The following is a 115,343-nucleotide window of genomic DNA, read 5'->3' as shown; positions in this document are numbered from 1 at the left end:
GTATTGGCCGTCACGCCGGTGGTGAAGTTCATCACATCATCAAAGCTACTCAGGCCAAAGTCATCCATTTGCTGACGCGTCATCACACTGACCGATTGCGGGGTGTGCTGCGTGTCCATATTCAATCGGGTGGCGGTGCTGCTGGTGCCATTCAGTGTGTACAGGCCGGTGTCTTCAGTTGCCCGGCTCAAGCTACCTTGAACACGCACGGGTTCCAACTGAGTGGTTTCCGTGACGGGCCACAAGTTCACCGTATTGGCATCACGCGAGTAACGAATGCCCGTGCCCGCCAGCAAGGTATCCAAGGCCTGCGCGACGCTGTAATTGCCTTTCAGGCCCGCACTTTGCTTGCCTTCGGCCACACTGCCCGCGCCAACCAGATATACCCCGCTCTCTTGCGAGAAACGCATCAGCACACGGCTCAAGGGGCCGGCTGGAATGTCATAACGCTGGATCTTGTCGGCCGTCGGGCTGTTTTGCGTAGCCGCCTGGACAGGCTGGATACTCACAACAAAGGCGCTGCCGGCCATCAACACAGACAGGGCCAGGGCCAGTGGACGCAAAGAGGCGCAATGCGATCCTGCATCCTTGGACAGGGAAAGGGGATCGGGGCGACGATGCATAAGGAGACATCCTTCAAAAACACGGGTCAGTCACAATAAAAACGATGAACCTGAACGATGTTTTTGCGTTGATGTTCAGTACTGAGCGGGCACTGCGGCCCGCCTCCTGCTTCATTGGCCTCACGCCAATCAGGTCCTCTTACTGTCTAAAACCACTCAGTCTCCATAACCCGGAACCTACTTTTGCATGTTTTTGAGGGTTTTTTACCTAGAACCAGGCAAGCCTTTGAATTTAATCGGTTTTTATTTTTGTAATTTTTATGATGATTGCTGCTGCAATGCCCTGAGCAATCAATCCAGAGCTTGCACACTGGTCCACCAGGGCATGGGCTGGTCGATACGAATCGGCAATGCCGAAGCCAGCATTTTCAGCACACGGTCCGTATCATGAATGGGGAAACTGCCATAGACCTTCAGGTCAGCCACGGCATCATCCACACCCAGATAGCCTTTGCGGTAACGACCTAATTCCTTGATCACGCTACGCAAGGCGATGTTGTCAGCCACCAGAACGCCTTTGGTCCAGGCCTCACGTGCCTGCTCGGCGTCCATGCTGTGCCGGATGCGCTGCGCACTAAAGTGCACCTGCTTGCCCGCCTGTACCGTGGCGGTGTTTTGACCTTTTGCCGTAGACACCTGCACGGCCCCTTCATAGACCGCCAACTGCGTACAGTCCTGGTCCATACGCACATTGAATTGCGTACCCAAAGCGCGCATATAGCCCTGTGGGGTTTGAACGGTGAACGGCCTGTCCATGTCGTCCTTGGCCGTCTGGATAAAGATCTCGCCCGACATCAACACAATATGGCGAGCCTGCGCAGTGAACTTCACATCAATTGCCGAGGAGGTGTTCAACCAAAGCCGAGAGCCGTCTGCCAGCACAACCTGGTTCTGCTCGCCGGTTTGTGTAAAGTGGTCAGCCGCCAAGGCCAGAACACTGGATGGCAGCCAGGACTGACGCCAGCTCAACCAGCTAGCAACTCCCGTTCCTGCCAGCGCAACCACACCGGCCAGAACGCGACGACGTTGATGCAAACGCTCGTTGGCCGTGTGCAATTTCTCCACCACACAGCGCGAATCCGGCACGCTACGTACAGGCTCAAAACTGCGACTGACTTCCTCCACATAACGCCAGGCGGTACTGTGCATCTCGTCCTGTTTAAGCCAGCTCTGCCAGGCGGAACGTTGCTCGGCACTGGCCTTGCCATCGCGCAGACAGGCATACCATTCGGCGGCTTGCATCAAAACGGCGTGGGGAGGAGTGGACGAGGAAGACAAACTGGAACCGTGCTTCATGAAACTTAGTACTGAGGTTCCTGACGCAATTCGGCGACGGTCTGGCAAGCCTGCAAGCTGATGCAGCCCAACATGGCTTGTGCCACGTACTTGCGCACCATGCGGCCGGAAATGCCCATTGCTGCGCCGACCTCATCGTCTGTCATCTCGCAAATGACGGCCAAGGTAAACGCCTTGGCCGCCTTGGGAGACAGGCTGCTGAGCATGGCGCTGATCTCTTCGAGCGCCTGCAAAATCATGGCCTGACGTTCTGCCGAGGGGTAAACATTCTCGGGCGTCGCGGCCAGAATATCCAACCAGGCCTGTTCAATTTCCTGACGTCGCCATAGGTTGATGCACAAGTTCTGCGCTGTCTTGCGCAAATAGGCACGGGCTTCGCCGGGACTGGCAAATTGCCAGCGGGAACGGCTGCTTAGCAAGCGTACAAACGTATCCTGCGCCAAGTCAGCCGCCTGGTCTGCCCCACCCAATCGATGATGCAGCCAGCGCTGCAACCAACTGTGGTGGTCGCAGTACAGTGACTCGACCGAATCGGCCGAAGACACACCTGACAAGGGAAGAACTGAAGATGACACGAGGGGTACTCCGCACTACGCATAATGAGAATCGTTATCAATTATTATATGGTGCTGTCTGTACAGTTCGCCAGCGGTGTGTGTTTGGGGCGACAAATGGGGCTATTTTGAGGGACTCCGCTCGCTTCTTCAGATCTTCAAATACAAAGCTCCCTCTACTGGGCGCAAACCTCACTATCGGGTATATCGCTATCAATAAAACTCCGATTTTCTTCTTATTTATGAATAGAATTTTGTAACGGTTAACTTTTTCTGAATACTTCATGGCCCACCAAATTACGGGCTCCAACCGCTTAAAAATCAAAACCCACCGAAATCAATGTCAATTCGGTGGGTTTTGATGAAACTCGGACAGTGTCAATTGACAACAGACCGGACAGATTTTACTTCCGGTCTTTGCCGCTTAAATCTCGCTCACTCCACCGTCACACTCTTGGCCAAATTCCGTGGTTTATCCACGTCCGTACCACGCGAGCAGGCGGTGTGATACGCCAGCAATTGCAGTGTCACGGTGTGCAAGATGGGGGACAACTTGCCGTAGTGCTCTGGCATGCGGATCACGTGCACACGCTCGCTGCTGCCGATACGGGTATCGGCATCAGCAAACACGTACAGTTCGCCACCGCGTGCGTGGACTTCTTCGATATTGGATTTCAGCTTTTCCAGCAGCTCATCGCGTGGGGCGATGGTGACTACAGGCATGGCTTCGGTGACCAGGGCCAGAGGGCCGTGTTTCAGTTCACCGGCGGGGTAGCCTTCGGCGTGGATGTAGCTGATTTCTTTCAGCTTCAGCGCGCCTTCCATGGCGATGGGGTAATGCATGCCACGGCCCAGGAACAAGGCGTTTTCCTTGCTGGCAAAACGATCAGCCCAGGCCATGATTTGCGGCTCCAGGGCCAACACGGCTGCGATAGCGGTAGGCAAATGGCGCAGGGCTTTCAGGTAGTCGCCTTCCTGCTCCTGATTCAGATGTCCTTTGACTTGAGCCAGTGCGATGGTCAGCAAGAACAAGGCGGTCAACTGGGTGGTGAAGGCTTTGGTCGAAGCCACGCCAATTTCTACGCCAGCACGGGTGATGTAGGACAGTTTGCACTCGCGCACCATGGCGCTGGTGGCCACGTTGCAGATGGTCAGAGTCTGTTCCATGCCTAGGCTGCGGGCATGTTTCAAGGCGGCCAGGGTGTCGGCGGTTTCGCCGGACTGGGAAATCGTCACCACCAAAGTGCGGGGGTTGGGCACGCTGTCGCGGTAGCGGTATTCGCTGGCGATTTCCACGTTAACGGGGATTTTGGCCAGGGACTCGATCCAGTAACGGGCGGTCAAACCGGCGTAATAGCTGGTGCCACAAGCCAGAATCAGCACATTGTCGATATCCTGAAAAACCTTGTAGGCCTGGTCGCCAAACAGCTCGGGCGTAACGCTTTCAATGTCTTGCAAGGTATCGCCCACCGCACGGGGCTGCTCGAAGATTTCCTTTTGCATAAAGTGGCGGTATGGGCCCAATTCAGCCGCAGCGGTGTGCAAATGCACGGTGTGTACGGGACGATCAACGGTGCGGCCGTCCTTGTCCATGATCCACACTTTATTGATCTGCAGATCGATCACATCACCGTCTTCCAGGTAGATGATTTGATCGGTGGTTCCGGCCAATGCCAGGGCATCCGATGCCAGGAAATTTTCGTTCTGGCCCACGCCGACGACCAGGGGCGAACCATGGCGAGCACCCACCACACGATGCGGCTCATCCTGGCAGAACACAGCAATGGCATAGGCACCGGTCAAACGGCGAATAACCTGCTGCACGGCCTCGAACAGGTCACCGTTGTACAGGTGGTCGATCAGGTGAGCGATCACCTCAGTATCGGTTTGGCTCTCGAACACGTAGCCTATGTTTTGCAGCTCGGTGCGCAGTTCGTCATGGTTTTCGATAATGCCGTTATGCACCAGCGCAATACGCGCTTTGCCCTTGCCGGAGAAATGCGGGTGGGCGTTATGAGTCGCCGGTGCGCCATGGGTTGCCCAGCGTGTGTGAGCAATGCCGGTAAAGCCTTGCAGTTGATCCGCCTTGACCTGCTCTTGCAGCTCGGCCACGCGCTGTGTACTGCGTGCCCGCAACAACTGGCCCTGCGCATGAACAGCAACCCCGCAAGAATCGTAGCCCCGGTACTCCAGGCGCTGCAGCCCCTCCAGCAGCACGGGAACAATATCGCGTTGCGCCACTGCGCCAACAATTCCACACATAGCCAACTCCTGTTCATGGCCCCTTTTGGTGGGCCAGCTAATCAATTCAATCCGCCTATTCTGATCTGAAACACAAAAAATTTTATGTCTATTTTTTTTCTAAAATGAATTAAAATTTCATTTAATAATCGATATGAAAGAAAAACAAATTTCATTTTATTTAACGGAATTTTATTTCATCATAGATAGATAAACATTGTCATGATTGAACTGGACGAGCTGGACTTACGCATTCTGGAGCAGCTGCAAAATGATGCTTCCATCAGCAATCAGGCGCTGGCTTTGCGCGTGCATGCCTCTGCCCCAACTTGCTTGCGGCGAGTACGTCGTTTAAGTGAACAAGGGGTGATTCGCAGGCAGGTCGCCTTGCTGGATCCGGAACAACTGGGCCCCAGTTTGACGGCGATTGTAGAGATTACGCTGGACCGTCAGGGTGAAGAATATCTGCAGCAATTCGAGCGCCTGATGGCACCGGAAACTGCGGTGACGCAATGCTATCGGGTCTCTACTGGCGTGGATTTCATTGTGATCCTGCAGGTCAGCGATATGACGGCATATCACAAGCTGGCTCATGCCCTGTTCACCAACCAGGCAAATATCCGCAATATTCGCAGCTTCTTCTCGATTCATCAGGCCAAGTTCGAGACACGAGTCCCTTTACCTGCGGCGAAGATCTAAACCAGGCCAAGTTTTTACGCCGAAACGCTATCGGCAAAGAACATGGCTGTGGCTGTGGCTGTGGCTGTGGCTGTGGCTGTGGCAGGAATTAAAACACACGTGAAGGTCAGCACAAGAGCAAAGAGTAGAACGCGCAGAAGCAGATTAAAACAGCCGCGTTCAGGTTCGTGCGCGTTGTTGCACCAGTTGCTGATACAGACGCAGGTAACGCTGCACCATGACAGCGGGGTCATGCTCCTGCTGCACCCAGCGATGTGCCAGTGCGGCCTGTTGCCGCGCGGCCGTCGGATTGCTCAAAGTGTCGTCCAAAGCCTGGGCGATGGCTTGCGCATCCCCTACCGCGCATAAGGTACCGCGCCCATTGTCCAGCAGCTCGCTCAAGCCCCCCGCCATCGTCGCCGTCACGGGAACGTCATACACGAACGCATCCAGGACACTGGAACCCAGGGCCTCATGCCGGGAACTCAAGACAAAGCCATCCATCAGGCGATACGCTTGTTCAGGGCGAGCTTCAAAACCCGCCAGCTTGTAGCAGGACTCCAGGCCCAATTGCACAATCAGTTCCTGTGCCGCTAAGGACTCGGAACCGGGTGCACCAAAATGCAAAAACACAAAGTCCTGACGACGCTGATACAGGGCATGAACGGCACGGATCAAGGTCAAGGAATCTTTCTCTGCCGTCAATGCTGCCATCGTCCCCAGAACGTGCAAGCCTTGCGGATTCCAACGCTGCCGCAAGTGGTTCACATAGGCGTCGTCCTGCTCCACATATTCAATGGCGCTGGGAATCACGTCTACAGAAAAACCCAGGCGACGCGGCTCGGCTGCCGCTGCCTGACTGATGGCCACCAGGCGATCCGCCTTGCGCCATTTCCAGCGCGTGCGGCGCTCTTTGGAACTTAAGGGGATGCTTGCTTGCCGCCCACTACGCTGCTCGATACGTTTACGATCAACCGGAAAAGCCGTGCGACGTGTAAAGACGACCCGCTTGGGCAGCCAGAAATGCAGCAGGGCCAACCAGCTCATGCAGGACGCGGTTTGAGAGTGGACGATATCAAAACCACGGCCATGTACCAGCAAGTAGCGCAGTGCGGCACCCACAGAAGCACACTCCACCACGCTCAAGCCCTGCTCTTTGGCACGCTTGGCCAATTCCTCATCGCGTCTGGCCAGCAAGCTGACCTGATGGCCAGCCTGCTGCATATGCAGCAGACTCAACAAGGTCTGCCGCTCACCACCGCGCCAGCCGCGCTCGAAATTAAGCTGCAGAATGCGCATGGCGACCACCAAAAATCCGCCCATCCGGGCTTGCTACGCCACCAAAGCAGGCAGCACGACTCCCCTTGCAACGCAAAGGGAGCCATACCAAAGAGGGGCTAACACACATCAAGATTTACGAACCGGGCGCTTCCAGCCGGACACGCTGCGCTGTTCCGAACGCGACAGGGTCAACTGATCATCCGGTGCATTGCGCACCAAGGTCGTACCCGCACCAATCGTTGCGCCACGGCCTACGGTCACAGGGGCTACCAACTGCGTATCGGAGCCGATGAACGCATCGTCACCAATCACGGTGCGGAACTTGTTCACGCCGTCGTAATTGCAGGTGATGGTGCCCGCGCCAATGTTCACACGCTGCCCCACATCGGCATCACCGATATAGGCCAGATGATTGGCTTTGGAGCCTTCGCCCAGTTGGGTGTTCTTGATTTCCACGAAGTTGCCTACGTGGGTGTGATTGGCCAGCACAGCACCTGGACGCAGGCGGGCGTAAGGGCCGATACGGGCTTGTTCGCCAACCTGGGCTTGTTGCAGATGGCTGAAGGCTTCGATCTGTGTACCAGCACCGATGGTCACGTCACGCAGCACGCTATGCGGGCCAACACGCACGCCGTCTTGCAGCACGACCTTGCCTTCAAACACGCAGCCCACATCAATGAACACATCGCGGCCACATTCCAGTGTGCCGCGCAGATCAAAGCGGGCCGGGTCAGCCAGTGTCACGCCTTTTTCCAGCAAGCGACGGGCCTGCTCGGCTTGCCACAAACGCTCCAGCTCAGCCTGTTGAATGCGGCTATTCACACCCAGGGTTTCCCAGCCAGCAGCGGGTTGAGCAGCTTGCACCGACACGCCATCGGCAACCGCCAAGGCGATGATGTCGGTCAGGTAATACTCGCCTTGTGCATTGTCATTGGTAATGCGGGTCAACCAGTCTTTCAGGCGGGCCGTGGGCGCCACCAAAATGCCGGTATTGACCTCTTTCACGGCACGCTCGGCGTCGTTGGCATCTTTGTGCTCAACAATGCGTTGCACGGAACCGTCAGCACCGCGAATGATGCGGCCATAGCCGGTGGAGTCTGCCAGCGTTTCAGTCAATACAGCCACGCCTTGGCCACGCGCGGCCAACAAGCGTCGCAAGGTGTCAGCCTGGACCAGAGGGACGTCGCCATACAGAACCAGCGTGGCGTCATCTTGCTGGTCGCCACCGACCAGTTCAGGCACAGCCTGTTGTACAGCGTGGCCCGTGCCATGTTGAGGTTGCTGCAAGGCAAAGGCCAGCTCGGCCTGAGCGAAGGTTTGCTGAACGCGCTCGGCGCCATGCCCCACCACGACCACAACTTTTTCCGGCTCCAATTCACGTGCGCTGTCGAGCACGTGGGCCAGCATGGATTTGCCGGCGATAGGGTGCAGTACTTTGGGCAGGTCAGACTGCATACGCTTGCCCATGCCTGCTGCCAGAATCACGATATTAAGCATAAAAATTTACCTACTAGGTTGGTCGATCCGTTTTTTTGGTACTACTTTTGGTGCTGCGCGTGGCGGTTTTTTTAGCCGCCGTTTTGGTGGCCGCCTTGGCCGCCGTTTTAGTCGCTGCTTTTGCGGCCGTTTTTACCGGTTTGGCTGTTGCCGGAGCACTGGTCTTGGCAGAAGTCTGGGCATCGGCGGCGGCCGGTTTAGGGGGCTTGGCCGACCCGGCCGCTTTGGCCTTGGTCGCCTGCTGGCGATAGTTTTCCACCTGCTGCATCGATGCGGCTGTAGCGGTCGCCATGGCATCGAATTGCTGTTGCAGCATGTTCCACCACGCTTGCGCAGCGGGATTACCTGCACCTGCGTCCTGCTGAGCGCCGGGCTGTTTATCTTTGGAGCTGTCCTGATTGGCAGCCGCGTCGGGCTGTGGCGACGCTTGTTGTGGCTGTGCCGATGCTTGCTGGAAGGCCGTTTGCGCTGCGGTTTCAGGCTGACTGACCCCAGGCTGGGTGCTCGAGACACTGGCGGCACTCTCGGCCGCTGCAGCACCGGCCGCCATGGGATTGAAAGCCATAAAGGCTTCAAAAGGATTTTTCCCACCAGCAGCCTGGGTGCCTTGCTGCGCCATGGTCTTGATCGCCGCCAGGGTGGAGCGCTGAATCTCCAGCCCCTGGATGGTGGTGCTCAGCATGGACAGGTTCAACTGCAACCAGCTCTCCACTGCACGCAAGTCACGGATACGGCGATCCAGATCATCAGGGGACAAGCTGGGCATCATGCCCGAGCCGACATCGCCCGCTCCCCCGCTGGCCATGTTTTTCCAGGCCTGCGCCATCATATCCATGCTGCGCAGCAATGGATTGTTGCCGCTGCCCAGGGCATTGAAATCAGGTATACCAAAAGGATTCGGGTTCATGCGTCGCTCCCATCAGGTTGGTGCCTGCCCGGTAATGCCCAGGTTCAGGCCAGCTTGTCCAGATGCTGCTTGATGCTGTCGATCAGCACCACTTGCGCTTCCAGGGTGAACAAATCTGCTTCTATCATTTGCCAGGCTTCATCCAGCGTCAATAAGCGAAACTCACTAACCTCGCCGTCCATATTGCGGGGCCGCACATCGTCAGCCAGCACGCAATCGCTAACCAGGGCGTTCTCCACCTGATAGCCTTCCGGCAGGCGACGATGCATGCGCAAGGACACGCGCAAAGGGGTGCAATTGACCAGCACGGACTCGGCCAAACCTGCTTCTTCATAACTTTCGCGTATGAGGGAGGTCTGCAACGATTCACCGCTGACCGCCAATCCCCCGACCAGCGTGTCCCACATATTCGGGTCTGTCGATTTGGTGGGGGAACGACGCGCGGCCCAGATTCGGCCGTCTGTGGACCAACCATTCAAATGCACCGCTTGCGTCAGAAAACCCAAGGGCCGCACGGCACCACGTTCAATGCGGGACAGACATTGCCCTTCTCCGACCACGTCCAACAACTCGTCACGCCAGGCCCGGATGCAACCGCCTTCCTGCAAACGCAAGGCGACCTGATCCAGGACCTGAGCCAAGCTCAGTTCCTGGCTGGGGCAATCGCTCAGACGCAAGACATCTTCTTCAATCGAGACCCCGGGCAAGGGCTCAATACAACGAGCGGCCTTGGGGGTGATCCATCCGGCCACGCGCCCATCAACAGTGACAGGACGGCTGCCCGGCGGGGGCAATTGTTGCAGCTGACTGGTCAGGCTGGCCATGCGCTGACGCAAGGCCTGAGTAAGTGATCGGTTCTGGAACAAAGTCATAGTCGGCGATTGTAATTCAAGCCTTGCTCCGTTACGGCTTTTGTAGCGTTTAGTCCAACCTTGTCGTCTAGGGACATACCCTGCCCTTGAAGGCTAAAGCAAGTTCTATATAATTTCCGTGAACAAATAAGCAATTAAAAACTTCGAGCGGACCAGCACTTAGCTGCCACAAGCCCGCCACTGCAACACAGCAGTTTCTTCCAGCGTTGGATTTTTCGGAGCGTTGACGCAGCCGAACCCCGGTTTGGCATGGCAACACCAAAAGAGGGACAACAATGAAGATGTGGAGAAGTTTATTTGCTCTGACCGCCTGTTCGACGGCAGGGCCTAGCTTGGCTCAGGTCACCAATATGGAAGGTGGCCCCCGTGTCAATCAGCTCAATTTGCATAACGGGGTTACCCCCATCGCCCAGGACATTGCCTGGCTGCATTGGATGATGCTGATTATCTGTACCATCATCTTTATTGGCGTGTTCGGTGTGATGTTCTATTCCATCATCCGGCATCGCAAGTCCAAGGGTGCAATTGCCGCGCGCTTTCACGAGCACCTGGGGGTGGAAGTAGCCTGGACTATCATCCCCTTTCTGATCGTGATCGGCATGGCGCTGCCTGCCACCAAAACGGTGGTGGCCATGAAGGACACCAGCAGCGCCGATCTGACCGTCAAGGTCACGGGTTATCAGTGGAAATGGGGCTACGAGTATCTGGACGGCCCGGCCACTGGCGTGAAATACCTGTCCAACCTGTCCACCCCCCGCGCCCAGATTGAAGGTCGCGAACCCATTGGCCCCAACTATCTGATGGAAGTGGACAAGCCACTGGTCGTGCCGGTCAACAAGAAAGTGCGCGTCATGCTCACTGCCGAGGATGTCATCCATTCCTGGATGGTGCCCGAGTTTGGCGTCAAGCAAGATGCCATCCCTGGTTTTTTGCGCGATACCTGGTTCCGTGCGGATAAGGTCGGCACCTACCGTGGCCAATGTGCCGAGCTGTGCGGCAAGGACCATGCCTACATGCCCATCGTGGTGCAAGTGATGGAGCAAGACGACTACGACACGTGGGCCAAAGAGCAGAACGACTTGATGACTGCCCAGGCCGACGATCCCAATAAAGAGTGGACAAAAGACGAGTTGATCGAGCGCGGCCAACAGATCTTTGCGCAAAACTGCGTGGCTTGCCACCAGGCCAACGGTAAAGGCATGCCCGGCACCTTCCCCGCTCTGGATGGCGATACGAAGTTTGTCCTTGCCCCCAAAAAAGGCCAGATTGACACGGTGTTAAATGGTCACCCTGGCACCGCGATGGCTGCCTTCCGCAATCAACTTAACGACGTTCAGATTGCAGCGGTCATTACCTACACACGCAATGCCTGGGGCAACGCGGGCAAAGGGCCTGATCCTGTCGTGATGCCCGCCGATGTCCAGCAACAGCGCTAATTCTGCGCGCACCGCCTATCACACTATCAATCCATCCCTGATACGGTCAGGGGGAGTGCAGCAAGGAGTCAAGCATGAGTAGCGTCACCGTCGACCATGTAGCGAACCCGAGCGGACATGATGATCACCATCATGCCCATGCCACCCCTAGCGGCTGGCGTCGCTGGCTGTTCGCCACCAATCACAAAGACATCGGGACCATGTACCTGATCTTCTCCTTTGTGATGTTGCTGGAGGGCGGCGTGCTGGCCTTGCTGCTGCGTACTGAACTGTTCCAGCCGGGCTTGCAATTTTTCCGGCCCGAGCTGTTTAACCAGTTCACCACCATGCACGGCCTGATCATGATTTTCGGCGCGATCATGCCGGCATTTGTGGGCTTTGCCAACTGGATGATTCCGTTGCAAATCGGTGCCTCGGACATGGCCTTTGCCCGCATGAACAACTTCAGCTTCTGGCTGCTGCCCGTAGGCGCGATTCTGTTTACCGCATCTTTCTTTGTGCCGGGCGGCGCACCTGCCGGTGGCTGGACCATGTATGCACCGCTGTCCTTGCAGATGGGCCCCGGCATGGACTTCACGATTTTTGCGGTTCACATTCTGGGCGCGTCCTCCATCATGGGAGCCATCAATATTGTGGTGACGGTATTGAACATGCGCGCCCCTGGCATGACGCTGATGAAAATGCCGCTGTTTTGCTGGACCTGGCTGATTACCGCGTACCTGTTGATTGCGGTCATGCCTGTGCTGGCCGCTGCCGTGACCATGCTGCTGACCGACCGCCACTTTGGCACCCACTTCTTTAACGCAGCCGGTGGTGGCGATCCGGTTCTGTACCAGCACATTTTCTGGTTCTTTGGTCACCCCGAGGTCTACATCATGATCTTGCCGGCCTTCGGGATTGTGTCGGCCATCGTGCCGGCCTTCTCGCGCAAGGCCCTGTTTGGCTATGCCTCCATGGTGTATGCAACCGCCGCCATTGCAATTCTGTCCTTCCTGGTGTGGGCGCACCACATGTTCACCACCGGCATGCCAGTAACCGGGCAGTTGTATTTCATGTACGCCACCATGCTGATTTCCATTCCGACCGGGGTGAAAATCTTTAACTGGGTGGCCACCATGTGGCGCGGTTCGCTGTCTTTTGAAACGCCCATGCTGTTTTCCATCGGCTTTATCTTCGTGTTCACGATTGGCGGCTTTACCGGCCTGATCCTGGCCGTAGCCCCCATTGATATTGCGGTTCACGACACCTATTACGTGGTGGCTCATTTCCACTATGTGCTGGTAGCCGGATCGCTCTTTGCCCTGTTTGGCGGTGCCTACTACTGGCTGCCCAAGTGGACAGGCCGCATGTACAACGAACGTCTGGGCAAGATCCACTTCTGGTCCACCATGATCTCGTTCAACGTGACCTTCTTCCCCATGCACTTTCTGGGCCTGGCAGGCATGCCACGCCGCTATGTGGACTACGCCGGTCAGTTCACGGATTTCCACCAGATTGCCACCATTGGCGCCTTCTGGTTTGGTCTGTCGCAACTGCTATTGATCTACATCGTGATCCAGGCCGCTCGCGGTAAAGGGGAAGTGGCCAGTGCCAAGCCCTGGGAAGGCGCAGAAGGTCTGGAATGGACGGTGCCCTCGCCTGCCCCGCATCACACCTTTGAAGTCCCCCCTGTCGTCAAGTAACACTGGAGGAACGCCCATGACCCCCGAACAACGCCGTCGCAACCGCCGTCTGGGATTGCTCCTGGCCGTGTTCGTCATTGCCATCATGGCCTGGACCTTTCTAAAGGGCAGTCAATTTCTAGGACAGTGATATGGATGACGATTTTCGGGACCTCACACGGCGCAAGCTCAGTTTTTTCCAGACATTGAAAGCCATTGCCTGGGGTTTTTTTGGAGTCCGTCGTGGCAGCGACCATGAACAGGACATTGCCAAGATCAATCCGGTCTATCTGATTATTGCCGCCTTGATCGCCACGGTTGTTTTCGTTGTGGGCCTGATTATGGTGGCCCGCTGGTTCATTGGTCAGGCCGGCTGAACCCTGGCCGGATACTGTGCCCCAGGGCACATGACCCGAAGGAGAACACTATGCATGTCGAGACTACGGCTCACCCATCCAAGGCGCCGTATTACTACGTCCCCGGCTTGTCGGGACACCCGGTACGCGCCAGCCTTTCCCTATGTCTGACGCTGCTGGGTGCGGCAACCTGGATCAATAACTGGCCGGGCGGTTTCTGGGTGTTCCTGGTCGGGATTCTCAGCTTCCTGCTGGTCCTGTTCTTCTGGTTCAGCGACGCCGTGCGTGAATCCGAAACGGGCCTGAACAGCACACGCGTAGACATCTCCTATCGCTGGAGCATGTCCTGGTTCATCTTTTCCGAAGTCATGTTTTTTGCCGCCTTTTTCGGGGCGCTCTGGTATACCCGCGAAATTTCCACACCGCTGTTAAGCGATCTGGATCACCGCGCCCTGCTCTGGCCGGACTTTACCGGGACATGGCCCAATCAGGGGCCAGCGGGCACGATCGCTCCGTTCCAGACAGTTGGCCCGCTATGGCTGCCAACGATCAACACGGCTTTGCTGCTGACCTCGGGCGTTACCCTGACCATCGCTCACCATGCACTGCGCGCCAGCAAGCGTAGCAGCGCAATCTTCTGGCTGTTCATGACGGTCGCACTGGGCTTTGCCTTTGTGGCCTGCCAGGCCTACGAGTACCTGCACGCCTACGCCGAACTGAACCTGAAGTTCACCTCCGGCGCCTATGGGGCCTTGTTCTATATGCTGACGGGTTTTCACGGCTTTCACGTGATTATCGGTGCCACCATGCTAACGGTGATGCTGATACGGTTGATGCGCGGTCACTTTACCGCCGAGCACCACTTTGGTTTTGAAGGTGCCGCCTGGTATTGGCACTTTGTGGATGTGGTGTGGTTGGGCTTGTATCTGTACGTCTACTGGTTCTAGTGATTCATGCCCCAGGCCCATTTCTTCGGGCCTGGGTTTTTACTTCAGGCCAAGGGCACGCCGGTGCTTTCAATCCAACCCAGATAATGGGCCAGCAACACAAACAGGAACAGGGCCACGGACAAGCCCACTCGCCAGGTCAAGGCATAGGCCATGCGATTGGAGTTACCCCGGTCCCGCATCAAATACACCAGGGCCGAACCCAGCGACACAATAATCCCCAGAAACACGATCAGAACTAGCACACGCATTACGTCTCCCCCGCTTCAGGTTGAATGGATGTCCAGCAACAATTCTCGTTCTTCTTCGACTCGACCCCTGCTTGCCCTGGTTTGTCTGGGTTTGCTGATGCTGCTGTTCATTAGCCTGGGGCGTTGGCAACTGAGCCGCGCACAGGAACGTCAAAGCCTGGCACAACAAATTGAACAAGGCCGCCAACAAGCTCCCCTTCATATTGATTCCCAGGCCAGCCTGGATAAAGGTGCCTTGTGGCAGTCTGTCGCCGTGCACGGCTCCTGGCGCAGTGAGTTAACTGTACTCCTGGATAATCGCAATTTCAAAGGTAAGCCGGGCTACTGGATTGCGACTCCTTTTGTGCTGGACGAAGGTGATCTGGCAGGCTCCAGCCTGCTCGTACTCCGAGGTTGGCTGGCTCGCGTACCGGGACAGGCGCCTAGCGTACCGGACGCACCGTCCGGCTCCGAGACCATCTCCGGTGAATTGCTGGAACGCGTGCCGCGTCTGTTTGAGCTAGGCAGCAGTCCCTTGCCCGAGCACTTGCCCAGCCCTTCTGGTACGCCCCCTGTGGTGCAGAACCTGGCCCTGGAAGATCTGCGCAGCCGCATTGATATGCCTGTACTGCCCCGTGTGCTGGCCCAGACCGCCCCCGCCTCGCAGTTACAAACCAACTGGCCCGACCCGAATATCGACTTTGAAAAGAACCGGGGCTATGCCCTGCAATGGTTCGGTTTTGCCCTGATTGCCCTGTGTGCCTGGATCGGTGTAGCGTGGAAATGGCTACGACGCTCCAGACCCAACTTTGCCCCTACAAGGAAAACCTGACGTGGACACGACTCAAACCCCTGCCCGCCCGCGTTCCCTGACTCCATTGTATCTGCTGCTGGCAGTCAGTCTGGCACCGGTACTGTTTGCGCTGGCGGCCTACTACATGCCTTCGTTGGGGCTGCGGCCTGAGCAAAGCAATGCCTATGGTCAGTTGATTGAGCCACAACGTAGCGTACCGACACCTGCCACCCTACCCTTGCAGACTCTGCAAGGCGAGGCCTTTGATCTGCAGTCCCTGCGGGGCCGCTGGGTACTGGTCAGTGCCGACGAGAGCGCCTGCCCCGAAAGCTGCGTACGCAAGCTGTTTATCCTGCGCAACTCCCATGCCAGCCAGGGTAAGAATGTAGACCGACTCGCCCGCGTCTGGTTTGTGACGGACCAAGGCCAGCCTTCGGAACAAATTCTGGAAGCCTATCTAGGCACTCATATGCTGCGCGCCGATCCGGGCCAGTTGGCCGAGTTTCTAGCCCCTGGAACCGACAGCCGTGCTGCCGAACAAGCTGTCAAAAATGGCATGTGGATCATCGACCCCAATGGCAATTTAATGATGGTTTTCCCCGGTGATGCCGACCCTATCAAAGTTCGCACCGACATACGCAAACTGCTGAACAACTCACGCATCGGATAAGTTTATGGCCGATATCCGCCAACGCTACCGCAAACTGGTCTACCTGACCTGGTTCCTGACCTTGGACCTGATCATGTTCGGCGCTTTTGTCCGTCTGACAGATTCGGGCCTGGGCTGCCCGGACTGGCCCGGTTGCTATGGCAAACTCTCGCCGCTAGGCGCGAGCGCACATATCGAGCAAGCCTATCAAGCCATGCCTTATGGCCCAGTCAGTTGGGGCAAGGCCTGGATTGAAATGATTCACCGCTATGTGGGCGCGGCCTTGGGCATGTTGATTATTGCCATCGTCTGGATGGCCTGGCGGCATCGTCACACCTTGGGCCATTCGGCTCGGCTGGCCCTGTTCACCTTGCTGGCCGTCTGCGTGCAAGGAGCCTTTGGTGCCTGGACCGTCACCCACAAATTGATGCCTATTATCGTCACCACCCACTTGCTGGGCGGCATGAGCGTACTGGCCTTGATGACCTGGCTGGCCGTACGCGAGAACCCTGGCCCGCCGGTCTCTCCTGTCACCCGCCGCTGGCGACCTTGGCTGATTGGCGCCTTTATTCTGCTAACGATTCAGATCGGCCTGGGTGGATGGGTCAGCACCAACTATGCGGCGCTGGCCTGCATGGACTTTCCGCAATGCCACGGCCAATGGATACCCGAGATGGATTTGCATGGCGGGTTTTCGCTGTTTCGCGCGCTGGGCGAGCTGCCTTCTGGCGAGATGATTTCCCAGGCTGCACTGACCGCCATTCACTGGGTTCATAGAAATATGGCCTTTCTGGTGTTTCTGATTTTGGGTTCAGTCGCGTGGAAACTGCGCGCCGATCCCGTACTGCGTCGCCCGGCAACATTAGTCCTTTTGTTGCTGTTGGCCCAGCTCATCACGGGGTTAACCACGATCTTTTTCCAGTGGCCTCTTTTGATTGCCGTCCTGCATAATGGGGGAGCTGCCGGTCTCGTTTTATGCTGCGTCACCCTGTTGGTACGGCTTTCCCGCAAGTCGACTGTCCCCCAAGGAATACAGTATGACAAACACCGCTACCCTGGCTCCCGCCTCGCTCCTGCGCCAGTATCTGGTACTGACTAAACCACGAGTCACCCAACTGGCTGTTTTCTGTGCCGTAATCGGCATGTTTCTGGCTGCTCCCGGCCTGCCCGATCCGGGTACGGTGGTCGCAGGCACGCTAGGCATATGGATGCTGGCGGCTGCCGCCTTTGCCATCAATTGCCTGATCGAAAGCCAGATTGATGCCCGCATGCTGCGCACCGCCCGACGCGGTACGGCACGCGGCACCATTACCCCACCCCAAGTGCTGGCCATGTCCGGTTTGCTGGGCGGCATAGGCATGCTGGTGCTGTACTACTGGGTCAATCCACTGACCATGTGGCTGACCCTGGCCACCTTCATTGGTTACGCGGTGATCTATACCGTGATCCTCAAACCCCTGACCCCACAAAACATCGTGATCGGTGGTTTGTCCGGTGCCATGCCGCCTGCTTTGGGCTGGGCCGCCATCGCCAACGCTGTACCGGCAGAAGCCTGGCTGCTGGTGCTGATTATCTTTATCTGGACGCCCCCGCACTTCTGGGCCTTGGCGCTCTACCGTCAACACGACTACCAGCGCGCCGGCCTGCCCATGCTGCCCGTCACCCATGGCAAAACATTTACGACGCTGCATGTGCTGCTCTACAGCTACATCCTGATGGCCTCCAGCCTGCTGCCCTTTATCATCCGCATGAGCGGCCCTCTGTACCTGGTTACCGCCCTTTTGCTGGGCGCCCGTTTCATTCAATACGCCCATCAACTACACCGCCACTACAGCGATGAACTGTCCCGTAAGCTGTTCCGCTTTTCCATCATTTATCTGGCGGTTCTGTTTGGGGCGCTGCTAGTGGATCACTGGGTGCGCTTGATCTGAGCAACACAAGGTGTAATACGTAGACTTTTGAGACATGTTGGAAAAAACACTATTTTTCGACGTATCTCAAAAACATGTCTATCGCTTGTACACATAATCCATATGTGTTTAAAAAATAGAAAAAAATCGACATATCAGGCAGGTCTCAATAGAATTCATAGCGTGATCCACATGTTTCTTTAGGGACCTAAGTATGTTCAATCCACAAGTGCCGTACAACGATCTGCCCCGGCTCCCACCACAAGCTGACATTGAAACCAAGGCCATTCTGAAAGCCTGTATCCAGGCACAGGCATCGTTAGCAGAATTAAAAGGCATGGCAAAGCGCATTCCGAACCAGGAAATGCTGATCAATATCATCCCCATGCTGGAAGCACAGGCAAGCTCAGAAATCGAGAACATCGTCACAACGGCAGACCGGCTCTTCCAATACGCGAACGACGCCTCGAACACACAGGCTGATCCGGCAACAAAAGAAGCCCTGCGTTACCGTACAGCGTTACACAAAGGGTATCGCTCCCTCAAAGAAAGACCTCTGACAACAGCCACGGCTGTGGACATATGCCAAACGATCAAGGGTGTGGCCATGGATATCCGCAAGGTGCCAGGAACCGCCTTGATGAATGATGCAACCCAGCAAATTATCTATACCCCACCTCAAGGAGAAGCGACGATACGTGATCTTCTCTCAGACTGGGAGAACTTCATTCATCAACAAAGAGATATCGACCCTCTTGTTCGCATGGCAGTCATGCACTATCAATTTGAAGCTATCCACCCGTTCAGTGACGGTAATGGACGAACGGGCCGGATACTGAACCTGCTGTTCTTGATCTCTGAAAACTTGTTGGAAGTCCCTATCCTCTATTTGAGTCGTTACATCATTCAAAATAAGCAGGAGTACTACCGTTTACTCCTGCAAGTAACAACAGAGCATCAATGGGAACCGTGGATTTTGTACATGTTGGAAGCTATCCACCGCACATCTGAATGGACCGCTGCAAAAATCAACGCAATCTGCGACCTCATAGACAACACGCGGGAGCGACTTCGCAACGAAGCCCCGAAGATATACAGCCATGAACTGGTTGATCTAATTTTTATGCAGCCGTATTGCCGAATCCCAAACCTAGTGGAGCAAGGAATTGCACAACGGCAAACCGCATCAAAAATACTGAAAGATCTTGTCGCCTTGAAAATCCTGAACGAAGTCACTGTCGGGCGCGAAAAGGTCTTCATCAATCTAGGCTTGATGGCCTTGCTAAAGGGAGACAACGCCCGCTAAAAGCAGGCGTTGTCTCTACTCAACTTTCTTGCGTCTTAGGTGGTAACGGCGGCCCTACAAAATTCTCCGCCTCACTCAAAGCATGCGCCAAGCCAAATAGCGGTGGCAGTGCTTCGTGCTGGCGTTGGCCGGACTCGAACTCCTGCCAGACTTGGTAGGCTCGCTGGCGTTGACGCACGACTGCCTCGATCTTTTCACTGAAGATAGGATCTTTGCCACGCAAGGTGTCGAAGTCGCGCTCGGTCAGCATCAGCAGGCGGCTATAGCCCAGAGAGCGGACTTCGCCCGCATGGTCGCTATGCTCGACGACATTCACCTCGCCAATCGTCTGCCCTGTTCCCAATTCGACCAGACTGCCATCGGGCAAGGTCAGCTCCAGTGCTCCGGAAGCCACAAAGAACATGACGCGCATGCCGCCGTAGCGCAGATGAATCTTCTGGTCCGGCAGAGCCAGACGTGGGCGCAAGCGTCGCGCCAGTTCTTTTTTGGCCTGCTCGGAAATGCCATCGAACATGGGCACCTGGGCAATCAACTCCATGGCACTCATGGTCATGTCCAGAGTGGGACGCTCCTCCAGATAGCGCCAGCGTTGCGTGATCTGTTTGACCAGATCCGCGTACATCTCGCTGGTAATCAGAGAGTGCGACAGCATGGTGCGATAGTGGGCTCGCTCTTGTGCCGCCGCCACTCGTGCCAGATAGGATTCCTGCAACCATTGTGCAAACACAGGGTATTGCAGCGTCAAGGAATGCAAGGCATCTTCCAGTTGCGACAGACGCAATTTATGGGCCTGCACAATCGTACCGGTGGCCTGCTGCCCCAATAAGGGAGCCAGCTCCGTTTGGGCAAACTGTATCAAACGCTGGGCCACTGACCGCTTGGCGATCAGGTTCGAGAAACGCTTGTCCAGTTCCCGGACCAGCCAGCCTTGCCGGCCAAATAGATAATGCAAGCGCAACGCATAACGAAACCCTCGGGAGTAACGCAGGTCTGATGCAATGGCGGCCTCAAAACCAGCCAAACCCGCCTGACGCACCGTATCGTTCATGCGCTCGGCCCGGCTTAACAAAGACTCGGCTGTTTTCCAGTCCACAATCTGCGATTTCAACTGCTCGTAAAACAGCTCCACTTCACGGGCCGATAGAATCGCCATGCCCATTTTCACTTTCTGCGCCTCGGTCAGGCTTTGGATCTGACCCGACGCCACACCGGCCTGACTGACCTCAAAAACGGTACACAGGCGCTCGATAACTTGTGGCTTGATTTGCTCTTGCCGACCCAGTTCCTCGGTCTTGTCGCGCAGCTCTTCCAGGGCCAGACTCACCGCCTGATCGCGCAAATGGCGCTCCAGAGGAGTCAGTTGGTTCAGACCCAAACGACGAATCAAAGGCCGCAGACTGATCCCGTTCACAAACAAAGTCAGCAACACAAAGCCCGTCGTGGCCACGCCGATGAACTGGCGCACATCATGCGGGATAGCGTGTTGCTCGGTGACGGCCAAGGCCAACGCCAAGGAGACAGCACCACGCAGCCCACCCCACAGAATCACCACCCGATAGGGACGACTGACTCGGGTCCCAAAGCGGGTGCGCCCCAGCAAGGGCAACACGGCAAACACCATGACAGCCCGTGCCAGCAAGGTCACCACAAACAGCAAGGCGACCAGGCCGATCTGCATCCAGGTGATTTCAGCCATCAGGCGCGGAATCAACATGGCAGCAAACAAGAAGATCAAGGAATTGGCCAGAAAGCCCATCTGGGACCAGGAGCTGCTCAAGAGTTCGAAAGTCGCGGGCGACATGCGGGTGCGGCCTGTGGAGCCCACCACCAAACCGGAGATGACCGTGGCAACCACACCAGATACACCCAGATAGTGCTCGGACACAAAAAAGGCCAGATATGCCAAGGCAATGGTCAGCGTCACTTCCGCTGCGGGCCAGCCTCGTAACAGCACGAACAGGCCACTGGCCAGACGCCCCATCAGGAAACCCGCAACACCACCGCCCAAGAAGCTGAACAGGAAACTGCCCAGCACGGTGCTGCCACTTAATTCGCCACCGCCGGTCAACACCGCCAGCAGCACCGAGTACAAGGCAATCGAGGCTGCGTCATTGAACAGGGCCTCGCCCTCGACCAGCGTGGACAGACGTTTAGGCGCACCCACTTCACGGAAGATACCCACCACAGCGACTGGGTCTGTGGTGGCCACAATGGCGCCCAGCATCAAACAGACCACCAGCCCATAGGAAGAGGCCACGTTCAGGGCATAACCCACGGCAAAGGTACAGACCACCACGGCCACAATGGCCATCATCAAGATGGCGCCTATATCATCGAGCAACCTACGCAGGTTCATGGCCAGCGAAGTCTCGAACAGCAAGATAGGCAGGAAGGCGTAGAGGAATGTCTCGGAGGAGATGTCGAAGGCTTGCAGGGTGCTCAGAAAGTCCGACACCATCTTGGGTGCCCAGGCATGCAGATGCAACAGGATGCCCAGCGCAAAGCCGATCAGAGCCAAGAGTACGGAGTACGGCAGTCGCAAGCGTCCCGCCAAAGGCGGCATAAAGGCAACCAGCCCCAACAGGCCTGCCAACCCAAACACAAACTGCCCAATCTGCATCGCGACATCCTTTGTCATCGGCATTGAGTCTACCGGCATGTACCTACGCATTCAGGCGTGGACAGGCCAGATCGACACGGAAAATCCCCCCGCTTTCCGCATAAGGCAGAATAGCGCCTTTTCCCCGCATCACAGCCACCGAACTATCTTTTTCTCGCAAAATTTACGTTTTTTGGCCTCTGGCCCCGCACCCAGAGCCACATCTACACAAAGATACGACAGCGAGCCGGAATCTGCGCCAACGCAAATTCGCCTTTGACATAACTGGTTATACTTTCGCATCATGAATTTTCCGCGTCCCTTTCCTGCTGCGACTCGCTGGCCCCATCGTCTGGGCCTGTGCTTGTTGTTGCTGGCTGTGGTGCTGCGCGGAATCGTGCCTGCGGGCTACATGCCCACGCAAAACGATCAGGGCTATGCCCTGGCCTTCTGTTTGCCTTCAGGACAAAGCCTGCCCCCTGAAATGGTGCAGCACTGGGCAGCCTTGTTGGGCGAGGACACCGCTGACCACTCGGACGAGGCTACTACCAGCGCCACCTGTCCGTTCTGCGTCATGCTGCAAGCCGCGTTGACGCCCGCGCCTGTGGCTGTCGCCACACCCTTGAGCCTGGGCCACTTCCGGCCCTTCCTGCTTCCCCCGCTTAATCCCGCCCTGGCACAGGCCTTTATTCGTGGCCCGCCGGTGGGACAACGAGCCCCACCCTTTCTTCTTCCTGCCTGATTTCCCGCGTTCGGCTCTGCCGCTGCGCCTTTTCTCTTTTGCTGCTATTGCCCAAGCGGGTTTGCCGCTGGGCGACGGCTGCTCTTCGGAATTTAGTCATGAAGAAATTAGTAAACCCCGGCCTGATCAGCGCCGGTGTTCTGGCCTGTGTGCCCTCTATTGCCCTGGCCCAATCCACCGTTATTGAACAACTCAGCCCCATTGTGGTGACCGGGGTGGCTCCTGAATCTCCTTTGCAGTTCAGCACCAATCCCAAACTGCCGCGCCTGCCCCTGCCCGCCAGCGACGGCACAGACTACTTGAAAACCATCCCTGGCTTTGCCGCCATCCGTAATGGCGGTAGCAACGGCGACCCGGTGCTGCGTGGCATGTTTGGCTCGCGCCTGAACGTGCTGACCAATGGCAGCTCCATGCCTGGTGCCTGCCCGTCGCGCATGGATGCGCCCACCTCCTACATTTCGCCCCAATCCTTTGATGAGCTGACCATCATCAAAGGCCCACAAAGCGTGCGCTGGGGGCCAGGCGCGTCTGCCGGGACGGTACGTTTCGAGCGCAAAGCGCCTGGCTTTACCGAAAGCGATGCCACGCTGGACGCCAGCATCCTGGGCGGCTCGGCTGGTCGTCACGCAGGCAATGTGGACTTTGCCGCTGGCAATGCCTCTTACTATGCCCGCCTGACCGCCAATCAGGATCGCGCGCAAGACTACAAGGACGGGGATGGTGAGCGTGTGCCTTCGCGCTGGAAAAAATGGAATACAGACGTCGCCATTGGCCTGACACCGGATGCCGATACCTTGCTGGAGTTAAGCGCAGGCACGGGTGACGGCTATGCCCGCTATGCCGGTCGTGGCATGGACGGCACCAAATTCAAGCGCGAAACCTTGGGTCTGCGCTTCCAGAAAGACATGCATGAAGGCGTGCTGCGAAATGTGCAGGCCCAGTTGTATTACAACTACGCCGATCACGTGATGGATAACTACGAGCTGCGCCCCTTCAAGCCCAGCGGCGGTATGTCCATGCCTATGGCTTCCAATGTGGACCGCCTGACCTGGGGCGGCCGCTTCAGCATGGACTGGGCCTTGAGCGACGACCTGACGCTCACCACCGGCGCGGATGCCATGCGCAGCCGCCATCGCAAACGCAGCGCAATGGGGATGCAGGACTACCGTGATCAGGATTGGGTAAAAGATGCCGAGTTCGACAATATCGGCATCTTCACCGAGGCCCGTTGGGATCTGAATGACGCCAGCCGTTTGATTGGTGGTGCGCGTCTGGATTGGGCCAGCGCCCGCGATCTGCGCCCCAGCCTGGGCAGTGGCATGATGAGCAAACCCAACCCCGGAGCCAACGAGCGCCGTCGGGAAACCCTGCCCAGTGCCTTCTTGCGTATCGAGCATGATCTGGATTCCCTGCCTTTGAGCCTGTACGCCGGTATTGGTCATGTGCAGCGCATGCCGGATTATTGGGAACTGATTTCCCCGGCCAGCGGTCCGCAAGGCAGCCCCAGTGCCTTCCTGGGGATTCAACCTGAAAAGACCACGCAGCTGGATTTTGGCGCGCAGTACAAGGATGAAACGGTATGGGCCTGGGCTTCTGCCTATATCGGCCAGATTCAAGACTACATCTTGTTCGACTACCTGCCCGGCGGCATGATGGGCAAGAAAACCCAGGCCCGCAACGTCAAGGCCCGCATCATGGGCGGTGAATTGGGTGCGGACTGGAAAGCGACGCCCAACTGGACCTTGGGCGGCAGCCTGGCCTATGCCTGGGGCCGAAATAGCACTGATGGCCGCGCTCTGCCACAAATGCCCCCGCTGGATCTGCGTCTGACAGCGGATTATGTGCAAGGTCCTTGGTCCGCAGGCGGTGTCTGGCGCATTGTGGCCAAGCAAAATCGCTATTCGCAGGGACAAGGGAATGTGGTGGGTTACGACTTTGGGCCTACCGGCGGTTTCAGCACCTTGTCGCTGTACGGCGGCTACAAAATCAACCGCAATCTGTCTGTGACAGCCGGTGTGGATAATGTGTTCGACAAGACCTATGGCGAACACCTGAATCTGGCCGGGAACAGTGGGTTTGGTTTTGGGGCAGCAAGCCGCTTTAATGACCCTGGTCGCACCGTCTGGCTACGCGCTGCTTTGACCTTCTGATCGTTTTTGCCTGCTAGGTCAGATGGACTCGGCAGGCAAAAAGGCTGAAAAACCAGGGCAAAAAAAAGGGACACCTAGCTGGTGTCCCGTAAACATCCGCTTCAAAAGGGAGGGGAAGAGGAGAAGCCGAAGCGGATGTGCAAATGCCGAATTGCATAGGTGGCAAAAATCAGCAAATGTATTGTTTAGTCCGCGAAGATCAGCTTAAGTTCTGCCGGTTTCCCTGGAAATTTGTAACTCTTTAAAACGACTTAAACTGCTGCCGCCAAAGCGACACGCAACTTCTTGAATGCAGCCACTTCGATCTGACGGATGCGCTCTGCCGACACGCCGAATTCGGCAGCCAGATCGTGCAAGGTCGCGCCACCATCGTCCTGCAACCAGCGGGCGCGCACAATGCGCTGCGAACGCTCGTCCAGCGTGTCGATCGCTTCTTCCAGGCCGCTGCCTTCCAGCATGTCCTGAGCACGACGTTCCAGCACACGCGAGGGTTCCTCCTGCCCTTCGTCGGACAGGTAAGAAATAGGCGCGAAATGGTCATCGTCGTCATTAGTCGGGGCTTCCAGAGCCATATCGTGACCGGACAGACGCACTTCCATCTCGCTGACGTCCTGTGGACGTACATCGAGTTCACGCGCAATCGCGTCTACCTGAGCCGTATCCAGCGTTTGTCCGTCCGGACGCATGCGGCGCAGATTGAAAAACAGTTTGCGTTGGGCCTTGGTGGTAGCCACTTTCACCATGCGCCAGTTGCGCACGACGTATTCATGAATCTCGGCCTTGATCCAATGCACGGCAAACGACACCAGGCGCACACCGCGTTCTGGGTCAAAGCGTTTGACGGCCTTCATCAGGCCCACGTTCCCTTCCTGAATCAGGTCGGCATGCGGCAAGCCGTAACCCAGGTACTGGCGGGCAATGGACACCACCAGACGCAGGTGCGACAAAATCAGTTCGCGCGCAGCATCCAGGTCATCCTGGTCGCGCAGGCGCTGACCCAGCTCGGTTTCGCGTTCGGCGCTGAGCATGGGCAGACGGTTAACAGCAGAAATATACGCTTCGATCGTCCCCAGTGCGCCTGGATTAGACACGGCGGCGACGAGTTCATTACCAGACGCCAGGGCCAAAGCGTTCGCTTGTTGTGTCATGGAAAATCCTTCAAAGGTCAGCCGGCGAGAGCACTCAACAAGGCCCTCAAACCGCCAAAAACGTATTTCAACAATCATTGAGTTTAGCACTCGATGGTCTGGAGTGCTAAAAATTTCGAGTACAGGAATAAGAGCGTCGCAGCAAGAAAAAGTTCACTACTTGAGGGGAAACGGCGGTCAATCGGTGGGCAGAACGCCACAAACAGGCAAAAAACCGTGGCTGCCTGAGAGTAACGCCTTAATGCCCACCTGAAAATAACAAAGTACGACCTTGTTTATCCAACGATCACAGTCGCTCGGCGTGGAAATTCAGATGGTCCTGAATGAAGGTCGAGATGAAGTAGTAGCCGTGGTCATAGCCGTCGTGACGGCGCAGGGTCAAAGGCTGTTTGGCCTGCTCGCACGCCTGCTCGAATACGTCCGGATACAGTTGTTCGGCCAGAAAACCGTCGCTCAAACCCTGATCCACCAAAATTCCGGCAGGATACGGCGTGCTGGTCTTGGCCATCAAGGCGCTGGCGTCGTGCTGTTCCCAGGCCTGACGGTCCTGACCCAAGTAGGCACCAAAGGCTTTTTCACCCCAGGGGCAACGGGTCGGCGCAGCAATAGGCGCAAAGGCCGAGACGGAGCGGTACTTGCCAGGATGACGCAACGCCAGCGTCAAGGCACCATGCCCCCCCATGGAATGACCAAAAATACCCACACGGCTGGCATCACCGGGCAGGATGGTGGTGACCAAATCAAACAGCTCCTGGGTCACATAGCTTTCCATGCGGTAATGCTTGTTCCAGCCCGGTTCAGTGGCATCCAGATAGAAACCAGCACCCGTGCCCAGATCCCAGCCATCATTTTCCCCGTCCACGCCGGCGCCACGCGGGCTGGTATCGGGAGTGACCAGCATGATGCCGTGCTCGGCAGCGTAACGCTGGGCACCGGCCTTGATCATGAAAGTTTCCTCTGTGCAAGTCAGCCCTGCCAGGAAAAACAGCACAGGCACACGGCCTTGCCCGATGGCCTCTGCCAGGCTGGCGGCCTCTTTCTGAGCACCAGCCTGTAGTTGTGGCGGCATATACACAGAAAACCGCATGGGCAAACCAATCGTCTGCGAAGCGTGTTGGTAATAACGCTGCCAGCCATCAAAACAGCGGTGTTCGTTGAGCAGTTCCAGTGTCTGAGTCATAGCCCCCTCTTGTTCTCAATTGCAGATCCGGCCCAAAGCCGGTAGCACACCCCCAGGGCGGCAACGGACTCTGGCACCGGGATAAAGGGTGCAGGCAGCGGCCTGCGCCCTCTTCCTGCGACGTCTATCAGTACATCACCACCGAACGGATGGATTTACCGGCATTCATCAGGTCGAAACCTTCATTAATGCGTTCCAGCGGCAAAGTGTGGGTGATCAGATCGTCGATATTGATCTTGCCATCCATGTACCAGTCCACAATTTTCGGTACGTCGGTACGACCACGAGCGCCACCAAAGGCAGAGCCCTTCCATTCACGGCCGGTCACCAACTGGAACGGACGAGTGGAGATTTCGGCACCGGCCTCGGCCACCCCAATAATGATGGACTGGCCCCAACCACGGTGGCAGCACTCCAACGCCTGACGCATCACCTTGGTGTTGCCAATACATTCAAAGGAGTAATCCGCGCCGCCGTCCGTCAGTTGAATAATGTGGTCCACCACGTTTTCAACGTCATTGGGGTTCACAAAATCAGTCATGCCGAACTGGCGAGCCATGGCTTCGCGCTCGGGGTTGATGTCCACACCAATGATCTTGCCCGCGCCCACCATCTTGGCGCCCTGGATCACGTTCAGGCCGATACCGCCCAAACCGAACACCACCACGTTGGCACCGGCCTCCACTTTGGCGGTAAACAGCACGGCGCCCAAACCTGTGGTCACGCCGCAGCCGATGTAGCACACCTTGTCGAACGGCGCGTCGTTACGAATCTTGGCCAAGGCAATTTCTGGCACCACGATGTGGTTGGCAAAAGTCGATGTGCCCATGTAGTGGTGCACAGGCTTGCCACCGATGGAGAAACGCGACGTTCCGTCCGGCATCAGGCCCTTGCCCTGAGTAGAGCGAATGGCGGTACACAGGTTGGTCTTGCGCGACAGGCAGGATTTGCACTGGCGGCACTCGGGCGTGTACAGCGGGATCACGTGATCGCCGGGACGCAGGCTGGTCACACCCGCGCCCACATCCAGCACCACGCCTGCGCCTTCATGGCCCAGGATGGCCGGGAACAAACCTTCTGGGTCAGCGCCAGACAGGGTGTAGTAATCGGTATGGCAAATGCCCGTCGCCTTGATCTCGACCAGCACTTCGCCCGCTTTGGGACCTGCCAGATCGACCTCTTCAATCGTTAGCGGTGCGCCCGCTTTCCAGGCAACTGCTGCACGTGTTTTCATGTGGTCCACCCTCCGGGTAAAAGTAATTATGGTTACGGCAAACTCGGTCCTTCGGGACCAAACTCTTAAAGTATAGAGAGTATTTTATAAGGCGCTGCCCGGCTGGCGGCACCTTGTATGGGTAAAGACCCGCACAACGTACAGGATTGCCCTCAATACAAAGACGATTTACCCGTCAGCAGCACGCCCAGGCGCAACATACCATAGGCCAGGTAATCAACCAGCCGGCTGAACACCCCCAGACGCTGATATTGCTCCGGGTAGACTCTGGCAGCATTGTGTTCGATCTCGTACTCCAGCTTGGTCTGCAAATTCTGGGTAAATGGCTGATCCTGAATCAGCACATTTGCCTCACGCGCCAGGAGCAGGCTGAACGGATCCAGATTGGACGAGCCCACCATGGAGTAGTCATCGATGACGGCTACTTTGGCATGCAGATAGCTGGCCTTGTACTCGTACAGCTCAATGCCATGATCCAGCAACTGCCCATACATGAATCTACAGGCCCGATATTGCAGGAAATATTCGGCATGGCCTTGCAACAACAAGCGTACTCGCACACCACGTTCGGCGGCTTGCTCAATATGCCGTCGCAAGGTGCGGCCCGGAAAAAAATAGGCATTGGCCAAAATGACCTGCTCTTTCGCCTTGCACAACAACTGCAAATAAGCCTGCTCAATTTGCTGACGATGGCGCACATTATCCCGCAGCAACAAAGTGGCCCGTATGCCTTCAAAGACCTGGCCGGCCTGCTCCGCCTTCTTGCGCTGCTGACGGCGCTTGCGCCATTCGCGCCACAAGGTGAAACGCTGGGTGAAGCTGTCCCAATCCTTGCGTCTGCGCCAGGCCATACGCAGCCATAAAGCCTGCTGCGCCCGCACCATGTCATCGACAATCGGCCCTTCACAGCGCACGGCGAAATCAAAACGCGGCATGCCCTGCCCATTGATCAAGGGCACATCATCAAAGTCATCCAGAATATTAATGCCACCCACAAAACCAATGCGCTCATCGACCACCAGCATTTTCCGGTGCAGTCTGCGCAGGCGTCGCAAGGACAGGCGGGGTTCGCGCCACCCTTGCGGCTTGGGGCGATAAATCCGGTAGCGCGCACGCATGGCCTTTAACTGCTCGGCAATTTGCAAGGCATGCACATCGCTGCCAAAGCCATCAATTACCACGCGTACGCGCACACCGCGCTCACTGGCTCGACGCAAGGCGTCCAAAACACAGTGACCACTATCGTCCAGATTGAAGATATAGGTTTCCAGATGCAGACGCTTTCTGGCCTGATCGATGGCTTCGCAGATAGCCGGAAAAAACTCCTGGCCATTTTGCAGCAAGGTGATTTGATTACCTTCGTGCCAAAGTGGATCGCGCTTCAGACTCGGCATGCTGGCTAGGCCTATACGTTAGGAAACCACTGAATGCCCCGTTACGGCAGCTCCAGCTCGGTCAGGATAGGGGCATGATCGGACAACTGCTTCCAGGGGTCTCCCACCAGCACGCGGGCATTACGCACTGCAAAACCACGCTGATAGACACGATCCAGCCGTAACCAGGGAAATGCTGCGGGGAAAGTACGAGGTGGGGGTGTCATGCGTGCAGCACCATTGACACCCAGTTGGATGCCTTGGTCCGGCACAACCAGCCCGCTTTTACGCATGGTACGCAGCCATTTAATGGGCTGGCGCAAGCGGAAACGGTTATCGGCCTGACCGCGAGGCGAGAAGGAAAACACTTCGTACAGATTCAATTGCTGCACAAAGATAGGCGCCAGACGGTTATTCCAGTCGTTGAAATCGCCCGCGATCAACAAGGGTTCGTCCGCAGGGACAATGCGCTTGATACGATCGAGCAAGGCCTGAACTTGGCGAACCCGGCCACTGTTGAACAGGCCCAGATGAACCACAATGCAATGCACCGGACGGCCGCCAACATCAACAACCGCATGGAGCAAACCGCGCTGTTCCATACGATGGTCGGAGATGTCCTGGTTTTCGTACTGCAAAATGGGAAAGCGCGACAGCAAGGCGTTGCCGTGATCCGTATGAGGACGAACCACGTTGCACCCATAAGCCGTATTCATGCGCAAGGCAGCGGCCAGCGATTCGTGCTGGGCGTCCAGACTGCCTTGCAGTTGGTTACGCCCCTGCACTTCCTGCAAAAACAACAAGTCGGGAGACAATCCGTAAAGTCCCAGGCGCAGATCCGCCAAAGACTCCCGTTTGCCAGAAGCCGAACGGCCTTTGTGAATGTTGTAGCTGACTACCCGAATCACTGACACGCCGTCCCCCGCTCTGACTTACTTGTTTTCAACAGCCCGCAGACGAATATGCAACTCACGCAGTTGCTGCTCATCCACAGCCGATGGGGCCTGGGTCAGCAGACACTGAGCACGCTGTGTCTTGGGGAAAGCAATCACATCACGAATCGAATCGGCACCGGCCATCAAGGTGACCAGACGATCCAGGCCCAGAGCCAGACCGCCATGTGGAGGCGCACCGTATTGCAGCGCGTCGAGCAGGAAGCCGAACTTCAGTTGTGCTTCTTCAGGACCGATCTTCAAGGCATTGAACACCTTGCTTTGAACGTCGGCACGGTGGATACGGACCGAACCGCCGCCCACTTCCCAACCGTTCAGCACCATGTCGTATGCCTTGGCAAAGGCCTTGCCGGGATCGGTTTCCAACAGGTCTTCATGGCCGTCTTTGGGGCTGGTGAAGGGGTGATGAGCCGCAAAGTAACGGTTTTCGCCCTCGTCGTATTCGAACATGGGGAAGTCCACCACCCACAGAGGCTTCCAGCCTTCCTCAAACAGACCGTTCTCTTTACCAAACTCGCTGTGACCGATCTTGATACGCAGGGCACCGATCGCATCGTTGACGATCTTGGCCTTGTCCGCACCAAAAAAGATCAGGTCGCCGTTCTGGGCGCCCGTGCGCTCCATCAACTGCTTCAGAACGTCAACATGGATGTTCTTGACGATCGGCGACTGCAAGCCTTCAGGAATCGAGGCAACATCGTTGACCTTGATGTAAGCCAGGCCCTTGGCACCGTAGATACCGACGAATTTGGTGTAGGCGTCGATTTCGCTGCGGGGCATGGCGCCACCACCAGGAATGCGCAGGGCAACCACACGGCAGGATGGGTCATTGGCTGGGGCGGAAAAGACCTTGAAGTCCACTTCACGCATCAGATCAGCCACGTCCACGAATTCCAGTTTGACGCGCAGGTCAGGCTTGTCCGAACCGTAGCGCTGCATGGCCTCGGTCCAGCTCATGGTGGGGAACGTAGGCAGTTCCACGTTTTGCACCGTACGGAAAATGTGCGTGACCATGCCTTCAAAGATCTCGCGAATCTGCTCTTCGTTCAGAAAAGAGGTTTCGCAGTCGATCTGGGTAAATTCTGGCTGGCGGTCAGCGCGCAGGTCTTCGTCGCGGAAGCACTTGGTGATCTGGTAGTAGCGGTCAAAGCCCGAGACCATCAGCATTTGCTTGAACAACTGGGGCGACTGAGGCAATGCGAAGAATTCGCCCGCGTTCACACGCGAGGGAACCAGATAGTCGCGAGCGCCCTCAGGGGTGCTCTTGGTCAACATGGGGGTTTCAATATCGATGAAACCCAGGTCGTCCAGATAGCGACGGGACTGCATGGCCACTTTGTAGCGCAGCATCAGGTTGTTCTGCATTTGCGGACGACGCAAATCCAGCACGCGATGCGTCAGACGCGTAGTTTCGGACAGATTGTCATCATCCAACTGGAAAGCCGGGGTGACCGAGGCATTCAGGATTTCGATCTCATCACACACGATTTCGATCTCGCCCGAACGCAGATCCGGGTTGACGGTGCCTTCAGGACGGGCCTGAACGCGGCCGGTAATGCGCAGGCAGTACTCATTACGGATACGTTCGGCCACTTCAAAGGCCTGCACGTTGTCAGGATTGACGACAACCTGCGCCAGACCCTCACGGTCGCGCAGATCAATGAAAATCACACCCCCGTGGTCGCGGCGACGATGTACCCAGCCAAACAAATTGACCGTCTGGCCCAGGTATTCTTTGGAAACCTCGCCGGTATAACACGTACGCATCTAGGATGACTCCGAAATAGTAAAAACTGCAAATTGGAAAATTCAGGTTCCAGCCAAGGGAGGTGTCCCTTCAGACTGGTCAGAAACTGGGGGTAAGGCGATCGACTCGGCAGGGCCGACCACACCCATGGATACGATGTATTTAAGCGCCGCATCCACTGTCATGTCGAGCTTGTGTACATCGGCCCGAGGCATCATCAGGAAAAAACCGGAAGTTGGGTTGGGTGTTGTGGGCACGTAGACGCTGACAAAGTCGTCTCCCAATATCTGCGCCACTTGTCCGCCCGGTACTCCGGTCAAAAAAGCAATGGTCCAGGAGCCAGCCCTGGGATACTGCACCAGAACGGCTTCGCGAAACGCCTGACCATCGGGTGCCAACACCGTATCACTGACTTGCTTGACCGAATTATAAATGGAACGCACCAAAGGAATACGCCCAAGTAGCAATTCCCAACGATCCACCACCGCACGGCCCAGGTAATTGGCCGCTAGTAAACCCGTACCAAACAAGACCGCCAACACCAGCACAATTCTAAAGCCGGGAATTCGCAGGCCGAACAGGGCCTGCGAAGACAGAAACTCCGGAACCACGCTCTCCAGCGTTTCGATCAGCAAAGTCATCACCCAGACGGTGATGACCAAGGGCACCCAAATGAGCAGGCCAGTGACGAAATAACGCTTGAAGGGGCGCATAAGAAGTGGTGTTAGCTGGACGATGAGGACGTGGGTGTCGCCGCAGGCGCAGGCGTGGACGTAGCGCCACTGTCCGCGGACTTGCTGCCACCCTGGTTACGAAAATCCGTTACATACCAGCCCGTACCCTTGAGCTGGAATCCTGCCGCCGTTACCTGTTTGGTAAAGGTAGGCTGATTACATTCTGGACAAACCTCTAAAACGGGGTCCGACATTTTTTGCAGCACATCTTTTTCGTATTGGCACGAGCTGCATTTATACGCATAGATAGGCACGACTCATCCTAACAAAAAGCCGAAACAAACTTCGAGAGATAAATAAGTAGGGTCGATACCAGCAAATTTCAAGCTGGGGACCCGCTCAAACAGAACCCGAAAAGAGTTCACAGGGGCACTTCTGACGTGATTTTAGCCCTTTTTGGGGTGCAATCGCACTGAACTTCACCCCGCCAGACAGGCCGCCTGCGGCGGCCATCCGATTTAGATCAAAAATAGGCAGGCAGCAATCAAGGTCGGTGCTGCGGCGCTAAGCAGCAGCCGCAGGGGTGAGATGGCCCCGTCCGGGAAGCTGCCTTTCAAAATGGAGAAGCCAGCGGGGTTCGGTGCATTGGCAATCACGGTCAAGCCACCGCCAGTTACAGCACCTGCCACCAGCATGTATCGCCAAATGTCCGACGTACCTTCAACCAAAGAGCCCAGATAGGTCAAGGCAGCATTATCGGTCACAGCGGTCAAGGCCGTTGCACCCCAGAACAGCACCGTCGGCGACAGGCCGCCCAGCAAATCCTGCAACCACCATTTTTGCAAACCACCCAGCACCACCAGACCGGCCAGAAAGAAACCAACCATCAGACCTTCACGCACCAGCAAAGGGTTCTGGTAATGCTTGTACGAATGGGCATAACCAATGAACAGCATCAGCAACGCCATGAACACAATGGGGTGATGCGCACCGAGCACAACCGCTATCAGGAAAGCCACGTGAACCGCCATGACACCAATCGGTACCGGGCGTTGGGTTTGGCTGGGCTCGGGCATGCCCTGCCCCATTTCCAGCAAAGCTTTACGGCAAATCAGTGTGACCAAAGTGGCATTGATCAAGACGGCCAAAATAGCGCGCCAACCAAAATGCGTCGCCATAAAGGCGCTGTCCCAGCCAAACGTGCTGGCAACCATCAGGACAGGCGGTGCCGCATACGCGGTCAAGACGCCGCCAATGGACACGTTCACAAACAGCACACCCACGGTCAAATACTTGAAACCGGCATGGCCTTGATGGCGGAAATACGCCTTATGCAGCAGTAAGGCCGCCAAGGTCATGGCAGCGGGCTCGGTAATCAGGGAACCCACCAACGGCACCACGGAAATGGTGATGAAGTAAGTGGAAATCTGGTTCGACACGGGTACCGCTCGTGCCAGCACCGACACGATCTTGTTCACCAGCTCCAGAATCGGGCGGCTGGCGGCAACCACCATAATCGCAAACACGAACATAGGCTCGGTAAAGTTGCGGCTCTCCAAATACTCGATGGCCGACTGCAAGTCCACAAAAACGGCCATATAAGCCACCAGCACACAGGCCCAGACGCCAAACACGGCTTCGACCTCGGACAACATGTGCCATAGCCCTGCATGGCTGCCGCCTTTATTGGCCAAGCGTGCAAACACCGGAACCGAGAAGGTGTGGACGATGGCAATGGCAAACAGCGCCGTTGCAACATACTCAAGAGGAGAAGCCATTCTTCGAACCTTTAAAGCTTTATGTAAATTGCTGCGTATCAAACCAAACTGATTGTGCCCGCCAACGCGGCCACCACCAGCAAAACACCAACCCAGATGTTGGCACGGAAAAGGCGCAGGCCTCGTTCGGGATAGCGCACGTCAAAATGTTTCATCTGCCACAGCAGATGGGCACCAATAACCGCCATCACGGCGTAATACAAAATCCGCTCGTCCAACAGCAAACCGCCTACCAGCCAGCACAACATGGCAGCTATATAAAAACCGCTGATCCAGGTCTTGCCGGCCTCACGAAAACGCAAGGCGGTCGAGTGCAGACCCAGCTTGGTATCGTCGGCCACGTCGATATAGGCATAGATGGAGTCATAGCCTACCTGCCACAAAATCGCGCCCACCCACATCAGGATGGCACCCAAAGGCACTATGTTCTGCGTGTCGGACCAGGCCATCAGCATGCCCCAGTTAAAACAGATCCCCAGAACCACTTGCGGCCAATAGGTAAAGCGCTTGCACAGTGGGTAGATCATCACAATGGGAAACAGGGCCAGCGCCAGCCAGCGGCTGTACTCATTGATGGCAAAAAGCAGCAAGGCACACACAGCCATCTGCGCCAGCACGAAGATCACGGCCTTGCGCATGGTGAGCTGCCCGCTGGTCAAAGGCCGGAAACGGGTGCGTTCAACCTGGTGATCAAAGTTGCGGTCCGCCATATCGTTAAAGCAGCAGCCAATGCCACGCATCAACAAGGCACCCAGGGAAAAGATCACCACACGCCACAAGGTAGGAAGACCGTCCGCCGCCTGCACCAGAGCGGCCAGGGCGGGCAAGAGGGTCAACCAAGTGCCCACAGGCCGGTCCAGCCGGCACAAGCGCGCATAAGGCCCCCAGGAGGCGGGCAAATAACGGGCCACCCAGTCATTGGTGGGGCGCATATCGGACAGATCTGGGCGCGGAGAAGACTCCGAAGCGGATGGAGATGTCATAGAGGTAAAACCTAAATCCAGGCCTTGAGCCATAGACTAGAAACAGGCATACCCTCTGGCTGAGGGTATGCGGTGGATTCCAGGAACCTGCTCATGCTCCAGGAGCAAAGAGAGCAAAATGGACGACCCTTGAAAACCACAACGCTGGCCCAGCCAGCGCGTGAAAAGACGCAGACCATCAGTCTGCGTCCATTGCCTGCCAAAAACCCATCAGGCTTCTTTGATGAGTTTACCCAAGATGGCGATGCCTTCGCGAATTTTTTCCTCGGGCACAGTCGCAAAGCTCAGGCGCAAGGTGTTGCGCTTGACGTCCTTGCCCGCGTAGAAGGGCTCGCCAGGCACAAAAGCCACCAGATTTTCAATCGCTTTTTGCAACAGGGCCGTGGCATCCACGTGCTCGGGCAAGGTCACCCAAATGAACATGCCACCTTCAGGACGAGTCCATTGGGCCGTGTCCGGGAAGTTCTTGTCCATCGCATCGAGCATGATGGCGCACTGTTTCTGGTAAATATCGCGCACTTTGGGCAGGTGCTGTTCCAGGAAACCGTTATGTACGGCTTCGTAAACCGCCATCTGCGTCAACGTGGAGGTATGCAAGTCCGTGGCCTGTTTGATCTGCACCAGCTTGTCGATGATTTTGGCAGGAGCCACGATGTAACCCAGGCGCAGGCCGGGAGCCAGAACTTTAGAGAAGGTGCCCAGACGAATCACGGTGGCACCTGCCTTGCGGCCCAAAGACAGCAAGCTGGGCAGGCGTTCGCCAGCGTAACGCAGTTCACCGTAGGGATCGTCCTCAACGATTGGGATATGTGCGGCAGCACATCGTTCCACCAGATCCTGACGACGCTCCAAGGGCAAACGCAGGCCGGTCGGGTTCTGGAAGTTAGGCAGTGCGTACAGCAGACGGGCACCCATAGCTTCAGGAGCCGACACGTACTCGGGAATCATGCCCTGACCATCGGTAGGAATCGCCACAAAAGAAGGGTCGTACACCGACAGAGCCTGCAAGGCACCCAGGTAAGTAGGCGATTCCACCAACACCTTGCTGCCCTCGTCGATGAACAACTTGCCCAGCATATCCAGCGCTTGCTGCGAACCGTTCACCAGCAGGATTTCGTCGGCGTGTACAGGGGAGCCTTCGGCGCTCATTTGTTCTGCCAACCACTGGCGCAGGGGCAGATAGCCTTCCGTGGTGGCGTATTGCAAGGCCACACGACCCTGCTCGCTCAGTACCTTGTTGCACGCGCTTTGCATTTCCTCGACAGGAAAGCCAACTGGAGTGGGCAGACCGCCCGCAAAGGAAATAATCTCGGGACGCGCAGTGACCTTGAGAATTTCACGAATTGCGGAGCCACTCAGTTTCTGGGCACGTTGGGAAAAGGTAAAAGACTGCGAGAGGGTATCCATGATTCGGAAAAGTCCTGAAGAAGAACGATTAAATACTTCATATGCAAACTTTCTAGCTTGCAACAATGAACGCAGGATGCCGGACAAACCAGGCATCCTGCACCTTTGAATGAGTTATGACGCGGGTTTATTAGCGTATACCTTGCCACCAAGCGGCTTGCAGCGCAAGTAGCCAAACCGTATCAGCTCGGGATTTACCCTGAAAAATCGATCTCCCCTTCAAGGCAATCGTCGCACTTTGTCTATACTCAGCTATTGTATATACAATTAAAAACCTGCTCGGAGCCATGCCACCATGAGCGACCCTCACCCTGCCACTTTGCTTGACCTGCTAAACATCAGCAGCCTGCCCGCGCAGCCCTGGAAAAACGGTGGTGGCACCACGCACGAAATACGGTGCTCCCCAAAGCATTCCGATTATGAGCACTTTGACTGGCGCATCAGCCTGGCCCAGGTCCACACTTCCGGCGATTTTTCACGCTTTCCCGGCATAGATCGACACATCATGTTGATCAAAGGCGACAACATGCAGCTAACCCACCATGACCACATTCATGTGCTGCACCCTTTCCAGCCCTACGCCTTCGCGGGCGAGGACCGGGTGGCCTGCGTGTTACCGCTCGGGCCCACGCAGGACTTGAATCTGATGCTGCGCCGGGGCCGAGCCCAGGGCAGCCTGCAAGCCTGGCAAGGACGGAATGTTCCCATGACCTTGGCCGCAGGCACGCACTTTCTGTATGCACCGCAAGGCGGCTACCAGCTCCAGTCCGACATACATCGCTGGACCTTGAACACCGGGCAGGCCCTGACAGGCAGCACATCCGCCCCCTTGTCGCTGCAACTGCAGGCCGAGCACGCTGATGCTCCACTGGTCTACGCCTATATCGCTCCCACGGAATGAAACCATGCGCTACACACTTTGGACTGATTTACGCTTGGCCCCCAACGCCGACCCCGAGCAAGTCATTGAAGATGCCTGCCTGGTCGAACAAGCAGGCCGTATCGCCTGGATGGGCCCGCGCCATGCTCTGCCCGCACAGTGGCAGCAAGCCACAGAAGAACACAGGCTGGGAAACCGCTGGGTCACTCCAGGCCTGATCGATTGCCACACTCATCTGGTTTACGGCGATAACCGCGCCCAGGAATTTGCCTTGCGGCTGGCAGGGGCCTCCTATGAAGACATCGCCCGTCAGGGCGGGGGCATTGTGTCCTCCGTTAACGCCACCCGCTCCTTGAGCGAGGACGAACTGCTGGCCCAGGCCCTGCGTCGTCTGGATGCTTTGCTGGACGAAGGCGTCACCGCGATCGAAATCAAATCCGGCTACGGCCTGAATCTGGAGAGCGAGCGCAAGATGCTGCGTGTGGCCCGTCGTCTGGGTGAGTTGCGTCCGGTAACCGTACGTACCACCTTTTTAGGGGCCCATGCCCTGCCCCCTGAATTTGCCGGGCAAACCGATGCCTATCTGGATCTGGTGTGCGATCACATGCTGCCCACGCTGGCACAAGAAGGACTGATCGATGCGGTTGACGTCTTTTGCGAGCGCATTGCCTTTGATTTGAAGCAGTCCGAGCGCGTCCTGAAAGCAGCCCAAGACCTGGGCCTGCCCGTCAAAATGCACGCCGAACAGCTCTCCAACCTGGGCGGTACAGAAATGGCAGCACGCTACCACGCCCTGTCTACCGATCATCTGGAATATCTGGATGAGGCCGGTGTCATCGCCATGAAGCAAGCAGGAACCGTGGCCGTACTCCTGCCCGGTGCCTACTACTTCCTGCGTGAAACTCAGTTGCCCCCTATCGGATTGCTACGTAAACACGGCGTGCCCATGGCCCTGTCCACCGACAGCAACCCCGGTACATCCCCCTGTGCTTCCCTATTATTGATGCTGAACATGGGCAGCACGCTTTTCAAGCTGACAGTCCCTGAGGCCCTGGCAGGTGTCACCCGCCATGCCGCCAAAGCCCTGGGTGCCCCGAATATCAGCGGTGAATTGAGTATCGGGGCCCGCGCCGACTTTGTTGCCTGGGATATAGACTCCCTGCCCGAGCTGGTCTACTGGATGGGCCTGCCACGCTGTGCCCTGGTCGTGTACCAAGGAATCATCAGCCGTGACCTGCGTAAGGAATCACCATGACTATTCTGCGGCACTATGATGCGCTCTGGGCCCCCTGGGCCTATCTGGACAGCCAATGGCAGGCCAATGTACTGCTGCGCTGGGACCTGGACGGTACGCTGACGCATGTTCTCCCCGAGGCCAACCAACAAGACATAGACACCGCAGGCTCCGTATATAAGGCACTGGGCGCCGCACTGCCGGGCATGCCCAATCTGCATTCACACGCTTTTCAAAGCGCCATGACCGGGCTGACTGAATTCCGGGGACAAGGCCAGGACAGTTTCTGGAGCTGGCGTGACCTGATGTACCGCTTCGCCGCCCGTCTGGAACCCGAGCACATGCAGGCCATTGCCCATTGGCTCTATATACAGATGCTAAAAGCAGGCTATACCAGCGTGTGCGAATTCCACTACCTGCATCACCAGCGCGACGGCCAAAATTACGCGCCCATAAGTCTGCTGGCCCAAGGCGTCATGGAAGCGGCCAGCGCCAGCGGACTGGCCATTACCCTGCTGCCCGTGCTGTATCAGTACAGCAATTTCGGCAGTCAGGCTCCCCGCCAGGATCAACAACGCTTTTTGAATAGCCCCACACAGTTGCTGTACCTGCTGGAGTCCTTGCACTCCAGCCACCCGTTGAATGCTGACCGGCGTTACGGTATTGCGCCCCACTCCCTGCGCGCCACCAATATTGCTTCCATCAATACCCTGATCGACGGCCTGCACAGCCTGCCATCACGCCACCCGATTCACATCCACATTGCCGAGCAAATGGCCGAAGTGCTGGCCTGCCAGGACGTCAAAGGCTGCAGCCCGGTGGCTTATCTGTATGACAACTTCAACGTGGACGAACGCTGGTGTCTGGTCCACGCCACTCATATCGACGAGCAAGAGCGCAAGCAAATTGCCCGCAGCGGTGCCGTAGCCGGCTTGTGCCTGACCACCGAAGCCAATCTGGGCGATGGCCTGTTCCCCGCTGCCGCCTTTCTGGCCGAGCATGGTCATATGGGTATAGGCTCGGACAGCCATATCTGCGTGGACTGGCGCGCCGAGCTACGCTTGCTGGAATATGGTCAACGATTAATCAGCCAGCAACGCAATGTGCTGACTTCAACCCAACAGCCTTTTGTGGCGGACTACTTGTTTGAAACCTGCGCGCGCGGTGGTGCACAGGCGTCCGGGCGCGCTAGCGGACAACTCAGCCCCGGTTATCAGGCGGATTTGATGGTGATTGATCTGAAACATCCCAGTCTGGCGGGGCTGGAGAAGCAGCATTGGCTATCAGCTCTGGTCTTTTCGGAACGCGCCCACGCCAACCCGATTCGTGATGTATTCGTCAGTGGTAAGGCCTATGTGACAGAGGGCCATCATCCGCAGGAAGAAGCGGCCTTTGCCGCCTATCAAGAAACGCTGAGTAGTCTACTGAACAAGGCTTAGATACAAAAAATCAGATAATGGCCTGTAAGCCCTTGTCGGCAATGATGTTCAGCAACTTGAGCGCCGGGCCGGTAGGATGGGTTTCACCTTGCTCCCACTTGCGTATGGTCGATGCCGTGGTATGCAAATAAAGCGCAAATACCGGTTGGCTGAACTTCAAGCCTTCTCGCAGCCGCTTGATGTCGGCTGCATCGAACTCCCGAACTGGCGGCGGACAAATCGCGTCAAACTCGCGCATCGTCACCTTGCCAATCGCTCCTGCCTCCTGGAGCGCCGCCAGGTCGCCGCGTAGCGATTCGATGATCTTGCTCACAATGCACCTCCAATAACACGTCAGCCTGCAATGCATTAAACAAGGCTTCAGGGGACAAACCCAAGAACACCTTACCGACAAATTGCAGCGCTTTCTTCTCATCCTGCGTGATGTTCCCCTTCTCGCTCTTGGAGAACCCATGCAAGAACACATAACGGCTACCTATTCTGGCCGAAAGCAAGCTGCGATAGCCGCCGCTTTTGCCACCACCAGGGCGAGCTACCCGCTTCTTGTATAAGGCGCCCCCCAAGTCCACATCGATCAAACCGCTTTCCATCTCCTGAACTGCCTTGCACAAGGCAATATCGGGCAGCTTCTCGGCCGCCTGCCATCGTGCAAAGTCTTTGCGCTTGAGAACGCACGTCATATCGACCTCCAAACTATACCCGTATCGGATACACTTATCAATCTCTCGCCGTGGAACAACCGATTCACCACCCGCTCAGCCGCATTCCACGCCTCGTTATGAACATAGCGCATACCCATCGCCACAGCCATGTGACTTGTGAGCTTTATATCCATCTTGATTGGCACACCTCAGTTGGCAATACAGGTCATCGCTCGATAGCGGATACCGTGCCTGCCTACGTATGGGACGCAGCAGCAGCCGTAGCATTCAGCGTGGACTTGTGCCGGCAGGGTGTAGTCCAGCGAAATGCAATGCTGGAGTCGTCGTGAAGCAACCCCCCCACGCTACGCCTTCGGCTTGCTGCCCCCGAGGGGGAGCTTTTTGTCTTGGGGCGGCCCGGCGACAAAAAAATCCCCGGCTTGGTGATCCAGGCCAGGGACAAGTTCGTGGAGACAAAAACAATCAGCAGTACTTCATGAAAACTAAAACAGATCCGCCGCCGTCGCTGCCAAACCTTCGTCCAGCACCAAGGCTTTCAGGGCCTCGATATCGGGAGCCAGATAACGGTCCTGATCGTAGAAAGGCACGGCCTGACGAATTGCATCCTGCACCTTCTGCAAACGCGCCGAAGTCAGCAAAGGCGCATGAAAATCAATGCCCTGTGCCGCACACAACAATTCAATTGCCACAATCGCAGCCGTGTTCTGTGCCATGTCTTCCAGCCTGCGCGCCGCAAAGGTTGCCATGCTGACGTGATCTTCCTGATTCGCCGAAGTAGGCAGGCTATCCACACTGGCGGGATGGGCCAGCGACTTGTTTTCCGAGGCCAAAGCCGCCGCCGTCACATGGGCAATCATGAAGCCCGAATTCAGGCCTGCGGAAGGCACCAGGAACGGAGGCAGTCCGGAGATGCTGGCATCAATCAGCAAGGCGACTCGACGCTCTGCCAAGGCCCCCATTTCAGCAATGGCCAGCGCCAAACCATCGGCGGCAAACGCGACCGGCTCGGCATGGAAGTTGCCGCCTGAAAGCACCTGATCCGGCTCGCCATCCTTACCGGGGAACACCAACGGGTTATCCGTGACGGCATTGGCTTCGGTCAGCAAGGTACGTTCGTTTTGCGCGATCAGATCCTGAATCGCGCCCATGACCTGAGGCTGGCAACGCAAGCTGTAGGGGTCCTGCACCTTGTTGTCATTGTCCCGGTGCGACTGACGAATCTGGCTGCCGGCCAGCAGTTCCCTATACAGGCGGGCCGCGTAAATCTGTCCTGGCTGCCCACGCACCTCATGGATACGCGCATCAAAAGGCGCATCGCTGCCTTTGGCGGCGTCCACGCTTAAGGCACCGGCCAGAATCGCATTGCGGAACAAGGTCTGGGCGCGGAACAGGCCGTTCAGTGCCAGGGCCGTAGACACTTGCGTGCCATTGATCAGCGCCAACCCTTCCTTGGCAGCCAGCACAATCGGGGTGATACCGGCCTTGGCCAAAGCCTGCTGGGCCGGCATCCATTCACCCTGCCACTTGGCTTGTCCTTCACCGATCAGGGTCAGTGTCATATGCGACAAAGGTGCCAAATCGCCCGATGCGCCCACGGAACCCTTGGACGGAATGAAAGGCACCACGCCCGCATTCAAAATATCCAGCAAGGTCGTGACCACATGCGAGCGAATACCCGAAAATCCCCGTGCCAGACTGGCGATTTTCATAGCCATGATCAAGCGCGCAACCGCATCGGACACCGGCTCACCCACTCCCACGGAGTGCGACAAAATCAGGTTCTTTTGCAACTGCTCCAGATCGTGGTCGGGAATGCGTTGCTGGGCCAATTTGCCAAAACCGGTATTGATGCCATAGGCGGGATTACCTTCACGGATAATCTTGGCCACAATGGCCGAGGACGCATCCATGGCCCCGATCGCCTCTGGCGGCAGAGTCAGAACAGTCGGTTCCTGCCAGATTTGGCGCAGTTGTGCCAAGGTCAGTGCGCCGGGCGAAAGTTCGATACGCTTGCTCATTTATCTGTCCTGTTGTTCTTACTTGATCATGGGCAATGTCAGCCCGAAACTCTTGGCCGTTTGAATCGCCAGCTCGTAGCCTGCATCCGCATGACGCATCACACCACTGGCGCAATCGTTAATCAAGACCCGCTCCAGACGGGCCGCCGCCTGCTCGCTACCGTCGGCCACAATCACCATACCCGCGTGCTGGCTGTAGCCCATACCCACCCCGCCCCCGTGGTGCAGCGAAACCCAACTAGCCCCGCCTGCGGTACTCAACAAGGCATTGAGCAAAGGCCAGTCCGACACGGCATCCGTGCCATCACGCATGCTTTCAGTTTCGCGATTGGGGCTGGCCACCGAGCCGGTATCGAGGTGGTCACGACCAATCACAATTGGCGCTTTCAACTCGCCGTTACGCACCATTTCATTAAAGGCCAGACCGGCGCGATGACGCTCGCCCAGCCCCAGCCAGCAAATTCGTGCAGGCAGGCCCTGGAAAGCAATGCGTTCCTGCGCCATGTCCAGCCAGCGATGCACGTGCTGATTGTCCGGAAACAGCTCTTTGATTTTTTGATCGGTTTTGTAGATGTCTTCCGGGTCGCCCGACAAGGCCACCCAGCGGAATGGGCCTTTGCCCTCACAAAACAAGGGGCGAATATAGGCGGGCACAAAACCGGGAAAGTCAAAGGCATTGGCCACGCCTTCATCAAACGCGACTTGGCGAATGTTATTGCCATAGTCCACAACCGAAATACCCATTTTCTGGAAATCCAGCATGGCCTGCACATGGACCACGCAAGACTTGGCAGCCGCTTGCTGAATACGAGCATGTTGAGCGGGATCTTGCTGCGCCGCCTGCCACTGCTCCACCGTCCAACCCGAAGGCAAATAGCCATTGAGCAAATCGTGGGCGGAGGTCTGGTCTGTGACCAGATCAGGTTTCAAACCACCGGCTTGGGCGCGTCGCACCAGCTCAGGCAGCACGTCAGCCGCATTGCCCAGTAAGCCAATCGACACGGCCTCCTTGGCGGCCGTGTGCTGAGCAATCAGCTCCAGCGCATGGTCCAGATCCCGCGCCTGCTTATCCAAATAACGAGTCTGCAAACGGAAGTCGATACGGCTTTGCTTGCATTCAATCGTCAGCGATACCGCTCCAGCAAAGGTCGCGGCCAAGGGCTGCGCACCGCCCATGCCTCCCAGGCCAGCGGTCAGAATCCAGCGCCCGGCCAGCGAACCACCAAAATGCTGACGGCCTGCCTCGGCAAACGTCTCGTAGGTGCCTTGCACAATGCCCTGGCTGCCAATGTAGATCCAGCTACCTGCCGTCATCTGTCCGTACATGAACAAACCGGCCTGATCCAGCTCGTGAAACTTTTCCCACGTGGCCCATTTGGGCACCAGATTCGAGTTGGCCAGCAACACACGCGGTGCATCGCTATGCGTACGGAATACGCCCACCGGCTTGCCGGACTGAATCAGCAAGGTCTGGTCATCCTCCAGTTCGCGCAAGCTGGCCAGAATCTGGTCGTAGCACTCCCAGTTCCGGGCTGCACGCCCAATGCCGCCGTATACCACCAGATGTTGCGGATTCTCGGCCACGGCTGGATCCAGATTGTTCTGAATCATGCGGTATGCGGCTTCCGCCACCCAGTTTTTGCAACTAAGCTGTGTCCCCGTGGGAGCATGAATCTGCCGCGCAGGATCGAAACGAGGATCTTGGCGGGCCGCCGAAGTGTGATGATCTGGCATGGTGATGTCCTCCGTCTGAGGTGTCTCTGGGTACGCGCTGGTTCTATCTGGCAGGCTGCTCCACACACTGATGGCAGGCCCAGGCGCCGACAAAACAACGGTTTTCTTGTAAGCTCACGTCAATGTATAGTCATTTTTTCAAGTTGTCTATACATATACCAAGCAGAGTCTTGCATAAGCTCATGACCGTGAGCATGGCTTCACTCACTGTCCAGTTCACGACCTTAAATCTGGTCTGCGCGAGGCCCTTTTGAGTGTGGACACGTCCTACAGGAAAGCATAAGAATGGATGCCCCCCAGACGAGCAATACGCCCTCCGAATCGGCGTTACCCGCCTACCTGCAAATCAAAAATTTTGTGCTGGAAAAAATCCAATCCGGCCAATGGCGCGAAGGCGATCTGATTCCCACCGAACTGGCTTTATGCGAGCAGTTTGGTGTGTCACGCATGACGGTCAACCGCGCTCTACGTGAACTGACCACCGACAAGTTGCTGGTCCGCATCAAAGGCTCGGGCACCTATGTGGCGCAGCCCAAATTCCAGTCCACCTTGATCGAGATACGCAGCATCGCGCAGGACATACGGGAGCGCGGCCACCAACATAGCTGTCAGGTGCTGAGCGTAGAGCGGCTGCAGGCCAGCCCGGCTCAAGCGCGCTTGTATGGCATTGCACCGGGCTCAGCCCTGTTTCATTCCATTATTGTTCATGCAGAAAATGGCTTGCCCATCCAATATGAAGATCGTCTGGTGGATGCGCACATGGCCCCAGATTACATGGAGCAGGATTGGAGCCAGATCACGCCTAACGAGTATCTGCTGCGGGTTGCCCCCTTGCCGACCGGCTTTTACAGCATTGAAGTGCTGGTGCCTCCCGCCAGAATCGCACAAGCCCTGCACATGAAAGAGCAGCAGCCCTGTTTGGTGATGGACCGCCGCACCTTCTCCAGCGAGCAGTTCACAACTCACGCAAGACTGTGGCACCCTGGCGACCGCTATAAATTCACCGGCAAAATGTAGGCTGTAAACCTGCTCCGCCTGGAGTTTGAGTCCCAAACGCGTCGATCAGGCGGACAGACTTCTCGCCTTCCTGAGCCATACAACATTGCCATTTTCTTATCGTATTGACCAGGCACGACCCGCCCTTGAGCTGATCACTTGCAACCCCCACCGTCCCTCTATCAGCCTATTGCCACCACACCGGAACGGGCCTGCTCATGCTGGCGATAGCGGGTCAACGACAAGCCTGTGTGACGCTTGAAGTAACGGCATAGATACGAGGGATCCTCAAAACTCAACTGATCGGCAATCTGCCCAATCGCCAGTTGGCTGTAGGAAAGCAGCGCCTTGATCTCCAGAACCACCTGTCTGTCGATCAAGGCCTTGGGGCTGTCGTTGAAGAACTCTTTGCTCAGTTGGGATAGGTAAAACGGCGTGATATTGAGCGCATCCGCATAAAACTTCACCTCTCTGTGCTTTCGACATTGCTGGCCTACCAGCTCCCAGAAACGCCAACTGATCATTTCCTTGCGGCTGAACGACTGGCTACCCTGGTATTCGGACGGAATCTGCTCGGCAATACGCAGAAAGAAGTTCTGCAGCTGATTACGCAGCATGATGTGTTGATACCGCCCTCGGGCCTGCACAATCTGGCGCAGTTGCACCAGCCATGCGGCCAGCAAAGCCCGATCCTTTTGCAGGGGCACACACAAGGGATTGTCGTGCAGGAACACAAACAGGGAATTGGGCAGCGGATAAGCCACTTCTGACGCCAGGTTCTTGGGCATCAACAGGAAAAACACCTTGAAGCCTTGCGAGCGTCGTTTCAGCAAGGTCATCGTATCTTCGGCCAGCACCAGCACATCATGGGTACGTACGACCTGATCCTTGAAGTTCAGGCTGACCAGGGCGCGACCCGACAGGCAGATCATCAAGGTCATATAGGCATGACCAAAAGACAAAGGCATGCCCACGCCTTCGGACAGCGTTGTCTCGCCCGTCAGGCAGCCGTCTTGGGCGCTGAATAATTGTGGAATGTGATGCATGGGGCTGAACTGTCCTTGACTGGCTAACAACAGGCAAGACTTTCTAAAAGTACCGAAACTGCCAAGGTCCCGCTCTGTTCGTCAAACCCGCCAGCTTCTATTCTGTTTGCTGCTTGACCGTGAGTAAACAAAATGAAACTTCAAACAGAAAGACTTATTTTACGCCCCTGGCAGGACAGCGACGCCGAGGATTTGTACGAATACGCCAAAGATGAACGAGTCGGCCCGATTGCAGGTTGGCCGGTTCATACCAGCGTTGAGGAAAGTGCCGAAATTATCCGCACCGTTTTCAATATGCCCGAAGTGTATGCCGTCGTACACAAGGACAATGGCCGCGCCGTCGGTTGTATTGGCATCCTGATCGGCAAGAACAGCAACTTCGAGATCAGTGCAGAAGAAGGCGAAATTGCCTATTGGATTGGCGTGCCTTACTGGGGGCAAGGCTTGATTCCCGAGGCCGTGCGCGAAGTGATGCGACACGCTTTTGAAACGCTGAAACTGAAGGCCCTGTGGTGTGGCTACTTTGCCAACAATACCCAATCGCAAATTGCGCAAGCCAAGTGTGGCTTTCGCCATCATCACACCGAGGAAAACAAGTACAACCAGTTCCTGCAGGACTACCGGACTGAACACATCAGCCGTATTACGGTCCAGCAATGGCGGGCCTTGCCCAAACAACCGGCCTAATCCCAGCCATCATCCTCCGGTCAGTTGGAAGCGGCATCCTGGGACTGACTCACACACAAGAACAGCTCCTGGGCTTCTTCGATGCTTAATGTCAGGCCCAAGCGTGACTGCAAGCATTCAGCCCAGGATGCCGCATCCGTATATTGATGCCGTTGCGACAGGCCCGCATTGGTCCGCTGCGTATACGTGTCATTGACCATCAGCTCGCGTATACCGGGCTGGGTGCGGCTGATCAGCAGGCTGTTCAAGAACACCGACTGCGGATAGGTCGAGGTATACCAATTACCGATTTCAAAATCGATCTGCGAGGCCGGCGCCAAGCCGTACTGATACACCGTCTGCCAGCCACTAAGGGTCTGGAACTGCAAGCTCAGCACTTCTCCAGCCTGCGTAATCCGATACATGCCATGTGGCGTTGTTTGCGGCGTCTCCAGCACAAACTCCAAAGGCGCCGTTTGCGTGGTGGAGCCAAAAGCCACATCCGCAAACCAGCTACGGCCTTCAATCTCGACTCGCAGCAACATATGCGTCAGGCCGGTTTCCACCTCGGCGGGGACTTGCCAGCGCACACGGGCAATCAAGGGCGTGACGTTAAAGCCCATCTGCTGCAAAACCGCCAGAAACAGCGTGTTGTGCTCAAAGCAATAACCGCCTCGTTGACGCTGAATCAGCTTGTCCACAATGGCCTCCAGATCCAGGGGCACACTGTCTCCCCGGTAGGGCGCAATGTTCTCAAAAGGGATCGCTTGCGGGTGCAGCACATGCAGCTGCTGCAACACTTCCAGGCTCGGTTCTACCGGCCCCTGATAGCCGATACGGGCAAAGTAAGAATCAAGAAAAGCCGCTGTAGAAATGGCAGTCATCTGACACCTCAAAAAATCGCGATTATGAAAAACGGTGGTCTGCTCCACCTGTTTATACAGGCAAAACGACCGCCTAAAGCTGTCTTGCACCCGGTGAGCCGGGTCTGCCACCCTACCGACACCCCATTGCCAGCAAAGCGACAGACCCTTGGTGGCTCAAGCGCTATGCTGACTGACGAAGTTCAGCAAATTCTGTTTGGGAACCGCAGCCACCAGACGGTCAATGACCATGCCGTCCTTGAACAGCAACACGGTCGGAATGCTCTGGACACCATAGCGCACGGCCAGGTCCGGCGACTTGTCCAGCTCCACCGCACCAAACTGGGTGCGGCCCTGCATGTCGTCCGCCAAAGCATTGAAAATGGGTGCCATCACCCGGCACGGCCCACACCACTGCGCCCAGAAACGCACGGCATACACATGGGATGTCTGGCCCAGCTCGGCATCAAAATTGTCGTTATTAAGTATCTTGAGCATGAATGGAGACTCCATAAGGTAAGGGCGAGATGTCCGCTCCAGATCGCCACGGTATCGCGGCGATCAAAGGCAATAATCATGCAAGCAAACAAGGTCCCGGCAGTGGGCCTGACCAGTCTTCTACCTGGAGTGAGCCGCCGTACGGCTTAAACATGCATCCAGCCTCGCCAACAGCAAGGAAACCACCGCGATGATGACACCCACCCAGGCAACCGAGGCCAAGCCGTAGCCTAGACTGATCGGAATACCGGCCAGCAAAGGAGCCAAGGTCAAACCAGCCTGAAAAGCGGAGGCGTTGGTGGCTCCTGCCAACATGGGTGCATCCGGTGCCAGCACATACACACGCCCCCACACTGCCGGGTTCAACAGAAAACCTGCCAGGCCCAGCATGAACACCATGGCAACCATTGCCCACACCGAAGCGGCAAACAAGGCGATGATGGCCGAGCTGATAATCAAGCCAATAACCCCCGCGACCAAGGTTCCACGCGCCTGACTATCAGCGGTACGGCCACCTATCGTCAAACCGATGAAGGCACCGACACCGAACAGGATCAGGACCGCTGGCAGCCATTCCGCATTCAAGCCACTGACTTCCATCAGCAAGGCGGCGATATAGCCAAAGGTGCCCATATACGCAGCCGTGGTGAACATGGTGGTGGCATAGGCCACCCACAGGGCGGGACGCTTCATGGCACGCAATTCAGTGACCAGATCCGGCTCTTTTGCATCACTGGCAGTGTGCTTGGGCAAGGCCAGCAAGACCGCGACCGCGGAAATTACGGTGACCGCAATCACCGCCCAGAAACCGCCTCGCCAGCCTGTCGCCTCACTGATGTACGTACCCGCCGGGCCGCCCAACACCATAGCCACCGTCAAACCACTGACCACAATGGACAAGGCCTTGGCGCGGCGATCCGGTGGCGACAACTGCACAGCTGTGGCCGCTGCCACGGACCAGAAACAGGCATAGGCCAGACCCATGCCAAAGCGCGCCAGCAAAATGGCCCAGTAGCCCTGTGCCAGCAAACTGACCACCGTAGCCGCAATAAAAGCCAGCTGACTGATGAACAGGGCACTGCGGCTGGGCCAGCGCAAGGCCAGGATCGCAAAAGGCGGACCACCAATCAGCGCCCCCACCGCAAAGGCTGAAATCAGGGTTCCTGCGGTAGGCAAGGAAATGCGCAGATCTTCTGCAATCATGGGCAGGATGCCGCCCATCAGAAACTCGGCACTGCCCATGGCAAACAGGCTCAGGGCAAGCAAATAGACGCCAGACGGGATGGTTCCGGTAGTTTTCAGGCTACTCATGACAAATGTCCAAACAAATTACATCGCCTTAGGCCACGTGCTTGGTCAGCAAGGCGGCAAGGTACATGCCCAGACCAAAAATTGCGTGTGTCAGCACGCTGCGCAAACGATTGATCCAAGGCGTAGGGGTACGCGATGCAGCCACTCCGGCACCCATGGCAGGCTGCATGACAAAAAAGGGCATCACCACCGTCACCGTGCCCACCATGACAGCGGGCAGCCAGCGGGGATCCTGCAGCCACGCAGTCCCGTAGACCGCAAGCAGCAAAAAGGCGAAAACAATGCCCACGGCATAGTGAATGAACCAGCCCAGGGCAGACTCCCCCGCAATCGGTTCAGCCTTGCCGATATGGCTGTGCGTAATCTGGCCACGCAGCAAATGCCCGACCCAGCGGCCCACCATGGCGTAGTTCAGCGTAGCAACGCCCATCGCCTTTTGAATCAAGCCCCAAATATCCATAAAAATGGTGGCTCCGACCCCAATCAGCATCACCTGCACCCACTCATTGATCGATAACATTGGCAATCCTTTCCGTTGATAAGCACCTTGTTTTGAGTGATCATAGAAGTTGAAGTCAACTTCAAGTCAATAGGTACACGATGGATATTTCAGAAGTCGCCAAACATACCGGCTTGCCCTCCTCCACCGTGCGTTATTACGAGAAGGAGGGCCTGATCAGCGCAGTCAGCGCCCCCGGTGAACGACGCCGTTTTACACCACAAGTGCTGGATCAACTGGCCTTGATTGCCCTGGGGCAAGCGGGTGGTTTATCGCTGGACGAAATACGGGCCATGCTGCCTCCCGATGGGGCTGCGCAGGTAGACAGGCAATTGCTGCTGTCCAAGGCCGATCAACTGGATGCCACCATCAAGCGCCTGAAAGCCATGAGCGAAGGCTTGCGCCACGCTGCCCACTGCCCCGCCGTCAACCATACGCAATGCCCGACATTCCAGCGCTTGCTGAAAGCTGCCGCCATCCGGGTGAAGAAGAACAAGACCGGCAACTCCAGCGAGGCAGTGCGTCTTGCCAAAACCGGATAGGACAGAAACGCAACAGCCATACTGGGTTGAAGCTTCAAAGCCATAAAAACCTCCCCCTATAATGGGCAACTGCCGCAACAAGGCCATATACCCTCTTGGGGATTGCGCTGACCGGTACACGTACCGCATTTCGCCAACACCCCCCAGCAAATTATTTAAGTGAGGAGCCGTCTACATGACGAGCACTAAGTCAGCAACTGAATAAGCCGCAACAAGCTTCTGTCTTGTTGCGGCGTTCTGTACTTCCAATCCCGCTGATTGATAACAAACAGACGCCGCCCGATTTCTTTTTCGAGTGGTAATTTTGTTATGTCTTCCTCACGCTCTTCCTGGGCTTTTACGCTGCCAGCCGCCTTGCTGCTGATGGCGCCCTTCGACATCCTCGCCTCCCTGGGGATGGATATTTACCTGCCCGTCGTCCCGGCCATGCCGGCGCTTCTAGGCACGACCCCAGCCGTCATCCAACTAACCCTTAGCCTGTACATGCTGCTATTGGGTACCGGGCAACTGATCTTTGGCCCCCTGTCGGATCACATAGGCCGACGGCCTGTTTTGCTGACAGGGGCCGCCCTGTTCGTGCTGGCTTCAACAGCCGCCGCCCTGTCCAGCTCCGCCTGGGCTTTTGTGGGTTTTCGGGTGCTGCAAGCACTGGGGGCTTCGGCCACCCTTGTGGCCTTGTTTGCCACAGTGCGCGATGTCTATGCCGATCGCCCTGAAGGGGTAGTGATCTATAGCCTGTTCAGCTCCATCCTGGCTTTTGTCCCCGCCTTGGGGCCGATTGCCGGTGCTTTGATTGCCCGTGCAAGCGGGTGGCAGGCCATCTTCCTGAGTCTGGCTGGCATAGGACTGCTGGCCTGGATCCATGCACTGCTCAAATGGCCAGAAACGCGACCTGCCAAACCAATACATTCACAACAGTCCGCACTGGCCGTACTCAAAAGCCCGGCCTTTTGGGTCTACACCCTGGGCTTCTCTACCGGGATGGGAACATTTTTTGTCTACTTCTCGACCGCGCCACGAGTCTTGATCGGACAAGCGGGCTATTCGGAAATGGGCTTTAGCCTGGCCTTTGCCAGTGTTGCCCTGGTGATGATTGCCACCACCCGCCTGTCCAAAACCTTTGTTGCTCGCTGGGGCACAGCCGGGAGCCTGAAACGCGGCATGGGCTTGATCGCCCTTGCCGTCCTGCTACTGGCAGCCGGACAACGCTGGCTGGATCCCTCCTTTGCCAGCTTTATCCTGCCCATGTGGCTGGCCGCCATTGGCATTGTGATGACCGTATCCGTCACCGCCAATGGCGCCTTGGCTCAATTCAACGACGTGGCCGGTTCCGCCGTGGCGATCTACTTTTGCGTGGAAAGCCTGATCGTTAGCGTGATCGGTACGTTGGCAGTGACCCTGCTAAATGGGGATACGGTTTGGCCGCTGGTGGTCTTTGGACTAGGAATGAGCAGTGTGGTTTTACTGGCTTTGATGCTGCTGGAGGCAAGAGTCAAACGCGAAGTTTGAAGATAAAAAAGGGAAGGCTTTCGATAAGTCTTCCCTTCATTTGGATCACCCGTCTTCACTTTTCATAAATAATTCCAGGAGCGAGCTATGGCGGACAATAAGGCAATCAAGCGTACCCATGTCCGTAATCCCAGCCCTTATGTGTTCTTAGGGCTGGGATTACGGACATTAAGTCTGCAAGTCGTCGGGTTTCTTCTAGCGAAATAGCCCGCAAAAGACTTGCGCGACAAACCATCACGCTCACCATCGAGCAGAACAGACACTCTCAGTTCTGTGTATCGCCAGCCTTCTCCAGATTCAAGTCATACGTCACCCACGCTGTTGCCTGAGCCAGACCATCGTACAGCCTCCGCGCCTGGGCATTGTCAGCCGCCGTGATCCAGCGCAGAAACGGCCAGCCTTGCTCCTTACCGGCTTGGGCGACGGCCTCAATCAAACGACGGCCCAGCCCGCTGCCTCGCTGTTCAGGAGATACAAACAAGTCATCCAGAAAGCCTGCTTCCTTGCCCAACAAAGGCTCCGGGAAAGGACGGTAATGCGCCAGGCCCAGCAACGCACCATCCGCCGTCGTTGCCACCTTGCCCTGCAAAGGATGCCGCGCATCCAACAGCCAGGACCAGGTCCGAGCCAAGATATTTTCGTTCATGGGTTCTTTGTAAAACTCGGCATACTGCCGATACAGCCGCTCCCAGGCAGCCCGGTCTTGCGGCTGTACATCCCGGATCTGAATACCATCGGCTCCGGGCTGTTCTGCACTGCTAGTCATGCTTGTATTCCCCTGTCGCTACCAAGCTGTTGCAAGGGCTGGCTGCTCCTGGTGAGAGGCAAAATGCGGCAGCACATATTCAGCCAGCTCCTGGACAATTTCCGCCGCCGGTCGCTGCGAAAACTGAATACCCAAAGCGGCATGATTCACACCCGCTGCCTGCCATTCCTCCAACAAGGTAATCAGCCCCTTGCGCCCGGTACGCAGTGTAAAGCCACCGCGCAAAGGGGTGCGTGGATAATCAGGGTCGTCCACCAAATCCAGCCACTCGTTGGTCATATGCGGACGAAAGCCGCCATCTGGAATCCGGGCGCGCCAGGCCCGAATTTTCGCAGCCAGCTTTTGCGGGCCCAGCGGCGTATGAGTCGCTTCCGGGTAGGTCAACCAACCATCGGCGTGTTCTGCAATCCATTCGGGCGACTGTCCCGAGGAACTGGTGACAATCAAAGGAATGGAACCATGCACGGGCTTGGGTAGCAGCTCTGCCGTATCAAAGCGGCCTAGCGGAGAGTCGATATTCAATTGCCCCGCTTGCGTTAACTGACGGAAGTAGCTGACAGCCTGCGCGAAACGCTCTGCCCGTTCGGCTCGCTCCACGCCATAGGCGGGAAACTCCACGGGCCTGTCCCCGGAAGCAATACCCAACACCAGGCGTCCGCCCGATAACTGGTCAATGGTGAAGGCGGATTTGGCCAGGTCGATCGGGTGACGCAAGGAGAAAATCGTACTGCCCGTGGCCAAGGCCACCCGCTTGGTGCGAGCAGCCAAAAAAGCCAGATAGGTAAAGGGGTCGAACACTTGCCCCGCATCCCCGAAGCTGTGGTCATACAAAGGCACGTCACGTACCCACACCGCCGCAAAATCCTGGCGGTCTATCTCCTCTACCAGCGCCGCCTGCCCAGCCAGCACACTCATATCGCCTTGATAAAAACGCAGGGGCAGAAAGATACCCATGGTCAGACAACCCGGCGCAAACATGCGGCTATAACCGGGATGAGTGGCAAAGGCAGGGAAAGATGAGCCTTGAGTCTGGCTTGTTTCAATCGTCATGATGTTTTCTCCTCAAGCGCCGGTAGCAGGTTCAGGCAAGGTGATGCCTTTACGAACGGCTGGGCGCTGGGCCACACGTTCATGCCAGGCGCTCATGTGCGGGTACTGGCTGAAATCAAAGTCGATAATTCGCGCAATATGCGTCCAGCCAAAATGCGCAATGTCGGCAATGGAGTAGTCCTGTCCTGCCAGATAAGGATGGTCTGCCAGACGTGTATCCAGCACGGTGAACAGATCATTCACCAGACAGCGGTAGCGCTCGATAGCGGCCGGAATCTTCTCCTGGGCGAACAGCTCGAAGTGCACGCGCTGGCCCAGAATCGGCCCCACGCTGGAGGAATGAAATTGCAGCCATTTGATCGTTTCCCAGCGTTGCAGGGGATCGTTTGAAAGCAATTGGCCGGTTTTCTCTGCCAAATACAACAAGATCGCGGCAGACTCGAACAGGACAATGCCCGTTTCATTGTCCTTCATCACCGGGATACGTCCATGCGGATTCAAGGCCAGAAACTGCGGCTGCTTATGCTCATTCGCATCAATACGCACATGATGCAGGCGATACGGTAGCGCCAGTTCTTCCAGGGCGATGGTTGCCTTAAAGCCGTTAGGCGAACTATCGGTGTACAGATCAATCATGGTGTGGCTCCCAAACGGCAAGTTCGCTCTTCTTTTGCATATAGATAAGCTAAACTTTAAAAACGATTCAGAAGCCCATTTTCCCAAGCTATACGAATAAAGAAAAACGATTAAATCTGCTTTATAGATTTAGATAAACTAAACCATGAATCCTGTCTTTCCTTTGCAGGCTCTGCGCGCCTTTACCGAAGTCGGACGCCACGGCAGCATCAAGCTGGCCGCCCAGGCACTGGGCGTGACCTCGGGCGCAGTCAGCCAACAAATCCGGCTGCTGGAAAATCGCTTGGGCGTCACACTGTTCGTGCGCAGCCACCACAAAATGAGCCTGAGCGAAGCAGGTGAACAGGTCTACCCTGTCCTGCTGACGGCGTTTGACCAGATCGAACAGGCCATGCACACGCTAGACGCCACCAAGCAGCGCAAGACACTGACAATCAGTACCGTGCCTTCCTTTGCCGCTTCCTGGCTGATTCCCCGGCTGGCCGACTTCAAGCAACAGCATCCTGATATCGAAATCCGTGTGGAGGCCTCCCCCACGCTGGTGGACCTGCGCCGCGACAACGTCGATATCGCCATTCGCCACGGCTTGGGCGTGTATCCCGGCTTGCAGGCCGAGCCCTTGATGGCCCCTGTCCTGCTGCCTGTAGCCAGCCCCGCTTTGCTGAAAGACAAGCCGGCCATTCAGGAACCGGCAGATTGCCTGGCATGGCCATTGCTGCAGGATGCCGACCGGGCCGACTGGGCACTTTGGCTGTCTGCCCACGGGGTAAAGGACGATGCGCGCGCCGATCGCGGCACGGCTTTCGAGGATGATTACTTGCTGATTCGCGGTGCGATTGCGGGCCTGGGACTAGCCTTGATACCGCAGGAGTATGCGCAAGATGAAATCGCCGCAGGCCGCTTGGTGCAAGTGCTGGACAAGCCCTGGCCAGCCCGCTTTGCCTACTACCTGGTGACCTTGCCCAGTACGACGCAAAGAGCAGAGGTCCGTGCCTTTAGTGACTGGATCATTGAACAGGCACAGCTATAGCAAGGTCGCCAGGCTTCTTCCCGCTGCGGCTGCTGCGGCTGTAGTAGTTGTTGTGATGGTGGTGGTAACAATAACTGCTCTCTCAGAGCAGAAGGGAAAATAAAACAGCGCATGATCGCTTCCCCATCCAGCCTATGTAACACCACCACTTCAACAGCCCCGATATCACACCCCCTGCTCCAGACATCGAAAATCCGCCTGACTTCCAACAAGGAAGCATATGATTTTTTTTTGAAAAAAAACCCCGTCCCAACAGGACGGGGCAAACCTCAACAAGCAATTGAAAAACGCTTAGGGCAATTCCACGGCCACCGAACCACGGGGACGGGAACAGCACAACAAGACTTTGCCCTCTGGCACCGGATCCAGAGGCTCTTCAAAATAATCAACCTCGCCCGATACCAGGGTACACATGCAGGTATTGCACAGACCCGCCCGGCAATTGAAGTCCGGGCTCAAGCCCGTTTCTTCAGCCAGATCCAGCAAGGAAGGACAGTCCTCATGCCATTGAGCCTGACGGCCATCGGGCAGAAACGTCACGGTCTGCGTGGCATCCGTGGCAGTTTCATCCACGACGGCGGGCGACTCCGGCTCTGACGCACTTGCAGTCGCACTGCCAAGCACGTCAGACCCTGCCTCTGGCTGAACAACGCTGGCCGCAACATCACCGGCCAAGGTGTTTTCCAGCACCGTCGCCGGGCCAAAAAACTCATAGTGAATGCGCTCTCGCGCCACACCCAGGCTACGCAACACACCGTAATTGCTCTGCATGAAGGCACTGGGCCCACACAGGTAAAACTCGTAATCATCCAGTGGCAGCCAATGCTGCAACTGCTCACGTGTAATCAGTCCCGCCACATGGTGCAAACCGGCTTGTTCATCATCTTCAGTCGGGTTGCGATAGCAGAAGTAAAGTTGCACACCCTCGCGTTGTGCGGCCAGTTCGCGCATTTCATCCGCAAAGGCATGCACCGTGCTGTTATCACAGGCATGGATCACAGACACCTTACGCTGACTGTGTTTAAGCAAACGATGCAACATAGCCAGCAAAGGGGTTTGGCCCACGCCACCGCTAAGCAGCACCACAGGCCGCTGGCTGCTTTCATCCAGCACAAACTCGCCCATCGGTCCGGCCGCGCTCAGCACATCGCCCGGCTGCACCTGTTGGTGCAGATAGGAGGAGGCCAAACCATCAGCCACGCTTAACCCTGCTGGGGCCTTCTCGTGCTTGACGGAAATGCGCAGTCGATCCGTGCAGTCGGGGTCCCCCGACACGCTGTAGTTGCGCAACACGGTTTGCCCGTCAATCTCCAGGCGAAACACCAGATACTGGCCCGGCTGATAAGACGGCACAACACCGTCCACCGGCTCCAGGACAAATGAAGTAATCACGTCACTTTCGCGCTGCTTTTCCAGTACGCGATAGTCCCGGAAACGGCGGCTGGCCGTGTTCTCGGTGGGCGCAGGCGATGCAGTCGTATTCATCACGCTCAAGCCGTCGTGGTCTCGCTGGTAACGGCTTGCTCGGCCTGAATCATCTGGCTGATCTTGCGACGGAAACGCAAGGGGCCGGAATCCAAGGGTAAATCCAAAGCGGCAGGACGCTCTTTCAGGGCCTTATGCACTTCTTCCAGAACCACTTTGTCTTCCAGGAAGGCGTGGCGCACGTCTTCGTTGAAAATCTTGGAAACGGCCTCGTCATCCGGGCTGAAATTGCGCAGTTGGAACCAGAAGTAGCGGGTGTGTTCTTCGTCGATAGGTGTCAGAAAATTATAGGAGTCCATCAGGAAAACGTCCTGGTGGTACTCGCTGGGCTCTTCGGTGGCGGCACCGGCGGGCAGGAAGATAGCCTTGATCACGGCCAGCGATGGGAAACGCACTTCGTATTGCTGCTTACGGTCGCAATTGCCTTCAAATTTCACAAACTGCTTGTAAAACGGTGCAACTTCCACATTTTTGGACCAGCGCGAGACCGTCACGCCATTGTCTTCAACCTTGACGGTCAAGGGCAGGCCGATGATGTCAGGGCTACCAAAGGAGCTTTGGTGGACCCAGGACACGTGCGACGGGTCCAGCAAATTGTCGGTGACGTACAGGTAATTACAGTCCAGCTCCATGGCATCGCCACGGTTCACACCCCACTCCGGATTGTCCCACTCGGGGATGTCGATCAGTTTGGACGGATCAGCCAACTCAGGGTCACCCATCCAGACCCAGACCAGACCAAAACGCTCCGTACAGGGGTAGCTGCGCACCACCGCACTTTTGGGGATTTGCGCCACACCGGGCGCTTTGGTACAGGAGCCGCTGCAATCAAACGTCAGGCCGTGATAGCCGCATTCCACCTGGTCGCCAATCAAACGGCCTTTGGACAAAGGCAGACGGCGGTGTGGACAGGAATCTTCCAGAGCGACTGGCTGGCCGTCTTCACGGCGATACAGCACCAGGTTTTCGCTAAGCATACGCACGGGCAGCAAGCTGCGACCGAGCTGCGTAGCCAATGCGCCTACATACCAGGCATTGCGTACAAACATGATTTACCCCCAACTCTGAATGCGGTGCATGAAGGCTGAACGAGCCCATTCATGCTCTCTTGTCTTTGAAGCGCTCCGGCCTGCTGGCCAGGGCTTCTGCGCCACTGTGCGGGAACACCTAGAGCACCGTATCAATCTGGCCCCGCTTGAGCTCGCCAGCCGTGGCGAGACTTGCGCTTACGGTCTTTCCCATCATAATCGCAATTAAATTCAGCCTACTATCCATATCGTTTAGAATTTCTAAAGTTAAATGACTTTTCTGGACGGGGTCTAAGCACCATGGATACCTTGCCTCCCTTACGCGCGTTGCAAGTCTTTGAAACTCTGGGCCACAGTCAAAGCCTGCAAGAAGCTGCCCGTCGCCTGAAAATTACTCCCGGTGCCATCAGCCAGCAATTGCGCCTGCTGGAGGACAGGCTGGGCTGTAGCCTGACCTACAAAGAAGGCAAACGCTTGCGGCTGACGGCGGCGGGGGTGCGTTTTCATGAAATCTGTACTCAGGCGTTTGAGCTGTTGCGCGACGGCCAGCAAGAAATGGAGCGTTCGCGCAACACCAGCCTGCTGTCCATCAGCGCTTTGCCCTCCATGCTTAAAACCTGGATGGCCCCGCTGGCGTTTCAATGGCAGGAGCAGTACGACCCGGAGCTGACCCTGCACCTGAAAGGCAGCCATGCCGAGCCGGACCTGGAAGCCGAACAAATCGACTTTCGGATCACCTACGGTCAGGCCGCCGCCCGCCCCCGCAGCTTTACCGAGCTTTATACAGACCGTGTCGTTCCCGCCTGCAGCCCGACCCTGCTGCAAGGGCAAGCCGCCTTGCGACATCCCCGTGACCTATTGAACTATCCCTTGCTGTCCTCGGACTGGCAGCCACGCTTTACCTCGCCCCCATCCTGGCGCGACTGGTTTGAGTCTTTGGCTATACACATAGGCAATACGCCCCTGGATCGCTTCCGTGTTTTTTCCCTGTCGCATATGGCGCTGGAGTCCGCCGTGGCAGGCCAGGGGTTTGTATTGGCGCAATGCTCGATGATAGAAAAAGAAGTGCGCAGCGGGCAGTTAATTCTACCCTTCTCCCATTCCTTGCCCCTGCCCTGGCCTTATGTACTGACCCGACGGGCGGGTGCGTTTGAGTCACCTCATAGCCAGGATTTTCATCGCTATTTATTGAACCAGGCAGGACAACAGGAGCAGATCAATCAGGATCTGTTGCTGCAAGCATTAGCCTGAGCAATGTCGCAGTACGACGAAATACAGCCAGATTGCCAATGGACCTGCTGGCCTGGCCGTGGCTAAGCACTAAACCATTGAGTGCTTCAGCTACATAAACGCAGGACTATTCGATGGCTTAGCTCTACACCGTTCCACTTTTAGTTCAGTTTCCAGCACTCAGCCAGGTGAGCAAAACAAGTCGAGCGCCTGGATCAGACAAGTACATATAAGCGGCTTCTACCGCCCGATAAACGCAACTGCAGATGCATTTCTAGCATCAACAAAAAAGCGTGTTTACCGCCCCCGAAGGGGCCATCAACACGCTCTTTAATCCTGCTGAAGAAACTTCAGTGTCTTAGGCCACCACAGCAGCCAGCGACTCCGCGAAGTAATCCACGTTGGACTGGTTCAAGCCTGGCACGCTGATGCGGCCAGACTCCAGCACATACACGCCAAAATCATCACGCAGTTTCTGAATCTGCTCTTTGGTCAGGCCGGTGTAGCAGAACATACCTTGCTGTTTGACAAAATAGCTGCTGTCGTACTGGGGAGCCAGCTCTTTCAGGCGATCGTGTACATGCTTGCGCATGGCAGCAATGCGCTGACGCATGGTTTCCACGTCTGCCGCCCATTCGGCCAGCAAAGACTCATCCGACAAGACCGAGGCAATAGCCTGTCCACCGTGCGAGGGCGGGTTGGAGTAGATGCGACGCACCACGGCTTTAAGCTGGCCCAAAACGCGGTCAGCTTCGTCCGCGCTCTTGCACACCACCGACAAGCCGCCGCAGCGCTCGGAGTAGTAGGAGAAATTCTTGGAGAAAGAATTGGCCAGCAGGAAAGTCAGTCCTGCATCGACCATGGCGCGCACGGCAAAGGCATCTTCATCCAGGCTACGACCAAAACCCTGGTAAGCCATGTCCAGGAAAGGTATCAGCTTGCGCTGCTGCAGCACAGGAATCAGTTGCAGCCACTGCTCGTCGCTCAGATCAGCCCCGGTGGGGTTATGGCAGCAGGGGTGCAGCAGGACAATGCTGTACTCGGGCAGGACGGAAATATCTTCCATCAGGCCGGTGAAATCCAGACCGCGAGTGGCGGGATCGTAGTAGCGGTAAGTGTGGGTAGGAATGCCCGATCCACGGAAAATGGAGTGGTGGTTATCCCAGGCTGGATCGCTGATCCACATTTCGCTATTGGGGTAGGCTTCGTGCAGGAAGTCGCCACCCACTTTCAAGGCACCCGAACCACCCAGTGTCTGGATGGTCGCCACACGACCTTCTTGCAACACTTTACTGTCGGCACCAAAAACCAGTTTTTGCACGGCGCTGCGGTACGCAGCCAAGCCTTCGATAGGCAGGTAGCCACGGGGTTGGCCCTTGGCTGCCCATTGCTCTTCAGCGCGGCGAGCCACATCCAGCAAAGGCAGACGACCTTGCTCGTCGTAATACAAACCAATGGTCAGGTTGACCTTGCGGTCGCGCGGATCGGCGTGAAATGCCTCGTTCAAACGGAAAATCGGATCGCCACCATAGGCCTGCAAATGCTCAAACATGCTTGTTCCTTGAAAAATTACGGTTGTGGGCCGCCCGGTCTGGTCGACGGTCTATTCAAATAAGCATTGACCTTATACCTTGGGCCTACTTTAGCCAATATCTTGGGGATTTTTTTTGCAGCACATGGGCACGCGAGCGATGCGTGAATGCGTCATCAGACTTGTCCCCCCTTGGTTCGGCACCGCACCTGTTCTTGTCTAGTCGGTGCAGGCAGTCAAACACCAGCGTCACCATGCAGTCTGTTCATACCTCCAGCAAACCGAAGGTGCAAGAACGTGAACACGGTGTACCAGCTTGTCTGCCTGGGCCTTGCCAGCAACGAATATACATGGCTTTCTGACGATACAGAACCATGCACTTTCATTCATTCTGCTTTTGCTCCGCCCGCGTTGCCCACATGACACCGCATGGTCATATGCAGATCCCGCCCAAGACCGTTAACATGGGACTTTCACCGTTTCAACAGGAGTCCGCCGTGTCCGTATCGCCGCTGCCCAGCCCCGTATCCTGCCCTTTAGAGGGGGCCAGCAACTTCCGTGATATTGGCGGCTATGCCGCAGGCTCCGGTTCCTTTCGTAAAGGCCGTGTCTACCGCTCGGACCATTTGGCGAATTTAAGCAGCCAGGATCTGGACACACTGCAGGAACTGGGCATTGCCTGTTCACTGGATTTCCGTGGCGCACACGAGCGCAAACGCTCTCCCTACCAATACAGCTTTCTGACCAGTCATGCGCTGACCGTCGAACCCACCGTATTGCCCGATTTTCTGGACATGCTTGCCAAGGGTGAAGTGGATGTCAAAGCAGCCCATGGCACGATGAACAAAACCTACTCTGAATTCGTGACCGCACATGCAGCCACGTTTGGACGGGTCTTTGACCAGTTGCTGGACACCCATACTCCCCTTGTCCTGCACTGCACGGCGGGCAAAGATCGCACCGGCTTTGCGGTTGCCTTGCTGCACCGCGCCGCTGGCGTACATCCTGATGATGTGATGCACGACTATCTGCTCACCAATCAATTTTTCCGCCGCCCCGATCTGCCCGATAACCGTGGTATCAGCGACGAAGTGCTGGATATTCTCTGGGGTGTGCAGCCCGAGTTTCTGGAAACCGCCTTCAAGACCATTGATAAGACACACGGCAATCTGGAGAACTTCTTCCAGAACGCCTTGAAGCTCAGCCCCGCCCGACGCGCGGCCTTACTGGAACGCTACACCGCCTAAGCCACGCCTACCGAGGCCTCTGGCAACTCCCAGTGGCCGTCCAGGCTCAAGGCTGGCCCTATCACATTGCGCCAAGTGGGCAGATCATGCATTTGCGTGAACAAAGGCATGCAATAACGTGGCTGCACCATATCCACCAGCCAACGCAAATCCGTCAAACGCGGGTGAGCATTCCAGCACAAAGTATGCGTGCCGCGCGGAGCATGCGGGGCCACATAGCCGGTGTGAATCAACAAGCGATCGCCAGGCTCGGCATTGCCGTCCGAAGTCCGCGCTTGCTGCTCACGAATCAACTCTCCTGCCTTACCCTGACAACCGTCCGGCTCACCAGCCAGAAGCAGGTGTGCTTGGGGATCAAACGTGGCGGCACGCGGCATCAACTCGCGCAAAGACTGCTGCACGCCCGGCAGCAACAAGTCACTGCTTTGGCTGATCATGCGCGTCAAGTTTTCGTAGCAGGACGCATCCATGCTCCAATCCTCAAAGCCTTGCTGCTGACGCCACAAGGCAATCTCGATCGCCCGGCCCGAAGGCGGCACCGGCAACAAAGCAGGATGGGACTGCAGCAAGGACTCCAGAATGCTCCAGGCGACGTGATGAGACTGATCATACAAACCATAAGACGCATCCAGTAACGCCAGATACGCAGGAGGTGGCAAATCAAAGGGAAACAGCAAGGACTCGCAGGAAAAGTCCCCGCTATAAAACAGACCGCCACCCACATCCAGATGCAGCCAGACACCCCCCAAGGCATGGCCGGACAAACCAGTGCGAACGGCAATATCGCCAATATAAGTCGTGCCGCGTGTCGGCAATTCACGCCAGATCCGACCGGCAGGCAAGCTGCGCGCGGTCGAGGCCGTGGCGTAAACAGGAATGTGTTCGGGCAGTTTGGATAAGGATCCCATATGATCCTGATGATCATGCGTCACCAAAATGGCATCCACCTCCAGCCCCTCATGCCAATCGCACACCTGACCGGGGTACAAGGGCCCACCGGCATCTAGCAGCAGTCGCAAGCCACATGCCTGCACGAGAATGGCGGCAGGCACTTTACCTCCAGAGCCGCTTAACACCGTCACCCGTGTCTGGTTCATGCTCCGTCCCCTACAAGGCATTGTGGCCAACCTATCACCCAACCACACCCGGCATTCTGCTTTGCAGCACGGCGTAACGCGGGGCGCAAAAGCAAAGCATCAATAAGCGCAATGGGCCGCAGCTCACGCTGCCGGACAGAGAAAGGCATCAACTTAAAGAACCAGAGCCACCGAAGTGCCCTGCCTTAAAAAAAACGACGACAGGATCAGATTAAACAAGTGTTCTTTCAGCCCTGTTACAGATTTATGGCAGTTCGATGGCAGTGCCCAAACCAAAAAAAAGAGCGCCAGATCAGCGCTCCTGAAAAGGGGGACTACAAACAGGAACTTAAATAATGAGGGGCGTCAAAAATACCGCCAGAATCACGGCCATTACCAAGCGCATGACGATACCCAAGGTCGCAGCCAGCATGACTTCTTTTTCATTCAGATCTGAACACTCGGCCCAGACCACCGGAATCTGTCCAAATACCGCCGATAAGGGCAGGCCGGACGAGGCCAGAACGAACGCCCCCACGACCAGGGAGGGATCCAGTGTCGAGGCAATAGCCTGCAATTTACCCATTGCCAGTGTCGGGCTGACCAGGATGGCCAACACGCCCGTTTCGGGATGAATGTTCAAGGCCAGCAAACCACGTTCAAGCACATCGCTGATCGGAGCCCAAATGCCGATATGTTCCAGCAAGCCAATGACACAGAACACCAAGGCCACAGCCGGAATCAGGATCAGCAGCAACAATTCCACCCCTTCACGGGCCGCCTTGAACAGCATGGGCGCAAAATCAATATTCGGCGTGAAACGAGGCGCAGCCAGCAAATCCACCGAACGGACGTTGCGATAAACCAGCCGTGACAACAGCAGGGGGGACAGCAGCAAGGGGCCAAAGACCGCAATCAGCACCACGGCAAAGACATTCACTCCAGCAAAGGTCAATGCCATCATGCCCAGCATGAAGGTCGAGAAAGATTGCTGGGACTGCACCATCGTGGCAACCGCAATTTTCTGCTCGTCTTTGGTCGCCCCTGCCTGACGCAGCAAGGGCCCCGAGATACGACCAGCCGCATTGATATCGCCAAAAATGTTGTACACGCTGGGAATGATGACGGCCGGATTGATCCCGATAGCCCGCATCGCCGGCATAAAAACCCGCATCATGGCATCGGTAAAGCCCAGACGCTCCAGCAGCCGCCCAATAATGACGCTGATAATGACCGCCACCCCAACCTGCCCGGTCAAAAACACATCCACCACAACGGGTTTGACCTTGTTCAACACGGTATCAAAGGCACCGGACAAGGTAGCGGGAAAGAAAAACAGCGTCAGCATGGCCGCAGCCAGCAAGCTCAGGCCCACCACCTCGATACGCTCCAAAGGACGGCGGCCCGCAGGCGGTGAATGCACAACCTTATCGATTTCTATTGTTTTGTTATCCATGTCTGTCTCCGTTCAGGAAGCTGGATTTACTGGAAGCTCAGCACGTTCTTGCCCATGAGATGGGCAGTCGAGAAATGCCGGGCGTATTCACGCAAACGGGTCCCCCCCACTTGATGCACCGGCGTAGACGTCACCCGATCGCGGAACATCACCACCTCGACACCATCGAGCAAGGCGCTCAAGGCATAAGCCAGTGGCAGTCCGTTTTCCAGAATTTCCAGTACATGGCTGTTACCTACCAGAAAATTCAGCCCCAGTTCACGGGCGCATTCAATCAAGGCATGGCCGTCATAGACTCGGCTAATCGACGCCAGCACCGTATCCACTCCTGGGTTCTGAGCAACTGCCTGGCGCAGATGTTCAGGACTGAATCCCGTATGCGGGAAGATATGCAAAATACGGCTGACTGGACTGCTACGTTCGCCCAGTCGAATCGCACCGCGCGTCAAGGTGCTGGTCTCCAGAATATTCTCGTTGTCCTTGATGCGACGCTCGGCCTGCAAGATCTGATCTTCCAGATCCAGCCCCATGAAACCGTCCAGCCTATCGAGCATATCGCCCAAGGTTTTCACCCCTTCCAAGGGCTCGCCCACGAACATTACATTGCCATGAATACCTCCATAGGCGATATCACTTTTAGCCACTTTGTGGCCATGCAGATACGCAATGCCCGGATGCAAGCCATGAAATGCCTCATGACACTCCAGCGCTGCCACGCCATACAGGTCCAGATAATCCTTCAGGGTCACGCCCCCACAACTGGCGGCATCTGCGATGGGATGGTGCGCCACAATGGCATCCACCCCGGTCGCGCCGGCCAACTCAATACTCAGTTCGGACATGGTCATGCACACGGCCACCTTGCGCACTTCCTTGTTGGGGTCTCCATGAATCAGCCCCGGAATTTCCAGCACTTCCTTGCCGTAAATTCCCGAGGACTTCCAGATCACGAAAGGATGATGGCCGCACTTGACCTCATCCATACAGGACACCATGCGTCCCCCCGTAATGACATTCAACGCATCCAGCAAATCGGCTACATAGGCCATGATTTTGTCTCCAAATAAAAAGCCGGCCTCAGGCCCTGGGAAATCCCAGGGTCCGAGGCCGGCGGTATGCGAGCACTTCCTGTCGGCAACTTCCCCAAGCGGGCCGGTCAGGGCCTGGGCTCGGTTCCAAAGCCAATTGCACACCGGGCAATCCACTCTGGACGGAAGGACAACAAGACTGTCTACCAGTCAGCTTCTTTTTATCGATTCGGAACTCAGGGCAGCGGTTTGCACCGGCGCCACTGCGTTCACACTCCTTTTTGCAACAACACCATGGTGGAAGACAACTGCGCTGTCACGTCGTAATCCTTGAAAATGGCGACGACATCCAAGCCATACTCTTCCACCAAAACCTGCTTCATCTCCTTTTTGAAAGCCTTGATCAGGTACAGATCGGCCAGATCGGCAATATGTGCGTTTTCACGGCTCAGCGTCTGCAAGGCAGGCTGGCGTTTATGAACGGCCAACATGCTGATCCTGTCATCGAGCACATCAATCTTCAGTGTCACCACACCTGATGCAAAAATACTGCTGTTGATGCGGTTGTAGTCCCGGGTCAGCGCCTGCTTGAATTCGCCCATAGAAGAAAAGCCTGCCATCACCATTGCCTACCCCCAACCTATTTGAATTATTGTCGTTTACTCGTATTCAGCGACCGCCTCCTGCGCCATCTTGCCATGCTGATAACGGCGATACGCCAAACCAGCAACAGCAATATCTTCAATCGCCACACCCACTGATTTATACACGCAAATACCCTGTGCGTCGTAACCTTGTCCACGCTCCAATTGCAACCAATCGCTTAACTCGGATACCTTGCCCTGAATGCCGCAATCGGCTGCAGCCAGAATCAGATCCCCGGCCTCGGCAAGCGTCTGCTCCCCCCACTCCACAATGATCTTGCCTGCCCGCTGCAAGCAAACATCATCCAGCTCCCGCGCCGTGGGCAGACTAGAACCAACAGCCGCGACAAAGCAACCTGGTTTGAGCGTACGCCCATCAAACAAGGGCTCACGGCTGCGACTGGCGGTAACCAGAATATCTGCCTGGACCGCGATCTCATCAGGGCGTGCTGCACGTACCGGTACGCCACAGTCCAGCTCCAGCTTGCGGCAACGCTCCTGATCCACATTCGGGCTCCAGACCAGCACACGGCGCAAATCAAAAGCCTGGCAAAACTGCTGGACATGCGCGGTGCCCTGAGCCCCGAGCCCCAGCACTCCCAAGGTTCGAGATTGGGGGTTTGCCCCCCGCTGTGCGGCCAGCACCGAGCACGCGGCAGTACGCCACTGCGTAATCGCACCGGCATCCAGCGTTGCCAAAGTTTGTCCACTGCGCGCATCAAACAGCACAATCACAAAGTTGAACCTGCCGTGTACGGTCGTATAAATTTTGGCCCCAGCGACTTGCTGGCCTGAGATAACCGCCCCCAAGGTAGATAAGCGCGTATCGCCCACCTGCGTGCGCACACGACGTTGCTGCGCCGCCTGCCCCTGTCCAAACTCAAGAAAAGCCTGCTCCAGCACCTGCTGTACCGCAGGCGCATCCAGCAGTGTGTGTAATTGCTTATCGGTCAAATGCAGCATGGGCGGCTCCTTTTACCAGCTCACCGTCACGTCACCGCGCACAAAAGTCTGGCACGCCATACGAAAACCCTCTGCCAGATCCTGCTCGGACAAGTGTTTATGTTCCTTGGCCTTGACCTCATCCGTATTGCTCAGCCCTTCCGTAATTCGGCACTTGCAGGTACCGCAGATACCGCCCCCGCACTTGAACGGGATGCCGCCTCGCTCGCGAATCGAAACCCGCAGCAAATTGCTGTTCTCGGCGGCAGACACCACCAAATCATTATTCGACGCAAATGTAATCTGAACCATATTCTGCTACCTCAGGATTGCTGCTTTACCAGGGGCTGCGTCCCTGTTTTGTGACCCATAAGCTCACATTGGCGCAACTCGGCCTGTAGGCTGCCAAAGTGCGTCAATCCGGCCAGTTCTTCATAAGCCTGCTCGGCTGTGGCAAATTTTTCCATTTGCCGGGTAGGAATGTCATTGACCGTGCCATTTGGCGTCTCTTCCACAATGCGAACCCGCGACCCGTCCTGGATACGCGCAATGGCAAACACCGCTTTGAAACGACCCTGAAAATGGTATTCATACGCCGCCACCATTTCCACGCCCACACCCGGCTCCGTACGGTATTCGCCTGGCTTGCTCGTTAGCACCACATACATCACTGCACCTCCTGTATCTCTGCCTGCTCCAGAACGATGTCCTGGTTAATCCACAACTGGCACGCCAGCCGCCAGCCCTGATCCAGCCGCTCGCCTAACTGCTTTTTCTCTTTCCAGTTGGCCGCTGGCAGATGCTCGGCCCCCTCCAGCACCCGACACGCACATTTGGCGCACTTGCCCATCCCACAGCCATAGGTCAGATAAGGAAAAGGAAACTGCTTGATCCCTGCCCGGACCACCAAATTGGTGTTCTCCTGCACCTCGCCCACATGTGTCTGGCCGTTTTTATGAAAAGTAATGGTTGGCATAAGACCTCCTGCTTGCTGCCAATGATGCGACCGGATTGCGAGCCCTGACCGCCTGAAAAAAAACAAGAACGGTATACCAAGTTAAAAATTGCACTTTCCCCACAACAGATTTCTTTAGTTTTAGATACAGTTTCCTGTCTATTTGAGTAGAAACCCCTATTGCAGTATACTTAATTCAATTCAACCCCTAAACGAGATTGCCATGAAAACCCCCGTCGAACTTCGCTACTTGCAGCGTCCCGTCGGCGAGCAGTTGCTGCCACATCTGGCTCAGCGCAAGCATCTGCGCCGTCGTATTCCGCTCATCAATCTGCCCTCACTCACTGAACTGTTTGGCAGCCGAAAAAAGCGCGAACCCGAAGTCGCCCAAGATCAGCTCCCACACAGCGCCTAAGCAAGAGAAGGCTCTGCCGAGCGGCTATCGGACTGAAAGTTGAACGCATCGGCATACATGAACTGCTCATTGGCACCATGCTCCTTGAACAAGCCACGGGCCTGCTCAATCATCACGGGTGAGCCACACAAGTAAATGGCGTGCTCTGACAGGTCAGATTCATCCTGGCATACCTGTTGTTGCACATAGCCCCGAGCGCCTTGCCAGCTCTCGTCGGCATGCGAGAGCACAGGCACGAAACGGAATTCGCACAAGCGGTCTGCCCAGGATTCGATCTCCTTGGCCAGATACAAATCCTCGGGTCGGTTCATGCCCCAGTACAGGCTCACAGGTGGGCAGTCGTCCTTGTCCAGCAAGGACTCCAGAATCGCCTTGATCGGTGCAATACCCGTACCGGTTGCCACCATGACCATGGGTCGCCAGTCGCGCTCGCGCCAATAGAACACCCCCAAAGGCATCTCCAGCAGCAGCTCGTCTCCGGCCTTCAGGCCGGGCAAACACACTTGGGTAAAACGGCCGCCTTCCACTTCCCGTACATGCAGTTCAATACGCCCATGGGCCGCATCGGCATTGGCCATGGAAAAACTGCGCGCACGCCCGTCCTCGAACAAGATGTTCAGATACTGACCAGGACGGAACTGCACGTGTACGTCCTGGGATAGCTGCAAGGTCAGGCGCCAGATTCCTTGGCACGCCCGCTCCACGCTATGCACCTGCGCCCTGACCTGCTGCGTGTCAGGCAGCTCGTCACGATGGGCGGCCAGACTGATTTCAATATCCGCATCCAGTCGAGCCTGACAGGCGGCGGCATGGCCCTGCTCGTGCTCCTCATCGGCAATACTCATGGGCAGGCAGTCGTCCTCGTAACAAACCTTCCCTCGGGTAACCTGAATGCGGCAGGTACCGCAACCGCCAAACTCACAGTCGCTATAAATGCGCACGCCTTGCCGCTGAGCGGCCTGCAAGAGGGTCTCTTGCGGCTCTACCCAGAACTGCTCGCCGGTTTCCTTGATGTCGACACGATGGGCCATGACCCGTCCTCCTGATGCCACTATTTCTTGATGTCCGCCTGAACCAGCACGTCCAGACCCTCTGCCTTCAAGGCCTCGGCCAAGGCCTGCAAGCCGGCCACACCGGCTGCCGTGTCCTGCTCGCCGTTACCGCCGCTCAGGCCAATACCACCGATTACTTCCCCATTGACCACAATGGGGTAGCCGCCCACAAAGGCCGCAAAGCGTCCCTCAAAGCTGAGCTGAATCCCGAAGGCCTCGTTACCAGGCAGTGCCGGACCATTGGGCGCTTGCGTGAACAAGTGAGTGGAGCGCTTGTGGCCGGCAGCGGTAAACGCCTTGTTCCAGGCAATTTGTGCGCCAGTGATACGTGCCCCATCCATGCGCTCCATCACGATGGGATAGCCCCCTTCGTCAACCACGCAAACAGTCTCCAGCACGCCAATCTCTTTGGATTTGGCAATCGCCGCGTCCACCATCAAGCGCGCTTCGCGCTGTTCGAGACGTAGGATTTTTTTCATAAGTCTTCCCAGTATTTCCGGTTAATAAAATTCAGATACCGCGATACACGGTCTTGATCTGGGAGTAGAACTCCAGACCAGCCCGACCCGACTCACGGAAAGTGGATGTGCTGGACTGTTTCAGTCCACCAAAAGGGGCATTGATCAAGTTGCCGGTTGTTGTGCGATTGATCTTGACCGTCCCAGCCTCAATGTCATTGGCAAAGCGATGCGCATAGTCGGCACTGCGCGTCACAATGGCGGCCGACAAGCCATATTCAGTGTCATTGGCCATGGCCAGCGCCTGCTCGTAGGAATCAATTTCCAGCAAGGCAATCACCGGACCAAAGATTTCTTCGCGAGCAATACGCATCTGCTGGGTCACGTCTGTAAACAAAGCCGGACGCATGAACAAGCCACGTGCATAGTCGCCTTCGGTCAAACGTTCGCCGCCCAGTAAATGGGTGGCCTCCTGCTTGCCGATGGCCACATAGTCCAGAATGCTTGCCAGTTGGCTTTCGGTGGCAATGGGGCCCAGGTCGGGGTTGCCATTCAAACCATTACCCACGGTCAAGGCGCTGACTTTCTCTACCAAGCGCCGGGTGAATTCCTCTTTGACCTGACGATGCACCAGCACACGGCTGGTGCCCGTGCAGGCCTGGCCACTTAAGGAAAACCCACCTTGAACCACCAGCTTGACGGCCAGATCCAGGTCGGCGTCTTCCATGACAATCAGGGGGTTCTTGCCACCCAACTCCATCTGGGTGCGAGTGCTCATGCGGGCTTGACGACAAATATCTTCACCCGCCTGGGTCGAGCCGGTAAACGAAATGGCACGTACCTGAGGGGATTGCACCAGCGTGGGCCCCACTTCACTGGCCCTGCCATGTACCAGGTTCAGTACACCGGCCGGAACCCCTGCTTGTGCAAAGGCTTCGCACAGGTAATAACCCGTCAACGGCGTCTCCGACGAAGGTTTGAAAACGACGGTATTACCCGTAATCAAGGCAGGCGCAATTTTGCGTGCCGGGATGGAGATGGGGAAATTCCAGGGCGCAATTACGGACACCACACCCAAGGGTTCGCGCTGGGTATACACCAGTTGCTGCGCATCATCCTGCGGAAAGGTCTCGCCGGTATAGGTTTGGCCTTCAACCGCATAAAAACGCAGGGTCTGGGCCGAGCGCCCTACTTCCATCTTGCTTTGCGCCAGCGTTTTGCCCTCTTCTCGCGTCAGACCCTGAGCGATACGATCAACATTGGCATCCAGCCAGGCCGCCGCCGCATTCAGCACACGGGCCCGGGTGGAAATCGGTGTTGCTCGCCATCCTGCAAAAGCAGCCTGAGCAGCAGCAACGGCTGCCTGTGCGTCCTCAGCCGTGGACAGAGGGAAAGCCCCCACGACATCGTCCCGATCGGCCGGACTCAAATTGGGCTTCGTGCGCCCACTCTGGCTGGGCTGCCACTGCCCATTAATGTAATTGTCGAAAACGACGTCCTTGAGATTGTCCACCGCTGTACTTCCTTGTTTCTAAATCGGCGGGCAGCCTATCTGCCCGCCCGGCTGGCCGACTTACGCTGCTTCCAATTGCAGATCCTGCAAGCTGATCTCGTCTTTGACGTAATCGTTGTACAGGGAAGTGGTATACAGTAGACGCATCTCGGCACCAATTTCGCAGATACGCAAGCAACGCTGCTGCAGTTCCACCGTGTTCGCATGCTCAAGCACGATCTGGTAACCACGCTCGCCGTGGATTTCGTCCGACACAATGTGCAGGTCGAAAAACTCCACTTCTTCGTCCGTGAAGCCGTATTTTTCGCGCAAGGTTGGGGTCTGCTTGCGGTAAATGGATGGCACTTGGGACTCCAGGCCCACCACCAGTCCCGCCACGGCGACGACGGGGTCTTCACGCATGGCAATGGCATAACACCAGGCCTGCAAGGCGCGGGTGGTGGCATTCATGTTGTCGGGGTCTTCAATACGTGCCCGTGTCGTGCCGCAAGCTTCGCCAAAGCGGATCAGCAGATCTGTGTGGCGGTCACCGCCAATTTCCTCTTCGTACATATTGGCCAGCAAGAAGTCTTTGGCTTCCACGTATTCAGCGGGAGTGCGGGCATACAGATAACCCAGGTAATCGGCAAAAGGGCCGACATAGTGATAGTGGTTTTCAGCCCAGCGAGCCAGATGCTCACGGCTTAGCTTGCCGCTGGCCCAGGCAATACTGAAAGGGGAAGTATTGGCACTTTTCCCTTTAATGGCGGTTTCCAGTGCGGTGCGAAATTCATCGCGATTCAGCAGTTTTTCCATGACTGTTTCCTTGTTGAAAGACGTCGCCCTGACAGCAGCCGACGAAATATGAGGTTTGGACTATTTAAGTATATTGTATACCGTCTACTATTTTAGAAAGTAGGGAATAACCCTGCCTGTTTATCAAACCAACGCCACGCAGCCATCTTTGCGCGGGTCCGATACGGCTTTCAGGCGGCCATCCGCCAAGCGCTCCACCGCTTGTGCACCGCCAAAATCGCTACGGCCTGCCAGTTCGCCGACTCCCTTGTCGGGCGCCCCATACCCGTGTTCACGCAGGAAGGCCGTACGGCTCGCATCAAAGCCGTCTTCCAGAGCCAGACGCCCAGCCCCCTCCAGACGCCAGCGCGGTGCGAACAAGGCTCGCTCCAAAGGCCAGCCATCGCGCAAGACACGGGTCCATATCTGTATCTGGCCCTGGGGTTGCATCAAACCGCCCACCACACCCAGCCCCATATGGAACTGGCCCGTCTTCAAGGCCAGAGACGGGACAACCGTGTGATACGGACGTTTTCCCGGACCGGGGCCATTCACATGCCCAGGCTCGGAGAAGCCAAAGCCTCGGTTTTGCAGCACAAACCCACAGCCAGGCACGGCGAAACCGGAGCCAAACCGTTTGAAAATACTGGACATGAACGTGACGGCCAATCCGTCCTCGTCAACCACAACCGTGCAAACCGTATTGCCTGCCGGATCACACACGACCTGAGCAGCTTGACTCATTGCCCCTTCGGTCGCCTGGATCAATGCCAACTCCGCCTCATCATCATCCAAGGGTCGGTGCCAGGCGCTTTGGACCGCGTCCAGCACGGCCACCCCATGTGTGTTGGGCGGACACTCATACAGACTGAACTCCCCCAGCGATGCGCTGACCGGTTCACAGAAAAATCCTTTATGCCGACGAAAGTCCTCCGCCCGCAACAGCCCTTGTACCCGTTCCATTGCCTGTTCAGCCTGCCATGCGGGGCGCCCCAGATAGAAGGCATCGGGTCCTTGCGTGGCGATGTCCTGCAAGACAGCCGCCAGCTCCGGGTTCAGGTACTGCTCTCCTGCCTTGGGCGGCTTGCCCGCCCTATAAAGAGCGGCACACTCGGGATCGCGATGCAGCACAAAATCAAAGATTTGCCATTCACGCGCCGCCACCGACGCCACCGCAAAACCTTCCTGTGCTGCCTGGATGGCGGGCTGAAGCAAGCGGGCCCAATCCAGACGGCCATAGCGCTGATGCATATCCCACCACCCTCGCACTAGGCCGGGCGTGGTAATGGACAGCACATGGCGCTCGGGAATCCGTCCCCCAGGCAAGGCCTGAACCTGCTCTGCCTTCAACAGCAAAGGCGCCGCTCCGCTACCGTTATAAGCCACTGGCTTACTGTTCGGCGGTGCAACCATCGCCAGCAAGTCGCCGCCTATCCCCGTTGCCATCGGTTCAACGACGCCCATGACGGCATCAGCCGCAATGGCCGCATCCACCGCACTACCCTTGAGTTCCAGCATGGCCTGCGCGGCCCGAACCGCCAAGGGGTGTCCGGCAGCCACGGCCCACTGTTTCCCCAAACCCTGTTTTTCACCTGCGCTATAGGCTGTCGTTCCCATACCGATCATCCAAACACCAGTACGGCACAGATTGTCGAAATCGCCATCCCGGTCAGTACCGGTACCGTCAAGGCCCGCACCAGATCAAGCACATGCACCCGAGCAAAACCTGCCACCGCAATCAAGGACGACCAGGCGATCAAGGTGCCACCACCGGTCCAGATCGCACCGATCTGTCCTACCGCTGCCAAGGTTTCGATGTCCAGACCCGACACAGGGCTCAACGCCGAGGCCAGGGTGCCCGTCAGAGGCAGACCCGAGAAGCCCGACCCATCAATACCCGAGATCATCCCCACCAACAGGACACCAAACGCCACCAGAAAATGATTGTCCGGAATCAGATGCTGACCGGCTGAAATCAACTCGAACAAGAGGCTAGGTGTTTGTGCCAGTGGAATGCCTAAAATGGCAGAGGTCGCTTCACTGGCGCCCAGGAAGAAGAAACCAGCGATTGGCAACACCGAGCCCATGGCGCGAAACGCGAATACAAAGCCATCGGTCATATGATCCGGACAGGTGTCCAGCATGCGCCGTGGACCTTCTGCCATACAGGTGGCAATCATCATCAACACAAAGGCGACGCCCCCCACCAAACCGGCAGCATCTCCACCACGCAGAACGGGTAAGGACGGGATAAAGCGGGGCAGCAGCATGATGCCAATCACCGCCAGGAACGCCAGTGGAGTGATCCAGGCCAGAATGCGCGAATAACGTTCTTCCTTGGCACTTAAGCCGGAGTGCACCGTGTGTTCATTACCCGCCGTCCCACGGGCCATCTCTGCCTTGTCATACGTCCCTTGGGATTCCACGTCATCCAGCGTGCTGTCCGGTGCCTGACGCATCCAGGCGTCCAGCAAACGGCTGTCTGCCGGCTTGAAATGGCGACGCATCAACAAGAACGCCAAGGTCAGCGCGACACCCCCCGTAATCCAGGACAACACCAGCGCGCGGTCAGCCAGCACGGCAACATCAGCACCGACACCGGCTGCCTTGGCGCTGATGCCCGGAGCAACCCCAATGATGTAGTCCGACGATAGCGCCATGCCCTGCCCACAGATGGCGATCGCCATCGCACCGACCAATGGTGGCAAACCAGCCGCAATAGCCGCCGGCAGCAAAATGGCCGACACCAGAGGCACTGCAGGCGTAGGCCAGAAGAACAGGGAAATAAAATAGGTCGCTGCAGCAATCATCAAAAAGGACGAGGCACTATTGACCATGACCTTGCGAAAGGGGGCCACCATCTTCACATCGGCTTCCAGCCGCTTTAAGGAATTGAGCAACGCTGTCATGAAGGTGATTACCAGGAAGATGTTGAACAGTTCCTGAGCCGCCACGAAGCTGGCCGAAAAAATACTGATTAAGCCCTGAATAGGGCTGCCCGTTATGGCCGTGACTACCGCCAAGGTCCCAATGACGGATGGCACCACTACGTTGGCCCGGAAAATCATCGTAATGATGATCACCAGGACGCTGATCAAATAAGCCCAGTGCGCCGCACCGAGCACCACGTCGCTTTGCATGTATCCCCCTTTCCTTCTCTTTTTTCTGAATATTTAGTATTCCTGAAACGGTATACTATCTTCAATTAATGATCAAAATCAGAAAAAACTATCAAAAACTGGGGAAAACTCTAAGAATTTCATGTTTGAAACACTTAGATTGAATACCTTATACAAATAAAAGGATGTTTATGGCGGCTTTAATTGACCTCGTGGACCCGCTGTCCTGGCTGCTGATGGCCTGCCTGGTGGTTTTGGCCGCGTTTTTACAAGGAGTGGGAGGGATTGGATTTGCCATGCTGGTGGCGCCCATTGCCGCCCTGATCTTCCCACAGCTAGTACCAGGGCCGCTGTTGGCCTTGGGCGGTAGCGTCTCTTTACTGGCGGCCCTGCGAGAACGTCAACATATCGTGCCTAATGTCGTGGTCTGCGCGCTGGGCGGGCGGGCCACGGGCTCGCTTATCGCTGTCTTGGGTATGACGCAACTACCGATAGCCGCCGTCAACCTGGGTTTTGCATTTGCCATCTTGGGCGCAGTCGCTCTCAGCGCCTGGGGCCTGCGAATACTACCCTCCACACGCAACATGATTCTGGCGGGTATTGCATCGGGGATCATGGGCACGCTAACCTCGGTCGGCGCCCCTGCCCTGGCAATTGCCATGCAGAATCTGGCGCCGGCACAGCTACGCGCGTCACTCGGCCTTATTCTCTTTCTAGGCGCGAGCCTGTCTTTGGTATTGCTGATGCTGGTTGGCCTGTTCTCCTTGCAACAAGCCATGCTCAGCATTGTGCTCTACCCATTCATGTTGCTGGGTTTTGCTCTATCAGGACAATTACGCCATCAAGTCAGCCTGCCATTAATGCGCAGGCTGCTATTGGGTATTTGTTCCATCAGCGCCCTGGTCTTGATTGCACGCACGCTGTGGCACTGAATACTTAGCCCCCAAACTGTATACCATATTCAGAAAAGTGCGCCTACACCGTATAATCGTGTCTGGCCCTTTTGCCCGATTGCACAGGTCGTACCATGAATATCCCCAGTTTCAACCTTCCCAATTCCCTTGTCGATGCGGATAACCGCCGCTTGGGTGATCAGCATGCCTCATTGTTTGCGGTAATACGCGACCAATTGCGTGAACGTATTCTGAGCGGTGAATTCCATCCTGGCGACCGCCTGGTGGAGGGCAAACTGGCGAGCGAGCTGGGGGTCTCACGTATTCCTGTACGGGAAGCCCTGCGCGAGCTGGCCTCCGAAGGCCTGGTCACTATCGAACCACGACGGGGGGCCTCCGTGGCCGTATTGTCGGCCGAGATTGCCTATAACATGGCTGAAGTGCGCGCCACTCTTGAGGGGCTTAATGCCAAGTTGGCCGCTCAACGCCAGGACCCGGCCAATATTGAAAAACTGCAAACCATTCTGAGTCAGGGCCATGAAGCCATGGATGCCGGCAATCTGGAATTGCTCAAATCCCTGAACCGGCAATTTCATGAAACCCTGGCCACCATGTCGGGCAATATCGTACTGACCGAGCTGATGCGCTCCTTACGTGATCGCACCGCGCTGCTCTTTGCCCCCAGCAATCTGCAGCGCATCCGCCAGAACTGGGAAGATCACGCCCAAATCCTGAACGCGGTTGTGGCCGGTAACAGCGATCTGGCCAACCTGCTGGCGACCCAGCACGTACACAATGCGGCCAAGGCCTATCAGGATGCCCAAAACGGCGAGAAAACCTGATCAAGCAGAGCGGCTCGCTCTTAACGCGGTCTCAAAGACCATCCAAACCGATGCCAGGCGCCGTTGGTACTTGTGTGCGCCACCAAACAACAACTCGCTTTGCAGGCTGTCGATCAAGGCCATGTAAGTCATGGCCAAGGTATCCACACGTAAACCCGTCTCGGACTTAGTCAGGGCAGACAGCTCCAGGGCCTGATGGATGATGCTTTCCAGGTCCTCCATAAACACGTGCATGGGTTCCATCACCACATCGTACAAATGCACAGGCGGGGCAAATAAGGTACGAATCCAAAAACGTACTTGATGCGATTGCTCAAAGCGCTCCTGTATCCCTTCCAGATAGGCCCGCAACTGCTGCTTGATCTCATCGCCCCCTTGCAGAACCTGACGTGCATGGTTCAGCTCATCATCCACAATCTTTGGAATCAGGCTCAGAAACAGCTCATCCTTGTTGCGAAAATGGGCATAGACAGAGGGCTTTTTAATGCCCACATCCGCGGCAATCTCGTTCATGGTGGTGGCATCAAAGCCCTGAACAGCAAAGCGCGCCAACGCGGCATCCTGCAGTTTTTCAGTCGTGGTTTTGCTCACAGTCCAACACGCTCTCAGTCAAAGACTCATCATCAAGGCCACCATCACGGCCCGCCGCAAACGCTTATTTTACAGTCCCCAGCTCCCCGACCGATCTTGTTACCGTGCGGCAACGGCCGGCCAGAACATACAACAGAATCGACAGCAGACCGCAGCCACCAATCGCCAAAGGCACAACGTGCGGCCCAGGCACCGCCAGACTGACGATGTAGCCCACCACCGCCGAAATCAGATAATGGAACATACCCATCAAGGCCGCAGCGGTACCAGCCTGAGGGCCAGCCACGTTCATGGTCAAGGCCGTCACGTTACCAAAAACCATTCCTAAAGAACCGACCGACATGGCGATCAAGGCGGCATATAGGATCAGGCCCGCCACGTCTGCTTGCACCGCCACATACAAGAGCCAGGCCGAAGCCGTATGGACAATCAGCCCTAAGGCCAGCACCCGAGAAGTAGGCATCCCGGCCTTCAACACGTAATTGCTGACGACCCCACCCAGGACCAACGCCACCGAGTTACCGGCAAACACATAACTGAACACAGCGGGCGACAAAGCAAAATGCTGCGTGAACACAAAAGCCGAGCCACTGATATAAACAAATAAGGCAGCCAGTGCAAAACCACCGGAACCGGTATACGCCATGAATGGCTTATTGCCCAGCTCGCGTCCATAGGCGCGAACAATATGACCGGGATTCAAAGGAACACGCTGCGTCACGGGCAAGGAGTCCGGGATGGTCTTGAGCCCCCACAACAAACCCATCGTCCCTAAAAAAGCCAACATCCAAAAAATGGCCCGCCAATCTGCATGGCGCAATAAATACGCGCCCCAAATAGGAGCCACAATCGGTGCGATCATCATCACCTGCATCAATAACGAAAAGATGCGTGCCGACTCTTTCATATCGCACAAATCCGCCACAATCGCGCGCGGTGTGACGAGCCCTGCTGCCGCACCCAAGGCCTGAATAAAACGCGCAAGGAGCAAAGCCTCAACCGATGTGGCCAAAGCACCAAGAATCGAACCAATCACAAAGATGACAACGCCCAGCAGCAAGGGAACTCGGCGCCCGAAACGGTCCAGCAAAGGGCCATAAATACCTTGCCCCAAAGCCAGGCCCGCCAGAAAGATAGACAGCGTTTGCTGAATCCGTCCCGAGGAAACTCCCAGCTCCTGCGCAATGGCAGGCATACCCGGCAAATACATATCGATTGCCATCGCGTCCAATGCCGTCAACATGGCCAGCAACAAGATCAATGACCAAGCCAGGCTCCTGGTACGTGACAAATCACTCATGTTGCACTCTCTGTCGCACGGAAAAACAAAAACCCAAACACACTGACACCCCTGTCCATAGCAATTTCAATCCAAACTACCTACCGATAGGTAGGAAAGTCGTTACTGTACTCTTTTTCAGGATGTGGGCGAAAAAAAACCCCGGTAAATACCGGGGTTCCTGAGCGCCTGAGCAGCTAAAACTTAAATGTCCAGCAAATCACCCATGTCATCAGCGTGCTCTTCTTCCACGGCCATGATCTCGACCAGCATCTGGCGAGTGGTCGGGTCGGTGTCACCAATGCGTTCAATCATTTGGCGATAGGACTCGATGGCAATACGCTCGGCAATCAGGTTGGCGCGAATCATGGATTTGATGTCACCGCTATCGTCATATTCCGCATGGCTGCGTTGGGCCAGGTTTTTGGGATTGAAATCCGGCTCGCCGTTCAACTGCACAATACGTTCGGCAATGCGGTCGGCATGCTCGGCCTCTTGCTGGGCATGCTCCAGAAACTCGGCTTTGATAGGCTCGTTGTTCAAACCGGTGGCAGTAAAGTAGTGGCGCTTGTAGCGCATCACACAGACCAGCTCAGTGGCCAGAGCCTCATTGAGCATTTGGATGATCTCTTCACGATTGCCCTTGTAGCCGGATGCCACCGCACCATCGTCCACAAACTTCTTGGCAGCTGCGCGGATAGCAGCAACATCGATAGGACCTTGGCTGGGTTTATCAGCTTTGTGCTTACTCATTGCATTCCTCCGTATTGATTCCCACCGCAAAAGCGCGGCACTGTATCGTGCAACAACCGGAAACGAACACACGGACTCCATAACCAACAAGTGCTTGCCCTAAGGACAAGCGCTTTACCTAAACCTGGGCTTGAAGTCTGCACGCTGCTGGTGATCCAAACCGGTCGCGCAAGAAACTGAACAAAGTGAATAGGTGCCTTTCATGGTAGCGATTGCCCCTTGGCTTGGAAAGCGCAAAACAGCCGCCTCCAGTTGCAGGAAACTAGGTCTTTGAGCAATAAAAAACTGAAAATCAGGCCGTATGAAAGCCGCTCAAAATCACCATCCATGCGGGCTAAGCACGAAATTTGCTACTGGTTTTCCCCAATAAAAACGGCTATCGCCCTTCTCAAGCAGAGATACAAGCTCAAACACTTGGATACAGGTTCGACGCTATCAACGGCCTGTCTCAAGCCAGTATTGATATGTTTTTTATTTATCGCCTCCTTTCATAAAAAAACGACAACATCGATTAATATGAAACGGTCGTTACTACTTCTTGATTGTTATGACATCAATGAGATGGCTACTTCTGACCTATAAAGTCCCCTCTGAGCCTAGTGCCAAACGCCTGGCACTATGGCGACGTTTGAAAAGCCTGGGCGCGGTGTATCTGCAAAACGGGGTGTGCGTGCTGCCCAAAACCGACGAGCATGTACGCCGCCTAAAGGTGCTGGAAAACGACATCGCCACCATGCAAGGCGAATGCGTCTTGCTGGAAACCATTGCACTGGACAAGGCCCAGGAAAACAAGGTCATCGCCCGTTTCACGGACGAGCGCAACGATCAGTATCAGGAGCTGCTGGGCCGGTGCAAAGACTTCGAGGCCGAGATCGACAAGGAAATTTCGATTCAGAAATTCACCTATGCCGAACTGGACGAAGAAGAAACTGACCTTAAGAAACTGGAAAACTGGTACGAGAAAATCCGGAAGCTGGATTTTTATGGCGCCCCCCTGGCACCGCTTGCCCAAGAGCGTCTGCAAGCGTGTCAGGCACGGCTGGATGCGTATGCCCAGATGGTCTATGACGCTCATGAAGAAAACTGCTGATCCTGCACCGACACCGGCCGCCGCCCCCTCCAGGGCCAGCATTCACCGCAGCGTCTGGGCATTGGGCTTTGTATCCATGTTCATGGACATTTCCTCAGAACTGATCCACGCTCTGCTGCCCATTTACATGGTTACCGTCCTGGGTACCTCGGTACTGGCAGTAGGCGTTATCGAAGGCATTGCCGAGGCCACCGCCTCCATCATGAAAGTGTTTTCCGGCGCGGTCAGCGACCGTTTTGGAAAGCGTAAACTGCTGGCCGTCATTGGCTATGGGCTGGCAGCCCTGACCAAACCCATTTTTCCCCTGGCAAACTCACTGGACTGGCTGGTCGGCGCCCGCTTTGTAGACCGCATCGGCAAAGGCATACGCGGTGCCCCCCGTGACGCCCTGATCGCCGATGTCACTGGCCCCGAATCGCGTGGGGCGGCCTACGGTTTGCGGCAAACGCTCGATACCGTTGGCGCCTTTGTCGGCCCCCTGCTGGCCATCGGGCTGATGTGGTGGACAGCCAATAATTACCAGTTGATCTTCTGGGTTGCCGTGCTGCCTGCCTTTGCTTCGATCGCCGTTCTGGTGCTCTTTGTGCGCGAGCCCACCTTACCCGCCAACACCCGCCCCCGCAAACTACCCCTGAACCGGGAAGACCTGAGCCGTTTGGGTTCCCGCTATTGGTCGATTGTCGCCATTGGTCTGGCCTTTACATTGGCCCGTTTCAGCGAAGCCTTCCTTCTCTTGCGCGCAGAGGCCAGCGGCTTACCACCCATGTGGGCTCCAGCCGTCCTGGTTGTCATGGGAGTGGCCTTTTCCCTGTCTGCCTACCCTGCAGGTGTGCTGTCGGATCGCATGCGTAAAACCGACCTGCTCCTGATCGGAGTGACCCTGCTGATTGCAGCCGACCTGCTCCTGGCCTTTGTCCCCGGCTTGCTGGGTTTGGGTCTGGGCGTTGCTTTGTGGGGCCTGCATATGGGCTTTACCCAAGGCCTGTTCAGCGTCCTGATTGCCGACAGCGCCCCCGCCGAACTGCGTGGCACCGCCTTTGGCCTGTTCCATCTGCTAATCGGCATCGCCTTGCTGCTGGCCAGTGTTATTGCCGGTATGCTCTGGGACACCATTGGCTTCCAAGGCACCTTTGCCGCTGGCGCACTTTTTGCGATTTTGACTGGGGTAGGTTTGCTCACCCTACGACACTCAACCCAAGGAGCGTTCTAAGCCACGGCCTGAGTCCCTCAAGCGACAGGCCATTATTGGCAGCCAATGTGCTTGTGTCGAAACCCCACAAAAAAGCCCCTGCCAGCACGGTACTGGCAAGGGCCTTTGAACTTTGGCTTAGTAGGTTTTAGAACGGAATATCGTCATCCATATCGGCCAGATTGTCCGACATAGGAGCGGTATTACGTGGAGCCTGTTGTTGTTGCTGCTGTTGTTGTTGAGGCGCTGGACGCTGAGCACGTTGCGGTGCCGGTGCACCACCACCGCCACCACCGTATTCACCACCGCCCATACTGCCACCACCCATCTCACCACCACCGTCGCGGCCACCGAGCATTTGCATTTGCTCGGCGATAATTTCCGTGGTGAAACGCTCCTGACCGTCCTGGCCCGTCCATTTACGGGTGCGCAAACGACCTTCTACGTAGACGGGGCGGCCTTTGCGCAGGTATTCGCCCGCGATTTCAGCCAGACGGTTATAGAACACCACACGGTGCCATTCGGTTTCCTCGCGGCGCTCGCCGGAGGTACGGTCTTTCCACTGCGAAGTCGTGGCAATGGAAATATTGCAGATGGCCGAGCCTTCTGCGCTGTAGCGTACTTCTGGGTCGCGGCCAAGATTGCCCACCAGAATGACTTTATTTACCGATGCCATGAAAAAATCCTGTAGTCAAAAATTCTATATCAAGCCGTATTATCGTGGATTCGTGCCTTAATTAACACTCCCTCCCCACTCCAGGAAGGGCCGTTTTGTCCACGCAAACGATCCCGTTACGGCACCTTGAACGGCGTATATGGCTAAGCACCCGGCAAAGTCACCTGTTACGCCCAGCTCTTGATTCTTGAGGCCAATCCGGCCACTTTACTTGCTGCTGCCTGCCACGTCTTTGCACAAGCGTAACAGGCAATACCTTCTAATATTTATCTTTGAAACCACGCGCGGTCAGCAACCACAGCACAGCCAACGCGGCGCCGGTCCACAACACCCATTGGGTGAGCCCTCGCCCAGCCAGCACGCCCCCGATCAGGCCGCCGGCAAACACGCCCAGGGACTGGGAGGTGTTGTAAAAACCCAGCGCCAAACCTTTATATTCTGGCGGCGCGACGCGCGACACCAACGAAGGCTGCAAAGCTTCCAGCACGTTAAAGCCAATAAAGAAAAAAGTCAGCGCTGCCACCATGGGAACCAGCGAGTCACGCGCCCAAGGCATGACGGCCAGCACCACAATCAACAGCAAAACGGCCAGTTCCAACGCGTGTTTGTGACGTTTGCGGGTCTCTGTCCAGAACACCGCAGGCACCATCAGCACAAAAGACACCAAGATAACGGGCAAGTACACCTTCCACAAATCCTGAGTGCTATAGCCGCCCAAGGTAGCCAGAATGCCCGGCACCACAATGAACAGGGACATCAGGATAAAGTGCAGACAGAACACGCCAAAGTTCAGTCGCAATAAGTCCAGGTGACGCAGAACCTGTCCGGCCGTGACCTGCACAATCGAGGCTGGCGCTTTAGGCGCACTGGGCACCACAAAAGCAGCAATCAACAAACAGACAAAGCCCAGCAAGCTGATGGCCCAGAACAGTCCCGACAGGCCAAATTGCCCTACCAACACCGGCGAGAGCACCAGCGAGACGGCAAAGGACAGGCCAATAGACCCACCCACCATGGCCATGGCGCGTGTACGTACTTCGGGGCGAGTGGAGTCGGCTACCCAGGCGGAAATGGCTGCCGACACCGCCCCCAGACCTTGAATACAGCGGCCTACCGTCACCCAGTCAATATTCTGTGCCAGCGCCGAGATCACCCCGCCGACCACGAACAAGGCCATGCCGATGACAATAATCGGCCTACGCCCAAAACGGTCTGATGCCATCCCCAAAGGAATCTGCAAAACAGCCTGGGTCAGACCATAGGCACCCAATGCAAGACCGACTCGCGCGGCATCGTTACCGCCGGGCAGGGAATGGGCGGCAACCGCAAAAACCGGAGTCAGTAAAAACAGACCCAGCATTCGACAGGCAAACAGCAAAGCCAGCAAGATGCTGGCCTTGCGCTCTTGCTGAGTCAGACTCAAGCGCTCTGGGCGCGATCCGGCCGTATTCATGGTTTGGTGTGTACTCATTTAATACTCTGTCACAACTGGGCTAGCAGAGAGCCCGGATACCCGTTCACATAAATTCTGACGCAACGCGCTATAGTAGCAAGTTGCCTTTTGACAAGCCTAAATAAAGCGATGGAAGCCATCCGCATTCGTGGTGCCCGTACCCACAACCTGAAAAACGTCTCCGTAGACCTGCCACGCCACCAATTGGTCGTGCTGACAGGGCTGTCCGGTTCTGGGAAGTCGTCTCTTGCCTTCGACACCTTATATGCCGAAGGCCAGCGGCGCTATGTGGAAAGCCTGTCCGCTTATGCACGTCAGTTTTTGCAACTGATGGACAAGCCAGATGTGGACTTGATCGAAGGTTTGTCGCCTGCCATTGCCATCGAGCAAAAGGCAGCAGGTCATAACCCGCGCTCCACCGTGGGAACCACTACCGAAATCCACGATTATTTGCGCCTATTGTACGCGCGCGTCGGAACTCCTTACTGCCCGGAACACCACTTGGCCTTGCAGGCCCATAGCGTGAGCCAGATGGTAGACCAGATTCTGCAATGGGAGCCTGAATCCCGCATTGCCGTCCTGGCTCCCATGTACCGCGCCCTGGTGGGCGATCTGCAGCGGGAGCTGCGCGGTCTGCAAGCCCAGGGCTTTGTACGGGTGCGCGTCGATGGCGAGATCTCCAGCATTGAAGACCTGCCCGCGCTCAATGCCGAGCAGGCCCATGATCTGGATCTGGTCATAGACCGGCTACGTATCAAACCGGATAGCCAGCAGCGTCTTGCCGAGAGCCTGGAGACGGCTTTGTCCACCAGCAATGGCCGCTGTCTGGTGGTCAATCTGGATACCGGTTTGGAGCAACCCTATTCCAGCCACTACGCCTGCCCGGTCTGTGACTACTCCCTGCCCGAGCTGGAGCCGCGCCTGTTCAGCTTCAATAACCCGGCAGGTGCCTGCCCAGACTGTAGCGGCCTGGGACAAGTGGATGTATTTGACCCTGAACGGGTAGTGGCCTTTCCAGAGCTGAGTCTGGCAGGCGGTGCCATTGCAGGCTGGGATCGACGCAATGCCTTTACCTATACCTTGCTGACCAGTCTGGCGGCCCATTATCACTTTGATATCGAGGCCCCCTTCGAGTCCCTGCCCGAAGAACTGCGCCGCACCGTGCTGTATGGCTCTGGCGCGGAAGAAATCCCCTTTCTCTATTTGAATGAGAAAGGACGCACCACAGTAAAAACGCACCCATTTGAAGGGGTCATTCCAAATCTGCAACGTCGCTGGGCGGAAACCGATTCCAGCGCCGTACGCGAGGAGCTAAACAAGCTGCGTCGCACCCAGACATGCCCGGCCTGCCATGGCGCACGTCTGCGTCTGGAAGCGCGTCACGTCCGTATTGGGGATGATCCCATTCCCAGCCATGCGGGGTGCCAGCATCATGCAGGCACCGTGTCTGCCAACCCAGCAGCCATCATTGTCGACACGCTGTCTGACAATGCCGTACAGTGCGTACAAACCAACTCTACAACTCAAGGACAAGCCAAGGGTCTGGCCATTTATGAAGTCGAAGCCCTGGCCTTGTCTGACTGCCTGGCCTGGTTCGAGCGTCTGTCGTTAACAGGCGCGAAAAAAGAGATTGCCGACCGCATCGTGCGTGAAATCCGCCTGCGGCTGGAATTTCTGAACAATGTGGGTCTGAACTATCTGTCTCTGGACCGCAGCGCCGACACCATTTCCGGTGGCGAGGCGCAGCGTATTCGTCTGGCCAGCCAGATCGGCTCCGGTCTGACCGGCGTAATGTATGTGCTGGACGAGCCTTCCATTGGCCTGCACCAGCGCGATAACGACAAGCTGATCCAGACCCTGCAGCACCTGCGGGACCTGGGTAATAGCGTGATCGTGGTCGAGCACGACGAGGACATGATACGCACCGCCGACTATGTCATCGACATGGGCCCCGGCGCGGGCGAACATGGCGGGCAAATCACCGCCCAAGGCACACCCGCAGAGCTGGCCCAGAACGCCAAGTCTCTAACCGGCCAGTACCTGTCCGGCAAGCGCCAGATTGCCGTTCCCAAACGACGTCCCGTTGACGACAGCCTGAACTGGCTGCGCCTGTACGGTGCCAGCGGCAATAACCTGAAGTCCGTTGATTTGGCAATTCCGGCCGGACGACTGGTCTGTATTACAGGCGTGTCCGGTTCGGGCAAGTCCACACTGATCAACGACACACTGGCAACCGCCTTCTCACATTTGCTGCACCGTGCCCATGCCGAACCCGCGCCCTACGAGCGCATGGAAGGGCTGGAGCACTTCGACAAAATCATCAACGTCGACCAAAGCCCAATTGGTCGCACCCCGCGCAGTAACCCAGCCACGTACACAGGCATGTTCACCGCCATTCGTGAACTGTTCGCCAGCGTGCCCGAGGCACGGTTGCGTGGCTACGACCCAGGCCGCTTCTCCTTTAACGTCAAAGGCGGCCGCTGCGAGGCCTGCCAGGGCGATGGCGTAGTCAAGGTAGAGATGCATTTTCTGCCTGACGTTTATGTACCTTGTGATGTGTGCCAGGGCCGTCGCTACAACCGCGAGACGCTGGATATTCGCTACCGGGGCCGCAATATCAGCGAAGTGCTGGACCTGACGGTTGAGCAGGCACTGGAATACTTTGATGCAGTCCCTGCGGTTGCACGCAAACTGACCACCTTGATCGATGTGGGTCTGTCCTACATCCGCCTGGGTCAAAGCGCGACCACCCTGTCTGGTGGTGAGGCGCAGCGGGTGAAACTGTCACTGGAACTGTCCAAACGCAGCACCGGCCAGACCTTGTATGTGCTGGACGAACCTACAACTGGCCTGCACTTTCAGGACATTGCTGTCTTGCTGGCAGTTTTGGACAAGCTGGTTGAGTCCGGCAATAGCGTGGTCGTGATTGAACACAATCTGGATGTGATCAAGACCGCAGACTGGATTGTGGACATGGGGCCAGAAGGCGGCCATGGCGGTGGGCAAATTGTGGTGCAAGGCCCCCCGGAGACTGTTGCTGCTTGCGAGCAAAGCCATACCGGGCGTTATTTGAAGCCTTTGCTGCAGCGTTAAAGCAAAACCTACATCTTGAAAATAGCGTCGTGCTCACGAATGGCATGACGGTCCGTCATGCCAGCGATGTAGTCAGCCACAGCACGAGCCTGTGCAATCGGATCTTCGCGCCTATGTTCGGCTGCTAATAGACGCGGATCATCCACAAACGCCTGAAACAGGTCACGCACGATGTGTTGCGCCTTGTTCATCATGCGCACCACTTTGTAATGACGGTACAGATTGGCGTGCAAAAAACGTTTAAGCTCATCGGCCTGGGCGCGCAGCTCGGGCGAAAAACCGGCCAGGCGCGGCAGGTTCCGGATTGCATCTGCACTATCGGGACGGTGTTCTTCCAGCTTGGCGCGCGTGGTTTCCGTTAAATCCACCACCAGGGTGTTGATCATGCCACGGATAATTTCAGCGACCAGCCGCTGGCCACTCAAGCCCGGATACTGAGCCTGCACATGCTCGTAATGCGCACGGAACAGGCGTAGTTCCAGCAATTGTTCCAAGCGAATCAAGCCAGAGCGCAGACCGTCATCAATATCGTGATTGTTGTAAGCAATTTCATCGGCCAGATTGGCCATTTGCGCTTCCAAAGACGGTTGGCTGCGATCAATAAAGCGCTGGCCGACTTCGCCCAATTCACGCGCATGCTTTAGGGAACAGTGCTTCAAGATCCCCTCGCGGGTTTCAAAACACAGGTTCAAACCATTGAAGGCGGCATAACGCTCTTCCAACTCGTCCACGATTCGCAGACTTTGCAGATTATGCTCAAAGCCCCCGGCCTCGGGACGCAACTCCTGCATACAGCTATTAAGCGTGTCCTGGCCAGCATGGCCAAACGGAGTGTGACCGAGATCATGGGCCAGGGAGATGGCTTCGATAAGGTCTTCATGCAAACCCAGATTGCGGGCAATGGCCCGCGCCAGTTGGGCCACTTCCAAACTATGCGTCAATCGTGTTCTGAATAAATCACCTTCGTGGTTAATAAAAACCTGTGTTTTGTATTCCAGCAAACGAAACGCATTGCAGTGAATAATCCGGTCGCGGTCCCGCTGAAAGGCGTTGCGGCCTTGGGGCGCTGCCTCTGCGTAACGCCGGCCGCGGGACTGTTCAGGGCGACAGGCATAAGCGGCAAGCATTTGCATCGGTTTTACTCCTGTTCCACCGTTGTAAAGCGGGCCAATGCCTGGCGCACTACATCCGGCGCGACCGCCTGCACCTTGGCATGGCCTAATTTATCCAGCAGCACAAAGCGCAGTTGGCCACCTTCATTTTTCTTGTCCACCTGCATCAACTCCAGCCAGCGGTCTGCAGGCCATTGTGGTGGCGTGATCGGGCATCCGCTAGCTTGCACCAGGGCTTTGATACGAGCGACATCCTGAGCCGGCAAACCACACACCAGAGCGGACAGCTCAGCAGCCATAATCATGCCGCAACCCACGGCTTCGCCATGCAACCACTGGCCGTAGCCCATACCGGACTCAATCGCGTGGCCAAAAGTGTGACCAAAATTCAAAATAGCACGCAGACCCGACTCGCGTTCGTCCTGTGAAACCACCTCGGCTTTCACCTCGCAGGAGCGGCGGATCGCATGAACAATCTGCTCCTGCTCCAGACGGCGCATGGGGGCGATCTGCTCCTCACACCAGTTGAAGAAATCCAGATCGTAAATCATGCCGTACTTGACGACTTCAGCCAGACCAGCGGAAATTTCGCGAGCAGGCAAGGTCTTGAGTACGTCCGTATCCACTTCCACGGCGATAGGCTGGTAGAACGCACCCACCATATTCTTGCCTAGCGGATGGTTAATGGCTGTCTTGCCACCGACCGAGGAATCCACCTGCGCCAGCAACGTCGTGGGGACCTGTACAAAGCGCACACCGCGCATGAAGCAAGCTGCCGCAAAACCGGCCATATCGCCAATAACGCCACCACCCAAGGCCACGATCAGGGCCTTGCGATCCAGATGAGCACCCAGCAGCGCGTCAAAAATCAGGTTCAGAGATTCCCAGTTCTTGTAGGCCTCGCCATCGGGCAGTTCGATCACATGGACGGGCTTGCCCGTTGCGGCCAGGGCTTGTTTGACCGGTGCCAGATACAAGGCTGCCACCGTAGGATTAGTGACGATCGCAATGGCAGACGTATCGGCTGGCACCGTGCCTGCAAGCTGCGCCAGACGCCCGGCGGCGATCTGGATGGGATAAGCGCCACCCTGGGCGTCAACATGCACTACAGACATTTAGCAACCTCGTTCTTTCAACTGGGACAATAAATGGCGCACCGCATGATGAACCGGCGCCGAGCCAGTTTCAAAGCGGATATCCGCCACTTCTTCATAGAGGGGTTCGCGCGCTTGCAACAGTTCCTGGATGCGGGCGCGTGGGTCCGCTGTTTGCAACAGCGGTCGGTTACGGTCTCGGGCCACGCGACGGTACAGCTCGTCTACAGTGGCACACAAGTACACTACGATACCGCGATCTTTAATGATCTGGCGATTGGCCTCGGACAAAATGGCCCCGCCTCCCGTTGCCAACACGATACCGCTCTGGCGCGAACAAATATCGAGCACCGCTGATTCACGTTTGCGGAACCCTTGCTCGCCTTCGAACTCAAAGATAGTGGACACTCGCACGCCGCTCCGGGCTTCCAGCTCGTGGTCAAGGTCCATAAACTCGCGTTTGAGCTCCCGCGCCAATTGGCGGCCAATGGTTGTTTTACCGGCTCCCATCATGCCCACTAAAATAATGGGACGTGGGCCAGTTTGTTGTAAATGGAGCAGCTCGGCGTCTGATAAAGGATCAGGATGTTCTACAGGCATCAGCTCGGCGGGTAAAGAGTGGTTCATTTGTGTATTATCCCATTAGCCTTCCCTAAGCACAGTCCGCCTGCTTAGTATTATTTTGTTACATTGATACTTGATTTGAGGCCCAGTCCTGCTGCGTTTGGACTTTAAAATCAGCCCTAATGAGTTCTTCTTCCCGCTCCCCCAATTCTAAACCCGAGCAAAGCTCCGGTTCCTGGCTTGCCCGCCTCATCATCAAGACCTCGGTCTTTTTTGTGGGGCTTGGTCTGTGTGCCGCCCTGCTCGGATCGCTGGCGCTGGCCTTAGCCTGGCCCAACCTTCCCGATCTAAGCGCCATGATCGACTATCGCCCACGGGTGCCACTGCGTATTTACACGGCGGACAAGGTGCTGATCGGCGAATTTGGTGAAGAACGCCGCAATGTGCTGCGTTTTGACGAAATCCCCGATGTCATGAAATCGGCCATTCTGGCGGCCGAAGACGACCGTTTCTACCAGCACGGTGGAATTGACTGGATGGGGGTAGGTCGCGCCGCCCTGGCCAATATGACCCACATGTCCAAGACACAAGGGGCCAGCACAATCACCATGCAGGTAGCACGTAACTTCTACCTGTCATCAGAAAAGACCTATACCCGCAAATTCTACGAACTGCTGCTGACCTTCAAGATTGAAGCAACACTGTCCAAAGACCAGATTCTGGATCTGTACATGAACCAGATTTATCTGGGTCACCGTGCTTATGGTTTTGCCGCAGCGTCGCGAACCTATTTGGGCAAGCAGTTGGGCGAGATCACAACGGCAGAAGCCGCCATGCTGGCCGGCATTCCCAAAGCGCCCTCGCGCTTTAACCCCATTGCCAACTTCGAACGCGCCAAAACTCGTCAAGCCTATGTACTGGGCCGCATGCGCTCGCTGGGCTACATCACCGAGCAAGAGTACCAAGACGCCCTGGCACAGGAAATCGTTGTGAAATCGGCCCTGGGCACGCCCGCCGGTGGCTATGCCATCCACGGTGAATACGCGGCTGAACTGGCACGCCAGCTACTGTACGGCGTCTACCAGGACAATGTGTACTCGCGCGGTTTCAATATCTACACCACGATCCAGTCCACCGACCAGGAAGCTGCCTACCTGGCTGTGCGCAACGGTATTCTGGATTACACCCGTCGAGCTCCTTACACCGGCCCTCAAGGCCAAGTGGATCTGCCCGCTGATATTGAAAACGACCACGCTCAGTTAGATGCCATTCTGGACGACCTGCAGGACAAGTACCCCGATACGGGCGACCTGCTGACCGGCGTGGTGCTGGACGCCAGCCCCAACCAGATTCGTGTTGCCCGTACCGCCCAGCAAATTATTGATGTCAACGACAAGCGCGCTTTGAAGATCGTGGCTCGCGGCCTGGTAAAAAATGCCAAAGCAGACGTACGCATCCAGCGCGGCTCCGTGGTTTATCTGTTCCGCAATGACGATTACTGGGAAGTACTGAATATGCCTGCGGTGCAGGCTGCTTTTGTATCGGTACGCCCGCAAGACGGCGCTATTCAAGCCATGGTGGGCGGCTTTCACTTTTCAGATGGGAAGTTCAACCGCGTCACCCAAGCCTGGCGTCAGCCCGGCTCCGCCTTCAAACCCTTTATCTACGCGTCTTCACTGGAGCGCGGTTTAACCCCTGCTACCCAGATTTCGGACGAACCCTTTGTTCTGACCGCCGCCCAGACCGGCTCCAAGCCATGGACGCCCAAGAACTACGGGCGCAGGTACGAACCCATGCTGACCATGCGTCAAGGTTTGTACAAATCCAGAAACATGGTATCTATCCGTATCATGCAGGCCGTCGGCCCCAAGTACGTGCAAGATTATGTGACTCGCTTTGGTTTCGACAAAGCCCGTCAGCCTGCCGTTCTGCCGCTGGCTCTGGGTGCCGGTAGCGTGACTCCCCTGCAAATGGCCGGCGCCTACGCGGTCTTTGCCAATGGCGGTTACCGTACCGAGCCCTACCTGATCGACTACGTCACCGACAGCACCAATAAAGTCATCATGCGTGCCAAGCCCGTTGTGGCGGGTGATGCCGCTGCACGCGCCATTGATGCCCGCACTGCTTACGTCATGAACGACTTGTTGCGCGGTGTGGCGACCTCCGGTACTGGCGCCCGCGCCTCGCGCACATTGAAGCGCACAGACATTGGTGGCAAAACAGGCACCACCAACGACTCTCAGGACGCTTGGTTTGCTGGTTACACGCCAGATCTGGTCGGTATTGCCTGGATGGGCTTTGACAGGCCACGCAGCCTGGGCTCAGGTGAAACCGGCGGTGGTGCCTCCATGCCTATCTGGATCAACTACATGCGCACTGCACTCAAAGACAAGCCCATCGTACCTCCCGGTCCTATGCCGTCTGGCCTGTCGCGCATCAACGGGGATTTCTACTTTGACGAATTCCCGCCCGGACAAGCCATTGCCCGTGTTGGTCTACCCGCTCCGGGTGACGACTTCCTGCAACAAGGCGGTGGGGATCAAAACGATGGGATTGGCGACCTGCTGCGGCAACTGGACTCTGACTCCGGCTCCTCGGGCGCTGAAACGCAACCCTTCGTCCCCTTCTAGATCCAGTACCCAAACGCCGGCACCGCCGGCGTTTTTTATGCTTTGCCCTTCAAAATGGCATAATGCTCTGCATTGTCCGCACTCGCTCAATACCTTATGAACAAACTACGTTCTTCCCGCCTGCTGGCCTTGCTGACACTTAGCGTTTTTCTCAGCGCTTGCGGCTACAAAGGCCCCTTGTATCACCCTCCTGCGCAGGAAGCGGCGGACGCCCAAACAGCGCCGCGCTGATTTCCGCCCTGCTCGCGCTTAACCTCTGTTATTTGACGACACCATGACCGTTGCACCTCACTTCCAATTTCAGAACAACACGCTGCACGCCGAGCAAGTTCCACTGAACAAGCTGGCTGAAGAATTCGGCACCCCTCTGTATGTGTACTCCCGCCAAGCCTTGCGCGACGCTTGGGAGTCCTATCGAGTAGCCGGCCAGGGCCGCAAGTTGTTGGTGTGCTATGGCATGAAGGCCAACTCCAATCTGGCCATTCTGCAAGAATTTGCCCGTCTGGGAACCGGCTTTGATATCGTGTCGGGCGGTGAACTGGCCCGTGTCATCGCCGCTGGTGGCGACCCAGGCAAAGTCGTGTTCTCCGGTGTCGGCAAACAGGTTTGGGAAATCGAAGCGGCCCTGAAAGCAGGCGTGAAATGCTTTAACGTTGAATCCGAAGGCGAGCTGGAACGCGTTGCCCAGGTTGCAGAACGCATGAATGTGAAAGCACCTGTTTCCTTGCGCGTGAATCCGGACGTGGATGCCCGCACCCATCCCTACATCTCCACTGGTCTGAAAGGCAATAAATTTGGCGTGCCTATTGATCAAGCGCCTCGCATCTACGCCCGTGCCCAAGCACTGCCTAGCCTGGACATTGTGGGTGTGGACTGCCACATCGGTTCACAAATCACCGAGGTCAGCCCCTATCTGGACGCATTAGACAAGCTGATCAAGCTGATCCTGGCCTTGAAGGAACAAGGCGTGAATCTGACTCACCTGGATTTGGGCGGTGGTCTGGGCATTCGCTACACTGACGAAACCTTGGTTACCCCCACCCAATTGCTGACCGAAGTCTTTGCCGCCTTGGACAAGAACGGCCTGGGCCATCTGGAGATCGTGCTGGAACCTGGCCGTTCCATGGTGGGTAACGCCGGGGTACTGCTGAGCCGCGTGGAATACCTCAAGCATGGTGAGACCAAGAACTTCGCCATCATTGATGCTGCCATGAACGACTTGATCCGCCCTACCTTGTACGATGCCTGGCACAGCGTGGAAGCGGTAAACCCTCGTCCCGTAAGCGAGGACACCCCCCATTACGATTTGGTTGGCCCTATCTGCGAAAGCGGCGACTGGCTGGCCCGTGACCGCCAACTGGCGCTGCAACAAGACGATCTAATCGCCATTATGTCCGCCGGTGCCTACGCCTTTACCATGGCCAGCCAGTACAACACCCGCCCCCGTGCGGCTGAAATTCTGGTCGATGGGAATCAGGTCCATGTGATCCGCCCGCGCGAAACACTGGAAAGCTTGTTTGCCACCGAACAATTGCTCCCCTAAATCCAGGGCAAGAATGCAGGTTACAACCATTCAGCCTTAAAGAACTCTCGAATCTGACCGTAAAACAGGCCGGGATTGCGCTGCCATCAGCAGGCATCGCAATCCCGGCCTGTTGCGTCCTAGCCGGAAAAGCACAGATTTCGCTGTCAGTGGCCAGACAGTTCGATGGTAAGCGCTGGAGACTGTACCACCATCATGACCACCCCAGGGATACCGACCCACAGCTTTGAGCCTGTTACATCGGCTAGCGAACGCTTGATTCGCGGCTTAAGTCTGTACGTCATCCCTTTGTTTCTGATCATGCTCACGTTATGGGTATTGTTGTTCCTACCCAATCGCTACCCTAGCGTTCCCGGTCAAAATTTAGGCATTCAAGCACTGGCCAGCCAACAAGAGCATGCGGATCCAGAGTTATTGACGCAATTGGAAAATGCACCGTCCCAACAACGGCTGCACCTGAACGAGCCCCATTGGCTGCTGCTGACCCTGCCTGCTCCCTTGCCTGAACAAGAGCAAGTCCTACACTTTCCCGCCTCCCCGATTTCCTCGCTGCACTGTGAAGATGCCCGTAGCGGCAAGACTCTGCGCAATAGCGAGCTGTCCCCGCCTGCAGCCCTGTCACCGACCCCGGTCAAAAGCTACACCCTGGAACTGGACCAGACAAGCCACACTGCCACCGTTCTGTGTCGTGTCCAGACCTCACGTCCCACGCTACTGCAAGCCCAGCTCTGGGCCAGCTCTGACGTCACCAACTCTTCAATTCACCTTAGCCGTGGCATAGGGCTGCTGGAAGGCGGCTTGCTGACCATGGCCATGTTCATGCTGGTGCTGGCCGCGACCAACCGCGCCTGGATTTACCTGCTGCTGTCTGTCTGGCTGATTGGCAATCTACGCCTGGGTTCGATGGCGATGGGTTGGGATACTCAATGGCTAGGCCAGATCCTGCCCTCCCAGTACATGCCCGTACTGCGCCAGGTCACCATTGCCTGCTACTTCATCCTGAGCTACTCCCTGTTCACCGTCTTGCTGGGCAACTCCATCACCACCGCCCGCCTGCAACGCTTGCTACCCACGGTCGGCATACTGGGCTTGATCCTGCTACCCGTATCCCTGCTCGCTCCAGCTTCAGTGTTCCAGCCCCTGATGTGGATCAGTACCATCTACGCGCTGTGCTGCGTCTCGGCCGTGCTGCTAGCTGTTCTCTTGCATACCCGCTCGCGCATCTTACTGTGGCAACTGGTGCTACTGAGCATGGCCTTGTGCATGCTCATTTCGTCCGTCTTTCTGGTGACGTTTGGCTATTCCACCTTTGTAGAGAACTTTAACGGCGTCATCGCCTTCCTGCTCTCCAACCTAATGGTGGCTCTCGCTGTAGGCGAACGCTTGCGGGAGGATCGCAGCGAATCTCTGCGCGCCCGTAACGAGCTGATGGCGCACTACCTGGTCACCCCTGTTGGCATGTTCACCTTGAACGAGTCCGGTGTCTTTTTGCGCATCAGCCCCATGTTGAGCCGCATGCTCCACATAGAAGCAGACCCGAGCGAAACTACCATTTACTGGACGGACTTTTTCCCCGAGCAAGACTGGAAAGCTGTCGCACAAAGCACCCAGAACGGCCAGGATGTCACCATTACCCACTACGACGCGAATGCTCAGCCATGCCAATTCGCTTTGCGCGTGGCCATCGTCAACCAGTGCATTGAAGGCTCCCTGCAAGATGTGACCGCCCGCGCCGAGACCTACCGCCAGCTGCGTCTGATGGCCGACAACGACCCAGTGACCAACGTCCTGAACCAGCGAGGAATCGAAAAAGCCCTGGATGGTCTGCTCAATCGCAGCCAGAACGACAAACCCTGCTTGTTAGCTTATCTGGACCTGAACCACATCAAATATGTGAACGGTACGTTTGGCCATTCCTCGGGTGACGCCCTGCTGCTTAAAGTCTGCGAACAATTGGAATCCGTTCTGCGCAGCGAAGACAAAATCGGTCGCATCGGTAGCGATGAATTTGTGATCATCTTTGAAGATTGCGAACCGGACCAAGCCCGCGCTCTGGCCAATAACGTACTGGAGTCGCTGAACAAAAGCCCCGTATTGGCGGGCAACCGCAGCTTTAACCTGCGCAGCACATTGGGGCTGGTCGAAGTCGCACCCGGTATGGCTCCGCAAGAGGCCATCTCCGCCGCCAGTCGAGCCTCCCGCGACGCGCGCCGACTGCATCAAGACATGATCATCTATGGGCAGGACTCCAACGCCCTGCAAGAACACGCCGAAGAGCTGCGTCTATTTGAAGAACTGGAAGGCGGTTCTTCCCGCGCACTCTACCTGGAAATGCAGCCCATCGCCGCCTTGCGCCGCCCCATGGACAGCCTGAACTTCGAGGCCCTGCTACGCGTGCGCGACTCCTCCGGCCAGCTCATCCCTACTGGCCGCATCATTGCAGCAGCTGAAGAAAGCGGCACCATCACCATCATCGACAAATGGGTGTTCTCCGCCACCCTAGAGTGGATGGCCAAACACGAAGCCCAACTGAGCAAGACCCAATGGGTCACCATCAACCTGAGTGGCGTGTCCCTGAACGACGACACCTTCATCGAATGGCTCTTTGACATTCTGGCCCGCTTCGAGCACCTGGCCCGCCGATTGTGCGTTGAAATCACCGAAGGCGTGGCACTGGATGATCTGGAGCACACCCGCAACTTCATGCGACGCCTGCAGAAAATGGGCGTACGCATTGCCCTGGACGACTTTGGGGCGGGCTACACCTCCTTCTCCTACCTGCGTGAACTGCCCGCCGACGCCATCAAAATCGACGGCGCGCTGATCTGCGACATGCTGAAAAAAGAAACCAACGTCGCCATCGTGCGCACCATCGTCGAACTGGCCAACAACCTGGGCATGATCAGCATTGCCGAATGGGTAGAAGACGTCCCCACTCTAAAAGCCCTACAAGAACTGGGCGTGGACTACGTACAAGGCTTCATCATCTCTAAAGCCTGCACCCCGACTGAACTGCTCAAAGCCCAAGCCATCACCGACCTGGTCCACGACGGCGCAGCCAAACAGTTCCTGATCGAGTCCCAGGATAAATTCCCGCCAACCATGTAAATAGATAGTCACCCAAGGCCCACAGCAGGCCTTGGTGGCCCATGACAAGACCTTGCGCCACCTACGGACGCGCACTCGTATCAAATGCCATAGGAACGCTATAAAGGCTTTTTGACCATCATCGCCCCAATAGTCAGCTCACTTTCCCGTTATCTACAGCAAGCCACGCCAAGATACGCATCACAGTCAGAACAAGCCCCAACACCCGGCCGCATCACAGCCCTGAGTCTGGCCAGACAGCACCACCTAATACAGAGAGCAATCCTGTCCAAACGCAGACCGATGTCTAAGCGTCACGCTGGAAACAGATTCAAGGAATAGATACCGCCGCCACGCTAGCTTTGTTTTGGGACTCTGACTCTGACTCTGACTCTGACTCTACAACAGGCTACGCCGGCCCCTCTTGGAACAACAAGCGCCCAGTCACACCCTACACAGAAAAAAACGCAATTTCCCCTCCCATCGCCCACTTGCCCCTCACCCCCTCTGCGGTCAGAGGGGCCATAAGTAAACACTATGAGCCGCTGGTGTGCGGGTCAGGGTGTCGGGGCAATTCAGAGTGCCTGCCGCAGGCGGAGTATGGCGTAGGGATGCAAGCACCGTTCTGTTCGCGCCCGACGCTTGTTGAGTGTCCGGGGAACACTCAACCGGGCAAGTTAACGGTGCGCCCGTAGCCATACTTCGACAAGGGTACCGGTGCGCAGCACCGGCAGCGCTCAAGCCCCGACACGCTGACCCGCACACCAGCGGCGTCTTCCGGCGCCTATGCCACCCCAAAAAACACCGTTCAAGGTCCACCAAAAAAACAAGCAAATAGCGGTCCCCCCACGCTACGCCTTCGGCTTGCTGCCCCCTTTGTTGTCGAGGGTGCCGAGACTTGGGACGCTCCAGCGGCAAAAAACCCGAGTCCGGCATCCAGCCAAACTCGGGTTTTCCATTTTCAACCAAGCATTCTGAAACCAATCCCCCAGCCCCAGAACAGCAAAAAGACTTACAGCTCCCCGTAGGAATGCAGCCCCGACAAGAACATATTCACGCCCAGGAATGCAAAGCTGGTAATCAACAAACCAGCCAGCGCCCAATACGCCGCCATCGTGCCACGCAGGCCCTTGAGCAAACGCAAGTGCAACCAGGCCGCATAGTTCAGCCACACAATCAAGGCCCAGGTCTCTTTCGGGTCCCACTGCCAGTACGTACCCCAGGCATCAGCGGCCCACAACGCCCCCAACACCGTCGCCACCGTAAAGAAGGCAAAACCCACTGCAATCGCGCGGTACATGATGTCATCGAGCACTTCCAAGGAAGGCAGTTTGCGCGAAATCGGACCACGGAAATACAAAATCGTGCCCACCATCACACTACCGATACCGAAATACAGCATCCAGGTCGGTGACAACTCCCGCGAGCCAAAAATCATGGGCTCGGCACATAGGATGGCGCCCAGCAAAAACACTGGTATCAGCTTGGCACGCGAACGTGTCTCACCATTTTCCTTAACCAGATAGGCAAAGCCCACCATGGCAGCCAAGGAGAAGGTACCGTAACCAATAAAGTTGGCCGGCACGTGCAACTTCATCCACCAGCTTTTCAGCGCAGGCACCAAAGGCTGGATCTGATGCGCATCGCGCGTGAAGGAATACCACAGCAGGAAAATAACCAACGAGCTGATCGCCAACAACACAAAGCCACCCAAGGCTCGGGTGTTGTAACGACGTTCGTAATACAGATAAAACAAGGCCGTAATCAGCGCCAGCAAGACAAACACTTCATACAGATTACTGACCGGAATATGGCCAATGTCCGGGCCGAGCAAGTGACCTTCGCGCCAGCGTACCAACAAGCCTGTCGTGCCAGCATACACAGCCGCCCAAGTCAGACCCGAACCCATCCAGGCGGCCGTATTGCTGAAAAAACCAGCCCAGTACATGACTGTGCCCAGAATGAACAGCGCACACATCCACAAAATAGCGGACTGGGACGAGAACAAATACTTCAGCAGAAATACCGAATCGGCCTTTTCAATATCTCCGGTACCCAGTCCCTCACCCGTGCTATACAGCCAGACTGCCAGCAAAGCAGTCAAACCCGAGAGCACCAGCAAGGTACGCAGCGGACGCCACAACCACCCTAGCCAGGCCACAAAGGGGACAAAAGCCACCAGAATGATCTTCTCGTAGTAATCCATGCTGGTGCTGTACACATTGAGCGCATACGCCGCACCCAAAGCCAGTACCACCAGAAACAGCACATCCGTCCAGTCCGGACGGCCACGGATACCGCGCCGGTCACCACTGGATGCGATATTGTCTTGCCACATCGTTGGAGTGGCCGAAGAAAGGGTCTGCGCCATAGTTGCTACACCTTGTCAGACAGATAGCCGGTTGAACGCCGCTTTCAGGCGATCAAACTCGAGGTTAAAGTCCAAGTTGCGACGTTGGGATGTCATGGCAGCCATTACGCTGCTGCCTAGCTTGTGAGGGCGAATCCATACCCACACACGGCGATCCCGAATATAGAACATCGAGAACACGCCAATAATCAGAAACAAGCAACCCAAGTACACAATGTACATGCCTGGGCTGCGCGCCACCTGAAATACGCTGGCCTGAACTTGCTCAAAACTGTCCAAGGTCAACATAACGGGTGCCGGGTAATCGGGTAGATTGGCAAAGGCCAGAACAGCAGACTGAATCCAACGATTGGCATCGTTATTTTCCTGACTGTAATCCAGCTCCGGCAAGCCTTGTTGCTGTCTGACCAAATCACGCAATTCCGATAGTGTGAACTGAATCATGGGAATTGCAAAACTCAGGATACGCTCGCGCTCGGCCTCGGGGACACGGCTGATCAGGCCATCAAAACCGGCACGCACAAAAGTCTGCAAAGCGGTTCGGGAAGCCGAGAGCATCAGCTCTTTTTGCTCGGGCGAAGAAGAATTACGTTCGGCAAAACGCTCGGCCGCCTGGTTTACCAGGGCCTCGTTCTGTGTCGCCGCCCGCAAATCCATGAATTCTTTCAAGGAACCCTTGTCGTCAGCCGGGAAACGCACGTAACGGAACGGTTCGGCGGGCGAAAAACGCATCCCGGCCAGAAACACCAGAGTGCCGTCCAGCTCCACTGGCAACATGTAGTTCACAAACTCGCGGGACTGGCCCTGGTCGTCGATCAGACGATAGTTCACGCTGGGGCCAACGTTCTTCAAGTTCTGATCTTTCTTGTTAGCTGCGCTACCGGTAACCGCGGCCACGTGTTCAATCATGGCCTTGGGCTGAGGGTCACCCTCGGTCAGGTTTTCCACATTGATGGGCCGCAACTCAGTCAGTTGCACCGTCAAAGCATGCTCATTGGGACTTTCCTGAGCCGCGATGCCTACGGTCTCGCCCACCTTGCCACTCAGAGCAAACGTCTTGGAGCCAGGGCCTACCAAAGGATAGCCCTTCAAGCTGAGAATACTGCCACCATCATCAAAGCCGGACTGGTAAACCGTCACGCCCTTGTAACGCAAAGGCTCGTTCACCTCGATCGTGCGCTCAAAGGTATCACCCGTGACGGGATCGGTTACTTCCACTTCGCTCTTGAAGCTGCTGGGCATGCCAGTGGAGTAATACTCCACCAGGAAGCGCTTGAGCTCCAGTGCAAAAGGCAAAGGTTGAATCAGGACGCCTTCACCAGAATTGATCACGGCAGTCGCGGTACGGGCACCTTCAGGCACCAGCATATTGGCGCGAAAGCTGGGGTTGCCCAATCCCAGTCGACCCGACTCGGGCACTTGGGAAATCAATATATTTTCTGTAATGGGCTGCTTGCCGCCCAGCCACACTTGCAGGCGCACGGGCAATTCGCTGTCGAGCAGACCGCCCACACAGATAACCACGATGGCCAGATGAGCAAAGATGTAACCCAGCTTGTTGGCGCTGCCTTTTTTGGCCGCCATCATCATGCTGCCATCGTCGTCCTTGCGCACGCGCACCGCATAACCTTGGGACTGCAACCAACCTTGAACCTGCTCCCGGTTGTGTTCGGGGGCACCGGCACTTTCCAGTTCCACACGATGGGGAAAGGCTTTGAGACTGCCACCGCGCACGTGCTCCTTGAAGGTGCGCATTTCGCGGATCATCTTGGGGGCATTGCGGATAACGCACAGCGTGGTCGAGACCACCAGAAACGTCATAATGACCATGAACCATCCACTGTTGTAGATGGACCAGATCGAGAAGTGATCGAACAATTCAAACCAGTAGGGGCCGAACTGATCGATATACGTATTAGCGGGCTGGTTTTGCGCCAGAACAGTCCCGATCAGGCTGGCTACGCAAATGAACATCAGCAAGCTGATGGCAAAGCGCATCGAACCGAGCAATTCCAGGAAATCGGCCGCAAAGCGACGCACAGAGGATACTTTTTTCACAAAGGCTAGCTTAGGAGGTGGGTGGGGTTCACCGGAAACATCCAGACTTTGAGCACTGAAAGTGCCACAAGTTCGATGACTGGACAAAATACCAACACAAGACCCGGCCCAAATCGGCACCGCCCGGTGTTAAGGCACCCAAACCGCCACAACCATCAAAGGAAGCTGGGGCCACAAGGTGAATGTCAGGCTCTAGGCAGTCAGGGGGCCATTGGCCCCCTTGGACTGATTAACGCAGGCCAGCGGCGAAATCCGACACGGCGGCAATGTCAGCATCCGACATGCGATCGGCAATGTCGTGCATTTCAGCACTATTGGCACGGTCACTGCTACGGAACAGTTTGAGCTGTTCAACAATGTAGCCAGGGTGCTGACCGGCCAGACGAGGATATTGTCCTGGCATGCCAGCACCATCAGGCGAGTGGCAAGCGGCACAGGCAGGAACACCACGCTCGGGCAAACCACCGCGCCAAATCTTCTGGCCGCGTTCCATGGTGTCTTCTTTAGTGGCGTTAGCAGCCTGATCCCAGTTCACAGGCTGTTGGGACAGGTAAAACGCCACGTTCTTCATGTCTTCTTCGGTCATGCCCGCAGCAATGGCTGTCATCAGGCTGTTGGCGCCCTCAGGGCCGCGACGAGAAGGAAGGGACTTTTCATCCTTGGCACGGAAATCGTGTAGCTGCTTGACCAGGTACTCGTACGGCTGGTGAGCCAGCGACGGGTTGACCGGAATAATACTGTTGCCGCCATCCCCGTGACAGGTCACACAGGCCAGCACGCCACGCGACATCTCACCTTGCAGGTAGAGCTGCTCGCCTTTGGCGGCATCTGGCTTGGGCAGACCAGCTGCATGGGCCACGTTAGCGGTAAAAACCACAGAGCAAGCCATCGTCAGGCTGCTTGCGATAACGACTCGGGAAAGCGCACGCTTCATTTGGACCTCGATAATCGCGAATCAATCGGGGTGCCGCATGCGCCCCGCAAAAGCCACCGTAAGCCGCTGGTCAGTACCCAGTGGACTACGACATTACTGTTTCAAATCGAGAGATTATACAATAGGCGCTGAACCAATATGGAATTACGCTGCAACCATGTCGATACTGCACCGCGCTCACTTCACGATTTCAGCTGCTCAGATCGATCAGCTGCCCCCTCCCGGACCTCCCGAGGTCTGTTTTGTGGGGCGCTCCAATGCGGGCAAATCCTCCGCCATCAACGTATTGGCCAACCAACGAAAACTGGCTTTTTCCAGTAAAACGCCGGGACGAACACGCCTGATCAATATGTTCGGTATTCCCGATCCGCTCTCGCCAGGCGACTTTCTGGGCCACCTGGTGGACTTGCCCGGCTATGGCTACGCTGCCGTGGCCCGCCACGAAAAGCAGGACTGGGCCGAAATTCTGGGCGATTACCTGGCCACCCGCCCCTCGATTGCCGGCATTGTGTTGCTAATCGACATCCGACGCGGCGTGACCGACCTGGATATGCGTCTGGCCGATTGGATTGCGCCTACCGGCAAACCCGTACTGGCGCTTTTGACCAAAGCCGACAAACTGCCTTATGGTCAACGCATCAAGGCGGTGGCCGAAGTGCGTCGCCAACTCCGAGAAATTGGCGCCCTGCATGCGCTGCCCTTCTCTTCCACTGATCGTATCGGTTTGCCCGAAGCGACCGAATGCATCGAAAACTGGATTTCTCCGAAGGTTGTTCCATGACTCGTTTTATTCCTCCTGCCGACTTTCCTAATACTCGCTTGCGCCGTAACCGCCGCGACGAGTTTTCCCGCCGTCTGGTGCGCGAAAACCGCCTGTCCACAGACGACCTGATCTACCCGGTCTTTGTGCGTGAAGGCGAGAAAGTTCAGGAGCAAGTCGGCTCCATGCCAGGCGTCATGCGCTATTCGCCAGACGAACTGATGCGCGTGGCCGAACAGTGTCTGGAGCTGGGCATCCCTGTGCTGTCCCTGTTCCCTTCCATCGACCCGTCCCTGAAAACGCCGGATGGCAGCGAAGCCGCCAACCCCAACGGCCTGATTCCCCGCGTCGTGGGCATGCTCAAGCAGCAATTCCCAGAGCTGGGCGTACTCACTGACGTGGCGCTGGACCCCTACACCAGCCACGGCCAGGACGGCATTCTGGACAATGACGGCCACATCCTGAACGAAGAAACCGTTGCCATGCTGATCCGTCAGGCCCAGACCCAAGCTCAGGCGGGCGTGGATATTGTGGCCCCCAGCGACATGATGGACGGCCGTATCGGCTCCATCCGCGCCGCTTTGGACAAGGACCAGTTCATCCACACCCGCATCATGGCGTACTCGGCCAAGTACGCCAGTGCCTTCTACGGCCCCTTCCGCGACGCGGTGGGTTCGGCTGCCAATCTGGGGCGTTCCAACAAGAACACCTATCAGATGGATCCAGCCAACCGTAACGAAGCTCTGCGTGAGGTGGCCGCCGACATCCGTGAAGGCGCCGATATGGTCATGGTCAAACCTGGCCTGCCTTACCTGGACATCCTGCGTGACGTGAAAGACGCCTTTGGCATGCCGACCTACGCCTACCAAGTCAGTGGCGAGTACGCGATGATCAAGGCCGCTGCGCAGAACGGTTGGCTCGATCACGACAAGGTCATGATGGAGTCTCTGCTGGCCTTCAAACGGGCTGGTGGCGATGGCATTCTGACCTATTTCGCCATCGAAGCGGCCAAGCTGATGCGCGAACAGAACTGCTGATTCATATCAATCAGAATGCAAAAAACGCAGCCCGTGAGCTGCGTTTTTTGTTGTGTGTACGCGACGATGTACCGTCTGTTAGACCCTGATAAGCCCGGTTTCGGGCAAATCAGAAACGTCAGGCACCGGCCAAAGCCTCGTCGAGCACCGTGGAGAAGCGACTGGCATCCTGAAAACCGATCACGCGCAGTTGTTCCAATTGTTTCCCCTTGGAATCAAAAAACATGATGCCGGGAGGGCCGAACAGGCGGAAATGTTTGAGCAGTTCACGATCCTCTGGCGTATTGGCGGTGACATCCACCTGCAGCAATTCAAACTGCGCCATGCGTTGCGCAACAGAGGGATCACTAAAGGTGAAGTTCTCCATTTCAATGCAGGACACACACCAGTCTGCGTAGAAGTCCAACATCACGGGGCGTGTGGTCTTGGCCAGACGCTCCTCCAACTCCTGCAGCGTCAGCACGCGCTGAAACTCCACCTTGTTTTGCGCAGCGGCCACCGTACCGGACGATTTCAGCCCTTCCAAAGGACGAATCACGCTGGGACGACCCAAGGCAATGCTGATCATCATCATGATGGCCCAGACCGCCAGCATCATGCCCACACCCTGTCGTAAACCCGACCAAGGTGTACGTGCAGCCGTGCCGCGCCCGAACGCTCCCAGCAAGGCAGCCGCCCACAAGGCCAGGACAACCCAGCCAAAAACGGCAATCGTGCCCGACATCAAGGGCGAGACCATCCACCAGGCCGTCGCCAACAGCAACACACCAAAAGCGGTTTTGACGCTTTCCATCCAGGCACCCGCCTTGGGCAACACACTGCCCGAACCCGCACCCACAATCAGCAACAAGACGCCCGACCCCCAGGCCAAGGCAAACAGAGCCGAGCCGCCCAGGACCACATCACCCGTCTGCGAGATAAACAGCAGCACGCCAGCCAGCGGTGCCGCAACACAAGGGCCAACAATCAAGGCAGACAGCATGCCCATCAGGAATACGCCGCCCAGTTGCCCGCCCGGCAAGCGATTCATTGTTTCGTTCAAGCGATTTTGCAGCGCCGCCGGAGCCTGAACCGTAAACACGTCCAACATGGACAAGGCCAACACCACCAGAATCAGGGCGAACAGACCCAAGACCCACGGATTCTGCAACCAGCTTGCCAAGCCCGCACCCAGCAAGCCTGCTGCCACGCCCAGCAGGGTGTAGACCAGGGACAAGCCCAGCACAAAGGCAAAGGCCATTTTCAGGCCGTGCCAGCGCGATGGCGCAGGCTGATTACGTCCAGCAATGATGGACAGCAAAATCGGCACCATCGGCAGGACGCAAGGCGTAAAGGACAGCAGCAAGCCGAACACAAAGCTCAGCAACACAATCTGGCCCCAGCCAGCCTGCTTGAGGTAATCGGCCAGGCCCACATCACTCAGGTTCAGCGCCGACGCGACACCGCCTGTAGTGGCGGCTGTAGTCGTAGCAGCCGTTGCTGCCGTGTCTGTTTTCTGAGCCGTGGACTCACCCGGCGCAGGCACCGACACCACACCAAAAGGGCCCGCCACTTCCCAGCCCTGTCCGGTCGGGATCAAGGTCAAGGTTTGCGTTGAGGGGGAATAGCACAGGCCAGCATCGGCGCAACCCTGGCTGACCACATTAATTTTCAGATCCTGGCCCGTACCGCTATCGGCCAGGACAGGCACGCGCAGGGTGACCGAGTTTCGATAGACCTCCATCACTTCATCAAAGGTCGGGTCATACACCTTTTCGCCATCGGGAAGCTGGGGACTGCCCAGATGCTCAGCCTTCTCGGTCGAGACCCCGAAACGCTTGCGATACATATAGTATTCAGGCGCAATCTGAAAATGGATGTCCAGTTGGTCGGGCTGGCTCATGGCCGCGGTCAGCACAAAAGCCTGTTCCGGGTCCAGAAACTCTTCTTCTGCCTGCGCCGTCAACGGCATTGCCAGCCAGGCCAGCATCAGGACAAAGAAAACAGCAAACCACGCGCCAAGACGCTGGGCAGAAAACGGGGAACGCTTCAAAGACAAAGACACAAATCTATTCCGGTTTTTTAGGCTGGGCTATCTGCGATCAGGCAGGACGGGTCTGGGTGCGAGCCCAATCCAGATAAGCGGTGAAACCACCAACAACCGGAAGCACAATCAATTCAGGCAGATCGTAAGGATGCTGCTCGCGCAAGCGATCTGCCAGTTCCGGTAGCCGGGCCACTGTGGTTTTGAAAGTCAGCGTAATTTCCTCATCGCCCTGTAACTCCCCTTGCCACATGTACATAGACAAGCTAGCAGGCGCAAGGTTCGCACAAGCGGCAATTCCATCCTCAACCAAGTGATGAGCCAGGTATTTGGCCAGCATCATATCGGGCACGGTGGTCTGCGCCAGTACTACTTGCTGCGCATCCATATCGGGCAGGGTCAAAGCCAGATTGGGTTTGGAACTGGAGGAATTCTCAGAGGACATGCAGGGCTCCTAATCAGAGCCCTTAGTGTAGCGCCGGATGCCTGTGCTTAAACGCTGGATCGAGGTCGACTCAAGCCGCTTAATGTTTCAGAGGGGCGCTCGCCATAGCTATGCCGGTAGTCGGCCGAGAACTGCCCCAAGTGGGTAAAGCCACAAGCCAGGGCTACCTCGGTGACCGACATGCCACCTTGCTGCAAATATTGTCGGGCGGCTTTCAAACGCATCTGTTTCAAACGCGCCATCGGTGCGACACCTAGATGCTCCCGAAACCCGGCATATAGGCTACGCACGCTGACACCTGCCGCCTGCGCAATATCGCCAATGGTGATGGGCTGGCCGGTCTGGCTTTCCATGAAGTCCAGGGCACGCCGCAAAACATGCGGCAAGACGGCCGCTGTTTTGTGAGAAGGTTGATTGTGCTGATGCAGCTCGAACAAAGCGTAGATCAACGTCTGCTCGAACTGGCGCACCTGACGGGGTTGATCAAACAAGGTGCCATCCGACACTTCGGCAAACTGCCAGTCCAGCAAACGGCGCAAGCTGGCCCCACCGGGCGCATCCAACGGGATGGAGGGCTGAAACTCCAGCGGACCGCGCACAGGTTGCGCAAAATAATCCTGATAATGGCGCTCCAACCCTTGACGTCCAATACGCACAAACAGCTTATCGGCCTCCAGGCTATGTTCCATGCTGAAGGCTTGAGTCGGGCTAATGATGGAAGCCAGGCGCGAGGTCGACGCGAAACGCCCATGCGCCGTATGAATCTGCTCTTGTCCCGACAGGGGGATTTGCAAGAGATAGAAGTCGTCCAGTGGCTGAGGCGCAATCTGCACCTGCGCCCCATAGCGCAAACGACCATAGGCCACATCCTGGCCTTGGCGTAGAGACAGGCGTGCATTCAGACGCTGACGGGTATCGGCCAAAGTCAGGCTATGCGGGCAGAAAACCTGGGAGATATAGTGCTGAACGCAGTCCACATCCTGCGAATGCAGCTGGGCATAGCGATTCAGTATGGTGGTCATGAGCGTCGCAACAAGCGATAAAAAAAGCTGTACCTTAGTGTGGCACAGCCTCTTGCACTGCAACATCGAGACAATCCCTAGGCCGCCCGGGCCAGGGACGGCAATCCCGATGAGTTACTGACCCTGAAAGCGGCCAAAGCGTCCTTGCCAGTACAGCAAGGGCGAATCCTGTTCCTGCTCGGCATGGTGTACCTGCAACACACGCCCCAATACCAAGGCGTGGCTATGACGCTCAATCACTTCCACAATCTGACAGGCCAAAGCAGCGGGCGCCTGTCGGGCAAGCCAGATGCCGTGCTCAGTACGCAGCCAGTCGTGTCCAGCGTAACGCGCATCGCCTTGCTCGCCTTTGAAACCGGCAAATTGCAAAGCCATGCCCGCCTGCTCAACACCCAGGATATTTACCCCAAACAGACCGCTATCACGCATCAAAGGCCAGGACGAGGAGCTTTGATTCACGCAGACCAGCACCTCTGCGGGATCTGCGGCTACCGAAGTGACCGAAGTCGCGGTCAGGCCGCTGCGCTGACCCTGGTGTTCGACCGTAATCACATTAGCCGTACCCCCCAGATGGCGCATAGCAAGTTTGAACTGCTCGGCAGAAACTCCAGGCGCGTATAGCGCTTGGTCTGTCGGCAAGGAAGCCAATTCCACAGGCATGATTCACCTTTTCTAATCTTATGGGCAGCACAGTCATCGGGACGATGCTGCCTGTGTGGCGTACGTGAACTGGCTATCCCCCTGGGCAAGCCAAAGCCTGCCCGATAGCCAGAAAATCGCTCTTAGCGAATGCCACGCTGCTGCAACAAAGGCAGCACAGTATCACGGAAATAAGGGAATTCCTTTACATAGTCCACAAAGGACAAGGTTGTTCCCCGGAAACCGGCTTCGTGCAGAGCACACAAACCGTCAGCCACTTGCTCGGGTGTACCCACCAGCGGGAAACCACCGTGGCCCGCCGCCATGCGTTCACGGATTTGCTCCAGCAGCTCGTGCGGGAAAGAATGAGCGTGGGCAAACTGCAAATTCATCAAATTATCCACGGCACCATTGTCGATATTGGCCATGATGCGTTCCCACTCGGCCTGGGCCTCGGCTTGCGTAGGACGGCACACAACGTGCGAGAAGGTCATCACATCGACTTTGCGACCTTGCGCTTGGCCCTGCGCCTTGAGCTCGGCCACTTCTTTCCTGGAGCGCTCCAGCTCCATGGCGGGCGTGAACAGGAAGTTGGCATTGCGGCTGGCAAACTCACGGCCTTGACCGGAACCGGCGGCGTTAAAGATAGGCGGATCAAATTCAGGACGAGGATTGCCGTAAACACCCTTGGCCTGGAAATATTTGCCATCCCAATCGAAACGGCCATCGTGGTGCCAGATTTTCTTGATCAGGTCGAACCATTCTTGCGCATAGCCGTAACGGGTTTCATGATCATCAGGCAGCTTCACACCCAAAGCGTCATACTCAGGCTTGTTCCAGCCGGCCACGATATTCAAACCGACCCGGTTGCCGCTCATCTGGGCCATGGTGGCGAGCTGCTTGGCAATCACCACAGGGTGGTTAGCAACCGTGTGCACAGTGGCAAACACGCTGATATTGCGAGTATTGGCCAGCAAGGCAGTCGCCCAGGTGACGGTTTCCAGCACGTAACCGTGGAAATCGGTTTCGCCACCGTAACCAATCCAACGGGCGATAGGCAACATGAAGTCAATACCGGCATCGTCCAGCAGCTTGCCCAGCTTCAGATTGTTTTCCCACGTAGCCTGCCAGCGATCGGGCAAGGTTGATACCGTCATGCCACCACCGCAATTGGTGGCAAAGGTTCCCAGCAGAAACTTATCGTGTGTGAGCAATGTATTCTGTGCCATCGCCAGTCTCCTGAAAATCGTTGTTCTTTACAGCTCACCACCATGGCGAAGCTGACATAGCGCAGATTTTAGGGAGCGGCCCTAAGGCCCACTATCGGATCACTGCCGCTTTTATCAAATGCCTGCAATTATTTGAACTTTAAAGCTCTACAGGTCAGAAAACCTAGTAAAAACCCTTATATAACAGCGCCTTGTTGTTTTTTTTGAGCTGTTTTTAACAGTCAAAGCACCCTGCTTTACGCCTTTTCACTGTGCTGAATGGAGCCCACATTCTGGCTCAAACCCGCGCTTGGACCTATATAAGGGGTAGGCTTGGCACCCGGCCTGGGGAGCAGGCAAAACGACGGTGAGAAACAAGATCAGCAGCAACAAGGTGAGGACCTTTCCAAAAACGCCTAGCCCTTGATGAACAAGACCATACCGCCGCCAATAAAAAAACGGACTCCTGAGAGTCCGTTTTCAATACTACGAGAGAAACAAGCAGCGCTTATTCAGCAGCGGCTTCTTCCTGAACTTCTGGACGATCCACCAGCTCCATGAATGCCATAGGAGCATTGTCACCCTGACGGAAACCCATTTTCAGGATGCGGGTGTAGCCGCCGTTACGCTCTTGGTAACGTGGGCCGAAAACTTCAAACAGCTTGGTCACTGCATCGCGGTCGCGCAGACGGGCGAAAGCCAGACGACGGTTTGCCAAGGTTGGGTTTTTAGCCAAAGTGATCAGGGGCTCAACCACGCGACGCAGCTCTTTAGCTTTAGGCAGTGTGGTTTTGATGGCTTCGTGAGTCAGCAGGGACACGGACATGTTGCGGAACATGGCCAAACGGTGGCTGCTGGTACGATTCAGTTTACGTAGACCGTGACGGTGACGCATGATGATTTTCCTAAATAATGAATCTAATTGGCACGCCGCTTATGCGGCATGCGTAAATCTGGTTCTTCTATCAGCTAGGCTGCGGACCAGATGGACAGCGCAAAACAATAGCACATTTTCAGCCGCCACTCACACTTTTTGCAGGTGTACAACACCAGAAAAAGTGTAAGTGGCGTCCAAGAAACGTCTGTCTTGCTGACTACTTATGGACGCTCAAGACCCAGTGGTGGCCAGTTTTCGAGCTTCATGCCCAAAGTCAGACCACGTGCAGCCAACACTTCCTTGATTTCGTTCAAGGACTTGCGGCCCAGGTTTGGAGTCTTCAACAGTTCGTTTTCGGTACGCTGGATCAGATCGCCGATGTAGTAGATATTTTCGGCTTTCAGGCAGTTTGCGGAACGAACGGTCAATTCCAGATCGTCGACAGGACGCAACAACACAGGATCGATCTGTGGTGCGCCACGTACTGGAGCTTCGTAGGCATCGCCCACACCTTCCAGAGCAGCAAACACGGAGATTTGATCCATCAGGATGCGAGCGGACTGGCGAACAGCTTCCTCGGGCGAGATCACGCCGTTGGTTTCGATGTCCAGAACCAGCTTGTCCAGGTCAGTACGCTGTTCCACACGGGCGTTTTCGACCGCGTAGCTAACCCGACGCACAGGGCTGTAGGACGCGTCCAGCACGATACGACCGATCGTGTGGGTGCGGTCATCAGCCAGAGCACGAACGTTACCAGGCACGTAGCCACGGCCTTGCTCAACCTTGATCTGCATTTCCAGCTTGCCGTCATCGGTCAAGGTGGCAATCACATGATTGGGGTTGATGATTTCAACGTCGTGCGGCAATTCGATGTCGCTAGCCAACACCTGGCCGGCGCCTTCTTTGCGCAGGATCAGGGTAACTTCTTCACGGCTATGCAGCTTGAATACCACGCCCTTGAGGTTCATCAAGATATCAACCACGTCCTCACCCACACCTGGCAGTGTGGAGTATTCGTGCACCACACCGGTGATCTGCACTTCAGTCGGTGCATAGCCGGTCATGGAGGACAGCAAAATACGACGCAGTGCGTTGCCCAGAGTGTGGCCGTAGCCGCGCTCGAAAGGCTCCATGATCACCTTGGCGTGATTTTTGCTGATTGGTTCGACTTCAATGGAACGGGGTTTCAAAAAACCTTGAGACATTCGATTTCCTTTTCAATACCCTCGGCTCGTTACACCGATAAGGCTGACGGAAACTGGCCTAAGCCAGCAGAAAGTATCGCAAAGCCCACTTGCCGAAAAACGGGAAGTGGGCTTGCTTTACTGCATTGTGTAAGCGGTCTTCGCGTAAAAGATTAACGCGAGTACAACTCAACAACCAGCGATTCGTTAACGTCTTGAGCGACGTCAGCGCGATCGGGAACTTGCTTGAAGACGCCGGACAGCTTGGCAGCGTCAACTTCCACCCACTGAGGCAAGCCAATGCCAGTTGCCAGATCCAGGGATTCCTTGATACGGCCTTGGGATTTAGCTTTTTCGCGGACGGCAACAACGTCACCAGCCTTGATCAGCATGGAAGCGATGTCAGCGGTATGACCGTTGACTTCGATAGCACGGTGGTTAACCAGCTGGCGAGCTTCAGCACGTGTAGAGCCGAAACCCATGCGGTAAACCACGTTGTCCAGACGCGATTCCAACAATTGAATCAGCGTTTCACCGGTGTTGCCACGGCGGCGGTCAGCTTCAACGTAGTATTTGCGGAACTGCTTTTCCAGCACGCCGTACATACGCTTGAGCTTTTGCTTTTCGCGCAGCTGCAGACCGAAGTCAGACGTACGAGCACCGGAGGTGCGGCCGTGCTGACCAGGTCGCGATTCCAGTTTGCACTTGGAATCCAGCGAGCGACGGGCGCTCTTCAAAAACAGATCGGTACCCTCGCGACGCGAGAGCTTGCATTTTGGTCCAATATAACGAGCCACTTCGCTTCCCCTTAGATGCGACGACGCTTGGGCGGACGGCAGCCGTTATGCGGAACCGGTGTGATGTCTGCAATGCTGGTGATCTTGATACCCAGAGCATTCAGAGCACGCACAGACGATTCACGGCCTGGACCGGGGCCCTTGATGCGAACTTCAAGATTTTTAATACCGTATTCCATGGCAGTACGGCCGGCTGTTTCAGCGGCAACCTGCGCGGCAAACGGCGTGGATTTACGAGAGCCTTTAAAGCCCGCGCCACCCGACGTAGCCCAGGACAATGCGTTGCCCTGACGGTCAGTAATGGTGATGATCGTGTTGTTAAAAGAAGCGTGGACGTGAGCAATCCCGTCCGACACGCTTTTTTTGACTTTCTTGCGTGCGCGTGAAGCGCTGCTAGAAGCTTTGGCCATCTTCTATTCCTCGATTATTTCTTCAGGGACGCGGCGGCACGACGCGGACCTTTACGGGTGCGAGCGTTAGTGCGTGTACGTTGGCCGCGCACTGGCAGACCGCGACGATGACGCATGCCACGGTAAGTTCCCAAGTCAGCCAAACGCTTGATCGAGAGCTGAACTTCACGACGCAGGTCACCTTCTACAGTGAACAAGCCGATCTGTTCGCGAATGCGCTCGAGTTCCGCGTCGGTCAGATCTTTGACCTTCTTGGAGTATTCAATACCCGATGCTTCGCAAATCTTGCGAGCGCGGGTGCGACCGATGCCGAAAATCGCGGTAAGACCGATTTCGGCGTGTTGATGCGGCGGGATGTTAATGCCGGCAATACGGGCCATGGTTATTCCTTGTTAAATCGGTTGCGTTTCGGCAACTTAGCCTTGACGCTGCTTATGACGTGGATCGGTGCAGATGACACGCACCACGCCATGACGTTTAATGATTTTGCAGTTGCGGCAGATCCGCTTTACTGATGCCATTACCTTCATGGTTTGACTCCTAGTTTCCTGTAACCGGCCGCTTATTTGGAGCGGAACACAATTCGTGCTCGGGATAGATCATAGGGCGTGAGCTCCACAGTGACCTTATCGCCCGGCAGAATCCGGATATAGTGCATACGCATTTTGCCTGAAATGTATCCGAGCACTACGTGACCATTTTCCAGCTTGACGCGAAAAGTTGCGTTGGGAAGGTTCTCAAGAACCTGTCCCTGCATTTGAATGACGTCGTCCTTTGCCATTTTCGTGAATTACCGCATCGGCAAGCTCGAGCCTTTGAAGTTAGCCTTCTTGAGCAGCGAGTCATATTGTTGTGACATGACATAGGCCTGAGCCTGCGCCATGAAGTCCATGGTTACTACAACAATAATCAGCAAGGAAGTGCCGCCAAAATAAAACGGTACATTCCAGCGCATTTGCAAGAACTCTGGGACCAGACACACCAAGGTAATGTAGATCGCACCGGCCAATGTCAAACGCATCAAGATCTTGTCGATATAACGCGCTGTCTGATCACCGGGACGAATACCTGGTACGAAAGCTCCACTCTTTTTCAGGTTGTCTGCAGTTTCGCGGCTGTTAAACACCAGGGCCGTGTAGAAAAAGCAGAACA

The 115,343-nt window shown here is 56.4% G+C and carries 108 protein-coding genes and 1 pseudogene (2 of these 109 only partly in view); 35 read left to right on the top strand and 74 right to left on the bottom strand.

From position 1 onward, the window contains the following. The 4 genes from AC6I6N_RS15280 to glmS form a co-directional block, all read right to left on the bottom strand. Positions 1-623: the 5' portion of a TonB-dependent siderophore receptor gene (locus tag AC6I6N_RS15280; protein WP_497943614.1), read on the bottom strand. 1,912 nt of this gene lie to the left of the window's left edge; 623 of the gene's 2,535 nt are visible here — the first part of the coding sequence; its start codon is at positions 621-623; the stop codon falls past the left edge of the window. A gap of 291 nt (positions 624-914) precedes the next feature. Beyond that, on the bottom strand, positions 915-1,919 hold the full coding sequence (locus tag AC6I6N_RS15275; protein WP_497943613.1) for a FecR domain-containing protein: 1,005 nt from the start codon (positions 1,917-1,919) through the stop codon (positions 915-917). Between the two features lie 5 nt (positions 1,920-1,924). Further along, positions 1,925-2,494 (bottom strand): sigma-70 family RNA polymerase sigma factor, encoded by a 570-nt coding sequence (locus AC6I6N_RS15270; RefSeq protein ID WP_497943612.1) that lies wholly within the window; start codon positions 2,492-2,494, stop codon positions 1,925-1,927. 414 nt (positions 2,495-2,908) lie between these two features. After that, complete coding sequence (glmS, locus tag AC6I6N_RS15265; protein ID WP_094198052.1) at positions 2,909-4,735, bottom strand: glutamine--fructose-6-phosphate transaminase (isomerizing); 1,827 nt, start codon at positions 4,733-4,735, stop codon at positions 2,909-2,911. A gap of 201 nt (positions 4,736-4,936) precedes the next feature. On the opposite strand from glmS, the gene AC6I6N_RS15260 reads away from it, so the two are divergent. After that, complete coding sequence (locus AC6I6N_RS15260; protein ID WP_094198053.1) at positions 4,937-5,413, top strand: Lrp/AsnC family transcriptional regulator; 477 nt, start codon at positions 4,937-4,939, stop codon at positions 5,411-5,413. Positions 5,414-5,572: 159 nt separating this feature from the next. Here AC6I6N_RS15260 and AC6I6N_RS15255 read toward each other — a convergent pair whose 3' ends face one another. From AC6I6N_RS15255 to AC6I6N_RS15240, 4 genes are all read right to left on the bottom strand, one after another. Then, complete coding sequence (locus AC6I6N_RS15255; protein WP_497943611.1) at positions 5,573-6,715, bottom strand: glycosyltransferase family 4 protein; 1,143 nt, start codon at positions 6,713-6,715, stop codon at positions 5,573-5,575. Between the two features lie 84 nt (positions 6,716-6,799). Continuing rightward, the gene (glmU, locus tag AC6I6N_RS15250) at positions 6,800-8,170 is read right to left on the bottom strand and encodes a bifunctional UDP-N-acetylglucosamine diphosphorylase/glucosamine-1-phosphate N-acetyltransferase GlmU (RefSeq protein WP_094198055.1); all 1,371 of its coding nucleotides are present in this window, start codon (positions 8,168-8,170) and stop codon (positions 6,800-6,802) included. Positions 8,171-8,183: 13 nt separating this feature from the next. Next, positions 8,184-9,077: a PhaM family polyhydroxyalkanoate granule multifunctional regulatory protein gene (locus AC6I6N_RS15245; protein ID WP_108728371.1), complete on the bottom strand. Its 894-nt coding sequence runs from the start codon at positions 9,075-9,077 to the stop codon at positions 8,184-8,186. Positions 9,078-9,121: 44 nt separating this feature from the next. Then, the gene (locus AC6I6N_RS15240; RefSeq protein ID WP_094198057.1) at positions 9,122-9,949 is read right to left on the bottom strand and encodes an NUDIX hydrolase; all 828 of its coding nucleotides are present in this window, start codon (positions 9,947-9,949) and stop codon (positions 9,122-9,124) included. Between the two features lie 275 nt (positions 9,950-10,224). Here AC6I6N_RS15240 and coxB point away from each other — a divergent pair, with 275 nt between their 5' ends. From coxB to AC6I6N_RS15215, 5 genes are all read left to right on the top strand, one after another. Beyond that, positions 10,225-11,385, top strand: a complete 1,161-nt coding sequence (gene coxB, locus AC6I6N_RS15235; protein ID WP_094198058.1) for a cytochrome c oxidase subunit II — start codon at positions 10,225-10,227, stop codon at positions 11,383-11,385. A 74-nt stretch (positions 11,386-11,459) separates the two neighbouring features. After that, the gene (gene ctaD, locus AC6I6N_RS15230; protein ID WP_094198059.1) at positions 11,460-13,067 is read left to right on the top strand and encodes a cytochrome c oxidase subunit I; all 1,608 of its coding nucleotides are present in this window, start codon (positions 11,460-11,462) and stop codon (positions 13,065-13,067) included. Between the two features lie 16 nt (positions 13,068-13,083). Beyond that, a complete protein-coding gene (locus AC6I6N_RS15225; RefSeq protein ID WP_219003578.1) occupies positions 13,084-13,197 on the top strand; it encodes a cytochrome oxidase small assembly protein in 114 nt (37 codons plus the stop codon). A gap of 1 nt (position 13,198) precedes the next feature. Further along, positions 13,199-13,423 (top strand): DUF2970 domain-containing protein, encoded by a 225-nt coding sequence (locus tag AC6I6N_RS15220; RefSeq protein ID WP_094198060.1) that lies wholly within the window; start codon positions 13,199-13,201, stop codon positions 13,421-13,423. Positions 13,424-13,473: 50 nt separating this feature from the next. Further along, on the top strand, positions 13,474-14,349 hold the full coding sequence (locus AC6I6N_RS15215) for a cytochrome c oxidase subunit 3 (protein WP_094198061.1): 876 nt from the start codon (positions 13,474-13,476) through the stop codon (positions 14,347-14,349). A 44-nt stretch (positions 14,350-14,393) separates the two neighbouring features. Here the strand turns inward: AC6I6N_RS15215 and AC6I6N_RS15210 are convergent, their stop codons facing one another. After that, positions 14,394-14,600, bottom strand: a complete 207-nt coding sequence (locus AC6I6N_RS15210) for a twin transmembrane helix small protein (RefSeq protein ID WP_042485541.1) — start codon at positions 14,598-14,600, stop codon at positions 14,394-14,396. 28 nt (positions 14,601-14,628) lie between these two features. Here AC6I6N_RS15210 and AC6I6N_RS15205 point away from each other — a divergent pair, with 28 nt between their 5' ends. The 5 genes from AC6I6N_RS15205 (at position 14,629) to fic (ending at position 19,237) form a co-directional block, all read left to right on the top strand. After that, positions 14,629-15,411 carry an SURF1 family protein gene (locus AC6I6N_RS15205; RefSeq protein WP_094198062.1) on the top strand — a complete coding sequence of 261 codons (783 nt, stop codon included), beginning with the start codon at positions 14,629-14,631 and terminating at the stop codon, positions 15,409-15,411. Between the two features lies 1 nt (position 15,412). Continuing rightward, complete coding sequence (locus AC6I6N_RS15200) at positions 15,413-16,042, top strand: SCO family protein (protein WP_094198063.1); 630 nt, start codon at positions 15,413-15,415, stop codon at positions 16,040-16,042. A 4-nt stretch (positions 16,043-16,046) separates the two neighbouring features. Then, on the top strand, positions 16,047-17,120 hold the full coding sequence (locus AC6I6N_RS15195; RefSeq protein WP_094198064.1) for a COX15/CtaA family protein: 1,074 nt from the start codon (positions 16,047-16,049) through the stop codon (positions 17,118-17,120). Beyond that, positions 17,059-17,952, top strand: coding sequence for a heme o synthase (cyoE, locus tag AC6I6N_RS15190; protein ID WP_230019412.1), 894 nt, complete (start codon positions 17,059-17,061; stop codon positions 17,950-17,952). Before AC6I6N_RS15195 ends, cyoE begins: the two co-directional genes overlap by 62 nt. A 193-nt stretch (positions 17,953-18,145) precedes the next feature. Beyond that, a complete protein-coding gene (gene fic / locus AC6I6N_RS15185) occupies positions 18,146-19,237 on the top strand; it encodes a protein adenylyltransferase Fic (RefSeq protein WP_497943610.1) in 1,092 nt (363 codons plus the stop codon). Positions 19,238-19,256: 19 nt separating this feature from the next. On the opposite strand, the gene AC6I6N_RS15180 is transcribed toward fic, so the two are convergent. Next, positions 19,257-21,857: a cation:proton antiporter gene (locus AC6I6N_RS15180; protein WP_108728367.1), complete on the bottom strand. Its 2,601-nt coding sequence runs from the start codon at positions 21,855-21,857 to the stop codon at positions 19,257-19,259. A 283-nt stretch (positions 21,858-22,140) separates the two neighbouring features. Between AC6I6N_RS15180 and AC6I6N_RS15175 the strand changes: the two genes are divergently transcribed. Next, complete coding sequence (locus tag AC6I6N_RS15175) at positions 22,141-22,578, top strand: DUF2946 family protein (RefSeq protein WP_125277187.1); 438 nt, start codon at positions 22,141-22,143, stop codon at positions 22,576-22,578. Positions 22,579-22,676: 98 nt separating this feature from the next. Next, positions 22,677-24,728: a TonB-dependent copper receptor gene (locus AC6I6N_RS15170; RefSeq protein WP_497943609.1), complete on the top strand. Its 2,052-nt coding sequence runs from the start codon at positions 22,677-22,679 to the stop codon at positions 24,726-24,728. 251 nt (positions 24,729-24,979) lie between these two features. Here the strand turns inward: AC6I6N_RS15170 and rpoH are convergent, their stop codons facing one another. From rpoH to AC6I6N_RS15115, 11 genes are all read right to left on the bottom strand, one after another. Continuing rightward, complete coding sequence (gene rpoH / locus AC6I6N_RS15165) at positions 24,980-25,876, bottom strand: RNA polymerase sigma factor RpoH (RefSeq protein ID WP_094198069.1); 897 nt, start codon at positions 25,874-25,876, stop codon at positions 24,980-24,982. A 286-nt stretch (positions 25,877-26,162) separates the two neighbouring features. After that, positions 26,163-27,056 carry an S-formylglutathione hydrolase gene (fghA, locus tag AC6I6N_RS15160; RefSeq protein ID WP_121739899.1) on the bottom strand — a complete coding sequence of 298 codons (894 nt, stop codon included), beginning with the start codon at positions 27,054-27,056 and terminating at the stop codon, positions 26,163-26,165. A 127-nt stretch (positions 27,057-27,183) separates the two neighbouring features. Further along, positions 27,184-28,290, bottom strand: coding sequence for an S-(hydroxymethyl)glutathione dehydrogenase/class III alcohol dehydrogenase (locus tag AC6I6N_RS15155; RefSeq protein WP_094198071.1), 1,107 nt, complete (start codon positions 28,288-28,290; stop codon positions 27,184-27,186). 152 nt (positions 28,291-28,442) lie between these two features. Beyond that, complete coding sequence (gene clsB, locus AC6I6N_RS15150; protein ID WP_094198072.1) at positions 28,443-29,684, bottom strand: cardiolipin synthase ClsB; 1,242 nt, start codon at positions 29,682-29,684, stop codon at positions 28,443-28,445. A 41-nt stretch (positions 29,685-29,725) separates the two neighbouring features. Beyond that, positions 29,726-30,577, bottom strand: a complete 852-nt coding sequence (locus AC6I6N_RS15145) for an endonuclease/exonuclease/phosphatase family protein (protein ID WP_094198073.1) — start codon at positions 30,575-30,577, stop codon at positions 29,726-29,728. 18 nt (positions 30,578-30,595) lie between these two features. Further along, positions 30,596-32,383 carry an aspartate--tRNA ligase gene (gene aspS / locus AC6I6N_RS15140; RefSeq protein WP_094198074.1) on the bottom strand — a complete coding sequence of 596 codons (1,788 nt, stop codon included), beginning with the start codon at positions 32,381-32,383 and terminating at the stop codon, positions 30,596-30,598. Positions 32,384-32,425: 42 nt separating this feature from the next. Then, positions 32,426-33,076 (bottom strand): DUF502 domain-containing protein, encoded by a 651-nt coding sequence (locus AC6I6N_RS15135; protein ID WP_094198075.1) that lies wholly within the window; start codon positions 33,074-33,076, stop codon positions 32,426-32,428. 11 nt (positions 33,077-33,087) lie between these two features. Then, positions 33,088-33,351 carry an FmdB family zinc ribbon protein gene (locus AC6I6N_RS15130; protein ID WP_094198076.1) on the bottom strand — a complete coding sequence of 88 codons (264 nt, stop codon included), beginning with the start codon at positions 33,349-33,351 and terminating at the stop codon, positions 33,088-33,090. Positions 33,352-33,555: 204 nt separating this feature from the next. After that, positions 33,556-34,815: a putative Na+/H+ antiporter gene (locus AC6I6N_RS15125; RefSeq protein WP_094198077.1), complete on the bottom strand. Its 1,260-nt coding sequence runs from the start codon at positions 34,813-34,815 to the stop codon at positions 33,556-33,558. 38 nt (positions 34,816-34,853) lie between these two features. Beyond that, positions 34,854-35,798, bottom strand: a complete 945-nt coding sequence (gene ubiA / locus AC6I6N_RS15120; RefSeq protein WP_094198463.1) for a 4-hydroxybenzoate octaprenyltransferase — start codon at positions 35,796-35,798, stop codon at positions 34,854-34,856. Positions 35,799-36,008: 210 nt separating this feature from the next. Continuing rightward, positions 36,009-37,205 (bottom strand): aminotransferase-like domain-containing protein, encoded by a 1,197-nt coding sequence (locus AC6I6N_RS15115; RefSeq protein WP_108728364.1) that lies wholly within the window; start codon positions 37,203-37,205, stop codon positions 36,009-36,011. A 295-nt stretch (positions 37,206-37,500) separates the two neighbouring features. On the opposite strand from AC6I6N_RS15115, the gene AC6I6N_RS15110 reads away from it, so the two are divergent. The 3 genes from AC6I6N_RS15110 to AC6I6N_RS15100 are packed head-to-tail and all read left to right on the top strand — an operon-like array spanning position 37,501 to position 40,758. Then, positions 37,501-38,106, top strand: a complete 606-nt coding sequence (locus AC6I6N_RS15110) for a HutD/Ves family protein (protein ID WP_497943608.1) — start codon at positions 37,501-37,503, stop codon at positions 38,104-38,106. A gap of 4 nt (positions 38,107-38,110) precedes the next feature. Next, positions 38,111-39,340: an imidazolonepropionase gene (hutI, locus tag AC6I6N_RS15105; RefSeq protein WP_108728362.1), complete on the top strand. Its 1,230-nt coding sequence runs from the start codon at positions 38,111-38,113 to the stop codon at positions 39,338-39,340. Beyond that, positions 39,337-40,758, top strand: a complete 1,422-nt coding sequence (locus AC6I6N_RS15100) for a formimidoylglutamate deiminase (protein WP_497943607.1) — start codon at positions 39,337-39,339, stop codon at positions 40,756-40,758. The genes hutI and AC6I6N_RS15100 overlap by 4 nt, the downstream gene beginning before the upstream one ends. Before the next feature lie 10 nt (positions 40,759-40,768). On the opposite strand, the gene AC6I6N_RS15095 is transcribed toward AC6I6N_RS15100, so the two are convergent. From AC6I6N_RS15095 to hutU, 4 genes and pseudogenes are all read right to left on the bottom strand, one after another. Beyond that, positions 40,769-41,071, bottom strand: coding sequence for a helix-turn-helix domain-containing protein (locus AC6I6N_RS15095; RefSeq protein ID WP_035269706.1), 303 nt, complete (start codon positions 41,069-41,071; stop codon positions 40,769-40,771). Further along, positions 41,058-41,438 (bottom strand): annotated as a pseudogene (locus AC6I6N_RS15090) (type II toxin-antitoxin system RelE/ParE family toxin); the annotation flags it as partial. The pseudogene AC6I6N_RS15090 and the gene AC6I6N_RS15095, both read right to left, overlap by 14 nt. Before the next feature lie 464 nt (positions 41,439-41,902). Next, positions 41,903-43,438 (bottom strand): histidine ammonia-lyase, encoded by a 1,536-nt coding sequence (hutH, locus tag AC6I6N_RS15085; protein ID WP_497943606.1) that lies wholly within the window; start codon positions 43,436-43,438, stop codon positions 41,903-41,905. A gap of 18 nt (positions 43,439-43,456) precedes the next feature. Then, positions 43,457-45,172, bottom strand: coding sequence for a urocanate hydratase (hutU, locus tag AC6I6N_RS15080; RefSeq protein ID WP_497943605.1), 1,716 nt, complete (start codon positions 45,170-45,172; stop codon positions 43,457-43,459). 285 nt (positions 45,173-45,457) lie between these two features. Here hutU and hutC point away from each other — a divergent pair, with 285 nt between their 5' ends. Continuing rightward, positions 45,458-46,189 carry a histidine utilization transcriptional repressor HutC gene (hutC, locus tag AC6I6N_RS15075; RefSeq protein ID WP_094198084.1) on the top strand — a complete coding sequence of 244 codons (732 nt, stop codon included), beginning with the start codon at positions 45,458-45,460 and terminating at the stop codon, positions 46,187-46,189. Positions 46,190-46,350: 161 nt separating this feature from the next. Here the strand turns inward: hutC and AC6I6N_RS15070 are convergent, their stop codons facing one another. Further along, positions 46,351-47,214, bottom strand: a complete 864-nt coding sequence (locus AC6I6N_RS15070; RefSeq protein WP_230019421.1) for an AraC family transcriptional regulator — start codon at positions 47,212-47,214, stop codon at positions 46,351-46,353. 132 nt (positions 47,215-47,346) lie between these two features. Between AC6I6N_RS15070 and AC6I6N_RS15065 the strand changes: the two genes are divergently transcribed. Next, positions 47,347-47,901, top strand: a complete 555-nt coding sequence (locus AC6I6N_RS15065; RefSeq protein ID WP_497943604.1) for a GNAT family N-acetyltransferase — start codon at positions 47,347-47,349, stop codon at positions 47,899-47,901. 20 nt (positions 47,902-47,921) lie between these two features. Here AC6I6N_RS15065 and AC6I6N_RS15060 read toward each other — a convergent pair whose 3' ends face one another. The 4 genes from AC6I6N_RS15060 to AC6I6N_RS15045 form a co-directional block, all read right to left on the bottom strand. Then, a complete protein-coding gene (locus AC6I6N_RS15060) occupies positions 47,922-48,764 on the bottom strand; it encodes an arylamine N-acetyltransferase family protein (protein WP_497943603.1) in 843 nt (280 codons plus the stop codon). 156 nt (positions 48,765-48,920) lie between these two features. Beyond that, positions 48,921-49,241: a thioredoxin gene (gene trxA / locus AC6I6N_RS15055; protein ID WP_497943602.1), complete on the bottom strand. Its 321-nt coding sequence runs from the start codon at positions 49,239-49,241 to the stop codon at positions 48,921-48,923. A 120-nt stretch (positions 49,242-49,361) separates the two neighbouring features. Continuing rightward, the gene (locus AC6I6N_RS15050; RefSeq protein WP_497943601.1) at positions 49,362-50,552 is read right to left on the bottom strand and encodes an MFS transporter; all 1,191 of its coding nucleotides are present in this window, start codon (positions 50,550-50,552) and stop codon (positions 49,362-49,364) included. A gap of 28 nt (positions 50,553-50,580) precedes the next feature. After that, on the bottom strand, positions 50,581-51,072 hold the full coding sequence (locus AC6I6N_RS15045) for a DUF2938 domain-containing protein (RefSeq protein WP_497943600.1): 492 nt from the start codon (positions 51,070-51,072) through the stop codon (positions 50,581-50,583). Positions 51,073-51,152: 80 nt separating this feature from the next. Between AC6I6N_RS15045 and AC6I6N_RS15040 the strand changes: the two genes are divergently transcribed. Beyond that, positions 51,153-51,593, top strand: coding sequence for a helix-turn-helix domain-containing protein (locus tag AC6I6N_RS15040; protein ID WP_094198088.1), 441 nt, complete (start codon positions 51,153-51,155; stop codon positions 51,591-51,593). Positions 51,594-51,902: 309 nt separating this feature from the next. Continuing rightward, entirely contained in the window at positions 51,903-53,102 is a 1,200-nt protein-coding gene (gene cml / locus AC6I6N_RS15035) for a CmlA/FloR family chloramphenicol efflux MFS transporter (RefSeq protein WP_497943599.1), read from the top strand. Positions 53,103-53,367: 265 nt separating this feature from the next. On the opposite strand, the gene AC6I6N_RS15030 is transcribed toward cml, so the two are convergent. The 3 genes from AC6I6N_RS15030 to AC6I6N_RS15020 are packed head-to-tail and all read right to left on the bottom strand — an operon-like array spanning position 53,368 to position 55,554. Next, positions 53,368-53,868, bottom strand: a complete 501-nt coding sequence (locus AC6I6N_RS15030) for a GNAT family N-acetyltransferase (RefSeq protein WP_094198090.1) — start codon at positions 53,866-53,868, stop codon at positions 53,368-53,370. A gap of 18 nt (positions 53,869-53,886) precedes the next feature. Next, positions 53,887-54,918, bottom strand: a complete 1,032-nt coding sequence (locus AC6I6N_RS15025; protein WP_395028964.1) for an LLM class oxidoreductase — start codon at positions 54,916-54,918, stop codon at positions 53,887-53,889. A gap of 12 nt (positions 54,919-54,930) precedes the next feature. Then, positions 54,931-55,554 (bottom strand): glutathione S-transferase family protein, encoded by a 624-nt coding sequence (locus tag AC6I6N_RS15020; RefSeq protein ID WP_497943598.1) that lies wholly within the window; start codon positions 55,552-55,554, stop codon positions 54,931-54,933. A 145-nt stretch (positions 55,555-55,699) separates the two neighbouring features. On the opposite strand from AC6I6N_RS15020, the gene gcvA reads away from it, so the two are divergent. After that, positions 55,700-56,584, top strand: a complete 885-nt coding sequence (gene gcvA / locus AC6I6N_RS15015) for a transcriptional regulator GcvA (protein ID WP_497943597.1) — start codon at positions 55,700-55,702, stop codon at positions 56,582-56,584. Between the two features lie 291 nt (positions 56,585-56,875). On the opposite strand, the gene AC6I6N_RS15010 is transcribed toward gcvA, so the two are convergent. Then, on the bottom strand, positions 56,876-58,069 hold the full coding sequence (locus AC6I6N_RS15010; protein ID WP_497943596.1) for an FAD-binding oxidoreductase: 1,194 nt from the start codon (positions 58,067-58,069) through the stop codon (positions 56,876-56,878). Between the two features lie 5 nt (positions 58,070-58,074). Further along, positions 58,075-59,118 (bottom strand): aromatic ring-hydroxylating dioxygenase subunit alpha, encoded by a 1,044-nt coding sequence (locus AC6I6N_RS15005; protein WP_094198095.1) that lies wholly within the window; start codon positions 59,116-59,118, stop codon positions 58,075-58,077. A gap of 279 nt (positions 59,119-59,397) precedes the next feature. Here AC6I6N_RS15005 and AC6I6N_RS15000 point away from each other — a divergent pair, with 279 nt between their 5' ends. Further along, a complete protein-coding gene (locus AC6I6N_RS15000) occupies positions 59,398-60,348 on the top strand; it encodes a LysR substrate-binding domain-containing protein (protein WP_497943595.1) in 951 nt (316 codons plus the stop codon). A 337-nt stretch (positions 60,349-60,685) separates the two neighbouring features. Here AC6I6N_RS15000 and AC6I6N_RS14995 read toward each other — a convergent pair whose 3' ends face one another. Then, positions 60,686-61,879, bottom strand: coding sequence for an amino acid aminotransferase (locus AC6I6N_RS14995; protein WP_497943594.1), 1,194 nt, complete (start codon positions 61,877-61,879; stop codon positions 60,686-60,688). A gap of 476 nt (positions 61,880-62,355) precedes the next feature. Here AC6I6N_RS14995 and AC6I6N_RS14990 point away from each other — a divergent pair, with 476 nt between their 5' ends. After that, complete coding sequence (locus tag AC6I6N_RS14990) at positions 62,356-63,105, top strand: tyrosine-protein phosphatase (protein WP_094198098.1); 750 nt, start codon at positions 62,356-62,358, stop codon at positions 63,103-63,105. Here the strand turns inward: AC6I6N_RS14990 and AC6I6N_RS14985 are convergent. From AC6I6N_RS14985 to AC6I6N_RS14950, 8 genes are all read right to left on the bottom strand, one after another. Further along, positions 63,102-64,202: an MBL fold metallo-hydrolase gene (locus tag AC6I6N_RS14985; protein WP_497943593.1), complete on the bottom strand. Its 1,101-nt coding sequence runs from the start codon at positions 64,200-64,202 to the stop codon at positions 63,102-63,104. The two genes, AC6I6N_RS14990 and AC6I6N_RS14985, sit on opposite strands and share 4 nt — an antisense overlap. A gap of 328 nt (positions 64,203-64,530) precedes the next feature. Next, positions 64,531-65,637 (bottom strand): hypothetical protein, encoded by a 1,107-nt coding sequence (locus tag AC6I6N_RS14980; protein ID WP_094198100.1) that lies wholly within the window; start codon positions 65,635-65,637, stop codon positions 64,531-64,533. Positions 65,638-65,663: 26 nt separating this feature from the next. Then, on the bottom strand, positions 65,664-66,686 hold the full coding sequence (locus AC6I6N_RS14975; RefSeq protein ID WP_108728343.1) for a Nif3-like dinuclear metal center hexameric protein: 1,023 nt from the start codon (positions 66,684-66,686) through the stop codon (positions 65,664-65,666). Positions 66,687-66,934: 248 nt separating this feature from the next. Then, positions 66,935-67,285, bottom strand: a complete 351-nt coding sequence (locus tag AC6I6N_RS14970; RefSeq protein ID WP_497943592.1) for a DUF2294 domain-containing protein — start codon at positions 67,283-67,285, stop codon at positions 66,935-66,937. Between the two features lie 39 nt (positions 67,286-67,324). Beyond that, positions 67,325-68,272, bottom strand: a complete 948-nt coding sequence (locus AC6I6N_RS14965) for an ornithine cyclodeaminase family protein (protein WP_346548840.1) — start codon at positions 68,270-68,272, stop codon at positions 67,325-67,327. A gap of 12 nt (positions 68,273-68,284) precedes the next feature. After that, positions 68,285-68,563, bottom strand: a complete 279-nt coding sequence (locus tag AC6I6N_RS14960) for a 2Fe-2S iron-sulfur cluster-binding protein (RefSeq protein WP_009457378.1) — start codon at positions 68,561-68,563, stop codon at positions 68,285-68,287. An 11-nt stretch (positions 68,564-68,574) separates the two neighbouring features. Then, positions 68,575-68,919, bottom strand: coding sequence for a ferredoxin (locus tag AC6I6N_RS14955; RefSeq protein WP_094198104.1), 345 nt, complete (start codon positions 68,917-68,919; stop codon positions 68,575-68,577). Next, positions 68,919-69,227, bottom strand: coding sequence for a 2Fe-2S iron-sulfur cluster-binding protein (locus AC6I6N_RS14950; RefSeq protein WP_094198105.1), 309 nt, complete (start codon positions 69,225-69,227; stop codon positions 68,919-68,921). The genes AC6I6N_RS14955 and AC6I6N_RS14950 overlap by 1 nt, the downstream gene beginning before the upstream one ends. Before the next feature lie 202 nt (positions 69,228-69,429). Between AC6I6N_RS14950 and AC6I6N_RS14945 the strand changes: the two genes are divergently transcribed. Next, complete coding sequence (locus AC6I6N_RS14945) at positions 69,430-69,621, top strand: hypothetical protein (protein ID WP_094198106.1); 192 nt, start codon at positions 69,430-69,432, stop codon at positions 69,619-69,621. On the opposite strand, the gene AC6I6N_RS14940 is transcribed toward AC6I6N_RS14945, so the two are convergent. The 6 genes from AC6I6N_RS14940 to AC6I6N_RS14915 all read right to left on the bottom strand — a co-directional run bounded on the left by AC6I6N_RS14940 (position 69,618) and on the right by AC6I6N_RS14915 (position 76,558). Continuing rightward, on the bottom strand, positions 69,618-70,652 hold the full coding sequence (locus AC6I6N_RS14940) for a 2Fe-2S iron-sulfur cluster-binding protein (RefSeq protein ID WP_094198107.1): 1,035 nt from the start codon (positions 70,650-70,652) through the stop codon (positions 69,618-69,620). The genes AC6I6N_RS14945 and AC6I6N_RS14940 overlap by 4 nt on opposite strands. 20 nt (positions 70,653-70,672) lie before the next feature. Next, entirely contained in the window at positions 70,673-71,152 is a 480-nt protein-coding gene (locus AC6I6N_RS14935; RefSeq protein ID WP_094198108.1) for a GlcG/HbpS family heme-binding protein, read from the bottom strand. Positions 71,153-71,183: 31 nt separating this feature from the next. Then, complete coding sequence (locus tag AC6I6N_RS14930) at positions 71,184-72,644, bottom strand: aldehyde dehydrogenase family protein (RefSeq protein ID WP_094198109.1); 1,461 nt, start codon at positions 72,642-72,644, stop codon at positions 71,184-71,186. A gap of 60 nt (positions 72,645-72,704) precedes the next feature. After that, positions 72,705-73,439 (bottom strand): iron-containing redox enzyme family protein, encoded by a 735-nt coding sequence (locus AC6I6N_RS14925; RefSeq protein ID WP_094198110.1) that lies wholly within the window; start codon positions 73,437-73,439, stop codon positions 72,705-72,707. A gap of 123 nt (positions 73,440-73,562) precedes the next feature. Beyond that, positions 73,563-75,035 (bottom strand): gamma-glutamyltransferase family protein, encoded by a 1,473-nt coding sequence (locus AC6I6N_RS14920; protein WP_234354361.1) that lies wholly within the window; start codon positions 75,033-75,035, stop codon positions 73,563-73,565. Positions 75,036-75,040: 5 nt separating this feature from the next. Then, a complete protein-coding gene (locus AC6I6N_RS14915) occupies positions 75,041-76,558 on the bottom strand; it encodes a hypothetical protein (RefSeq protein ID WP_094198112.1) in 1,518 nt (505 codons plus the stop codon). A 170-nt stretch (positions 76,559-76,728) separates the two neighbouring features. Here AC6I6N_RS14915 and AC6I6N_RS14910 point away from each other — a divergent pair, with 170 nt between their 5' ends. Both AC6I6N_RS14910 and AC6I6N_RS14905 read left to right on the top strand, forming a co-directional pair. Further along, positions 76,729-77,469 (top strand): TSUP family transporter, encoded by a 741-nt coding sequence (locus tag AC6I6N_RS14910; protein WP_094198464.1) that lies wholly within the window; start codon positions 76,729-76,731, stop codon positions 77,467-77,469. Positions 77,470-77,564: 95 nt separating this feature from the next. Further along, positions 77,565-78,272, top strand: coding sequence for a GntR family transcriptional regulator (locus tag AC6I6N_RS14905; protein ID WP_094198113.1), 708 nt, complete (start codon positions 77,565-77,567; stop codon positions 78,270-78,272). Here the strand turns inward: AC6I6N_RS14905 and AC6I6N_RS14900 are convergent, their stop codons facing one another. From AC6I6N_RS14900 to AC6I6N_RS14890, 3 genes are all read right to left on the bottom strand, one after another. Then, positions 78,273-78,863, bottom strand: coding sequence for a TetR/AcrR family transcriptional regulator (locus AC6I6N_RS14900; protein WP_427956043.1), 591 nt, complete (start codon positions 78,861-78,863; stop codon positions 78,273-78,275). A gap of 64 nt (positions 78,864-78,927) precedes the next feature. Next, the gene (locus AC6I6N_RS14895; protein WP_230019447.1) at positions 78,928-80,163 is read right to left on the bottom strand and encodes a multidrug effflux MFS transporter; all 1,236 of its coding nucleotides are present in this window, start codon (positions 80,161-80,163) and stop codon (positions 78,928-78,930) included. A 183-nt stretch (positions 80,164-80,346) separates the two neighbouring features. Continuing rightward, the gene (locus tag AC6I6N_RS14890; RefSeq protein ID WP_094198116.1) at positions 80,347-80,895 is read right to left on the bottom strand and encodes a ferritin-like domain-containing protein; all 549 of its coding nucleotides are present in this window, start codon (positions 80,893-80,895) and stop codon (positions 80,347-80,349) included. Between the two features lie 556 nt (positions 80,896-81,451). Here AC6I6N_RS14890 and AC6I6N_RS14885 point away from each other — a divergent pair. Next, positions 81,452-81,985, top strand: coding sequence for a Chromate resistance protein ChrB (locus AC6I6N_RS14885; RefSeq protein ID WP_125277226.1), 534 nt, complete (start codon positions 81,452-81,454; stop codon positions 81,983-81,985). Then, positions 81,969-83,195: an MFS transporter gene (locus AC6I6N_RS14880; protein ID WP_429647225.1), complete on the top strand. Its 1,227-nt coding sequence runs from the start codon at positions 81,969-81,971 to the stop codon at positions 83,193-83,195. The genes AC6I6N_RS14885 and AC6I6N_RS14880 overlap by 17 nt, the downstream gene beginning before the upstream one ends. A 127-nt stretch (positions 83,196-83,322) precedes the next feature. Here the strand turns inward: AC6I6N_RS14880 and ssb are convergent, their stop codons facing one another. Both ssb and AC6I6N_RS14870 read right to left on the bottom strand, forming a co-directional pair. Further along, a complete protein-coding gene (gene ssb, locus AC6I6N_RS14875) occupies positions 83,323-83,850 on the bottom strand; it encodes a single-stranded DNA-binding protein (protein WP_094198119.1) in 528 nt (175 codons plus the stop codon). A gap of 259 nt (positions 83,851-84,109) precedes the next feature. After that, a complete protein-coding gene (locus tag AC6I6N_RS14870; RefSeq protein ID WP_094198120.1) occupies positions 84,110-85,321 on the bottom strand; it encodes an MFS transporter in 1,212 nt (403 codons plus the stop codon). Between the two features lie 111 nt (positions 85,322-85,432). Between AC6I6N_RS14870 and uvrA the strand changes: the two genes are divergently transcribed. Then, on the top strand, positions 85,433-88,396 hold the full coding sequence (uvrA, locus tag AC6I6N_RS14865; protein WP_094198121.1) for an excinuclease ABC subunit UvrA: 2,964 nt from the start codon (positions 85,433-85,435) through the stop codon (positions 88,394-88,396). An 8-nt stretch (positions 88,397-88,404) separates the two neighbouring features. On the opposite strand, the gene AC6I6N_RS14860 is transcribed toward uvrA, so the two are convergent. Genes AC6I6N_RS14860 through AC6I6N_RS14850 form a run of 3 tightly spaced genes read right to left on the bottom strand, consistent with a single transcriptional unit; the run spans position 88,405 to position 91,229 of the window. Continuing rightward, the gene (locus AC6I6N_RS14860) at positions 88,405-89,529 is read right to left on the bottom strand and encodes a deoxyguanosinetriphosphate triphosphohydrolase (RefSeq protein ID WP_094198122.1); all 1,125 of its coding nucleotides are present in this window, start codon (positions 89,527-89,529) and stop codon (positions 88,405-88,407) included. Between the two features lie 5 nt (positions 89,530-89,534). Next, a complete protein-coding gene (gene aroB, locus AC6I6N_RS14855) occupies positions 89,535-90,623 on the bottom strand; it encodes a 3-dehydroquinate synthase (RefSeq protein WP_094198123.1) in 1,089 nt (362 codons plus the stop codon). Further along, entirely contained in the window at positions 90,624-91,229 is a 606-nt protein-coding gene (locus AC6I6N_RS14850; protein WP_094198124.1) for a shikimate kinase, read from the bottom strand. 119 nt (positions 91,230-91,348) lie between these two features. Between AC6I6N_RS14850 and AC6I6N_RS14845 the strand changes: the two genes are divergently transcribed. The 4 genes from AC6I6N_RS14845 (at position 91,349) to AC6I6N_RS14830 (ending at position 98,447) form a co-directional block, all read left to right on the top strand. After that, positions 91,349-93,796, top strand: a complete 2,448-nt coding sequence (locus AC6I6N_RS14845; RefSeq protein WP_094198125.1) for a penicillin-binding protein 1A — start codon at positions 91,349-91,351, stop codon at positions 93,794-93,796. Between the two features lie 96 nt (positions 93,797-93,892). Further along, positions 93,893-94,027 (top strand): LPS translocon maturation chaperone LptM, encoded by a 135-nt coding sequence (lptM, locus tag AC6I6N_RS14840; RefSeq protein WP_094198126.1) that lies wholly within the window; start codon positions 93,893-93,895, stop codon positions 94,025-94,027. 43 nt (positions 94,028-94,070) lie between these two features. Further along, positions 94,071-95,339 (top strand): diaminopimelate decarboxylase, encoded by a 1,269-nt coding sequence (lysA, locus tag AC6I6N_RS14835; RefSeq protein WP_094198127.1) that lies wholly within the window; start codon positions 94,071-94,073, stop codon positions 95,337-95,339. Positions 95,340-95,534: 195 nt separating this feature from the next. Further along, on the top strand, positions 95,535-98,447 hold the full coding sequence (locus tag AC6I6N_RS14830) for a putative bifunctional diguanylate cyclase/phosphodiesterase (RefSeq protein WP_264672224.1): 2,913 nt from the start codon (positions 95,535-95,537) through the stop codon (positions 98,445-98,447). A 991-nt stretch (positions 98,448-99,438) separates the two neighbouring features. Here the strand turns inward: AC6I6N_RS14830 and ccsB are convergent. The 3 genes from ccsB to AC6I6N_RS14815 form a co-directional block, all read right to left on the bottom strand. After that, complete coding sequence (gene ccsB / locus AC6I6N_RS14825; RefSeq protein WP_094198129.1) at positions 99,439-100,797, bottom strand: c-type cytochrome biogenesis protein CcsB; 1,359 nt, start codon at positions 100,795-100,797, stop codon at positions 99,439-99,441. A 15-nt stretch (positions 100,798-100,812) separates the two neighbouring features. Next, the gene (locus AC6I6N_RS14820) at positions 100,813-102,855 is read right to left on the bottom strand and encodes a cytochrome c biogenesis protein ResB (RefSeq protein ID WP_094198130.1); all 2,043 of its coding nucleotides are present in this window, start codon (positions 102,853-102,855) and stop codon (positions 100,813-100,815) included. A gap of 229 nt (positions 102,856-103,084) precedes the next feature. Beyond that, on the bottom strand, positions 103,085-103,789 hold the full coding sequence (locus tag AC6I6N_RS14815) for a c-type cytochrome (protein WP_199827849.1): 705 nt from the start codon (positions 103,787-103,789) through the stop codon (positions 103,085-103,087). A gap of 157 nt (positions 103,790-103,946) precedes the next feature. Between AC6I6N_RS14815 and yihA the strand changes: the two genes are divergently transcribed. Together yihA and hemB are read left to right on the top strand one after the other, a co-directional pair. After that, on the top strand, positions 103,947-104,570 hold the full coding sequence (gene yihA, locus AC6I6N_RS14810) for a ribosome biogenesis GTP-binding protein YihA/YsxC (RefSeq protein WP_042489383.1): 624 nt from the start codon (positions 103,947-103,949) through the stop codon (positions 104,568-104,570). Then, positions 104,567-105,586: a porphobilinogen synthase gene (gene hemB, locus AC6I6N_RS14805; protein ID WP_321268391.1), complete on the top strand. Its 1,020-nt coding sequence runs from the start codon at positions 104,567-104,569 to the stop codon at positions 105,584-105,586. The genes yihA and hemB overlap by 4 nt, the downstream gene beginning before the upstream one ends. Before the next feature lie 118 nt (positions 105,587-105,704). On the opposite strand, the gene dsbD is transcribed toward hemB, so the two are convergent. From dsbD to secY, 13 genes are all read right to left on the bottom strand, one after another. Continuing rightward, complete coding sequence (gene dsbD / locus AC6I6N_RS14800) at positions 105,705-107,630, bottom strand: protein-disulfide reductase DsbD (RefSeq protein ID WP_497943591.1); 1,926 nt, start codon at positions 107,628-107,630, stop codon at positions 105,705-105,707. A gap of 37 nt (positions 107,631-107,667) precedes the next feature. After that, positions 107,668-108,054 (bottom strand): divalent-cation tolerance protein CutA, encoded by a 387-nt coding sequence (cutA, locus tag AC6I6N_RS14795; protein ID WP_108728329.1) that lies wholly within the window; start codon positions 108,052-108,054, stop codon positions 107,668-107,670. 47 nt (positions 108,055-108,101) lie between these two features. Next, complete coding sequence (locus AC6I6N_RS14790; protein ID WP_094198135.1) at positions 108,102-109,076, bottom strand: AraC family transcriptional regulator; 975 nt, start codon at positions 109,074-109,076, stop codon at positions 108,102-108,104. Positions 109,077-109,190: 114 nt separating this feature from the next. Next, entirely contained in the window at positions 109,191-109,736 is a 546-nt protein-coding gene (locus AC6I6N_RS14785) for a flavin reductase family protein (protein WP_094198136.1), read from the bottom strand. Between the two features lie 122 nt (positions 109,737-109,858). Continuing rightward, positions 109,859-110,944 carry an LLM class flavin-dependent oxidoreductase gene (locus tag AC6I6N_RS14780; protein WP_094198137.1) on the bottom strand — a complete coding sequence of 362 codons (1,086 nt, stop codon included), beginning with the start codon at positions 110,942-110,944 and terminating at the stop codon, positions 109,859-109,861. A 487-nt stretch (positions 110,945-111,431) separates the two neighbouring features. Then, on the bottom strand, positions 111,432-111,818 hold the full coding sequence (gene rplQ / locus AC6I6N_RS14775) for a 50S ribosomal protein L17 (protein ID WP_003805334.1): 387 nt from the start codon (positions 111,816-111,818) through the stop codon (positions 111,432-111,434). A gap of 203 nt (positions 111,819-112,021) precedes the next feature. Next, on the bottom strand, positions 112,022-113,005 hold the full coding sequence (locus tag AC6I6N_RS14770; protein ID WP_003805337.1) for a DNA-directed RNA polymerase subunit alpha: 984 nt from the start codon (positions 113,003-113,005) through the stop codon (positions 112,022-112,024). A 152-nt stretch (positions 113,006-113,157) separates the two neighbouring features. After that, positions 113,158-113,781 (bottom strand): 30S ribosomal protein S4, encoded by a 624-nt coding sequence (rpsD, locus tag AC6I6N_RS14765; protein WP_094198138.1) that lies wholly within the window; start codon positions 113,779-113,781, stop codon positions 113,158-113,160. A gap of 11 nt (positions 113,782-113,792) precedes the next feature. Then, positions 113,793-114,191 (bottom strand): 30S ribosomal protein S11, encoded by a 399-nt coding sequence (gene rpsK, locus AC6I6N_RS14760; protein WP_003805343.1) that lies wholly within the window; start codon positions 114,189-114,191, stop codon positions 113,793-113,795. Between the two features lie 14 nt (positions 114,192-114,205). Continuing rightward, a complete protein-coding gene (gene rpsM / locus AC6I6N_RS14755; RefSeq protein WP_003805346.1) occupies positions 114,206-114,571 on the bottom strand; it encodes a 30S ribosomal protein S13 in 366 nt (121 codons plus the stop codon). A gap of 36 nt (positions 114,572-114,607) precedes the next feature. Then, positions 114,608-114,721, bottom strand: coding sequence for a 50S ribosomal protein L36 (gene rpmJ, locus AC6I6N_RS14750; protein ID WP_003805360.1), 114 nt, complete (start codon positions 114,719-114,721; stop codon positions 114,608-114,610). Positions 114,722-114,753: 32 nt separating this feature from the next. Continuing rightward, positions 114,754-114,972, bottom strand: a complete 219-nt coding sequence (gene infA / locus AC6I6N_RS14745) for a translation initiation factor IF-1 (protein WP_003805361.1) — start codon at positions 114,970-114,972, stop codon at positions 114,754-114,756. A gap of 9 nt (positions 114,973-114,981) precedes the next feature. Beyond that, on the bottom strand, positions 114,982-115,343 hold the 3' end of the coding sequence (secY, locus tag AC6I6N_RS14740) for a preprotein translocase subunit SecY (protein WP_003805363.1). Its footprint extends 964 nt past the window's final position; the window shows 362 of its 1,326 coding nt (coding positions 965-1,326); its start codon lies off the right edge, out of view; it ends in the stop codon at positions 114,982-114,984.

It is taken from the genome of Alcaligenes sp. LTN-3, from assembly GCF_059735605.1.
Note: the sequence above shows the minus strand (reverse complement) of the source record. Positions and strands in the feature narration are given on the sequence as shown.

What these genes read in the sequence shown, in the direction of transcription:
- AC6I6N_RS15275 (WP_497943613.1), bottom strand. Translation starts at nt 1,919, where the DNA reads ATGAAGCACGGTTCCAGTTTGTCTTCCTCGTCCACTCCTCCCCACGCC.
- glmS (WP_094198052.1), bottom strand. Translation starts at nt 4,735, where the DNA reads ATGTGTGGAATTGTTGGCGCAGTGGCGCAACGCGATATTGTTCCCGTG.
- AC6I6N_RS15260 (WP_094198053.1), top strand. Translation starts at nt 4,937, where the DNA reads ATGATTGAACTGGACGAGCTGGACTTACGCATTCTGGAGCAGCTGCAA.
- AC6I6N_RS15255 (WP_497943611.1), bottom strand. Translation starts at nt 6,715, where the DNA reads ATGGGCGGATTTTTGGTGGTCGCCATGCGCATTCTGCAGCTTAATTTC.
- glmU (WP_094198055.1), bottom strand. Translation starts at nt 8,170, where the DNA reads ATGCTTAATATCGTGATTCTGGCAGCAGGCATGGGCAAGCGTATGCAG.
- AC6I6N_RS15245 (WP_108728371.1), bottom strand. Translation starts at nt 9,077, where the DNA reads ATGAACCCGAATCCTTTTGGTATACCTGATTTCAATGCCCTGGGCAGC.
- AC6I6N_RS15240 (WP_094198057.1), bottom strand. Translation starts at nt 9,949, where the DNA reads ATGACTTTGTTCCAGAACCGATCACTTACTCAGGCCTTGCGTCAGCGC.
- coxB (WP_094198058.1), top strand. Translation starts at nt 10,225, where the DNA reads ATGAAGATGTGGAGAAGTTTATTTGCTCTGACCGCCTGTTCGACGGCA.
- ctaD (WP_094198059.1), top strand. Translation starts at nt 11,460, where the DNA reads ATGAGTAGCGTCACCGTCGACCATGTAGCGAACCCGAGCGGACATGAT.
- AC6I6N_RS15225 (WP_219003578.1), top strand. Translation starts at nt 13,084, where the DNA reads ATGACCCCCGAACAACGCCGTCGCAACCGCCGTCTGGGATTGCTCCTG.
- AC6I6N_RS15220 (WP_094198060.1), top strand. Translation starts at nt 13,199, where the DNA reads ATGGATGACGATTTTCGGGACCTCACACGGCGCAAGCTCAGTTTTTTC.
- AC6I6N_RS15215 (WP_094198061.1), top strand. Translation starts at nt 13,474, where the DNA reads ATGCATGTCGAGACTACGGCTCACCCATCCAAGGCGCCGTATTACTAC.
- AC6I6N_RS15210 (WP_042485541.1), bottom strand. Translation starts at nt 14,600, where the DNA reads ATGCGTGTGCTAGTTCTGATCGTGTTTCTGGGGATTATTGTGTCGCTG.
- AC6I6N_RS15205 (WP_094198062.1), top strand. Translation starts at nt 14,629, where the DNA reads ATGTCCAGCAACAATTCTCGTTCTTCTTCGACTCGACCCCTGCTTGCC.
- AC6I6N_RS15195 (WP_094198064.1), top strand. Translation starts at nt 16,047, where the DNA reads ATGGCCGATATCCGCCAACGCTACCGCAAACTGGTCTACCTGACCTGG.
- cyoE (WP_230019412.1), top strand. Translation starts at nt 17,059, where the DNA reads ATGACAAACACCGCTACCCTGGCTCCCGCCTCGCTCCTGCGCCAGTAT.
- fic (WP_497943610.1), top strand. Translation starts at nt 18,146, where the DNA reads ATGTTCAATCCACAAGTGCCGTACAACGATCTGCCCCGGCTCCCACCA.
- AC6I6N_RS15180 (WP_108728367.1), bottom strand. Translation starts at nt 21,857, where the DNA reads ATGCAGATTGGGCAGTTTGTGTTTGGGTTGGCAGGCCTGTTGGGGCTG.
- AC6I6N_RS15175 (WP_125277187.1), top strand. Translation starts at nt 22,141, where the DNA reads ATGAATTTTCCGCGTCCCTTTCCTGCTGCGACTCGCTGGCCCCATCGT.
- AC6I6N_RS15170 (WP_497943609.1), top strand. Translation starts at nt 22,677, where the DNA reads ATGAAGAAATTAGTAAACCCCGGCCTGATCAGCGCCGGTGTTCTGGCC.
- rpoH (WP_094198069.1), bottom strand. Translation starts at nt 25,876, where the DNA reads ATGACACAACAAGCGAACGCTTTGGCCCTGGCGTCTGGTAATGAACTC.
- fghA (WP_121739899.1), bottom strand. Translation starts at nt 27,056, where the DNA reads ATGACTCAGACACTGGAACTGCTCAACGAACACCGCTGTTTTGATGGC.
- AC6I6N_RS15155 (WP_094198071.1), bottom strand. Translation starts at nt 28,290, where the DNA reads ATGAAAACACGTGCAGCAGTTGCCTGGAAAGCGGGCGCACCGCTAACG.
- clsB (WP_094198072.1), bottom strand. Translation starts at nt 29,684, where the DNA reads ATGCCGAGTCTGAAGCGCGATCCACTTTGGCACGAAGGTAATCAAATC.
- aspS (WP_094198074.1), bottom strand. Translation starts at nt 32,383, where the DNA reads ATGCGTACGTGTTATACCGGCGAGGTTTCCAAAGAATACCTGGGCCAG.
- AC6I6N_RS15135 (WP_094198075.1), bottom strand. Translation starts at nt 33,076, where the DNA reads ATGCGCCCCTTCAAGCGTTATTTCGTCACTGGCCTGCTCATTTGGGTG.
- AC6I6N_RS15125 (WP_094198077.1), bottom strand. Translation starts at nt 34,815, where the DNA reads ATGGCTTCTCCTCTTGAGTATGTTGCAACGGCGCTGTTTGCCATTGCC.
- ubiA (WP_094198463.1), bottom strand. Translation starts at nt 35,798, where the DNA reads ATGACATCTCCATCCGCTTCGGAGTCTTCTCCGCGCCCAGATCTGTCC.
- AC6I6N_RS15115 (WP_108728364.1), bottom strand. Translation starts at nt 37,205, where the DNA reads ATGGATACCCTCTCGCAGTCTTTTACCTTTTCCCAACGTGCCCAGAAA.
- AC6I6N_RS15110 (WP_497943608.1), top strand. Translation starts at nt 37,501, where the DNA reads ATGAGCGACCCTCACCCTGCCACTTTGCTTGACCTGCTAAACATCAGC.
- hutI (WP_108728362.1), top strand. Translation starts at nt 38,111, where the DNA reads ATGCGCTACACACTTTGGACTGATTTACGCTTGGCCCCCAACGCCGAC.
- AC6I6N_RS15100 (WP_497943607.1), top strand. Translation starts at nt 39,337, where the DNA reads ATGACTATTCTGCGGCACTATGATGCGCTCTGGGCCCCCTGGGCCTAT.
- hutH (WP_497943606.1), bottom strand. Translation starts at nt 43,438, where the DNA reads ATGAGCAAGCGTATCGAACTTTCGCCCGGCGCACTGACCTTGGCACAA.
- hutU (WP_497943605.1), bottom strand. Translation starts at nt 45,172, where the DNA reads ATGCCAGATCATCACACTTCGGCGGCCCGCCAAGATCCTCGTTTCGAT.
- hutC (WP_094198084.1), top strand. Translation starts at nt 45,458, where the DNA reads ATGGATGCCCCCCAGACGAGCAATACGCCCTCCGAATCGGCGTTACCC.
- AC6I6N_RS15070 (WP_230019421.1), bottom strand. Translation starts at nt 47,214, where the DNA reads ATGCATCACATTCCACAATTATTCAGCGCCCAAGACGGCTGCCTGACG.
- AC6I6N_RS15065 (WP_497943604.1), top strand. Translation starts at nt 47,347, where the DNA reads ATGAAACTTCAAACAGAAAGACTTATTTTACGCCCCTGGCAGGACAGC.
- AC6I6N_RS15060 (WP_497943603.1), bottom strand. Translation starts at nt 48,764, where the DNA reads ATGACTGCCATTTCTACAGCGGCTTTTCTTGATTCTTACTTTGCCCGT.
- trxA (WP_497943602.1), bottom strand. Translation starts at nt 49,241, where the DNA reads ATGCTCAAGATACTTAATAACGACAATTTTGATGCCGAGCTGGGCCAG.
- AC6I6N_RS15050 (WP_497943601.1), bottom strand. Translation starts at nt 50,552, where the DNA reads ATGAGTAGCCTGAAAACTACCGGAACCATCCCGTCTGGCGTCTATTTG.
- AC6I6N_RS15045 (WP_497943600.1), bottom strand. Translation starts at nt 51,072, where the DNA reads ATGTTATCGATCAATGAGTGGGTGCAGGTGATGCTGATTGGGGTCGGA.
- AC6I6N_RS15040 (WP_094198088.1), top strand. Translation starts at nt 51,153, where the DNA reads ATGGATATTTCAGAAGTCGCCAAACATACCGGCTTGCCCTCCTCCACC.
- cml (WP_497943599.1), top strand. Translation starts at nt 51,903, where the DNA reads ATGTCTTCCTCACGCTCTTCCTGGGCTTTTACGCTGCCAGCCGCCTTG.
- AC6I6N_RS15030 (WP_094198090.1), bottom strand. Translation starts at nt 53,868, where the DNA reads ATGACTAGCAGTGCAGAACAGCCCGGAGCCGATGGTATTCAGATCCGG.
- AC6I6N_RS15025 (WP_395028964.1), bottom strand. Translation starts at nt 54,918, where the DNA reads ATGACGATTGAAACAAGCCAGACTCAAGGCTCATCTTTCCCTGCCTTT.
- AC6I6N_RS15020 (WP_497943598.1), bottom strand. Translation starts at nt 55,554, where the DNA reads ATGATTGATCTGTACACCGATAGTTCGCCTAACGGCTTTAAGGCAACC.
- gcvA (WP_497943597.1), top strand. Translation starts at nt 55,700, where the DNA reads ATGAATCCTGTCTTTCCTTTGCAGGCTCTGCGCGCCTTTACCGAAGTC.
- AC6I6N_RS15010 (WP_497943596.1), bottom strand. Translation starts at nt 58,069, where the DNA reads ATGAATACGACTGCATCGCCTGCGCCCACCGAGAACACGGCCAGCCGC.
- AC6I6N_RS15005 (WP_094198095.1), bottom strand. Translation starts at nt 59,118, where the DNA reads ATGTTTGTACGCAATGCCTGGTATGTAGGCGCATTGGCTACGCAGCTC.
- AC6I6N_RS15000 (WP_497943595.1), top strand. Translation starts at nt 59,398, where the DNA reads ATGGATACCTTGCCTCCCTTACGCGCGTTGCAAGTCTTTGAAACTCTG.
- AC6I6N_RS14995 (WP_497943594.1), bottom strand. Translation starts at nt 61,879, where the DNA reads ATGTTTGAGCATTTGCAGGCCTATGGTGGCGATCCGATTTTCCGTTTG.
- AC6I6N_RS14985 (WP_497943593.1), bottom strand. Translation starts at nt 64,202, where the DNA reads ATGAACCAGACACGGGTGACGGTGTTAAGCGGCTCTGGAGGTAAAGTG.
- AC6I6N_RS14980 (WP_094198100.1), bottom strand. Translation starts at nt 65,637, where the DNA reads ATGGATAACAAAACAATAGAAATCGATAAGGTTGTGCATTCACCGCCT.
- AC6I6N_RS14975 (WP_108728343.1), bottom strand. Translation starts at nt 66,686, where the DNA reads ATGGCCTATGTAGCCGATTTGCTGGATGCGTTGAATGTCATTACGGGG.
- AC6I6N_RS14970 (WP_497943592.1), bottom strand. Translation starts at nt 67,285, where the DNA reads ATGGCAGGCTTTTCTTCTATGGGCGAATTCAAGCAGGCGCTGACCCGG.
- AC6I6N_RS14965 (WP_346548840.1), bottom strand. Translation starts at nt 68,272, where the DNA reads ATGCTGCATTTGACCGATAAGCAATTACACACACTGCTGGATGCGCCT.
- AC6I6N_RS14960 (WP_009457378.1), bottom strand. Translation starts at nt 68,563, where the DNA reads ATGGTTCAGATTACATTTGCGTCGAATAATGATTTGGTGGTGTCTGCC.
- AC6I6N_RS14955 (WP_094198104.1), bottom strand. Translation starts at nt 68,919, where the DNA reads ATGTATGTGGTGCTAACGAGCAAGCCAGGCGAATACCGTACGGAGCCG.
- AC6I6N_RS14950 (WP_094198105.1), bottom strand. Translation starts at nt 69,227, where the DNA reads ATGCCAACCATTACTTTTCATAAAAACGGCCAGACACATGTGGGCGAG.
- AC6I6N_RS14945 (WP_094198106.1), top strand. Translation starts at nt 69,430, where the DNA reads ATGAAAACCCCCGTCGAACTTCGCTACTTGCAGCGTCCCGTCGGCGAG.
- AC6I6N_RS14940 (WP_094198107.1), bottom strand. Translation starts at nt 70,652, where the DNA reads ATGGCCCATCGTGTCGACATCAAGGAAACCGGCGAGCAGTTCTGGGTA.
- AC6I6N_RS14935 (WP_094198108.1), bottom strand. Translation starts at nt 71,152, where the DNA reads ATGAAAAAAATCCTACGTCTCGAACAGCGCGAAGCGCGCTTGATGGTG.
- AC6I6N_RS14925 (WP_094198110.1), bottom strand. Translation starts at nt 73,439, where the DNA reads ATGGAAAAACTGCTGAATCGCGATGAATTTCGCACCGCACTGGAAACC.
- AC6I6N_RS14920 (WP_234354361.1), bottom strand. Translation starts at nt 75,035, where the DNA reads ATGGGAACGACAGCCTATAGCGCAGGTGAAAAACAGGGTTTGGGGAAA.
- AC6I6N_RS14915 (WP_094198112.1), bottom strand. Translation starts at nt 76,558, where the DNA reads ATGCAAAGCGACGTGGTGCTCGGTGCGGCGCACTGGGCTTATTTGATC.
- AC6I6N_RS14910 (WP_094198464.1), top strand. Translation starts at nt 76,729, where the DNA reads ATGGCGGCTTTAATTGACCTCGTGGACCCGCTGTCCTGGCTGCTGATG.
- AC6I6N_RS14905 (WP_094198113.1), top strand. Translation starts at nt 77,565, where the DNA reads ATGAATATCCCCAGTTTCAACCTTCCCAATTCCCTTGTCGATGCGGAT.
- AC6I6N_RS14895 (WP_230019447.1), bottom strand. Translation starts at nt 80,163, where the DNA reads ATGAGTGATTTGTCACGTACCAGGAGCCTGGCTTGGTCATTGATCTTG.
- AC6I6N_RS14890 (WP_094198116.1), bottom strand. Translation starts at nt 80,895, where the DNA reads ATGAGTAAGCACAAAGCTGATAAACCCAGCCAAGGTCCTATCGATGTT.
- AC6I6N_RS14885 (WP_125277226.1), top strand. Translation starts at nt 81,452, where the DNA reads ATGAGATGGCTACTTCTGACCTATAAAGTCCCCTCTGAGCCTAGTGCC.
- AC6I6N_RS14880 (WP_429647225.1), top strand. Translation starts at nt 81,969, where the DNA reads ATGAAGAAAACTGCTGATCCTGCACCGACACCGGCCGCCGCCCCCTCC.
- ssb (WP_094198119.1), bottom strand. Translation starts at nt 83,850, where the DNA reads ATGGCATCGGTAAATAAAGTCATTCTGGTGGGCAATCTTGGCCGCGAC.
- AC6I6N_RS14870 (WP_094198120.1), bottom strand. Translation starts at nt 85,321, where the DNA reads ATGAGTACACACCAAACCATGAATACGGCCGGATCGCGCCCAGAGCGC.
- uvrA (WP_094198121.1), top strand. Translation starts at nt 85,433, where the DNA reads ATGGAAGCCATCCGCATTCGTGGTGCCCGTACCCACAACCTGAAAAAC.
- AC6I6N_RS14860 (WP_094198122.1), bottom strand. Translation starts at nt 89,529, where the DNA reads ATGCAAATGCTTGCCGCTTATGCCTGTCGCCCTGAACAGTCCCGCGGC.
- aroB (WP_094198123.1), bottom strand. Translation starts at nt 90,623, where the DNA reads ATGTCTGTAGTGCATGTTGACGCCCAGGGTGGCGCTTATCCCATCCAG.
- AC6I6N_RS14850 (WP_094198124.1), bottom strand. Translation starts at nt 91,229, where the DNA reads ATGAACCACTCTTTACCCGCCGAGCTGATGCCTGTAGAACATCCTGAT.
- AC6I6N_RS14845 (WP_094198125.1), top strand. Translation starts at nt 91,349, where the DNA reads ATGAGTTCTTCTTCCCGCTCCCCCAATTCTAAACCCGAGCAAAGCTCC.
- lptM (WP_094198126.1), top strand. Translation starts at nt 93,893, where the DNA reads ATGAACAAACTACGTTCTTCCCGCCTGCTGGCCTTGCTGACACTTAGC.
- lysA (WP_094198127.1), top strand. Translation starts at nt 94,071, where the DNA reads ATGACCGTTGCACCTCACTTCCAATTTCAGAACAACACGCTGCACGCC.
- AC6I6N_RS14830 (WP_264672224.1), top strand. Translation starts at nt 95,535, where the DNA reads ATGACCACCCCAGGGATACCGACCCACAGCTTTGAGCCTGTTACATCG.
- ccsB (WP_094198129.1), bottom strand. Translation starts at nt 100,797, where the DNA reads ATGGCGCAGACCCTTTCTTCGGCCACTCCAACGATGTGGCAAGACAAT.
- AC6I6N_RS14815 (WP_199827849.1), bottom strand. Translation starts at nt 103,789, where the DNA reads ATGAAGCGTGCGCTTTCCCGAGTCGTTATCGCAAGCAGCCTGACGATG.
- yihA (WP_042489383.1), top strand. Translation starts at nt 103,947, where the DNA reads ATGTCGATACTGCACCGCGCTCACTTCACGATTTCAGCTGCTCAGATC.
- hemB (WP_321268391.1), top strand. Translation starts at nt 104,567, where the DNA reads ATGACTCGTTTTATTCCTCCTGCCGACTTTCCTAATACTCGCTTGCGC.
- cutA (WP_108728329.1), bottom strand. Translation starts at nt 108,054, where the DNA reads ATGTCCTCTGAGAATTCCTCCAGTTCCAAACCCAATCTGGCTTTGACC.
- AC6I6N_RS14790 (WP_094198135.1), bottom strand. Translation starts at nt 109,076, where the DNA reads ATGACCACCATACTGAATCGCTATGCCCAGCTGCATTCGCAGGATGTG.
- AC6I6N_RS14785 (WP_094198136.1), bottom strand. Translation starts at nt 109,736, where the DNA reads ATGCCTGTGGAATTGGCTTCCTTGCCGACAGACCAAGCGCTATACGCG.
- AC6I6N_RS14780 (WP_094198137.1), bottom strand. Translation starts at nt 110,944, where the DNA reads ATGGCACAGAATACATTGCTCACACACGATAAGTTTCTGCTGGGAACC.
- rplQ (WP_003805334.1), bottom strand. Translation starts at nt 111,818, where the DNA reads ATGCGTCACCGTCACGGTCTACGTAAACTGAATCGTACCAGCAGCCAC.
- AC6I6N_RS14770 (WP_003805337.1), bottom strand. Translation starts at nt 113,005, where the DNA reads ATGTCTCAAGGTTTTTTGAAACCCCGTTCCATTGAAGTCGAACCAATC.
- rpsK (WP_003805343.1), bottom strand. Translation starts at nt 114,191, where the DNA reads ATGGCCAAAGCTTCTAGCAGCGCTTCACGCGCACGCAAGAAAGTCAAA.
- rpsM (WP_003805346.1), bottom strand. Translation starts at nt 114,571, where the DNA reads ATGGCCCGTATTGCCGGCATTAACATCCCGCCGCATCAACACGCCGAA.
- rpmJ (WP_003805360.1), bottom strand. Translation starts at nt 114,721, where the DNA reads ATGAAGGTAATGGCATCAGTAAAGCGGATCTGCCGCAACTGCAAAATC.
- infA (WP_003805361.1), bottom strand. Translation starts at nt 114,972, where the DNA reads ATGGCAAAGGACGACGTCATTCAAATGCAGGGACAGGTTCTTGAGAAC.